106 protein-coding genes and 2 tRNA genes (1 of these 108 running past the window's edge) are annotated in these 115,343 nt (G+C 60.9%); 84 read left to right on the forward strand and 24 right to left on the reverse strand.

The features are described from left to right. Positions 1-63 precede the first annotated feature (63 nt). From GJE22_RS07025 to GJE22_RS07100, 13 genes are all read left to right on the forward strand, one after another. The gene (locus GJE22_RS07025; protein ID WP_235895860.1) at positions 64-741 is read left to right on the forward strand and encodes an rRNA adenine N-6-methyltransferase family protein; all 678 of its coding nucleotides are present in this window, start codon (positions 64-66) and stop codon (positions 739-741) included. A 145-nt stretch (positions 742-886) separates the two neighbouring features. Beyond that, complete coding sequence (locus tag GJE22_RS07035; RefSeq protein ID WP_073459356.1) at positions 887-1,171, forward strand: topoisomerase C-terminal repeat-containing protein; 285 nt, start codon at positions 887-889, stop codon at positions 1,169-1,171. A 146-nt stretch (positions 1,172-1,317) separates the two neighbouring features. Next, on the forward strand, positions 1,318-1,527 hold the full coding sequence (locus GJE22_RS07040; RefSeq protein ID WP_000527317.1) for a peptide-binding protein: 210 nt from the start codon (positions 1,318-1,320) through the stop codon (positions 1,525-1,527). 16 nt (positions 1,528-1,543) lie between these two features. Beyond that, positions 1,544-1,816, forward strand: coding sequence for an antitoxin (locus GJE22_RS07045; RefSeq protein ID WP_000301765.1), 273 nt, complete (start codon positions 1,544-1,546; stop codon positions 1,814-1,816). A 1-nt stretch (position 1,817) separates the two neighbouring features. Continuing rightward, complete coding sequence (locus GJE22_RS10345) at positions 1,818-2,528, forward strand: zeta toxin family protein (RefSeq protein ID WP_235895859.1); 711 nt, start codon at positions 1,818-1,820, stop codon at positions 2,526-2,528. Between the two features lie 237 nt (positions 2,529-2,765). Next, on the forward strand, positions 2,766-3,851 hold the full coding sequence (locus GJE22_RS07065) for a hypothetical protein (protein ID WP_144688700.1): 1,086 nt from the start codon (positions 2,766-2,768) through the stop codon (positions 3,849-3,851). Between the two features lie 96 nt (positions 3,852-3,947). Continuing rightward, positions 3,948-5,621 (forward strand): formate--tetrahydrofolate ligase, encoded by a 1,674-nt coding sequence (locus GJE22_RS07070; RefSeq protein WP_144688699.1) that lies wholly within the window; start codon positions 3,948-3,950, stop codon positions 5,619-5,621. 319 nt (positions 5,622-5,940) lie between these two features. Further along, positions 5,941-6,588 (forward strand): cyclodeaminase/cyclohydrolase family protein, encoded by a 648-nt coding sequence (locus GJE22_RS07075; protein ID WP_144688698.1) that lies wholly within the window; start codon positions 5,941-5,943, stop codon positions 6,586-6,588. A gap of 2 nt (positions 6,589-6,590) precedes the next feature. After that, positions 6,591-7,445 carry a bifunctional 5,10-methylenetetrahydrofolate dehydrogenase/5,10-methenyltetrahydrofolate cyclohydrolase gene (locus GJE22_RS07080; RefSeq protein WP_144688697.1) on the forward strand — a complete coding sequence of 285 codons (855 nt, stop codon included), beginning with the start codon at positions 6,591-6,593 and terminating at the stop codon, positions 7,443-7,445. Positions 7,446-7,670: 225 nt separating this feature from the next. After that, entirely contained in the window at positions 7,671-8,237 is a 567-nt protein-coding gene (folE, locus tag GJE22_RS07085; protein WP_144688696.1) for a GTP cyclohydrolase I FolE, read from the forward strand. A 112-nt stretch (positions 8,238-8,349) separates the two neighbouring features. Beyond that, complete coding sequence (locus GJE22_RS07090) at positions 8,350-9,156, forward strand: formate/nitrite transporter family protein (RefSeq protein WP_144688695.1); 807 nt, start codon at positions 8,350-8,352, stop codon at positions 9,154-9,156. A gap of 2 nt (positions 9,157-9,158) precedes the next feature. Beyond that, positions 9,159-9,893, forward strand: a complete 735-nt coding sequence (locus GJE22_RS07095) for a 5-formyltetrahydrofolate cyclo-ligase (RefSeq protein ID WP_144688694.1) — start codon at positions 9,159-9,161, stop codon at positions 9,891-9,893. A 126-nt stretch (positions 9,894-10,019) separates the two neighbouring features. After that, positions 10,020-10,934: a LysR family transcriptional regulator gene (locus GJE22_RS07100; protein ID WP_144688693.1), complete on the forward strand. Its 915-nt coding sequence runs from the start codon at positions 10,020-10,022 to the stop codon at positions 10,932-10,934. Positions 10,935-11,100: 166 nt separating this feature from the next. Here the strand turns inward: GJE22_RS07100 and GJE22_RS07105 are convergent, their stop codons facing one another. Both GJE22_RS07105 and GJE22_RS07110 read right to left on the reverse strand, forming a co-directional pair. Continuing rightward, positions 11,101-14,220, reverse strand: coding sequence for a mechanosensitive ion channel domain-containing protein (locus GJE22_RS07105; RefSeq protein ID WP_235895858.1), 3,120 nt, complete (start codon positions 14,218-14,220; stop codon positions 11,101-11,103). A gap of 9 nt (positions 14,221-14,229) precedes the next feature. Continuing rightward, on the reverse strand, positions 14,230-15,096 hold the full coding sequence (locus tag GJE22_RS07110) for a transporter substrate-binding domain-containing protein (protein WP_144688691.1): 867 nt from the start codon (positions 15,094-15,096) through the stop codon (positions 14,230-14,232). 247 nt (positions 15,097-15,343) lie between these two features. On the opposite strand from GJE22_RS07110, the gene GJE22_RS07115 reads away from it, so the two are divergent. From GJE22_RS07115 to rpoD, 21 genes are all read left to right on the forward strand, one after another. Continuing rightward, complete coding sequence (locus GJE22_RS07115; protein ID WP_154324139.1) at positions 15,344-16,057, forward strand: aquaporin; 714 nt, start codon at positions 15,344-15,346, stop codon at positions 16,055-16,057. A gap of 186 nt (positions 16,058-16,243) precedes the next feature. Then, the gene (locus GJE22_RS07120) at positions 16,244-16,654 is read left to right on the forward strand and encodes a hypothetical protein (RefSeq protein ID WP_022350019.1); all 411 of its coding nucleotides are present in this window, start codon (positions 16,244-16,246) and stop codon (positions 16,652-16,654) included. A 180-nt stretch (positions 16,655-16,834) separates the two neighbouring features. Further along, positions 16,835-18,211 carry a bifunctional folylpolyglutamate synthase/dihydrofolate synthase gene (locus GJE22_RS07125; RefSeq protein WP_144688690.1) on the forward strand — a complete coding sequence of 459 codons (1,377 nt, stop codon included), beginning with the start codon at positions 16,835-16,837 and terminating at the stop codon, positions 18,209-18,211. A gap of 538 nt (positions 18,212-18,749) precedes the next feature. After that, the gene (locus GJE22_RS07130) at positions 18,750-19,181 is read left to right on the forward strand and encodes a double zinc ribbon domain-containing protein (RefSeq protein WP_144688689.1); all 432 of its coding nucleotides are present in this window, start codon (positions 18,750-18,752) and stop codon (positions 19,179-19,181) included. 369 nt (positions 19,182-19,550) lie between these two features. Continuing rightward, the gene (gene thrS / locus GJE22_RS07135) at positions 19,551-21,311 is read left to right on the forward strand and encodes a threonine--tRNA ligase (RefSeq protein ID WP_154324140.1); all 1,761 of its coding nucleotides are present in this window, start codon (positions 19,551-19,553) and stop codon (positions 21,309-21,311) included. Positions 21,312-21,455: 144 nt separating this feature from the next. Continuing rightward, on the forward strand, positions 21,456-22,649 hold the full coding sequence (locus GJE22_RS07140; RefSeq protein ID WP_144688687.1) for a PLP-dependent transferase: 1,194 nt from the start codon (positions 21,456-21,458) through the stop codon (positions 22,647-22,649). Positions 22,650-22,718: 69 nt separating this feature from the next. After that, positions 22,719-23,294, forward strand: coding sequence for a manganese efflux pump MntP (locus tag GJE22_RS07145; protein ID WP_144688686.1), 576 nt, complete (start codon positions 22,719-22,721; stop codon positions 23,292-23,294). Positions 23,295-23,821: 527 nt separating this feature from the next. Then, complete coding sequence (locus tag GJE22_RS07150; protein ID WP_144688685.1) at positions 23,822-24,925, forward strand: hypothetical protein; 1,104 nt, start codon at positions 23,822-23,824, stop codon at positions 24,923-24,925. Positions 24,926-25,135: 210 nt separating this feature from the next. Continuing rightward, positions 25,136-26,650, forward strand: a complete 1,515-nt coding sequence (locus GJE22_RS07155; RefSeq protein ID WP_144688684.1) for an IMP dehydrogenase — start codon at positions 25,136-25,138, stop codon at positions 26,648-26,650. Between the two features lie 290 nt (positions 26,651-26,940). Beyond that, positions 26,941-27,759, forward strand: coding sequence for a YARHG domain-containing protein (locus GJE22_RS07160; protein ID WP_144688683.1), 819 nt, complete (start codon positions 26,941-26,943; stop codon positions 27,757-27,759). 370 nt (positions 27,760-28,129) lie between these two features. After that, positions 28,130-29,008: a hypothetical protein gene (locus GJE22_RS07165; protein WP_144688682.1), complete on the forward strand. Its 879-nt coding sequence runs from the start codon at positions 28,130-28,132 to the stop codon at positions 29,006-29,008. 549 nt (positions 29,009-29,557) lie between these two features. Then, positions 29,558-32,143 (forward strand): leucine--tRNA ligase, encoded by a 2,586-nt coding sequence (leuS, locus tag GJE22_RS07170; protein WP_144688680.1) that lies wholly within the window; start codon positions 29,558-29,560, stop codon positions 32,141-32,143. A 596-nt stretch (positions 32,144-32,739) separates the two neighbouring features. Then, positions 32,740-33,231, forward strand: a complete 492-nt coding sequence (locus GJE22_RS07175; RefSeq protein ID WP_144688679.1) for a ribosome maturation factor RimP — start codon at positions 32,740-32,742, stop codon at positions 33,229-33,231. Between the two features lie 3 nt (positions 33,232-33,234). Continuing rightward, on the forward strand, positions 33,235-34,473 hold the full coding sequence (gene nusA / locus GJE22_RS07180; RefSeq protein ID WP_144688677.1) for a transcription termination factor NusA: 1,239 nt from the start codon (positions 33,235-33,237) through the stop codon (positions 34,471-34,473). Positions 34,474-34,553: 80 nt separating this feature from the next. Beyond that, the gene (gene infB, locus GJE22_RS07185; RefSeq protein ID WP_144688675.1) at positions 34,554-37,220 is read left to right on the forward strand and encodes a translation initiation factor IF-2; all 2,667 of its coding nucleotides are present in this window, start codon (positions 34,554-34,556) and stop codon (positions 37,218-37,220) included. A 22-nt stretch (positions 37,221-37,242) separates the two neighbouring features. Then, entirely contained in the window at positions 37,243-37,722 is a 480-nt protein-coding gene (gene rbfA, locus GJE22_RS07190; protein WP_144688674.1) for a 30S ribosome-binding factor RbfA, read from the forward strand. Then, a complete protein-coding gene (locus GJE22_RS07195; protein ID WP_144688672.1) occupies positions 37,715-38,785 on the forward strand; it encodes a DHH family phosphoesterase in 1,071 nt (356 codons plus the stop codon). The genes rbfA and GJE22_RS07195 overlap by 8 nt, the downstream gene beginning before the upstream one ends. Positions 38,786-38,796: 11 nt before the next feature. After that, complete coding sequence (gene truB, locus GJE22_RS07200) at positions 38,797-39,741, forward strand: tRNA pseudouridine(55) synthase TruB (RefSeq protein WP_144688671.1); 945 nt, start codon at positions 38,797-38,799, stop codon at positions 39,739-39,741. Then, positions 39,741-40,802 carry a riboflavin biosynthesis protein RibF gene (gene ribF / locus GJE22_RS07205; protein ID WP_144688670.1) on the forward strand — a complete coding sequence of 354 codons (1,062 nt, stop codon included), beginning with the start codon at positions 39,741-39,743 and terminating at the stop codon, positions 40,800-40,802. The genes truB and ribF overlap by 1 nt, the downstream gene beginning before the upstream one ends. Next, complete coding sequence (gene dnaG, locus GJE22_RS07210) at positions 40,799-42,856, forward strand: DNA primase (protein ID WP_144688669.1); 2,058 nt, start codon at positions 40,799-40,801, stop codon at positions 42,854-42,856. Before ribF ends, dnaG begins: the two co-directional genes overlap by 4 nt. A 151-nt stretch (positions 42,857-43,007) precedes the next feature. Next, on the forward strand, positions 43,008-44,336 hold the full coding sequence (gene rpoD / locus GJE22_RS07215; protein WP_144688668.1) for an RNA polymerase sigma factor RpoD: 1,329 nt from the start codon (positions 43,008-43,010) through the stop codon (positions 44,334-44,336). Between the two features lie 185 nt (positions 44,337-44,521). Here rpoD and GJE22_RS07220 read toward each other — a convergent pair. Continuing rightward, positions 44,522-44,596: transfer RNA gene (locus tag GJE22_RS07220), tRNA-Asn, on the reverse strand. Between the two features lie 143 nt (positions 44,597-44,739). Between GJE22_RS07220 and GJE22_RS07225 the strand changes: the two genes are divergently transcribed. From GJE22_RS07225 to hflX, 44 genes are all read left to right on the forward strand, one after another. After that, positions 44,740-45,570, forward strand: coding sequence for an ABC transporter permease (locus tag GJE22_RS07225; protein ID WP_019128253.1), 831 nt, complete (start codon positions 44,740-44,742; stop codon positions 45,568-45,570). A 57-nt stretch (positions 45,571-45,627) separates the two neighbouring features. Next, on the forward strand, positions 45,628-46,389 hold the full coding sequence (locus tag GJE22_RS07230) for an ABC transporter ATP-binding protein (RefSeq protein WP_144688667.1): 762 nt from the start codon (positions 45,628-45,630) through the stop codon (positions 46,387-46,389). A gap of 298 nt (positions 46,390-46,687) precedes the next feature. Beyond that, positions 46,688-47,266 carry a bifunctional pyr operon transcriptional regulator/uracil phosphoribosyltransferase PyrR gene (gene pyrR, locus GJE22_RS07235; RefSeq protein ID WP_019128255.1) on the forward strand — a complete coding sequence of 193 codons (579 nt, stop codon included), beginning with the start codon at positions 46,688-46,690 and terminating at the stop codon, positions 47,264-47,266. Between the two features lie 3 nt (positions 47,267-47,269). Then, positions 47,270-48,214 (forward strand): aspartate carbamoyltransferase catalytic subunit, encoded by a 945-nt coding sequence (locus tag GJE22_RS07240; RefSeq protein ID WP_022349539.1) that lies wholly within the window; start codon positions 47,270-47,272, stop codon positions 48,212-48,214. Further along, the gene (locus tag GJE22_RS07245; RefSeq protein WP_144688666.1) at positions 48,198-49,487 is read left to right on the forward strand and encodes a dihydroorotase; all 1,290 of its coding nucleotides are present in this window, start codon (positions 48,198-48,200) and stop codon (positions 49,485-49,487) included. Before GJE22_RS07240 ends, GJE22_RS07245 begins: the two co-directional genes overlap by 17 nt. Before the next feature lie 145 nt (positions 49,488-49,632). Then, entirely contained in the window at positions 49,633-50,430 is a 798-nt protein-coding gene (locus GJE22_RS07250; RefSeq protein WP_235895857.1) for a dihydroorotate dehydrogenase electron transfer subunit, read from the forward strand. Continuing rightward, positions 50,430-51,353 (forward strand): dihydroorotate dehydrogenase, encoded by a 924-nt coding sequence (locus GJE22_RS07255; protein WP_144688665.1) that lies wholly within the window; start codon positions 50,430-50,432, stop codon positions 51,351-51,353. The genes GJE22_RS07250 and GJE22_RS07255 overlap by 1 nt, the downstream gene beginning before the upstream one ends. After that, entirely contained in the window at positions 51,347-52,072 is a 726-nt protein-coding gene (gene pyrF, locus GJE22_RS07260) for an orotidine-5'-phosphate decarboxylase (protein ID WP_144688663.1), read from the forward strand. The genes GJE22_RS07255 and pyrF overlap by 7 nt, the downstream gene beginning before the upstream one ends. Before the next feature lie 256 nt (positions 52,073-52,328). Continuing rightward, entirely contained in the window at positions 52,329-52,637 is a 309-nt protein-coding gene (mihF, locus tag GJE22_RS07265) for an integration host factor, actinobacterial type (protein WP_019128261.1), read from the forward strand. After that, positions 52,637-53,206, forward strand: a complete 570-nt coding sequence (gene gmk, locus GJE22_RS07270) for a guanylate kinase (protein WP_035100695.1) — start codon at positions 52,637-52,639, stop codon at positions 53,204-53,206. The genes mihF and gmk overlap by 1 nt, the downstream gene beginning before the upstream one ends. Positions 53,207-53,212: 6 nt before the next feature. Beyond that, positions 53,213-53,515 carry a DNA-directed RNA polymerase subunit omega gene (locus GJE22_RS07275; protein ID WP_019128263.1) on the forward strand — a complete coding sequence of 101 codons (303 nt, stop codon included), beginning with the start codon at positions 53,213-53,215 and terminating at the stop codon, positions 53,513-53,515. Between the two features lie 3 nt (positions 53,516-53,518). Further along, positions 53,519-54,787, forward strand: a complete 1,269-nt coding sequence (thiI, locus tag GJE22_RS07280) for a tRNA uracil 4-sulfurtransferase ThiI (protein WP_144688661.1) — start codon at positions 53,519-53,521, stop codon at positions 54,785-54,787. A gap of 307 nt (positions 54,788-55,094) precedes the next feature. Further along, positions 55,095-55,829: a ComEA family DNA-binding protein gene (locus GJE22_RS07285; protein WP_144688660.1), complete on the forward strand. Its 735-nt coding sequence runs from the start codon at positions 55,095-55,097 to the stop codon at positions 55,827-55,829. A gap of 236 nt (positions 55,830-56,065) precedes the next feature. Beyond that, positions 56,066-58,147: a DNA internalization-related competence protein ComEC/Rec2 gene (locus GJE22_RS07290; protein WP_186297446.1), complete on the forward strand. Its 2,082-nt coding sequence runs from the start codon at positions 56,066-56,068 to the stop codon at positions 58,145-58,147. Positions 58,148-58,249: 102 nt separating this feature from the next. Beyond that, positions 58,250-59,221: a DNA polymerase III subunit delta gene (gene holA / locus GJE22_RS07295; protein ID WP_144688658.1), complete on the forward strand. Its 972-nt coding sequence runs from the start codon at positions 58,250-58,252 to the stop codon at positions 59,219-59,221. A gap of 165 nt (positions 59,222-59,386) precedes the next feature. Next, entirely contained in the window at positions 59,387-59,650 is a 264-nt protein-coding gene (gene rpsT / locus GJE22_RS07300) for a 30S ribosomal protein S20 (RefSeq protein ID WP_144688657.1), read from the forward strand. A gap of 134 nt (positions 59,651-59,784) precedes the next feature. Next, entirely contained in the window at positions 59,785-61,593 is a 1,809-nt protein-coding gene (gene lepA, locus GJE22_RS07305; protein WP_087185755.1) for a translation elongation factor 4, read from the forward strand. A 182-nt stretch (positions 61,594-61,775) separates the two neighbouring features. Next, positions 61,776-62,810 carry a tRNA dihydrouridine synthase gene (locus GJE22_RS07310; RefSeq protein WP_144688656.1) on the forward strand — a complete coding sequence of 345 codons (1,035 nt, stop codon included), beginning with the start codon at positions 61,776-61,778 and terminating at the stop codon, positions 62,808-62,810. Beyond that, positions 62,810-63,988: a radical SAM family heme chaperone HemW gene (gene hemW / locus GJE22_RS07315; RefSeq protein ID WP_144688709.1), complete on the forward strand. Its 1,179-nt coding sequence runs from the start codon at positions 62,810-62,812 to the stop codon at positions 63,986-63,988. The genes GJE22_RS07310 and hemW overlap by 1 nt, the downstream gene beginning before the upstream one ends. Positions 63,989-64,125: 137 nt before the next feature. Continuing rightward, positions 64,126-65,238, forward strand: coding sequence for a DnaJ domain-containing protein (locus GJE22_RS07320; RefSeq protein WP_144688708.1), 1,113 nt, complete (start codon positions 64,126-64,128; stop codon positions 65,236-65,238). 105 nt (positions 65,239-65,343) lie between these two features. Continuing rightward, entirely contained in the window at positions 65,344-66,492 is a 1,149-nt protein-coding gene (dnaJ, locus tag GJE22_RS07325; protein ID WP_144688654.1) for a molecular chaperone DnaJ, read from the forward strand. Positions 66,493-66,515: 23 nt separating this feature from the next. Continuing rightward, entirely contained in the window at positions 66,516-67,832 is a 1,317-nt protein-coding gene (mtaB, locus tag GJE22_RS07330) for a tRNA (N(6)-L-threonylcarbamoyladenosine(37)-C(2))-methylthiotransferase MtaB (protein ID WP_144688653.1), read from the forward strand. Further along, positions 67,832-68,827, forward strand: coding sequence for a PhoH family protein (locus GJE22_RS07335; protein WP_144688652.1), 996 nt, complete (start codon positions 67,832-67,834; stop codon positions 68,825-68,827). The genes mtaB and GJE22_RS07335 overlap by 1 nt, the downstream gene beginning before the upstream one ends. After that, complete coding sequence (gene ybeY, locus GJE22_RS07340; RefSeq protein ID WP_144688650.1) at positions 68,824-69,333, forward strand: rRNA maturation RNase YbeY; 510 nt, start codon at positions 68,824-68,826, stop codon at positions 69,331-69,333. The genes GJE22_RS07335 and ybeY overlap by 4 nt, the downstream gene beginning before the upstream one ends. 14 nt (positions 69,334-69,347) lie before the next feature. Beyond that, positions 69,348-69,725: a diacylglycerol kinase family protein gene (locus GJE22_RS07345; protein ID WP_144688649.1), complete on the forward strand. Its 378-nt coding sequence runs from the start codon at positions 69,348-69,350 to the stop codon at positions 69,723-69,725. A 73-nt stretch (positions 69,726-69,798) separates the two neighbouring features. Continuing rightward, a complete protein-coding gene (gene era / locus GJE22_RS07350) occupies positions 69,799-70,785 on the forward strand; it encodes a GTPase Era (protein WP_144688648.1) in 987 nt (328 codons plus the stop codon). 31 nt (positions 70,786-70,816) lie between these two features. Then, entirely contained in the window at positions 70,817-71,575 is a 759-nt protein-coding gene (gene recO, locus GJE22_RS07355) for a DNA repair protein RecO (protein WP_035101331.1), read from the forward strand. Positions 71,576-71,833: 258 nt separating this feature from the next. After that, complete coding sequence (gene rpsO, locus GJE22_RS07360; RefSeq protein ID WP_019128280.1) at positions 71,834-72,112, forward strand: 30S ribosomal protein S15; 279 nt, start codon at positions 71,834-71,836, stop codon at positions 72,110-72,112. A 129-nt stretch (positions 72,113-72,241) separates the two neighbouring features. After that, on the forward strand, positions 72,242-74,452 hold the full coding sequence (locus tag GJE22_RS07365) for a polyribonucleotide nucleotidyltransferase (protein WP_154324145.1): 2,211 nt from the start codon (positions 72,242-72,244) through the stop codon (positions 74,450-74,452). Between the two features lie 619 nt (positions 74,453-75,071). Then, on the forward strand, positions 75,072-76,739 hold the full coding sequence (locus tag GJE22_RS07375) for a ribonuclease J (protein WP_019128282.1): 1,668 nt from the start codon (positions 75,072-75,074) through the stop codon (positions 76,737-76,739). A 427-nt stretch (positions 76,740-77,166) separates the two neighbouring features. Beyond that, entirely contained in the window at positions 77,167-79,491 is a 2,325-nt protein-coding gene (locus GJE22_RS07380) for a DNA translocase FtsK (protein ID WP_235896449.1), read from the forward strand. After that, the gene (locus GJE22_RS07385; RefSeq protein ID WP_144688646.1) at positions 79,491-80,909 is read left to right on the forward strand and encodes a helix-turn-helix domain-containing protein; all 1,419 of its coding nucleotides are present in this window, start codon (positions 79,491-79,493) and stop codon (positions 80,907-80,909) included. Before GJE22_RS07380 ends, GJE22_RS07385 begins: the two co-directional genes overlap by 1 nt. Before the next feature lie 50 nt (positions 80,910-80,959). Continuing rightward, positions 80,960-81,457 carry a YajQ family cyclic di-GMP-binding protein gene (locus GJE22_RS07390; RefSeq protein WP_019128285.1) on the forward strand — a complete coding sequence of 166 codons (498 nt, stop codon included), beginning with the start codon at positions 80,960-80,962 and terminating at the stop codon, positions 81,455-81,457. Between the two features lie 128 nt (positions 81,458-81,585). Beyond that, on the forward strand, positions 81,586-82,938 hold the full coding sequence (gene rimO, locus GJE22_RS07395) for a 30S ribosomal protein S12 methylthiotransferase RimO (RefSeq protein ID WP_144688645.1): 1,353 nt from the start codon (positions 81,586-81,588) through the stop codon (positions 82,936-82,938). 10 nt (positions 82,939-82,948) lie between these two features. Then, positions 82,949-83,569, forward strand: a complete 621-nt coding sequence (gene pgsA, locus GJE22_RS07400; protein WP_022349566.1) for a CDP-diacylglycerol--glycerol-3-phosphate 3-phosphatidyltransferase — start codon at positions 82,949-82,951, stop codon at positions 83,567-83,569. A gap of 2 nt (positions 83,570-83,571) precedes the next feature. Beyond that, positions 83,572-84,132, forward strand: a complete 561-nt coding sequence (locus GJE22_RS07405) for a CinA family protein (protein WP_144688644.1) — start codon at positions 83,572-83,574, stop codon at positions 84,130-84,132. A gap of 387 nt (positions 84,133-84,519) precedes the next feature. Next, positions 84,520-85,626, forward strand: a complete 1,107-nt coding sequence (gene recA / locus GJE22_RS07410) for a recombinase RecA (RefSeq protein ID WP_144688643.1) — start codon at positions 84,520-84,522, stop codon at positions 85,624-85,626. A 72-nt stretch (positions 85,627-85,698) separates the two neighbouring features. Beyond that, the gene (locus GJE22_RS07415) at positions 85,699-86,316 is read left to right on the forward strand and encodes a regulatory protein RecX (RefSeq protein WP_235895855.1); all 618 of its coding nucleotides are present in this window, start codon (positions 85,699-85,701) and stop codon (positions 86,314-86,316) included. Between the two features lie 243 nt (positions 86,317-86,559). After that, on the forward strand, positions 86,560-88,113 hold the full coding sequence (rny, locus tag GJE22_RS07420; RefSeq protein WP_087185612.1) for a ribonuclease Y: 1,554 nt from the start codon (positions 86,560-86,562) through the stop codon (positions 88,111-88,113). A 3-nt stretch (positions 88,114-88,116) separates the two neighbouring features. Further along, the gene (locus GJE22_RS07425; protein ID WP_144688641.1) at positions 88,117-89,199 is read left to right on the forward strand and encodes an ATP-binding protein; all 1,083 of its coding nucleotides are present in this window, start codon (positions 88,117-88,119) and stop codon (positions 89,197-89,199) included. Between the two features lie 103 nt (positions 89,200-89,302). Next, positions 89,303-89,620: a stage V sporulation protein S gene (locus GJE22_RS07430; protein WP_019128294.1), complete on the forward strand. Its 318-nt coding sequence runs from the start codon at positions 89,303-89,305 to the stop codon at positions 89,618-89,620. A 10-nt stretch (positions 89,621-89,630) separates the two neighbouring features. Then, positions 89,631-90,992 (forward strand): tRNA (N6-isopentenyl adenosine(37)-C2)-methylthiotransferase MiaB, encoded by a 1,362-nt coding sequence (gene miaB, locus GJE22_RS07435; RefSeq protein WP_186297447.1) that lies wholly within the window; start codon positions 89,631-89,633, stop codon positions 90,990-90,992. Next, positions 90,989-91,909 (forward strand): tRNA (adenosine(37)-N6)-dimethylallyltransferase MiaA, encoded by a 921-nt coding sequence (miaA, locus tag GJE22_RS07440; RefSeq protein WP_144688639.1) that lies wholly within the window; start codon positions 90,989-90,991, stop codon positions 91,907-91,909. The genes miaB and miaA overlap by 4 nt, the downstream gene beginning before the upstream one ends. Next, positions 91,909-93,198, forward strand: coding sequence for a GTPase HflX (hflX, locus tag GJE22_RS07445; protein ID WP_144688638.1), 1,290 nt, complete (start codon positions 91,909-91,911; stop codon positions 93,196-93,198). Before miaA ends, hflX begins: the two co-directional genes overlap by 1 nt. 34 nt (positions 93,199-93,232) lie before the next feature. On the opposite strand, the gene GJE22_RS07450 is transcribed toward hflX, so the two are convergent. Together GJE22_RS07450 and lexA are read right to left on the reverse strand one after the other, a co-directional pair. Further along, positions 93,233-93,967, reverse strand: a complete 735-nt coding sequence (locus tag GJE22_RS07450; protein ID WP_235895854.1) for a heparan-alpha-glucosaminide N-acetyltransferase — start codon at positions 93,965-93,967, stop codon at positions 93,233-93,235. A gap of 8 nt (positions 93,968-93,975) precedes the next feature. After that, complete coding sequence (lexA, locus tag GJE22_RS07455; protein WP_019128300.1) at positions 93,976-94,614, reverse strand: transcriptional repressor LexA; 639 nt, start codon at positions 94,612-94,614, stop codon at positions 93,976-93,978. Between the two features lie 153 nt (positions 94,615-94,767). Between lexA and GJE22_RS07460 the strand changes: the two genes are divergently transcribed. The 5 genes from GJE22_RS07460 (at position 94,768) to GJE22_RS07480 (ending at position 98,945) form a co-directional block, all read left to right on the forward strand. Further along, positions 94,768-95,232, forward strand: a complete 465-nt coding sequence (locus GJE22_RS07460; protein ID WP_144688637.1) for a LysM peptidoglycan-binding domain-containing protein — start codon at positions 94,768-94,770, stop codon at positions 95,230-95,232. A 219-nt stretch (positions 95,233-95,451) separates the two neighbouring features. Further along, positions 95,452-95,895, forward strand: a complete 444-nt coding sequence (nrdR, locus tag GJE22_RS07465; RefSeq protein WP_019128302.1) for a transcriptional regulator NrdR — start codon at positions 95,452-95,454, stop codon at positions 95,893-95,895. Positions 95,896-95,899: 4 nt separating this feature from the next. Next, positions 95,900-96,343, forward strand: coding sequence for a dUTP diphosphatase (dut, locus tag GJE22_RS07470; RefSeq protein ID WP_022349576.1), 444 nt, complete (start codon positions 95,900-95,902; stop codon positions 96,341-96,343). 53 nt (positions 96,344-96,396) lie between these two features. Further along, complete coding sequence (locus tag GJE22_RS07475; protein WP_144688636.1) at positions 96,397-97,737, forward strand: NCS2 family permease; 1,341 nt, start codon at positions 96,397-96,399, stop codon at positions 97,735-97,737. A gap of 263 nt (positions 97,738-98,000) precedes the next feature. Beyond that, positions 98,001-98,945, forward strand: a complete 945-nt coding sequence (locus GJE22_RS07480; protein WP_144688635.1) for an NAD(P)/FAD-dependent oxidoreductase — start codon at positions 98,001-98,003, stop codon at positions 98,943-98,945. Positions 98,946-99,256: 311 nt separating this feature from the next. Here GJE22_RS07480 and GJE22_RS07485 read toward each other — a convergent pair whose 3' ends face one another. Continuing rightward, positions 99,257-100,105, reverse strand: coding sequence for a DegV family protein (locus GJE22_RS07485; RefSeq protein ID WP_144688634.1), 849 nt, complete (start codon positions 100,103-100,105; stop codon positions 99,257-99,259). 188 nt (positions 100,106-100,293) lie between these two features. Between GJE22_RS07485 and GJE22_RS07490 the strand changes: the two genes are divergently transcribed. Beyond that, entirely contained in the window at positions 100,294-100,911 is a 618-nt protein-coding gene (locus tag GJE22_RS07490) for a DUF1836 domain-containing protein (protein WP_235895853.1), read from the forward strand. Positions 100,912-100,964: 53 nt separating this feature from the next. Here GJE22_RS07490 and GJE22_RS07495 read toward each other — a convergent pair whose 3' ends face one another. From GJE22_RS07495 to GJE22_RS07580, 18 genes are all read right to left on the reverse strand, one after another. Next, positions 100,965-101,513: an adenine phosphoribosyltransferase gene (locus GJE22_RS07495; protein WP_144688633.1), complete on the reverse strand. Its 549-nt coding sequence runs from the start codon at positions 101,511-101,513 to the stop codon at positions 100,965-100,967. A gap of 31 nt (positions 101,514-101,544) precedes the next feature. Next, positions 101,545-102,453 (reverse strand): transcriptional regulator FtsR, encoded by a 909-nt coding sequence (gene ftsR, locus GJE22_RS07500; protein WP_235895852.1) that lies wholly within the window; start codon positions 102,451-102,453, stop codon positions 101,545-101,547. 2 nt (positions 102,454-102,455) lie between these two features. After that, a complete protein-coding gene (locus GJE22_RS07505) occupies positions 102,456-102,863 on the reverse strand; it encodes an FHA domain-containing protein (protein WP_144688632.1) in 408 nt (135 codons plus the stop codon). 100 nt (positions 102,864-102,963) lie between these two features. After that, positions 102,964-103,692, reverse strand: coding sequence for a CDP-alcohol phosphatidyltransferase family protein (locus tag GJE22_RS07510; protein WP_144688631.1), 729 nt, complete (start codon positions 103,690-103,692; stop codon positions 102,964-102,966). Between the two features lie 127 nt (positions 103,693-103,819). Further along, a tRNA-Pro gene (locus GJE22_RS07515) sits at positions 103,820-103,896 on the reverse strand. Between the two features lie 70 nt (positions 103,897-103,966). Then, entirely contained in the window at positions 103,967-105,166 is a 1,200-nt protein-coding gene (gene coaBC, locus GJE22_RS07520; protein ID WP_144688630.1) for a bifunctional phosphopantothenoylcysteine decarboxylase/phosphopantothenate--cysteine ligase CoaBC, read from the reverse strand. Next, the gene (locus GJE22_RS07525; protein WP_144688629.1) at positions 105,163-105,879 is read right to left on the reverse strand and encodes a zinc ribbon domain-containing protein; all 717 of its coding nucleotides are present in this window, start codon (positions 105,877-105,879) and stop codon (positions 105,163-105,165) included. The genes coaBC and GJE22_RS07525 overlap by 4 nt, the downstream gene beginning before the upstream one ends. Next, positions 105,876-106,682 carry a Nif3-like dinuclear metal center hexameric protein gene (locus GJE22_RS07530; protein ID WP_144688628.1) on the reverse strand — a complete coding sequence of 269 codons (807 nt, stop codon included), beginning with the start codon at positions 106,680-106,682 and terminating at the stop codon, positions 105,876-105,878. The genes GJE22_RS07525 and GJE22_RS07530 overlap by 4 nt, the downstream gene beginning before the upstream one ends. Continuing rightward, positions 106,679-107,860, reverse strand: coding sequence for a cysteine desulfurase family protein (locus GJE22_RS07535; protein WP_235895851.1), 1,182 nt, complete (start codon positions 107,858-107,860; stop codon positions 106,679-106,681). The genes GJE22_RS07530 and GJE22_RS07535 overlap by 4 nt, the downstream gene beginning before the upstream one ends. Further along, positions 107,857-108,546 carry a ribulose-phosphate 3-epimerase gene (gene rpe / locus GJE22_RS07540; RefSeq protein WP_144688627.1) on the reverse strand — a complete coding sequence of 230 codons (690 nt, stop codon included), beginning with the start codon at positions 108,544-108,546 and terminating at the stop codon, positions 107,857-107,859. Before rpe ends, GJE22_RS07535 begins: the two co-directional genes overlap by 4 nt. Positions 108,547-108,583: 37 nt before the next feature. After that, positions 108,584-109,594, reverse strand: a complete 1,011-nt coding sequence (locus GJE22_RS07545) for an NAD(P)H-dependent glycerol-3-phosphate dehydrogenase (protein ID WP_144688626.1) — start codon at positions 109,592-109,594, stop codon at positions 108,584-108,586. Continuing rightward, entirely contained in the window at positions 109,595-110,269 is a 675-nt protein-coding gene (gene plsY, locus GJE22_RS07550) for a glycerol-3-phosphate 1-O-acyltransferase PlsY (protein WP_144688625.1), read from the reverse strand. It abuts the gene before it with no gap. Continuing rightward, entirely contained in the window at positions 110,270-111,598 is a 1,329-nt protein-coding gene (gene der, locus GJE22_RS07555; RefSeq protein ID WP_144688624.1) for a ribosome biogenesis GTPase Der, read from the reverse strand. Positions 111,599-111,606: 8 nt separating this feature from the next. Then, entirely contained in the window at positions 111,607-113,034 is a 1,428-nt protein-coding gene (locus GJE22_RS07560; protein WP_235896444.1) for a DUF512 domain-containing protein, read from the reverse strand. 11 nt (positions 113,035-113,045) lie between these two features. Then, a complete protein-coding gene (locus tag GJE22_RS07565; RefSeq protein WP_144688622.1) occupies positions 113,046-113,897 on the reverse strand; it encodes a 4-hydroxy-3-methylbut-2-enyl diphosphate reductase in 852 nt (283 codons plus the stop codon). A 1-nt stretch (position 113,898) separates the two neighbouring features. Beyond that, positions 113,899-114,621 carry a lysophospholipid acyltransferase family protein gene (locus GJE22_RS07570; protein ID WP_144688621.1) on the reverse strand — a complete coding sequence of 241 codons (723 nt, stop codon included), beginning with the start codon at positions 114,619-114,621 and terminating at the stop codon, positions 113,899-113,901. Continuing rightward, positions 114,622-115,305 carry a (d)CMP kinase gene (cmk, locus tag GJE22_RS07575; protein ID WP_144688620.1) on the reverse strand — a complete coding sequence of 228 codons (684 nt, stop codon included), beginning with the start codon at positions 115,303-115,305 and terminating at the stop codon, positions 114,622-114,624. A gap of 30 nt (positions 115,306-115,335) precedes the next feature. Continuing rightward, positions 115,336-115,343 carry the 3' portion of a pseudouridine synthase gene (locus GJE22_RS07580; protein WP_235895850.1) on the reverse strand. It continues 787 nt past the right edge of the window, so 8 of the gene's 795 nt are visible here — the last part of the coding sequence; its start codon lies off the right edge, out of view; its stop codon occupies positions 115,336-115,338.

A 115,343-nucleotide genomic window follows, 5' to 3' on the forward strand; every position in this document is an offset into this window, starting at 1 on the left:
CTCCGCCGCCTCTGCCAGGCTGAACCCCAGGCGGACGGCCTCCACGGCCTCCGCCCTCACTTCATCTGGGTACACTCGGACTCCAATCCGGACACCTATGGGTGTCCAACTTTTTGTCCGAGCCCCCATTTAACGACGAAACTGGCTAAAATAAGTAAACAGGTAACGTCTATTGAATTAGACAGTCATCTATTCAACTTATCGTCAGAAAAATTAAAACTGAATACTCGTGTCACTTTAATTCACCAAGATATTCTACAGTTTCAATTCCCTAACAAACAGAGGTATAAAATTGTTGGGAGTATTCCTTACCATTTAAGCACACAAATTATTAAAAAAGTGGTTTTTGAAAGCCATGCGTCTGACATCTATCTGATTGTTGAAGAAGGATTCTACAAGCGTACCTTGGATATTCACCGAACACTAGGGTTGCTCTTGCACACTCAAGTCTCGATTCAGCAATTGCTTAAGCTGCCAGCGGAATGCTTTCATCCTAAACCAAAAGTAAACAGTGTCTTAATAAAACTTACCCGCCATACCACAGATGTTCCAGATAAATATTGGAAGCTATATACGTACTTTGTTTCAAAATGGGTCAATCGAGAATATCGTCAACTGTTTACTAAAAATCAGTTTCATCAAGCAATGAAACACGCCAAAGTAAACAATTTAAGTACCGTTACTTATGAGCAAGTATTGTCTATTTTTAATAGTTATCTATTATTTAACGGGAGGAAATAATTCTATGAGTCGCTTTTGTAAATTTGGAAAGTTACACGTTACTAAAGGGAATGTAGATAAATTATTAGGTATACTACTGACAGCTTCCAAGGAGCTAAAGAGGTCCCTAGCGCCTACGGGGAATTTGTATCGATAAGGGGTACAAATTCCCACTAAGCGCTCGGGACCCCTTGTAGGAAAATGTCCTAAGTGTGGCAACAATATTGTATTAAAAAAATCGTTTTATGGTTGTTCAAATTATCCTGAATGTACCTTCACTTTAGCTGAACATTTTAGAAAGAAAAAACTCACCAAAACAAATGTAAAAGAATTACTAGAGGGAAAAGAAACCCTGGTAAAAGGAATCAAAACGAAAGATAGAAAGTCCTACAATGCCGTTGTAAAAATCGGAGAAAAGGGATATATTGATTTTATCTCTTTTTCAAAATAAGCATAAAAGCCCTTTAAAGAGGGCTTTTATATATTAATCACAAATCACTTATCACAAATCACAAGTGATTAATCACAAATCACTTGTGATTTGTGATTGTTGATGATAAAATAAGAGTAAGAAGAAATAGAAAGAAGTGAGTGGTTGTGGGAAATTTAGGCGCACAAAAAGCAAAACGAAATGATACACCAATCAGTGCAAAAAAAGATATTATGGGGGATAAGACGGTTCGTGTTCGTGCTGACTTGCACCATATTATAAAAATCGAAACAGCAAAGAATGGCGGAAACGTAAAAGAAGTTATGGATAAAGCCTTAGAAGAATATATTCGGAAATATTTACCTGACAAACTTTAAAAGGAGTGAAGATGAAATGGCAGTTACTTATGAAAAAACATTTGAAATAGAGATCATTAACGAATTATCGGCAAGCGTTTATAATCGAGTATTAAACTATGTTTTGAATCATGAATTAAATAAAAATGACTCTCAATTATTGGAAGTCAATTTATTAAACCAATTAAAGCTTGCAAAACGTGTAAATCTTTTTGATTATTCTTTAGAAGAATTACAAGCCGTTCATGAGTATTGGCGGTCAATGAATCGCTATTCAAAACAAGTTTTGAATAAAGAGAAAGTGGCTTAATATGGCAAATATAGTCAATTTTACTGACAAACAATTTGAAAATCGCTTAAATGATAATTTAGAAGAATTGGTTCAAGGAAAAAAAGCGGTTGAATCGCCAACCGCTTTTTTACTTGGTGGGCAACCAGGGTCAGGGAAAACGAGTTTGCGATCAGCAATTCTTGAAGAAACACAAGGGAATGTTATTGTCATTGATAAACTGAATACCTCAAAATCAGAAAGAGCGCGGACAAGCACTTTGAGGGATTGGCCGCCTTGTCCACCCATCCAGCGGGGCGGCGGGCGGCGGTCAAGGCCGGGTGTAACCCCGTTCATTTCAGCCTTGACGGTTGCCCGCTGTCCTGCTACTTTTCCGGGAGTGTGGCCACAACTTCGGGACACTTTGTCCACAAGTCGGAGCGTAGGACGAGGGACGGGGGCTTTCATATACCTGCCGCCGTTCTCTGAAAACAGGCCGATTTTTTGCTCATTCCCATTCGCAAAAATTCAGCCTGTTTTCCTGCCGGAGCAAACGGGGCGCAAGAAGCACCGCACCCCGTTTCCCCCGTCAGCCACGCCAGCAGGTATAACACACTACACTTTGCAAGCAAAGTCGTGTGCCAAAGGGGGCACCCCTTTGGAAACCCCGGACAACAAAACAGGCGGTATGCTGCCCTCTCCGGGAGCATACCGCCGTTTGTTGTCAGCAGCCCGTTTCACGGTCTGCGTGTAGTTCCTTGTAAACTGACCTAAGTTGCTCGATAGAAAACGTCGCATAACACGACGGCGAGGCCCGATATGGAGCCTCGCTTGTGAGTTATGCGACGCTTTTTGTGAGGCGCGGCAACGGGGGCGGAGGTTGCTCAGTCCCCTTTTTATCTCGCAGGGCGCCGTGCCGGCGCGTGCTAGTATGGAGGAGCGGCCGAATACCGAACACGAATCACCGACGCCGCAAGCGATGGAGGCTTCCATGGCGAATCTCGAAGCGATGCGCACGTTCCGACAGCATTGGATGAGCTATTGCGCCGAGGAGCGGCGCCTTGCTCGGCTCTGCACGCAGCTACCGGTAGATATCTCGGGTTTGAGCGACAGAGAGCGAAGCCTGCCGCTGTCCGCCCATCCGGCATCTGTTTCCTATGATTATCATGCACTTGCTCGCGCCCTTGGGTCCGACGGGGCCCATCTTGGTTACCGCGTTGACGAGGGCATCCAGTGGAACTGGTGGCTCGGCTATGAGCCCTGGGGCATCATCGCGCGCGAGCGCGCGATGCTCGAGGAGCTCGCCGCCTACAGCGCGGAGCTCGCCGCGGTCGCAGCAGATGTCCAGCGCGCGCTCGATACCGATGATGAGCTTGTTATGGCGCGCTCCACCCTGCGGGGGTACACCACGGCGGACGCAGAGGAGCGCTCAGAGCTTGACTCCTTGCATGCGCAGCGCTCGGCGATCGTAGAGCCCTACGAGCAAGACGACGCTCGACGCACCCCCTGGATCGCGCACCCTTGGAGGCGTTTGAGGCTCTGGCTGTTCAAGCGTTTTCGCATGAGGGACGAGCTGGATAAACTCGATAAGAAAGCTGCCGACATAAGGGCTAAGCTCGATGTACGGGAGCGCAAGATCGATGAGCTCAAGGTCGCGGTCGAGTCGCGCACCGCTGCGCTCGGGGAACCCTTCGCGCCCAGGCTCGAGGAGCTGCTCGATGCGATGGAATCAACCGAGCGCTCCCTGCTTGCCATGCTCGACGACGACCTCCGCGTGCGCGATGCGGGCTACGAGCCCGGGATGCTTCTTGAAGGGTCGTTCGCAGAAGGGCTCTCCCAGGCCCATGAGCGTGAATGGGCTCTGCTCGGGCAGTGGATGGTGGAATATGCCGCGTGCTTGCCCGAAGAGATCGTTCACGCGCGGAACGTGGTAGAGAGCGAGCTCGTGTGGCTCGAGGGCTATGCGCCTTATGGCAAGCGGTACTGGCCGCTTACCGATCGAGTGGTCGCGGCTATGGAGGAGGGCCGCGCCGATTCGAGCGACCTTGCGCTCAAGCTCGTGCAGGGCTCTTCTTGACCGTTTGCGTAGTTCTGCTCTCTCGTTGGCGCTGAATCCCATACACTAGATGGGTGCTTCGCCCGGAGCACGACAGGCTTGTTGAGAGGGGACAGCATGGCAGAGTACAAGACCGATATCGAGATTGCCCAGGAAGCCGAGATGTGGCCTATCACGCGGGTCGCCGAGGCGGTTGGCCTCACCGACGAGCAGCTCGAGCATTATGGTACGTACAAGGCGAAGGTCGATATCCACGCTCTGCGCGATCTGCCCCGTAAGGCCAAGCTCGTGCTTGTGACGGCGATCAACCCCACGCCGGCGGGCGAGGGCAAGACCACGACCTCCGTTGGTTTGGCGGATGCCCTCACGCGATTGGGTAAGAAGGCGGTGCTGGCGTTGCGCGAGCCCTCGCTCGGGCCGGTCTTCGGTATCAAGGGCGGTGCGGCTGGCGGCGGCTATGCCCAGGTGGTTCCCATGGAAGATATCAACCTGCATTTCACGGGTGACTTCCATGCCATCGGTGCTGCCAACAACCTTCTTGCCGCCATGCTCGATAACCACATCCAGCAGGGTAACGCCCTTGGCATCGATCCAAAGCAGATCGTGTGGAAGCGCGCGGTCGATATGAACGATCGCCAGCTGCGCCACATCGTGGACGGTCTTGGTGGAAAGGCACAGGGCGTCCCCCGCGAGGACGGCTTTGACATCACCGTGGCCTCTGAGGTCATGGCCGCGTTCTGCCTCGCGAGCGGCCTTATGGACCTTAAGGCGCGCTTGGGGCGCATGGTGGTTGCATACACCTATGGTGGCGAGCCCGTTACCGCTTCCGACCTGCATGCCGAGGGTGCCATGGCTGCGCTGCTCAAGGACGCCATCAAACCCAACCTCGTGCAAACGCTCGAGCATACGCCGGCGTTCGTGCACGGAGGCCCCTTCGCGAACATCGCGCATGGATGCAACTCGGTTCAGGCGACCGAAACTGCGCTTAAGCTGGGCGACTACGTGGTCACCGAGGCAGGCTTCGGCGCCGACCTGGGTGCCGAGAAGTTCCTCGACATCAAGTGTCGCATGGCGGAGCTCGACCCCGACGCAGTGGTGATCGTGGCCACGGTGCGCGCGCTCAAGTACAACGGAGGCGTGTCCAAGGCTGAGCTGACGAACGAGAACCTCGAGGCGCTCGAGGCGGGCATCCCCAACCTGCTCCGCCACGTCTCGAACATCCGCGACGTCTACGGTCTGCCCTGCGTGGTTGCCATCAACGCATTCCCCACGGACACCCCGGCTGAGCTCGCCCTGGTGGAGCGCAAGTGCCAGGAGCTCGGCGTGAACGTTGCCCTCTCTGAGGTTTGGGCGAAGGGCGGCGAGGGCGGCGAGGCGCTCGCCGAGGAGGTCATGCGCTTGTGCGAGGGGACTCACGAGTTCCGTTATTCGTACGAAACCGGCTCCTCGATCGAGGATGCCCTCGATGCCATTGCGACCAAGATCTACCATGCGGACGGCGTGGACTACACGCCTGCTGCCAAGCGCCAGCTTGCCCAGCTCAAGGCGAACGGGTTCGGTAACCTTCCTGTCTGCGTGGCGAAGACGCAATACTCCTTCACGGACGATCAGCATAAGCTCGGCGCGCCCGAGGGCTTCCGCATCACGGTGCGCAACCTTCGCGTCTCGGCGGGCGCCGGTTTCGTGGTGGCGCTCACCGGTGACATCATGACGATGCCCGGCCTGCCCAAGACGCCGGCTGCGGAGCGGATCGATGTTGATGAGAACGGCGTGATTACCGGCCTGTTCTAGTGCTTCTTCGGTCCGGAGGGTGTTTCCTTCGGGCGTGGTCCTCGGATTTCGACCGAGTCGAAATCCTGCGGGAAACGCCCTGCGGAAACACCCTCCGGGCCACGTGGGCGAGCTTCGCTTCGCTCGCTCGGCATCGGATGTGCTTACATGCATGGAATGCTTGGCGTGCCTTTATATAGAGGAAATCAGGGCATCCGGTTGCCGGTGCTGAAAGATTTCTTGAGATGATCCCAGCCGGTGCCGGGGCAGGTACTTCTGTGGCAGGATAGACCAGTTGCTGAAGGCGCTTCTGCAGCAAGATGGAGACAAGGAGGTTGCCATGCGTGACAACCGTGATACGCAACAGAAGCTGACCGAACGCTCCTGCGTTGATTTTGCCGCTGCGCTCGCCGCACGGCAATCGGTTCCCGGTGGCGGGGGTGCGGCTGCGCTCGCCGGAGCGCTCGGGACGGCGCTCTGCTCCATGGTGGCTCACTATACCGTGGGGAAAAAGGCCTACGCCTCCGTGCAGGAGGATATCGAGCGTATTCTTATCGAGGCAGAGGATGTGCGTGAGAATCTCATGGGGCTCATCAACGCCGACGCCGAGGCGTTCGAGCCGCTCGCACGCGCCTATAGCATTCCAAAGAGCGACCCGGCGCGTGCGCGTACCATTGAGCTCGCTACGAAGACGGCCTGTTCCGCTCCCATCGAGATGATGCGCCAGTGCGCACGCGCGGTGCCGCTTTTGGAGGAGCTGGCGGAGAAGGGCAGCCGTCTGCTCCTCTCCGACGTCCTGTGCGGCGCAGCGCTGTGCGGAGCGGCTCTCGTGGCATCGAGTGCGAACGTCTACGTTAATACGGGCACGCTCGGCGATCGTGAATTCGCCGAGGAGCTCGAAGCCGAGGCCGACGCCCTCATCGGCGAGTTCGCACCGCGTGCCCAGGCGGTGGTCGACGCGATGCGCGCCCATCTGAGGAGGAGTTGATCATGGCCGAGCTATTGCGTGGCGCCCCGGTCGCTGCGTCCTTGACCGAGGAGCTTAGCTATCGCACCAGCGTGCTGCGGTCGCGCGGGATCGAGCCCACCCTTGCGATCGTTCGCGTGGGGGAGCGTTCCGACGACCTTGCCTACGAGCGGGGCGCCATGAAGCGGGCGGAGCGCGTGGGGCTGACAGTCCAGAGGATCCTCCTTCCCGCGGATTGCGTGCAGGAGGAGCTCATCGCCGCCATTGAGCGCGTAAATGCCGACGCCTCCGTCCATGGCTGCCTCATGTTCAGCCCTCTTCCCCCTCATCTCGATGAGGCGGCGGCTCGGGCCGCGCTCGATGCTTCCAAGGATGTTGACGGCATAACACCGGGATCGCTCTTCGGTCTCTACGCTCGCGAAGCGGTCGGCTTCGCGCCCTGCACCGCCGAGGCGGTGGTCGAGCTGCTCGATCGCTCCGGCGTCGCGCTCGAGGGTTCGCGCGTCTGCGTGGTCGGTCGTTCGCTCGTGATCGGCAGGCCGGTGTCGCTTATGCTGCAGGACCGTAACGCGACCGTGACCATGTGCCACACGCGCACGCGTAATCTTGCGGAGGAGTGCCGCCGTGCCGACGTGCTCGTGGTTGCGGCGGGGCATGCGGGCACGATTGGCGCGGACTGCGTCTCCTCGGGGCAGGTCGTGGTCGATGTGGGCATCAATTGGGACGACGAGGCGGGAAGGCTCGTGGGCGATGTGGCCTTCGAGGAGGTCGAGCCGTTGGTGCGAGCGATAACCCCGGTTCCGGGTGGAGTGGGCGCGGTCACGACGGCCGTGCTCGCCAAGCACGTGGTCGAGGCTGCGGAACGTGCTTCAGCTTGATGGCTTTTGCGCAGCCGCGCAGCTTCCATCCGTCGCGTGTTGCCTCAACCTGCTTGTCGCATGCTTCGGGGTGTTGTCGTGCGGAATGGCCCGCGAAGCACTCGATGTGCCCGGTATCTGGTACCATGCTTCCGCAGATTGGGCATGAACAGCCATATCCGGCACAGGCGTTGCCGGGGTTCATTGAACGGCGCCCGCGGGTTCGGGCGCACGAGAGGGGCGGCGATGGCGGTCGATAAGGCGCGCGCGGAGGCAGCGATTCGCGAATTCTTGATTGCGGTGGGCGAGGATCCGGACCGTCCAGGTCTTTTGGAGACGCCCGACCGTGTAGCCCGCGCTGCACAGGAGGTGCTCGGGGGGTACGACGAAGACCCTTCGCTGCATCTTCGCAAGCAATTCCATGAGAGCGATAACGAAGAGATGGTCATCGTGCGCGACATTCCCTTCTCGTCGCTTTGCGAGCACCACATCTTGCCGTTTACCGGCAAGGCGCATGTGGCCTACATTCCACATGAAGGGCGCATCACCGGGCTCTCGAAGATCGCTCGCTGCGTGAACGGCTATGCGCGCCGCTTGCAGCTGCAGGAACGTCTCACTGCCCAGATTGCGGACGCGATGATGGCAGAGCTCAGGCCGCGCGGCGTTCTCGTGGTGCTCGAGGCGGAGCACATGTGCATGACCATGCGCGGCGTGCGTGCGGCCGGCGCGCTCACCATGACCTCTGCTGTGCGGGGGACGTTCCGCTCCGATATCCGTACGCGCGAGGAGGCGCTCCGTCTCCTTGGCCTGTAGGCATGAGACAGTTGTGCCGGTTTAAACTGTCTCATGAGACAGATTAACCCGGCACAACTGTCTCATCAACCCGGCACAACTGTCTCATCGACTCCCAGATGAAAGGTTTTCCATGGCATCAGATACTCCTACGATGCGGCCGCTGCTTGCACCCGCTGAGATAGAGGCCAAGGCCGAGGAAGCGGGAGAGACCAAGGCATCGCTTCCCGCTTTGCGCCTCCTGGTTCTCGCCGTCATTGCCGGAGCGTTCATCGCGTTCGGTGGGTCCTTCATGCTCCTGGTTCGCTCGGATGCGAGCCTTGGCTTTGCTGCCTCTCAGCTACTTGGCGGTCTTGTATTCACGCTCGGGCTCTTTCTCGTGCTCGTTGCTGGCGCCGAGCTCTTCACCGGCAACTGCCTCATGGTGGCGGGTGCGCTTTCTGGACGCTACGCATGGACGAGCGTGCTGCGCAACTGGATGATTGTCTACGTGGGAAATGCAATCGGTGCCGTTTGCATCGCCGTGATGTTCTGGGCGGCGGGTATCTTTGCTTCGAATCACGGTGCGGTGGGGGAGATTGCCCTTTCGGTGGCGCTCACCAAGGCGGGGCTTGCGCCGGGCGTGGCGTTCGTGCGCGGTATCCTCTGCAACACTCTTGTGTGCTTGGCCGTGTGGATGGGGTTCGCCGGGCAAAGCGTCTGCGACAAGCTCGCAGCAGCCGTGCTTCCGGTTGTCGCTTTCGTCGTGCTCGGCTTTGAGCACAGCATCGCCAACCTGTTCTTCCTTCCGCTCGGCCTGCTCGCCCAATATGCGGGCGTGGCGGGGGCAGGCGCGCTCACGGTTGCCGGTGTGGGTTTGAATCTGCTTTTTGTGACGGCTGGCAACATCGTGGGCGGCGCTCTCGTCGGCGCGGCATATTGGTTTGCCTACAAACGGTAGCGATGAGGCTGGAGGAAGCTTTCGGCGAGGTTGGCGATGGCGTCGCTGCCGAAGAGCCTGTAGACAACAGGGCGCCTGATGCCGCGGCCGCGGGCGTTGGTGCCAGGGGAGCCTGCTGCCCGGAAGGAGCCCCCCAGCCGCGCAAGCGTGCCCTGCGTAAGCTCCTGCTTCGCGAACGTGCGGAGCCGGCGCCAGGCGAGCGGGCATCTATCGATACCCGCATCGCGCATCGCGTCGTTGCAGCGCCGGCGTTCGTGCAATCGGAAACGGTGCTCATCTACCTGTCCTTCGCGTCGGAAGTCGAGACGCGCGGCATCATCCGTGCTGCTTGGGAGTTGGGGAAGGCCGTGGCGCTCCCGCGCGTTTGCGCTGCGCATAGCCTGCGGTGGTATCGCGTCGACAGCCTAGACGGCCTTCGCGTGAGCTCGTTCGGCATCAAGGAGCCCCCTCCCCATGAGGAACGGGAGGTCATCCCCGGCTCGGCCCCGGGGCATGTCGCCATCGTTCCGGGCCTCGCGTTCGACCGCCAGGGGTTTCGCTTGGGCTACGGCGGAGGCTTCTACGACGTGTTTCTTGCTGGCTTCCCTGGCGTTTCCATCGGGCTCTGCCGTGAGCGACAGCTCTGTGCGAGCCTGGACGATCTAGGGGTGATCGGCCCCCACGATCGATGCGTCGACTTTGTGGTTACCGAGCAGCGCGTGGTTAGCAGCGCCTCGCCAACTTCAATTGTTGGTTGACGCCCTCTCGACATGCGTTGCCGCCCCGGTGCCATTTGTACAATGGAAGGCGTATATGACGCGATGACGGCACCATGCCGCTCGCAGACCGTTGTTTTGCAATGGGCGGCATTGTGGGGTGCTGATGTGAATATTCAACAACTTCGATATTTCTGCTCCGTTATGAACGCCGGCAGCTTTTCGGGGGCTGCTCGCGAGGCGAACGTGACGGTCCAAGCGGTCTCTAAGGCGATCGGCGAGCTGGAGGCCGAGCTGGGGGAGCCTTTGTTCGTGCGACGAAGCAAGGGCGCCGTCCCCACTTCCTTCGGCCTTGAGCTGAACAGGTACGCCCAGCAGGCCCTCGAGGCCTTCGATAAGGTCGGCGATATGTTCGAGGCGCGCCGGACGGATGCCGTGAAAGCGGACGATACCTTTCGCGTCTTGCTCGCGGTGCCGAACTTCAGCAACCATCGTATCGTCTGCGCGGGGTTGGAGCGCTTCCTTTCCAAGCAGCTGGGTACGAAGGTGAGCTTTGGGCTTTGCATGGGCTACGAGGCGGTCCCACAGCTGCTTTCCGGCGACCTTGACGCGCTGATTACCATCGGGGAGTATTCCAATCCGCTCTGCGACAGCGTTCGTGTGGGCACGCTGCCGGTAGGCGTCTTCCTCTCGAGCAAGCACCCGCTCCGAAAGAAGAAGCTCGTCACCATGAGCGATCTCGCGCCGTATCCCGTCTGCCATGCCGAGGGCCTCGACGATTTCAACGAGACGATCTTGAACCTGTACCTTCGCTGCGGTCTCGCGTCGAAGGTGGTTCCCATCCGCACGCAGGATGAGGTCAAGCACTTCGTGATGGAAGAGCATGGCTACACCATGGGAGTGGGGATTTCCGCCTTTTCCATCTCTCCATCGTGGTCGATGCTGCGCTTCGCGCCCGAGGACGTCATTCCCGTGTCGGTTTGCGCCGTGAGCGCAAAGGACCATAAATCCGAGCAGTACCTCGCCTTCGAGCACTTCATGCTCAAGGGCTTCTCGCGCGTGCTCTCGCTTCTTGGCACATAGCGCACATGCGCTGCGCCTCCGGCATCGCTTGCCATAGCTTGGAAGTGCTTGCCGCTACCCGGGCGTATGAACGCGCCGGCATCTCAACAAAAGGCCTCAACGTCATAGCTATGAAAAAACGGGCCGCCTCCACCGACTGCGATGGGGGCGGCCCGTTGGATGGGGGCTACGCTTCTGGGCGCGCGTCGGGGTCCTTGTCCTTTTTGGCTCGCTTCTCATCGTACTTGCCGATGGAGGCGTCTTGGCTCTCAACGAAGCTGTCGGCTCCCTCGAGCTCATCGGCCTCGCCCTCGCTCAGGGGCGCGCGGTCGTCTTCATCGTGCTCGAATTGGAGCTGATAGGGCGCGATATCGTGCCGCGTGAGCAAAAGGCGCATCTCCCGCTTGAGGTTCCGCTCGAGTGCGGAGCGGTTCTTCTCCGAGCAGCGCGCGATCACGCGAACGGTCATCGTGCTCGTGGTGAGCGCGACGATGCCACGGTAGAACGGGCCGTCAATGATCATGGGCTGGCGCTCTGCGATGCGCGGCAGCGCCTCCTTGAGGACATTCTCGAGGTGCGGAAGGTCTTCGCCCACGGAGACCTCGACATCGATCGTGGCGAAGGAGTCGAGCTTGGTGCGGTTGACCACGTTCGAGATGGCGCTGTTGCGCAGCACGATAACGTTGTCGTTGCCGTCGTTGATCTTGGTCGTGCGAATACCGATCTCCATAACGGTTCCGGTGTTGGTGCCCACGGAGATGGTGTCGCCCACGCGGAACTCGCCCTCAAAGATGATGAAGAGGCCCGAGAGCAGGTCGGTGACGAGGTCCTTCGCACCGAAGCTGATGGCCAGGGTGAGGAGTCCCGCGCTTGCAAGAAGCGTGCCTGTGTCCACGCCCACCGTCGCCAAGCACCAATACAGCGTTCCCAGGATTGCGCCGTACTTGGTGAGGCTCACGAGCAGGCGGCATACGGTCTCGCCGCGCGCCGAGAGGGCATCGGAGAGCAGGTGCAGCACCCTCTGCACCACCCACGACAGGGTGAAGATCACGCATGCGGTCATAACGCTTGCCGTGAGCGCGAAGATGTTGAGACCGCGTTCCCAGCCCCCGCCGAGGATGTATCCGAAGACGGAGTTCGTCCCGAAGATCTGGTTCTTGAACAGCACCGAGAAGAACACGGCGACCACGCCCACGCCAACGAAGAGGCGCAAGACATAGCCGAGCTTCTGCTCGGGGGTCATGTGGCTCCAATCGAGGGAGCGGTTGAGCCAACGGCTCGCAGCAGATTCCGTCTTCGTCCGACGACCCGAGGGCGTTTCGATTTCGAAGACGCGGTCTGCATTGGGGTCTTCCGTCATGGAGCGGAGGGGAGCAGGCATGCGCTCGGGCTCAAAGGCAATCAGGCAGAAGACGACGGCAAGGCAGGCGAGCGCGATGAGCCCGGTGGCGAGGGTGAGCGGAAGGCGTTGGGCCATGAGCTCGCCTTCGGGGCCTGCAACGTATACGAAGTAATCGGGCGTCTCGACCGAGGAGGCGTAGAACGTCTCGCCGCCGATCGTGATGTAGTCGTCGTAGCCTCCGCGGATCTGGCTCTCCTTGAGCCCGACCTTAGTGGCCTGTTTGCCCTGAATCGAAGCGTCGGGATAGTAGGAGATGGTGCCATCGGCCTTGCTCACCGCGAACGCGAAGCCGCCGGATCCCGCTTTCACGCCGTCGAGCACGTGATCGATCTGCACGCTTCTGAGCAGCTCCTCGAGCCTTCCGGCATGAACCATGACCTGTACGAATCCGTTGGTATAGCCCGCATCGTCGTAGGTTGCCACGCCGATGTATTGAACGAGCTCCCCGGTCATCTCGTCTTCTGTGGGCTCCTGGACGTAGCTGTCTACGCCCTGCAGGAGCTGCCAGAAGGCGAAGGACTGGTCGGTCTCGTCGGTTGAGAGCGTGAAGTGCTCGTACGGAGCGTTCGAAACCACCATGGACCCGCTTCCGTCGAACAGGTACACGCCAGACACCTGGAGCACGTCGGCAAGTTCCTGCATCTTGGGTTTCGTCGCGAGGGCGGGGTTCGCCTCGAGGATATAGGCTGCCACGCGCGCCTTGGATAGGTAGCGCTCGTCATACTGCACGGTAAGCTCGTCGGCGCGATCGTTTACGCGGTCGATGGTCTCGGCGATCGACGAAGCGCGCTCCTTGTTAACGACCGACTGCGTGGAGAGGGCGAAGAGCGTCTGCATGTAGAAGGAGACGGCGACGATGGCGATGAAACCGACGAGCGTGAAGATCGCTGCGCGCTTGCCGACTTCGCGATTGTAGCGAAGGCGGCCAACGCGAACGAGATGATCGTTCTCGTGGCCGACGCGTTCCTCCTGGCGCATAACGAAGATGCCGTAGAGCGTGACGGTCGCGATGACGGCAAAGAACACGAAGAGGATGACGGCCACGGTCACCATGCGCGATGCGGCCATGTCGCTTTCGGGCACGGCGCAAACATAGTAGGTGTCGCCGATGAGGCTCACGCGGCAGTAGAGCTCTTCGCCGTCCAAGTTGAGCTGCGCCACGGCGCCGTCCTCGAGCTGCGCCACATCGATGCCCGCGTCGAGTGCGTCTCGACCGATGAGGTCGGCGTCGGGATGGAATTCGATGAGGTAGGTCTGCGCCGAGAGCGCGAACACGTAACCGTTTTGCCCTACGGAGATGTTGCGGAGCACGCTTTCCGTGGAGCTCGTCTCGGCATCGAGGAGGCGCAGCTCCTCGGGGTTCTGCTCGATGACGACCATCGTGTCGGCGTCGAGGCGCGCCGCGTAGTACCGGCACAGCCAGTCCTCGCCGGGAAGCTCGATTTCGACGGCGCGCGACGGCTCACCTGTGGCAAGGCATTCGCGCAGATAGTTGAAGCGCGCATACGAGAAGTTCGCCTTCGTTTCGGCTGCCTTTGCCACGATGGTGCCGTCCGACTTGACGACGAGCACGTTATCGACGTCCAAGAGCTGGCGGTACTCGGCCATCTTGGCATTCGTTGCCTCGAACCCGGCGTCGTTTGCCGCCATGAAGGCGACGCTTGCCGCCTTCGACTGGTAGATGGCATCGAAGGTCTCCTTGTTCTGCGAGGCCTCCTCTTCTGCGCTAGCGAGGAGCTCTTTGAGCTCGCTTGCCTCTTCCTCCATCTCGGTGTCGTAGCTCGAGCGGGAGAGGCTCTCCTGCATGCCAGAGAGCAGGACGCCCATGACGACCATGCTTACGGCCACGATCGCGAGAAGGAGCGCGATTTTCAAATTCGTTTTGCGGAACAGCGCGCGGGGCATCTTCATCTCCTAGTCCCACTTGTCTACGAGCGCGGCGATCGTGCCATCGTCGAGCATATCCTGCAGGGCAGCCGATACCGAATCGCTCAGGTCAGAGCCCTTCTGCGTCGCGATACCGTATGATTGCTCGGCAACCTCGAAGCCTTCAATGATGGTGCGCTTGTCGTCCATATAGGTATGCGCGATAGCTCCGTCGAGCACCATGGCATCGACCGTGCCCACTTCGAGTGCGTCCGAGAGCTCTTCGTAGCTCGGGAACTGCAGCAGGTGCCAGGTATCAAAGGAGACATCGGAGTTGTCGTCGTTCGCCTGTTCCACCACGCCGGATGAGAATCCGATGTCGTAGAGCTTCTGGCTCAGGAGCGGGGCGGCGTTCGATCCAGACATGGTGCCGAAGGTAAGGCCGGCCATGTCGTCGATCGAGGTGATCATCGACGAGTTCTGGACGACGGCGATGACAGCATCCTCGTAATAAGCGGGGGAGAAGTCGAAGTTCTCGAGCCGGGTCTCGGCGATGGAATAGCAGGCGGCCACAAGGTCGATGGTGCCCGCGAGAAGCATTTCTTTCCGGTCGTCGGGCGTGACGGTGACGAACTCCACATCGTCTATGCCCATGCGCTTCGCGAGATCGTTCACGATATCGATCTCGAGCCCGTAGTAGTTATCGGTCGTCTCGTTGAGATACCCGAAGCCGATGACGTCGGCTCGGACGCCGGCTCGAAGCGTGCCGTTTGCCGTAGATGTACTGGCTGCGCGCGGGCTGCCGGATCCCGTGCTGCCCGATGCGGGAGCACCCTGGCCGGTGCATCCGCCCAGCGCGGCGATCGGAAGCGCGGAGAGCGCGAGGGCGCAAAGGGTTCTGCGCGATACGTTCACGTCTCACCTCGTTATGGTCGAAGTTCCCTGGATGGTCTTGCCGGGTATCCCGGCACACATGCCCTCACTATACGTGAGCTCGCGCGTGGCTCGTATGCGCCGCGCGTGGTTCAACTTCAAATTGAAGTCCCTGGTTTTCGTTGCGGTCCAACGGGGCTTCCTTTAGATTGTCCTGGTTTGCCGCGGACGGATTCGCGGCCGCGCCCGGACTCGCTGGGGGTTCGGGGCGAGGGAATAGGAGGAAGCATTGGATTCCATCAAGAAGTACGTTGCCGAAGCGATCGGTACCTTCACGCTCACGTTGTTCGGGTGCGGCAGCGCCGCCATTGCCGGCGCCACCCTGGGTACGCTCGGTATCGCGTTCGCTTTCGGTCTTTCGATCGTGGCCATGGCATTCGCCATCGGCAACGTGTCGGGCTGTCACATCAACCCTGCTGTGACCTTCGGTCTCTATGCCGATAAGCGCATCTCCTTGAAGGACCTTTTCGGGTATTGGATTGGTCAGTTCGCTGGCGGTATCGTCGCCGCTTTCGTGCTCATGCTGATTATCAATAGCTGCGACGCGCTCGGCGGCGTCACCGCGACGGGGCTTGGCACCAACGGTTTCGGCGAGGCATCGACCACGGGCATCAGCATGGTCGGCGCGTTTGCGGTCGAGGTGATTCTTACCGCCGTTTTCGTGCTCACCATCTTGGGCGTTACGGCGAGCGAGAAGGCCTCTAACTTCGCCGGTATCGTGATCGGCCTCACCCTCACGTTCGTGCACATCATGGGTATCCCGCTGACGGGCACCTCGGTGAATCCGGCTCGTAGCTTCGGTCCCGCCCTTGCCATGGCGGTGCAGGGCAATACGCTGGCGCTCGAGCGGGCGTGGGTCTTCATCTTCGCTCCCCTCGTCGGCGCCGGCATCGCGGCGGCAATCTTCGCTCTGTTCAAGGGGTATTATTCGACGCAGGAGTAAACTACCTGCATGGTGCATGTCGGGGATGGGTTCGAGTTGTCGCTCGCCGTCCCGGGCCGCGCCCTTCGCGCACATGCGGCTTGCGCCGATATGCTCGCTCCCGTACCGCCCTCGCGCTTGCGGGGGCATTCGCGTTCAACGGCTGCGCTCTTGAGCAGCCCTCAACTCTCGGAAAGGATGTTTGAGATGTCTGGTAACTGCAAAATCGTCAAAGGCCTGAGCCTGCTTGGAATCGTGTACGGTATCGTGCAGATTGTCGTGGGAGCCATCTGCTTCTTCGGGGCCGCGGACGTGGCCGGCATGGTGGGGATCGACGACCCGGTCATCACCGCCCAGGTGCTCGGCGTCGTGCTCGCTGTCTCGGGCGTGTTCCTCATCGTGACCGGCTTTGTGGGTGCCCGCGGTGCCAACCGTCCTTCAAAGCTCATGCCCTTCATCGTGCTGGCCACGATCTTCACCTTTGTGAATCTCTTCGGCCTTGCGATGATCATCACCGGTGGTTCTGGTGCCGTCTGGCCCAACCTGCTTCAGGCGGCTGTGGGCCTCTCTGCCGTGCTCGCCGCGTCCCGCGCCCAGAAGGAGGCTATGGAGCGCTAGCCAGCCATCGAAAGCGCCTTTTTGAACCGGCGGTCGTATGTCCTTCTTTCATGCTTCCTTGCGGAAAGTTGGACATAACCGCCGGTTTTCTTATGCCTCGGCGATCGGGCTGCGCTACCATCTTTCACGCCGATGCCGTACGATGGCGCGGTTGTCCTCAAGATCAAAGGAACCATGCTCATGCTCCTTCACCATGCTGAACCCTACCGTATCCCCTTCGATGTTCCCGAGCTCCCGTTTGACGAGGCGGTGCGCCTCGCTGCCGATACCGGGACCATTCCCGGGGATGCAGGCCCCCTTCTCGAGACCGTTGTCGATATGCTCGATGAACTTGGGCGCCCCGATCAGGCCTTTGATGTGCTTCAGGTGGCGGGCACCAACGGGAAGAGCTCGACCGTGCGCTTCACCGAAGCGATTCTGCGCGGCGAGGGGTGCCGGACGGCGCTCTACACCTCGCCGCACCTTGTTCGCTATCCGGAGCGGATGGAGATCTGTGGCCGCGTGGTTGCCGACGACGTGTTCGCTCACGGCGTCTCCGCAGCGGCTGAGGCGGGTCGTAGGGTGAACGCCCGTCGTGTGGAAGAAGGGCAGCAGCGCTATACCATCACGCCGTTCGACCTGCTTACCGTAGCCGCACTCGTGGCGTTTGCCGAGGCGGGCGTTGAGGTGGCGGTCCTCGAGGTCGGCCTCGGTGGCCGATGGGATGCAACGAGCGCCACGAACCCGGTGGGCGTTGCGGTGACGGGAATCGGCCTCGATCATATGCGCATCTTGGGCAACACGCTCGCGGAGATTGCCGCAGAAAAGGCTGCCGTGATCAAGCCGGGCCGCTTCGCGGTACTCGGGGAGGGAACGCACGAGCCGGAGGTGCAGCAGGTGATGGATGAGCGCTGTGCCGCCTGCGGGGTGACGCCCGTGGTTGTCCGCCACGAGGTCATTTCGCTTCCGCGCTTCATGGGCGATGATCTGGCGGTGCGCTGCCCCGCCCCGCGCGCGGCCTATACGGTGCGCCTTCCTAAGCCCGCTTACCAAGCGCAGAACGTTGCCTGCGCCGTTGATATGGCCGAGGAGTATCTCGGGCGACCCCTCGACGAAGCGCTGCTCAATGCGAGCCTAGCCGCGTGCCCCACGCCCGGGCGCTTCGACGTGCTCGCGCGCAACCCGCTTCTCATGATCGATGCCTGTCACAATCCGCAGTCGTGCGACGCGTTCGTGGGGTCGGTGGGGGAGATCGCCCCCGAGTGCAGCGCCAGACCGACGCTCCTCATCGCCGCGCTCACCGACAAGGACGCCGACGGCATCGTGCGATCGCTCGTGCCTGCGTTCCCGCGCATCGCGGTGACGCAGACCGATTCGCCTCGAGCGCTTCCCGCCTGCGATCTGGCAACCTTGGTGCGGGCGGAGCTCGAACGGGAGGGGCGGCCCGCCACGGACCTCGTTGCCGTCTACCCGAGCGTTCCCGAGGCACTCGGCGCGCTCGAGCGTGCGGGCGAGGCGGTCGTTGCGGCGGGAACCATCACGCTTGCAGGCGAGGTGGCCGCATTCGTCGCTAAATGATCGCGCTTGCCCGCCTGCGCTATTCCTCAAGCTTATGGAAGTGCGGCTCTCCATGTTCGAACGTGCAAAAGCTCTCGTATCCGAGCGCTGCGAGGCGCCGCTGAATGCGTCGGATGTAGGCGCCTAGATGCTCTGGTGCATCTTCGTGCCTTTCGTAGGTCCGTCTGATACGCGTGTGGGCGCCGCAAGGGTGCCTGCTCGCCGCACCAAGGCTGCTTGCTCGCCATGCCGAGGATGCTTGATCGCCATGCCGAGGCTGCTTGCTCGCCGTGCGGCCCCTCTGCGCTGCCTGCGGGGCATCGAGTCCGCAGCACTGTCCATCAGGGCCTGCATCGAGAGGCTGTCGGACCCGCTCTGCGGCCCGCCTGCGCGCTCGCGCTCATTGTGCGCCACCCGAAGCGCCTCGTCCAGACCTATTGCCACGTCGTTGCTGTGTCTTTTTTGGAAGATTTGCCATGACGGTATACAATGTTTGACGATTTTGCCTGAATACCCGGTTTGTGTTGCTCGGGTTCTCGACTGAAAGGTTCGATCGCGTATGATGCAGTACATCCAAGAGCTCATGTCGCCGCAGGTGATGTTCGTCATCTACCTCTTCATCGCGTTCATCATCGCGCTGTATGTCCTCTCGGTGGTATACGTGTTCATCGATGCGCGCCGCCGCGGGTCCGAGTACTTCTGGGCATGGGGCCTGCTTGCCCTTCTGCCCTTTGTGGGCCTTATCGCATACAACGTCCTGAGGCCGAACACCTACCTCGCCGACCGCGAGGAGCAGGAACTCGACATGGCTCTGCGCGAGCGCCAGCTTGCCCAGTACGGCACCTGCCCGCATTGTGGCGGTCCCATCGAGAAGGATTTCGTGGTGTGCCCGGTCTGCAATACCCAGGTGCGCAACGTCTGCCCGAGCTGCCACAAGCCGCTCGACGCGCACTGGAAGGTCTGCCCGTACTGCCGCACGCATATCCAGTAGCAAGATGGGTGCCAGGTGCAAGCTTGCCGAGACGGCGGCTTCGCACCTGGCTCTTTATGTAGCCGCGTTTGTTAGCAAGTGTTTGCCGACACCGTGTTGCGAGCAATTCTGTATGGGCAACGCAGCCCGATTGTGGTAAACCTGTTACCAGACCGCGAAAGAAGGGGCCGAGTGCGTAATGCATCGCATGCTTGGACATAGCTATCGAACGCAGACTATCTAGGCGTCTGTCCATCCCATGGCCGGCAGGCCACGGACAGGCGCCGCATATCGCTCGCAGCCGCCTTCGGGTCGGTGCGAGCGTTTTTGTATTCACGCGAGTAGCCCGCCTGATATGGTTGCTACGTAACGCAAAGGAAGAGGTTTCCTATGAAGGTTCTCTATAACGACGGCCACGTGGATGAGTGCCCGGCAGACGAGGTCACGCACGTCGTGCGCCACAGCGCCGCGCATATCATGGCGCAGGCCATCAAGCGCTTGTACCCCGAAGCTGACTTCGCCTATGGTCCCGCTACCGAGGGCGGCTTCTATTACGACGTCGACCTGGGCGACAAGACCCTTTCCGAGGACGATCTGCCCGCCATCGAGGACGAGATGCGTCGCATCGTGAAGGAGAATCTGAAGTTCTCCGTGTTCGAGCTGCCGCGTGAAGAAGCCATCGCCCTCATGGAGGAGCGGGGCGAGAAGTACAAGGTCGAGCACATCGGCGACCTGCCCGAAGACGCCCGCATCACCTTCTACCAGCAGGGTGACTACATCGACATGTGCGTGGGCCCGCACCTTACCTACACCAAGGGGCTCAAGGCCTTCAAACTCACGGGCGTATCGGGTGCGTACTGGAAGGCCGATAGCTCGAACAAGATGCTCACCCGTGTGAACGGCACCGCGTTCGCTACGAAGGACGAGCTCGAGCAGCATCTCAAGATGCTCGAGGAGGCCAAGCGCCGCGACCACCGCAAGATCGGCCGCGAGATGGACCTCTTCATGATGCGCGATGAGGCTCCCGGCTTCCCGTTCTTCCTGCCCAACGGCATGATCCTCAAGAACGAGCTTTTGAACTACTGGCGCGAGATCCACCACAAGGCCGGTTACGTCGAGATTTCCACGCCGCAGATCATGAGCAAGCATCTGTGGGAGACCTCGGGCCACTGGGACCACTACAAGGACAACATGTACTCCACCATCATCGATGACGAGGAGTACTGCATTAAGCCCATGAACTGCCCGGGTGGCGTGCTCGTGTACAAGAGCCGTCCGCATAGCTATCGCGAGCTGCCCATTCGCGCTGGCGAGATCGGCCTGGTGCACCGCCACGAGATGCGCGGCGCGCTTCACGGCCTCTTCCGCGTGCGCTGCTTCAACCAGGACGACGCACACCTGTTTGTGACGCCGGAGCAGCTCACCGACGAGATCGTGGGCGTGGTGAATCTCATCGACTCCGTGTACCAGAAGTTCGGCTTCACCTATCACCTCGAGCTTTCCACCCGCCCCGAGGACTCCATGGGCTCTGATGAGGACTGGGAGCGCGCCGAGACCGGCCTCAAGGAGGCCCTCGAGCGCCTGGGCAAGGATTACGTGATCAACGAGGGCGACGGCGCCTTCTACGGTCCCAAGATCGACTTCCACCTGGAGGATTGCCTGGGCCGCACCTGGCAGTGCGGTACCGTGCAGCTCGACTTCCAGATGCCGCAGAACTTCGATTTGGAGTACGTGGACGCCGACGGCTCCAAGAAGCGCCCCATCATGCTGCACCGCGTGTGCTTCGGCTCCATCGAGCGCTTCATCGGCATTCTCATCGAGCACTTCGAGGGCAAGTTCCCCACGTGGCTCGCGCCCTGCCAGGTCAAGGTCCTGCCCGTGTCCGAGAAGAGCCGTGACTACGCGCGTGGTGTGACCGAGCAGCTTGAGGCGGTTGGCATCCGCGCGGTGCTCGACGAGCGCGACGAGAAGATCGGCTACAAGATTCGCGAGGCGCGCAACATCGACCGTCCGCCGTACATGCTCATCATCGGCGAGCAAGAGGTCGAGGCCGGCAACATCTCCGTGCGCGACCGCTCCAACGAGACGCATGCCGAAGAGCTCACGGCTTTCATCGAGCGCGTGCGCGCGGAGATCGACGAGCGTCGCTAGGCGGAGCGTCGGCAGAGGGGTTTACTTCGGTTGAAGCGGGTTGCAACGATTTGTTGCAACCCGCTTTTTCCATTGAGCTTTTACCGAGATGGATGGGCCGATATCGGTATACTGTTGAAGATTAGTTGCCAGCGAGGGGGTTCCGTGAATAGTAGACCAGCATATTCCCAGGTTGCCGCCGCTTATGCGCAAGCTGCAGGTGCGCGCGCTACCTGGCTGGTGCGTGCTCGGAACGCCTTCGAGGTCATTGCCAAGACGGGCATGGTCGGTGCACACGATCGCCTTGTGGTCTATGGCGATGAGGTGCTGGACCGCTGCCCGGACGTTCATCCGTGGCAGAACGTATCGATTGTAGACGAGCTTACCTGCGATGCCTTCGTGCAGGCGGGCGCCATGCCGCACGCCGAGGAGGTGGAGCGCGCGCGGCTCGTGCCTGAGGGCTCTCCCGCCTCGTATGCCCATCCGGCGGGAATGGCTGCCGATCGCCTGTTCTGGCTCGTCCCTTCGGTGGGGGGTCCGCAGCTTCGCACGGCCGACCTTCGTGCCTTCTCTCGCGCGGCGCAGGAGGCTGGCGCGCTTCTCATCGTGGACAATACGCTCATGACGGTCTACGGGTGTCATCCGTTGATGCAGGGTGCGCATATCTGCATCGAGAATCTCGATGCTATGGTTGACGCGCCGCTCGAGGAGCCTGTTGTCGCCGTTTCGGTGGCACGCTCCCTTGCCCGTCGCGGTCGCCGCCACCTCGCCGATCCACGTGCCGAGGATGCACATCGCCTGCTCTCGTTCGGGTTTGGGTCCCCTGATGCCGTGGAGCCCCAGAGTGCTCCGGCGGGGGAGGACCTCGCTGCCATCGATGCCGCTCTCGATTCGCTCGCTGCCCGTATGCAGCCCCGTTTCGACGGTGCAAACGCGATCGCCTCATATCTTTCCTGCCACGCCGCTGTTGGTTGCGTGCGCTATCCCGCGCTCGCAACGCACCCCGACCACCTGCTCGCGCCTACGGTCCTCGAGCATGGCTTCGGTCCTGCGGTGTCGTTTTGTTTGAGGGGTGCTCCTGCTGAGAGCATGCGGGTGCAAGCGACGCGCTTTGCTGCCCTGTTTGAGGAAGCGCGCGTCGCATCTGCCGAGTCTTTCGCGGCTGCTTCCACAGGAGAATCCGTGGTGTTCGACGCTCCGGCATCGGCCTTTGGTAAGACGCGCCGGACGCACATCGTGCCCATAGCCGATTCCAAGACCTGCTGCCTCAGGCTCTATATGGGTGCCGAGCGCCCGCTTTCTATCGTGGATAGCCTGGACCAGGCGCTTCGTCTCTTCTGCAACCCTCCCGAGCCCTAAGGGCGCGCGGCTCTGGCCGCTTCTCGTCTCGCTATATAACATGCTTATCCATACATCGGGGAGGGTGTCATGGATTCCCTGTTTTCCACCGCCGACCTTGTTCAGGCGGTCGTTCTGGGTGTTGCGCTTGCTATGGACGCCATGGCGGTGACGCTGTCCAATTCGCTTTGCGAACCGGATATGCCTGCGTCCAAGAAGCTCGCGATGCCCGTCATGTTCGCTCTATTCCAGATGGCCATGCCCATTGCGGGCTTTTTTGGCGGCACACTCGTGGCGCCGCTCATCGAGGCGTATGCCGGCATCGTATCGCTCGTCATCCTTGCGTTCGTGGGCGGGAAGATGGTTTGGGAGGCGGTGCGCGAGCTTCATGAGCCCGAGCAATGCCCTGCCACGCGGCTTACGTACGGCACGATCTTCTTCGAGTCCATTGCGACTTCGATCGACGCCTTCATTGTTGGCGTCTCTCTTGCGGCTGCTGGCGCGAACATCGTGCTCTACGGCGCTGCCATCGGCGTGACGACGCTTTTGTGCTGCCTCATCGCGCTCGCCATAGGCAGGCGCCTCGGCGCGCATTTCGGACCCAAGGCAGAGATTGCCGGCGGTATCGTGCTCATTATCATCGGCCTCAGGGCGTTCTTGTCGTAAGCGGGGTGCGCTGCGGCCTGGAGCGAAAGCGTGCTTGGCGGCAAGCGCGTGTTACATGAGCGCTCTTTTCCGTCTGCGCCCTTATTGCGCAGGGACCCATATTGCGCGTGCTGCCATATGGCGCAGGAGTCTCCAATCCTGTCCTACGAGCCCTCCGTTCGGATGTTTCGGCCGCGATGCTGCCCCATCATCCGCTGCGGGTTCATTTTCTTGACGAGTGCACCGCACAAACTTGCTGAAGTTCGGCAATCACGGAACTTCAGCAAGTTTCTGCGGTGCACTCGACATGTTTTTGAACCCTTGGCGTGGTCCAGGCTTCTGCCTTGGCGTCCATTGATGTGCTCTGCCCTTGTCCGTCGGCGCATCGCAACCCACGTTCTTTGGGGCGTGGCAAAAGTGCGCGCATAGCGCGCGTTGCGTCGCGCTGCGAGAGCGGTAGTATGTGAGAACGTCCTACCGATGCAGTTCCGTATCATAGGCGGGGAGCGCATCAGCCATGCGGGCGGATGACCGAAGGCGGGGATAAGATGGCAAACGGTGGCGAGATACTCGGTTGCCAAGGGCGATCTGCGATCGTTATCGGGGGAGCTACGGCGCTGGAGCTCATACGGCGCGAGGACCTGGCTCCGCTCATTGCTTATTCTGAACGGGTGCCGGCGCAAGCGCTCGCGTGCAAGATCGTGGCCCCGACACAACAGCAGGCAGCGCGCCTACTGGATGCGTTCGAATGCGCCGCGCCTTTGCACTGCGTTGTTGAGGGCACGGGCGACCGCCGGCGCGGTGCGGTGCGCTGCCAGATGCTTCAGCCCGTGCGCAAGGGCGATGTGATTATGCTCGATCGGGGGCTGTATCTCCTTTCACCCGAGCTGCTTTATCTACAGCTTTCCCGGGGGATGGACGTCTCCCAGCTCTGGATGCTCGCATCGGAGCTCACCGCGCGCTACGGCCTCGACACCAGGGTCGAGACTTCCCGTCAACATACCCATCGTGCCTCGGCGGCTCACCTGAAACGGTTCGAGGTGGCCGATCGCTCGCTTTCCGTGTCCGAGCAAGCTGATGAGGATTCGAATTCGCTCTTCGAGCGTGCGCCGCTGACTACGCCCGAGGCGCTGCGGACCGTGGTCGAGAGCGCCGGGCATGGACCGAGGTCGCTGGCGCACCGTGTGGCTTCGCTCGTGCTCGGCGGCGCGCGTTCGCCCAAGGAAGCACAGCTCGCGGCACTCCTCGTGCTGCCCCGTCGCCTCGGCGGGCGCGGTATCAGCGGTATGGAGCTCAACCATGTCTTTGAGCTGCCCCGGCAGGCTCAGGTGATCGCTGGTCGCCGCACGGTCGAGGGCGATTTGTATATCCCTGGCATCCGTCGGAACATCGAGTACGATAGCGAGCAGCATCACGCCGATAGCGAACAGCGCGATCGCGACATTCGCAAGGCGAATTCTCTGCGTGCCATCGGCGTGGATGTGCGCACCGTGACGAGAACCCAGCTGTATACCTGGAACGTGTTCAACGCGCTCGCCGATTCGCTTGCTCGGGGAACCGTGGACCGCGCCCGCCCCGTTACCGCGCCTCTCAAAACACTCCAATATGAGCTCTGGCATAACCTGCTCGTTCGAGACGAAGAGCGAGACTGAAGAACGGGTTAGATAGGGATCGTTTCACAGTGCCAGCTTGCATCTTTGTTGATTCGGTTCTGCCTCGGGCGCGCCGGGGTCGGGGAGGGTGCATACGCTACAATGGACGCCGAATCGCTCAGCCAGGCGGTTCGAAGCGAAGACGTGCGGCAGGACGCGGCGCCGCTGAGCCCGTGGACGGATCGCACCCAACCACAAGGAGGAGTATCCATGGCCATGTTTTTCCCCGGTGAGTCCCATACGTTCTCTGAGTACCTGCTGGTGCCCGGATACTCGTCTTCCGAGTGCGTTCCCGCAAACGTATCGCTCAAGACCCCGCTCGTGCGCTTCAAGCGCGGCGAGGAGCCCTCGATCTCTCTTAACATCCCGATGGTTTCCGCCATCATGCAGTCCGTTTCGGGCGAGCAGATGGGCATCGCGCTCGCTACTGAGGGCGGCATGTCCTTCATCTACGGTTCGCAGACGCCCGAGCAGGAGGCCGCGATGGTCAAGGCCGTGAAGGACCACAAGGCCGGGTTCGTGGTTTCCGACTCCACCCTCACGCCTGAAATGACGATGCGGGAGGTCATGGATCTCAAGGAGAAGACCGGCCACTCCACCATGCCCGTCACGGAGGACGGCACGCCGCACGGCAAGCTACTCGGCATCGTGACCAGCCGCGACTACCGTCCGAGCCGCGATGATCCGTCGTCCAAGGTCGCTACGTTCATGACTCCGCGCGAGCAGCTCATCGTGGGCGACAAGGACATCACCCTCAAGAAGGCGAACGACGTCATTTGGGACAAGAAGCTCAACGCCCTGCCCGTCGTGGACGAGAACGATTGCCTGCTTGGTATCGTGTTCCGCAAGGACTACGACTCCCATAAGACCAACCCCAACGAGATGCTCGATGCCAACAAGCGCTACATGGTGGGCGCGGGCATTAACACGCGTGACTACGAGACGCGCGTGCCGCTGCTCATCGAGGCCGGTGCCGATGCCCTCTGCATCGACTCCTCCGAGGGTTTCAGCGAGTGGCAGAAGCGCACCATCGAGTGGATTCGCGAGAACTACGGCGAGGACGTCAAGGTGGGTGCTGGCAACGTGGTCGATGCCGAGGGCTTCCGCTTCCTGGCCGATTGCGGCGCGGACTTCATCAAGGTCGGTATCGGCGGCGGCTCCATCTGCATCACGCGCGAGACCAAGGGCATCGGCCGCGGCCAGGCCACGGCGCTCATCGATGTGTGCCGCGCTCGCGATGAGTACTTCGAGGAGACCGGTATCTATGTGCCCGTGTGCTCCGACGGCGGTATCGTCTATGACTACCACATGACGCTTGCGCTCGCCATGGGCGCCGACTTCCTCATGCTTGGCCGCTATTTCGCGCGCTTCGATGAGAGCCCCACGGCCCGCGTCAACGTGAACGGCCAGTACATGAAGGAGTACTGGGGCGAGGGTTCCGCTCGTGCTCGCAACTGGCAGCGTTATGACCTCGGTGGCGCGGCTAAGCTTGCCTTCGAGGAGGGCGTCGACTCCTACGTGCCCTATGCCGGCTCGCTCAAGGACGGCGTGAACTCCACGCTGTACAAGATCAAGTCCACGATGTGCAACTGCGGCGCGCTCACGATTAAGGAGCTGCAGGAGAAGGCGAGGCTCACGCTCGTTTCGGCCACCTCGATCGTCGAGGGCGGCGCCCACGACGTCGTGGTGAAGGACCGCAACCATCAGATGGTGAGCTATCAGTAAGGAGAGCTCTAAGCTGAGGCCAGGGCCCCGCTGCTGAGACGCTGCTGCGGCAGGACGACATAGTTCCCGATGTGCATGACAGGCGGTTTCCGTGTATGCGGGCCGCCTGTCTTCGTTTCACTCAAGCGCTTGTCGCCGTCCATTCTTGTGCGGCGGATCTGCCTTCGTAGGCACTCGATGGGTTTTCGGGGCGTTTGATCGCCTGATGTGCTTTGGGCATCGGTCCTTGCTCGCTTGCTCCACCTGCAGTTCCTCGGCTTGGTTTATCATAGGCTTGAGGAGCTGATGGTATGTTTTGCACGAATTGTGGCGCCGCCCTTCCCGATGATGCGAAGTTCTGCACTTCATGCGGTGCCCCCGCACCGGTGTTGGACGATGAAGAGGTGGCGAGCTCGGAGGAAGGTGCGCCGGTAGATGTTGATGTCTCCGCGCTTGACGAGCCTACGAAGCTGGAAGAGGTCCCCGCGCCAAAGCGCAAGGGCCTGCGTCCGGCTGCCATTGCGGCGATAGCCATCGCCGTCGTGGCCGTGCTGGTAGGAGGCGGGGTGCTCACGTGGCACTTCTTCTTCAATGCTCCGGCGCGCGAGTCGACGATCGAGCGCGTCGATCTTGAGCAGCCCACGACGAAAGACGATGCGACGAGCGGCGACGCCGATGCGGAAGGTGACGCGCAGGCCGAAGACGCCGATGCAGAGGCTGACGATTCAACATCGACGGGTAACGGGGCCGACGCCGCTTCGGTTGACGGAGCGGATTCCGGTTCCTCGCTAGGCGCATCCCCATCGGGCGGTGCCGATGAACTCTCGTCCGATGCTTCCTCTTCCCAGGACTATATTTTGCCAAACAGCTCCACCGAGCTCATCTCCGAGCAAGATCTTGAGGGCCTTTCGGATTGGGAGCTCTACATCGCGCGGAACGAGATCTACGCGCGGCATGGGCGCGGCTTCAAGAACAAAGACCTCCAGGAGTATTTCGGCAGCAAGTCGTGGTACGTCGAGCGCTATACCCCCGAGGAGTTCGACGCGAACCCCACGTTGAGCGATATTGAACTGCAAAATGTCGAGACGATCCATAACGTCGAGAAAGCGCGCGGATCATCGCACGCATAGGGCTGTCCTTCGTTAATGGAGAAGGTTGGCGATGTTGCCGACTGTCATGGGTGCATACGTGGGTTGCCTCTCGTGAACGAGGAAGATCGTCCGGACAAGGGGTAGTTCTGATCCTCGCTCTCTCTGATTAGAGAAGTTCTGCTCGCCCTATTCCTGGTTGGCGCGTCAACGAATAGTTGCAGAGGCTGCGCGCTGCCGTGAGCGTCGCGGGCAGGAGGGCTGTCTCACGTGCGCTCTTCCCAGCCTGCGCTGTTTTTCCGCATCCTTGGTGGGGTTTAGCGTGTTTCTTGTGTGAGGAAATCGTATACTCGTGTTGCGCAACTACAGGGCTTGACCGCATCTTGGGGAGGGGGTACCGGTGGAGCGCGATATGCTGACGCTCGACGACCCTGACCGCTCTTTGCAGGGCAACGACGGGGTGTCGCGTGTGGAAGGGGAGGACGGGGCCTCCTTTGCCGCTGAAGATGAACCGAATGCTCTCGACCACGCCGTGCATGAGGCGAAAGACCACGAGGGCTCTGGTGAGGAACCTCTCGAGGATGATGCCTGGGATGCAGACTTCTCTGAGGGCGATGAGCGTACTGAGGACGATGTCCAAGAGGATGAAGGGTTTCCTGCGGACATAAGCCTTGCAGAAGACGATATCGAGGACGACGAGGAGGAGCTTCCTGTCCGCGATATCGAGGACGACGACGAACCGGATGGCTCAGAGGTGCGCGACCGCGCTGCCCGTGCGGTTCAGCAAGCCAGGTCGTTGGTCATGGAGCACCAGACTGCCTCGGCAATTATTGCGTTCGCGCTTGTATCGGTGTTTGTCATCGGAGCTTTGACCTTCGCGTTCACGCGTGTGTTCGCCTATGATCGCGGGGTCCTGCGCGAGGAGAAAGAGGTTTCCGAGAACCTTCTGCCCGTTGAGCATGCCGAGCTGCCGCATCTCGGCCTCCGCATCGATGGCATCTCGACGTCGGCTGCTCCGAATATCGTTGTGCACGTGCGGGTCGATGCGCTCCCGGAGGCGGGGTATCCACCGCTCGCCCCTGAGCAGTTCGCGCTGAGCGAGTCGACTGGCGAGGGCGAGGCGGCAAGCGTGGCTCTCGCGAACTTCAGCTACGATCAGGACACGGGGGTGTGTACGTTCTCATACGCCACGCCCGTTGCCGATGCCGCTGCTCGGCGAACGCTTTCCGTCAAGCTTCTTCCCGAAAGCGGCTATCGGGGTGGTTGCTCGATAACCTATTCGTGTGCCTAGGAACTGCTGATTTTTCTTCGGGCGATCGGCGTTGCAACTTTTGGGCACTTCGGGGCGGAGGGTCCGAGTAGCCGCGCCGCTGCCGGGAGGGCGCCGGCCCCCTGAGCTGTGTCTTTCCCTCCACCCCGCTCGCCCGTACCCGCCCGCCGCACGATGAAGTGCCCAAAAGTTGAAACCTCGACGGGATGGACGACTCCGGAGCCCCATAATCAGCGTCTCACCAGGGAAACGCCGATCATTGCCCTTGGGCCTCCGCCACTTCGTCCCATAGGCAGCAAGCGGCGCTTCCCGAGCAGTATCTGCGAGTTGAAACCCGTTCAGGCCTGCTCTGAGCCGGGCTTCCGGCTCAACGCAAATCCGTTTTCGCGCCGTGCCTCCTAGCGCTTCTTGGCATGGCGCGCTTTTTCGCGGCCTGCGTTTTCGCTGCGCGCATTTGCGCGGCGCGCCTTTATGCTGCGCGCTTCCGCCCTTGGCAATCCGACCCTGTTATTCGCCTAGAGTGCTGCTAGAATGTTGAACGTTACCGACGTTCAACCACAGGGAGCGAGCATGTGCGACCACTGCACCCAAACGCATAACGAGATTCCGCCCTATGATGCCCATGCCATCGAGGCGAAATGGCAGAAGGCTTGGGAGGACGAGAACCTCTTCGCCGTGGACGAGGACCCTTCGAAGCCTAAGAAGTACGTACTGGAGATGTTCCCGTATCCGTCGGGCGACCTCCACATGGGCCATGCGCGCAACTATACCATCGGCGATGCCATGGCGCGGCAGGCGCGGATGCGCGGCTTCGATGTGCTGCATCCCATCGGGTTCGACGCCTTCGGCCTTCCTGCAGAGAACGCCGCCATCAAGCACAATACCCAGGCGGGGGAATGGACCTATAAGAACATGGACCAGGCGCTCGCCACGATGAAGCGCATGGGCTTCTCCTACGATATGGACCGCTTGGTGAAGACCTGCGACCCCGACTATTACAAGTGGGGTCAGTGGATTTTCGAGAAGCTTTGGGAGCGCGGGCTTGTCTACCGCAAGAAGAGCCCGGTCAACTGGTGCCCCGGCTGCAACACCGTGCTCGCGAACGAGCAGGTGACGGAGGGTCATTGCTGGCGTTGCGGATCGGTGCCCGAGAAGCGCGAGCTCGAACAGTGGTACTTCAAGATCACCGATTACGCTCAGGAGCTCTTGGATGACCTCGAGAAGCTTCCCGGATGGCCCGAGCGCGTGAAGCAGATGCAGGCTAACTGGATCGGCCGCTCCGAGGGAGCCGAGGTCGATTTCACCCTTTGCGATGCGGATGGGCAGCCCATTCAGGGCGATGAGGGAAAGATCACTGTCTTCACCACCCGTGCCGACACGCTCTTCGGCTGTACGTTCTTCTTGCTCGCGCCTGAGTACAAGGGGCTCATGGAGCTCGTTGAAGGCACTGAATACGAGGCCGACGTCCGTGCGGTCGTTGCGGGCGCCGAGAAGGTTTCCGCCGTCGAGCGCGCTCAGGGCACGCTCGAGAAGCACGGCGCCTTCACCGGTCGCTACGTGGTGAACCCGGTTTCCGGCCAGAAGGTTCCCGTGTGGGTGGCCGACTACATCGTTTCCGACTACGGCACCGGCGCCGTCATGGCCGTGCCTTGCGGCGACCAGCGCGACTTCGAGTTCGCTCGCAAGTACGACCTGCCCATCGTCCCCATCATCCTCATGGACGATGAGCGCGAGGCGCTCGAGGAGGCCGGCGAGTCCATCGATACCTACCATGCCGAGACGGTTGACTGGGATTCGGCGCACGCCGCCGAGGGCACGCTCGTGCAGTCTGGCAAATATACCGGTATGCGTGGTGGCAAGCACTCCGAGGGCGAGGCCGCGATCGTGGCAGACCTCGAGGCTGCCGGCACCGGCCGCCGTTCCGTGCAGTTCCGCTTGCGCGACTGGCTCATCAGCCGCCAGCGCTACTGGGGCAACCCCATTCCGGCGGTGCACTGCGAGCATTGCGGCATCGTGCCCGTTCCCGAGGACCAGCTGCCGGTGACGCTTCCGGCGAACCTCGATCTGGGTGCCGGCGAGACCCTTGCCGAATGCCGTGAGTTCTACGAGACGACCTGCCCTGTGTGCGGCCGTCCCGCTCGTCGCGAGACCGATACCATGGACACCTTTACCTGCTCCAGCTGGTACTATCTGCGCTACTGCGATCCGCATAACGAAAAGCTCCCCTTCTCCAAGGAGGCCGCAGACCGCTGGATGCCGGTCGATAACTACATCGGTGGCATTGAGCACGCCATCTTGCATCTGCTCTACAGCCGCTTCTTTACCAAGGCCCTGCGCGACCTGGGGATGCTCGATGTGGACGAGCCCTTCACCAACCTGCTCTGCCAGGGCATGGTCAAAGACGCTAACGGCGAGACCATGTCTAAGAGCAAGGGCAATGTGGTGCCGCCGTCGAGCGTCATCGATCCGTTTGGTGCAGACACCATGCGCCTGGCGATCCTCTTCATCGCTCCGCCCGAGAAGGATTTCGATTGGGACGAAGAGGCCGTGGCCGGCGCCAACCGCTTCATCAAGCGCGCGTGGCGCATCGTGTGGCAGCTCGCCAACGCCGGTGACGCCTCGGCAAGGCTCATCCCGGGGTCGCTCGATTCGGCTGCGAAGAAGCTCTATCGGGAGCGCCACCGCACGCTCGCCAAGTGCACCGAGGACTTCGACCGCCAGCAGTTCAACACCGCGATCAGCGCCATCATGGAGCTCGTGAACGCTGCGAGCGCCTATCTCAACGCGACCGACGCCGCGCCCGAGGCACGCGATGCCGCACTGTGCTGGCTTGTCGCAAGCGATATCGTGAGCTCGCTCGCTCCCATCTGCCCGTTCTGGGCCGATGAGCTCTGGCACGTGGCCCTCGGTCACGCCGAGAGCGTGTACACGGCGCCGTGGCCCGAATTCGATCTTTCCGAGGCTGCGACCGATACGGTCGAGATTGCCGTTCAGGTGCTTGGCAAGCTGCGCAGCCGCGTGGAGATTTCCGCGACGGCCACGCAAGACGAGATGCGTGCTGCCGCCGAGGAGGCTGCCGCCAAGTGGATTGACGGCAAGACGGTCGTGAAGGCGATCTGTGTCCCCGGTAAGCTGGTGAACCTCGTCGTCAAGTAATGCCGTGGGCTGACTCAGTCACGCGATCTTGCCATTCAACGGGGGCGGGATGACCTTCGGGCTGTCCCGTCCCGTTTCATGTCAACTTCGCGCACCTGAATCAGCCTCGCCGACCTGATGGGGGTGCCTGCCTGCCGTTTACTCGTCGGTCGCCGCTGTAAGGTACCCCGTGTGCGGAGGTCCGCGGTATCTTAGCTGCCCTTGCCAAGATGCCCGCAATAGAATTGTCGAAAGAAATATCCAAAACTGTAGGCATCTTTCTACAATTCTTACGATAATTTTTCAAAAGGGCGACGATTGCGAGCAAGGGGCCGTGCGGCAGTTTCCCCTGCACCAATGTCGCCCGACTACCGCGCGACTGCCGCCCGACTGCCATATCTGGCTTTTCCGCGGCCGCTCGGGGCGTTTCCGCCGTCGCCTGACCGTTCGCCGACAGGGATTGTGTGATATTTGAGGAGGAAATGGCAGGCGCGGCCACCCTCGAATGACCTCAACAGCCCATCTGACCTGCCTGTGCTATGCTTGCACGGTAATCAGTCTGCATGAGAAAGGAGTGGGGCTTCGGCCTCGCTTCTTTTTTATTGAGGAGGTGTCGCATGGTCAAGAGCAAGCAGGAGCAGCTCATCATCGACGAGCTCGAGAAGCTCGCGCCCGAGCACGGCGTTGACATCGTTGACGTGGAGCTCGCTGGTGCCACCAAGGCCCCGTGCGTGCGCGTTCGCATCGAGGGGGCCGAGGGGGAAGCGCTCTCGCTCGACGAGGTGACCGCGCATACAGCGTGGGTGAGCGAGGTCGTTGAGGCGATCGACCCCGTATCGGGCTCCTACACGCTCGAGGTCTCCACGCCCGGCATCGATCGCCCGCTTCGCCGTCCGAGCGACTTCCAGCGTTTCGTCGGCGAGCGCTGCGAGCTCACCACCACTGCGACCGAGGGACGTCGCCGTTTCAAGGGTGCGATCATGGCGGCCGACGAGGACGCCGTCACGCTTGAGCTCGAGGGCGAGGAGCCTGTGCGCATCCTCTATACCGATGTAAAGAAGTGCACGCTGAAGCCGGTCATCGACTTCGGCCGGAAGGAAGGGAAATAAACCATGGCATCCCAGATGATGGAGGCATTGGCAGAGCTCTGCCAGGAGAAGCATATCGACCAGGGCGCGCTCATCAACAAGCTCGAGCAGTCGCTCGCCGATAGCTACGCTACGGTCCTGCACCTTCCGTTCGGCGCCGAGGTCACGATCGACCGCGCTACGGGCAAGGTCTATGTGTACGAGCGCGTTCCCGTCGAGGAATCCTACGACGAGGAGACCGACGTGTACACCGAGTACACCAAGAAGAACGTGACTCCCAAGGATACGAGCCGCATCGCTGCCCAGCACGCCAAGGCGGCCATCAACGCGCTTGTTCGCAAGAGCGCGCGCGAGCAGATCTTCGAGGAGTTCAGCGATCGCATCGGCGACATCATCACCGGTACGGTGCTGCAGTCCACGCCCGATTTCACCATCGTGAAGATCCGCGACGGCGTCGAAGCCGAGCTCCCGCACTTCGACCTGCGCCGGCATGAGGGCGAGCGCAACGAGCGCCCGCTCGGCGAGCGCTACTCGCATAACCAGCGCATCCGCGCCGTGATCATCGACGTGCGCGACCCCAACTCCACCGAGCCCCCCGTGCGCGGCGAGCATTCGCGCCCGCCGATCGTGGTGAGCCGAACCCATCCTGCGCTCATCAGGCGACTCTTCGAGCTCGAGGTTCCCGAGATCTACGAGGGCACGGTCGAGATCAAGTCCATCGCCCGTGAGCCCGGCCAGCGCTCCAAAGTCGCTGTTCGCTCGCTCGACGATCGCCTCGACCCCGTGGGCGCCTGCGTGGGCCCCAAGGGAAGCCGTGTGCGTACGGTCGTCTCGGAGCTTCGCGGCGAGCGCGTCGACGTCATCCTGTGGGACGAGGATCCCGGCCGCTACGTTGCCAACGCCCTCTCGCCCGCGAAGGTGAATCGCGTGCTCATCGACGAGGAGAAGCGCTATGCCGGCGTCATCGTGCCCGATGACCAGCTCTCGCTCGCTATCGGCAAGGAGGGCCAGAACGCCCGCTTGGCCGCGCGCCTTACGGGCTGGCACATCGACATCAAGAACGAGACGCTCGCCCAGGACATCCTGAGCCATGTGAACGTGCCCGCTCCCGCGGATGACGACCTCATCGATGATGACGAGCCGGGGCGCTGCGCCTACGTGAGCGAGGACGGCGTGCGCTGCCGCAACCAGGCGCGTCCGGGCTCGCGGTTCTGCGGCGTGCATGAGTCCGATGCCATCGCGACTGCGGAGGACCTCATCTAGCGGGTCGGGGGCGACCCGCCCCACCCATTCGACCCGTTGGAAGCTGTGGCGCGCGAGCGCCGGGAGGTAGGTGAAGGCAAATGGCGAAAATCCGTGTTTCAAGCCTTGCCAAGGAATTTGGAATGCCGTCGAAGGAGCTCATCGGGTATCTCGATGACATGAAGATCACCGGCAAGACCGCTTCTTCGTCGCTTGAGGACGTGTTCGTCCAGATGGTGCGCAAGAAGCTCGCACCCGTGCTGGAGGAGCGCGCTGCCGAGCTCGAGGAGAAGCGTCGTGCTGAGGAAGAGGCGGCAGCCGCCGAGGAGGCCGAGCGCGCACGTGAGGCGGAGGCTGAGCGCCTTGCGGCCGAGGCTCGCCGCGAGGAGGAGCGCCGTCAGGCTGCTGCCGCCGCGGCTGCCGAGGAGGCTGCGCGTGCCGCGGCTGCCGAGGCTGCGCGCTTGAAGCGCGAGCGCAAGAAGCAGGAAGAGCTCGAGGCGAAGCGCCGTGCGGTGCCGGCCTCGGATTCCGGCTCGCGCATGCGCTCGCTTCTCGACCAGATCGCTGAGCAGGAGACCGTGCTCGAGGAGCGTAAGAAGGCAGAGGCTGCCAAGCAGGGAGACGATTCCGCTAACGGGCGTGGTCGCAGGGGTGGCAGGCAGGCTGCCCGCCGCGATGACAACCGTCCGGCGCCCACGCACCCCCGTCGTTCCTCGCATGCCCCGTCGGTACCCGCCGGCATGGACGTTCCGGCGCCTGAAAAGGCCGGCAAGGGCCGTAAGGGCCGCAAGGGTTCTGCGCAGCATACCGAAGAGGACCGCTACACGCGCATGGCCCGCGAGGCCGAGGAGTACAGCCGCGAGAAGGTTCTCGAGGAGGCCCGTGCAGCCGTCGAGGAGGCGAGCCGCGAGTCCACCGGCCGTCGCAAGAAGCGCAAGGAGAAGCGCCAGCGTGAGGCGGAGGAGAAGCGTCAGGAGCAGAAGATAGAGGAGGCCAAGGCGCAGGGCATCTCGGTCGAGGAGCTCGACGCCGTGCGCGTCTCCGAGGGCGTGACCGTGGCCGAGCTTGCCGAGGCGCTCGACGTGCCGGCGAACGACATCATCAAGCGCCTGTTCCTCCTGGGCACCCCGCTCACCATGACGCAGTCCATGTCCAACGAGCTCGTTGAACTCGTTGCCGACGACCTCGGCCGCCAGATCAAGATCATCAGCCCCGAGGAGGAGAACTCCTTCACGTTCTACGACGATCCGGCGGACCTCAAGCCGCGCCCGCCTGTGGTCACCGTCATGGGCCACGTCGACCACGGCAAGACGTCGCTTCTCGACGCCATCCGCCATACCGGTATCGCCGCGCACGAAGCGGGCGGCATCACCCAGCACATCGGTGCGTCTCAGGTCGAGATTAACGGACGCCAGATCACCTTCGTCGACACCCCGGGTCACGAGGCGTTCACCGCCATGCGTGCCCGCGGCGCCAAGATCACCGACGTCGTCGTGCTCGTGGTTGCCGCCGACGACGGCGTCATGCCCCAGACTATCGAGGCGATCAACCACTCGAAGGCTGCCGGCGTGCCCATCGTGGTCGCGGTCAACAAGTGCGATAAGCCCGAGGCGAACCCCGATCGCGTGCGCCAGGAGCTCGTCGAGCACGGCGTCATCCCCGAGGAGTGGGGCGGCGAGAACATGTTCGTGAACGTTTCGGCTCGGTCGCGCCAGGGTATCGACGACCTGCTCGAGACGATTCTTCTCCAGGCCGACGTGCTCGAGCTCAAGGCGAACCCGGATACGTTCGCTTCCGGATACATCATCGAGGCCAAGCTCGACCGCGGCCGCGGCCCGGTGGCGACGGTGCTCGTCAACCGCGGCACGCTGCACGTGGGCGACGCTCTCGTTGCGGGCACGAGCTTCGGCCGCGTGCGCGCCATGCTCGACCAGCACGGCAATCATCAGGATGCCGCCGGTCCATCCGACGCCGTCGAGATCTTGGGCCTCGACTCCGTCCCCACCGCGGGCGACGAGTTCCGCGTGTTCGAGGATGATCGCGACGCCAAGAAGCTTGCCGACGAGCGCGCCCTGAAGGCCCGCATCGAGGAGCAGAACAAGGTCAAGCACGTGACCCTCGAGACCCTCTTCGACGAGATGAGCGAGAACGAGCTCAAGGAGCTCAACCTCGTGGTCAAGGCAGACGTGCAGGGATCGATCGAGGCACTTGCGGATTCGCTTGCCAAGATGGATCAGTCCGAGGTTCGCATCAACATCATCCACTCTGCGGTGGGTGCCATCTCCGAGACCGACGTCATCCTCGCTGCCGCGTCGAACGCGATCATCGTCGGCTTCGGCGTGCGCCCGCAGGCCAAGGCCCGCGATCTCGCCGAGCGCGAGAACGTGCAGATCAAGACGTACTCGATCATCTATAAGGCGATCGAGGATATCGATGCCGCGCGCATCGGTATGCTCAAGCCAACGGAGGAGGAGATCCAGACCGGTATCGCCGAGGTACGCGAGCTGTTCCGCGTTCCCAAGGTTGGCGTGGTTGCCGGCTGCATGGTCACCGAGGGCGAGATCGAGCGTTCCGACAAGGTCCGCGTCGTCCGCGACGGCGTCGTGGTCTTCGATGGCGTCTTCGCGTCGATGCGCCGCTTCAAGGACGACGTCAAGAGCGTCAAGAGCGGCTACGAGTGCGGTCTCGGCATCGAGCGCTTCCAGGACGTCCACGTTGGCGACCAGCTCGAGGCCTATAAGATCGTCGAGGTCGCACGTACCGAGTAGCGTTGGTTGAGGGGAGGCTCCCATGAAGCAGAACAACGTCACGCGTCGCCTCGCGGAGCAGCTCCGCGAGAAGCTGGGCTACATCTTGCTGTTCGAGATCGCCGATCCGCGTCTCGACCTTGTGACCATAACGGGAGTCGAGGTCTCGCAGGACCGTTCGTATGCGCGCATCTTCGTCTCATGCGAGGGCGCGCGCTACGAGGAGGTCCTCGGCGCCCTCGGCGCGGCCAAGGGCCGCATCCGCAGCCTCTTGGCCCGTGCGCTCGATTGGCGCGTGGTTCCCGAGCTCGACTTCCGAATCGATCGATCCACTGATGAGGCCGAGCGCATCGCGCTTGCGCTGGAGAACGTTCCGCCTACGGTCGTGGTCGAGAAGGACGAGGCTGGCTATCCTCTGCAGGAGCTTGATGGCGACGGCGAGGAGGCAGAGGCCGGCGAGCCTCTTGCCGGCGATACAGCTGAATCTGTCGGTGCCTCGGAAAGCGGGGCCATCGATGGATAAGATTCCCCTTGTTCCTGCCCCCGAGGTCCCTCCTGAACGGGCCGATGCATATTGGGGCATCCTTGAGGTCATCGAGGATGCCCAGACCATCGCCATCTCGGGCCATACCTCTCCCGATGGAGACGCTTTGGGCTCAACGCTCGGCTTGGGCCTTGCCCTACGTGAGCGTTTCCCGAACAAGGAGATCGCCTTCCTCATGGCGGATGATGCTCCCGTCCCGCGGATCTACCGTTTTCTCCCCGGTGCCGAAGAGCTCGTTCCCGCCGTTCGCTATGCCGGAGACCCTGATCTGTTCATTTCTGTTGATTGCCCCGTGCTTGAGCGGCTCGAGGACGCTCGCGAGGTCGTCCAGCGCTCTCGGTTCGTGGTGAGCTTCGATCACCATCCCGCGCGCGAGGAGTTTGCCGACTCCTCGATTCGGCGCGTGGATGCCGCCTCCGCTTCGGTGCTCATCGAGGAGTTCCTCTCGTTCTGCACCATTTCGATTTCTCCTGATGTTGCGAACTGCCTGTTCTGCGGGTTGGTGACCGATACTGGGCGCTTCCAGTACCAGAATGCCGATCCGGAGAGCTTCGTGGTTGCATCACGGCTCGTCGCCGCGGGTGCGGAGCCCTCGCGCATCTCGCTCGAGGTCTATCAGAGCCAGCGCATCGAGTACCTGCATCTGGAATCAATCGTCATGGGGCGCATCCGCACGGTTGTGGATGGGCGCGTGGCCTTCAGCTACGCGCGTGCGGAGGACCTTGAAGGGTGCGGCGTGTCGCAGGACGAATGCGATGGGCTCGTTGACATCGTTCGCTCGGTAGGCGGGGTGGAGGTCTGTCTCTTCCTCAAGGAATGCGGTTGCGACGGCAAGGTGCGCGGCAACCTGCGATCGAAGGGCCCGCTCGATGTTTCGGGCGTCGCCGCTTCTTTTGGCGGCGGTGGTCATGCTGCGGCAGCGGGATTCACCTATGAGGGAACGATCGAAGAGACCCTTGCCGCGGCGCTTCCGATGCTTGCGGAGCTGGTTGGAGCCGACCCCGCGTCGGTTGGCCCCATCTCCGTCGATCCGGCGCTCTAAGCGGGTGGCGCATGGCAAAGCGTCGCGTCTCACAACTGAATTGTCTCATCGCGGTCGATAAGCCCGTTGGGTGCACATCCCACGACGTCGTGTCCCGTGTGCGCAGGGCGTTGGGGGAGCGCCGCGTGGGGCATGCGGGCACACTCGATCCGCTCGCCTCGGGCGTGATGGTCGTTGGCATCGGGCAGGCGACGCGCTTGCTCGGGATGCTCACGCTCGACACCAAGGCGTATGTCGCGGAGATCACCTTCGGGTCCGAGACCTCTACCGACGACGCCGAGGGCGAGGTTGTGCGTGAGGCCGACGTTCACCCTGGCCTCTTCGAGCACGCGGCTGCCGAGGCGGCGTGCAGGAGCGTCCTCGGGCAGCAGATGCAGGTTCCACCGTCGTATTCGGCCATTTCGGTGAACGGGGTGCGTTCATACAAGCGTGCCCGCGCCGGAGAGGACGTCGAGCTCGAGGCGCGGCCCATCGAGGTACTCGCTGCAGATCCAATCGCGGTTGCCAACCGCGATGGCGTTCCGGTATGGACGGTCGCCTTCACCGTGAGCAAGGGAACCTATATTCGAGCCCTCGCCCGCGACATGGGCCGCGCGCTCGGTACCGCAGCCCATCTGAGCGCGCTGCGCCGAACCGCTTCCGGCTCGATCGGCCTCGGCTCATGCGTGTCGCTCGATGACCTTGATGTCCGGACAGCATGCGAGCATATGCTCGACCCCGTTCGTGCGCTCGATGTGCCTGCCGTCGTGCTTCCGGAGCGGCTGAGAGAGGATGTGCTCTGCGGAAAACGGCTTTCGAGCAGTATTGCCGTTGGAGCGGATGGGCGCCTCATCGGCGAGGGCGAGCGGTGCGCGCTCGTTTCCGGCGGTTCGCTTGTTGCCCTCGCTGCGGTTCAGGGCAGCGCGCTTGCACCGCGCGATGTGTTTCCGCAGCCTATTGGAGGTGTTGCGCTTTGATGCCATCGATCGGCGAGCTTCGTCGAGATTTCATCGCGTCGTCGCGCGACGTTGCGCCTCTCGTGAGCCTTCCCGTGGTGTCTGGACCCGATTCTCTTGCTGGTGCAGGCGCCTCTCTATTTCCGGACGAAGCGGTGGCGCCTTTGCGCGCATTGGGCCCATGCACGATCGCGATCGGCGCCTTCGACGGGTTTCATGCTGGGCACCGCGCGCTCATCGATGCCGCGGTTCGCGATGCGCACGCGCGGGGAATGGCCTCCGTCGCGTTCACCTTCGACCCGGATCCCGATGTTGTTGTGTCTTCACGTCCCGCACGTAGGCTGACCTGCGCATCTGACCGGCATGCGCTGCTCGCCGCCTCTGGCGTGGATGCCGTGGCTTCGATTCCATTTACTCGCGACCTCGCATCGCTCTCCTTCGATGCGTTTCTTTCCATCATGGTCTGCATGGTCTGCGATGTGCGCTCAATTCACGTGGGGAGCAACTTCCGCTTCGGTCGTGGCGGTACGGCGACCGTTGCCGACATGGATGCTTGGTGCTCCCGCAGGGGCATCGACGTATACGGGCACGACCTTGTTCTCGATGACGGCGAACCCGTTTCTTCCACGCGCATTCGCACCAGCCTGCGCGCGGGCGACCTCGCGCCGGTCGAGCGGGAGCTCGGTCGCCGCTATCTTGTGCGTGGCCGTGTGCAAAGCGGGCGAGGGGAGGGGACCGGTATGGGGTTTCCGACCGCAAACATCGCGGTGGACGGTTCGCTCCAGCTTCCCGCCGAGGGGGTGTACGAGGGGCTCGCTCTCGTGCGGGGTGAGGTCTGGCCCGCCGCGATCAACGTCGGTGTGCCCCCGACGTTCAAAGACCGCGCGCGATCGGCATCGCTCGAGGCCAACCTCATTGGGTTCTCAGGCGATATCTATGACGACGAAATCTCGCTCGTCTTCGCCCGGCGCCTGCGTGGGCTTGTGAAGTTTTCCTCCGTTGACGAGCTCATCCGTACGGTGCTCGGCAACATCGAGACGGTCAGAGCAGATTTTGGGGAGAAGGGGGTGCCGCTCGTATGATCAGCGATGAGGATAAGAACCGCGTGCGCGCGGCAACCGACCTCGTGGACCTTGTGCAAGAGACGGTTCCGCTCAAGCCGCGGGGGCAGGACCTTTGGGGGTGCTGTCCCTTTCACGGCGAGAAGACCCCGTCGTTTCATGTCATTCCCGCGACCCAGGTTTGGCATTGCTTCGGATGCGGCAAGGGGGGCGACTGCTTCACCTACGTGATGGAGCGCGAGAACCTCTCGTTTCCCGAGGCCATCCGCTACCTTGCTGATCGTGCAGGCATTGAAATTCATGATTCGTACGATGGTGGCAACCGCGGGACGAAGCGCACGAGGCTCATGGACGTATGCGATGCGACCGCCGCGTTCTACCACACGCAGCTCATGCGCGGCCACGATGGTCGCGCGCGCGAATACTTCGCATCTCGCGGCATGGGAGCCGAGGTATGCCGGCGCTACCGGCTGGGGTTCGCCCCGGGGCATGAAGCGCTCGTGCGCCACCTGGGCGAGGCGGGGTTCACCGCGCAGGAGATGATCGATGCCAACGTCGCCGTGAAGCGCGGCCGTGGTCTTGCCGATCGTTTTTTCGATCGCGTGATGTTTCCCATCTTCGACGAGCGGGGTCGCTGCATCGCCTTCGGCGGCCGCGTGATGGGGGACGGCCAGCCGAAATATCTCAACACGGCCGAAACCGCCATCTTTCACAAGAAGCGCAACCTCTACGGTTTCAACTGGGCGAAGCAGCATATCGTCTCCGATGCGAGGGCGGTGGTGGTCGAGGGATATACCGACGCCATCGCGTGCTACGAAGCAGGTATCGGCAATGTGGTCGCGACGCTCGGAACGGCGCTCACCGAACAGCACGTGAAGACGCTCACGCGTTTTTCCAAGCAGATCATCTATTTGTTTGACGGTGATGCCGCCGGTCAGAAGGCAGCTGAACGCGCCATCCAGTTCATCGAGCAGAGCTCGGTCGACCTTCGGTGCGTGGTGCTGCCAGACAATATGGATCCCATGGAATTCCTTACGGCACGCGGGGGAGACGCGCTGCGCGCGCTCCTCGATGATGCTGAGCCGCTCATGGATTTCGTTTTCGGGAAACTTGCCGAGCGCAGCGATGCTTCCACTCCCGCCGGGCGCACCAAGGCGCTCGACGAGGCGTGTCGCCTTATCTATCCCCTGCGGGCGAGCTATCTCATCGATTCGTACTATATGCAGATCGCCGACCGGCTGCGCTTGGATGTGGATACGGTGCGCTCAGCTGCTCAGGAGGTCTTCCGTGCCGTCCGCTCCGAGGAGTCGACCGCTCGACGCCGCGAGCAGGCGCGTGAATCGTCCGGTGCTGCTTCTGCGTGGGACCGCACGACTGCCTCCTCGGCAGGGGGAGCTCGGGGGAGCTCTGGCGCCTCGGGGGCGCTGCCAACTGTTCGCGACGGCGGCGAAGACGTCAATGTGCCGTATGACTACGTACCGCTTGATGCCTACGAGGGCGTAGCGCCCGCTGAGCCCGAGGATGCGCACGGCTATCCCGCATCCGGCTTCCAGGGTAGCGTCGATGCGTCGGCTCCTGCGGCTCCCGCAGTGGTGCTCACGGATCTTGAGCGGCGTGCGCTGGCAGGTGAGCGCGAGCTGCTCACCCTGCTTACGAGCTCGCCCGATGCCTTCCGGCCGTTTGCCGACCGCATTACCGAGATCGATTGGGTCGATCCACGGCATGAGGCCATTGCGTGGGCGGTTCTCGCTACGCCGGAGGGGACAAGTCCGGCAGATGTGATGAATGCCGTGCTCGCCGTTTGTCCTGAGGCACCCCAGCTCGTGTCGAGCGGGCTCATCTCGTCTACCAGCAGTCATTCCACGGAGACGAACATCGAGTTTCTTATCGACACGCTCGAGCTCTACACCGTGCAACGTCGTCTGCGCGAGGCGCAGGCGCAACTTCGGCAGGGGCGAGGGCTCAGCCATGAGGAGCGGCGCGAGCTTACCATCAAGGCGACGCGCTATGCTGCGCGGCAGCGGGAGCTTCATAAGGCTGTGGGCGGCATCGCCGATCCGTTCCGTACGGAGTGATGCGCAGCGGATCGCTTGATCGGTTCGGCCTGCCTTGTCTATACGCCTTCGAAGTGCAAGAAGGTATTTTTATTGCTTCATTTCCGCACATGCTGGGTATAGTGACCTGTGTTAAAGTATTGGGTCTGTGAAAAGAAGGAAGGGAGAGTCTGTGCCCAAGAAGTCCGAGAACAGCACCGAGCTCAATTCGTTCATCGACAAGCTCGTCGATATGGGTGCCAAGTCCGGGTCGGTGACCGAGGATGAAATTCAGGTCGTGCTGAAAGACGTCGAGGTCTCCGATGCACAGCTAACCTCAATCTACCGTTCCCTTCGCGACCATGGTGTCGAGGTTACCTCTCAGGTTGACGGCGACGATGCCCCCATCGATGTTGACGACGTGGACGATGTCGACGATCTGGATGACGACCTCGGGGATGAAAGCTCCGAGGACCACGACATCAAGGTTGCCAAGCTCGCTGAGTCCGAAATGGGGTCCGCGCGCAAGAAGAAGCCCCGCGCCCGCACGACGCGCTCGCGGTCCCGTGCCCGTGGCATCGATGCCTCGACGGTCATGCTCACGGGGGACCCGGTGCGCATGTACCTCAAGGAGATCGGCAAGGTCGATCTTCTGACTGCTGCCGACGAGGTCGATCTCGCAATGAAGATCGAGGCTGGTCTCGACGCGACGGAGAAGCTCGAGGCTGCCGATCGCGGTGAGATCGAGCTCACGCGTGCCGAGATGCGCCGCCTTATGCGTGTCGAGCAGGTTGGTCTCGATGCCAAGCAGGCGCTTATCTCGGCGAACCTTCGCCTCGTGGTCTCCATCGCCAAGCGCTACGTGGGCCGCGGCATGTTGTTCCTCGACCTCATTCAGGAGGGCAACCTCGGTCTCATTCGCGCGGTTGAAAAGTTCGATTACGAAAAGGGCTTCAAGTTCTCTACGTACGCTACCTGGTGGATTCGTCAGGCCATCACCCGCGCTATCGCCGACCAGGCGCGCACCATCCGCATTCCCGTGCACATGGTCGAGACGATCAATAAGCTCGTCCGCGTGCAGCGCCAGCTTCTTCAGGACCTTGGGCGCGACCCAACCCCAGAAGAGATCGGTGCTGAGATGGATATGAGCGCGGACCGTGTTCGCGAGATCCAAAAGATCAGCCAGGAGCCGGTCTCGCTCGAAACGCCCATCGGCGAGGAAGAGGATTCTCAGCTCGGCGACTTTATCGAGGACTCTCAGGCCGTGGTGCCGCCCGACGCGGCGAGTTTTTCGATGCTGCAGGAGCAGCTCGGCCAGGTGCTCGACAGCCTCGCCGACCGCGAGCGCAAGGTTATCGAGCTTCGCTTCGGTTTGGTGGACGGCCATCCGCGCACCCTCGAGGAGGTTGGACGCGAGTTCGGCGTCACGCGTGAGCGTATCCGCCAGATCGAGAGCAAGACCCTGGCGAAGCTCCGCCATCCAAGCCGCTCGAGCAAGCTCAAGGATTACATCGAGAGCTAGTCTTATCGCTTTCGTCAAACGCGCTAAGCATTGCATCCCGCCTATACCGTCGTGTAGGCGGGATGTTTTTATGGCCATCCTGTCGCGATAGGGAAGCTCCGGGCCGGCTTCGTCCGGGCAGGCTTCGATAAGCAGAGCGAAAATAAAAAACCCTGTCAGGGGGACTGACAGGGTCTTTGAATCAATGGCTCCCCGGGTAGGACTCGAACCTACAACAGCGCGGTTAACAGCCGCGTGCTCTACCATTGAGCTACCGAGGAATGTGGCTGCTCTCAAGCAACAGGAACTAGTATACAAAAGTCATGGCGATTGGCAAGACTCAAAATGAAAAAATTCCGTTGCGGGTAACGCTCTGATAGAATGACCACCGTCAACGTAAGCTTTATCCGTAGGGAGCCTTGTCGTGGCCGTAGCCATCAAGTCGCAGAGTGCGGCACATGCCCGCACGGAGATGGAGAAAGACCTCTTCATCCTCCAGCAGCTCGTGACCAAGGATTTTAAGATCAGATACCGTCGCTCGGTGCTGGGCGTTGCGTGGAGCGTTCTCAACCCGCTGCTCATGATGATCGTCATGGCGATTGTCTTTAGCACGATTTTCGCTCAGGGGAGAAATGGCTCCATCACTCCTGAGATGTACCCGCTCTACCTTATCGTGGGCAACATCACCTTTACGCTCATGTCGGAGTCCACAAGCTCGGCCCTGACCTCGATCATCGATGCTTCGTCGCTCCTTAAGAAGGTTAAGGTGCACCGTTTTGTGTTCCCCGTGCAGAAGGCTTTGTTCTCGCTCGTCAACTTCGCCTTCTCTCTTGTCGCCGTCGCCCTCGTTATGCTGTGGTTCCGCGTTGTGCCCACGTGGCACCTCATCTGGTTGCCGGTGGTGCTCATCTTGCTCGTGACGTTCTGCATGGGTCTCGGCCTGCTGCTGAGTGCGCTTACCGTCTTTTTCCGCGACATCCGTCATCTGTGGAGTGTCGTGATTACTGCGTGGACCTATTTCACGCCCATCTTCTGGACCACTGATTTCATCGCGCAGATGCCGCGCATCCTTCAGCTCGTGATGTACGCAAATCCCATGTACAACTACCTCCAGTTCATGCGCGATATCTTCCTGTTCCAGACGAATCCCACCGCCTTCACGCTCGGCATGTGCGCATTCTGGGCTGTGCTTGCCATCGTGGCGGGTTACCTCGTCTTCCATAAGACCGAGCATAAGTTCATCCTCTATATCTAACCGAAGCGTCGCGGCGCATCAGTTCGCGCTGCACGCTGCATGCGAAGGACAAACGCCATGGCAGGGACCGCAACTTCAACGCCTGAATACGCCATCGAGGTCAATGATGTGACCATGATCTTCAACATGGCATCGGAGCAGTTGAACAACCTCAAGGAATACTTCATCAAGATCGTGAAGCACGAGCTCTTCTTCAGCGAGTTTCGCGCGCTCAAGCATATCTCGTTCAAGGTGCGGCGAGGCGAGGTCGTAGGGCTCGTGGGCACCAACGGCTCGGGCAAGTCGACCATGCTTAAAATCATCGCCGGCGTTCTCGAGGCGAGCGAAGGCGAGTGCATCGTACGAGGCAATATCGCGCCGCTCATCGAGCTCGGTGCGGGTTTTGATATGGAGCTTACGGCACGCGAGAACATCTATCTCAACGGTGCGCTTCTGGGCTATACCAAGCAGTTCATTGACGACCACTTCGATGAGATTGTCGAGTTCGCTGAGCTGCGCGACTTTGTCGATATGCCGCTCAAAAACTATTCCAGCGGTATGGTTGCCCGCATCGCATTTGCCATCGCGACGGTAACCGAGCCCGATATCCTCATCGTAGACGAGACGCTTTCGGTTGGTGACGTGTTCTTCCAACAGAAGTGCGAAGACCGCATCCAGCATTTCATCAAGAACGGTGACGTGACGGTTCTCTTTGTGAGCCATTCTATCGAGCAGGTCGAGCGTATCTGCCAGCGCGCTATCTGGATTGAGAAGGGCGACCTTCGCATGGATGGTCCCGTTGCCGAGGTTTGCGAGGCGTACCGGGGCCAGTTCGGCTAGGCTCTTTTCCGTCGCACGCGGGTGCATTCTGTGCCCTTTCGTTTTGAATATGCAGAAACGAAGAAGTTTCATACATGTTTGACGTCTATTGAGGGAATGGACCGAGTGCGTGCGCCCTCGTGATAAACTAAGCACGACCTTTAAGCGCGGTACGAGATACTCGCAAGGACGTGAACATACAGCTGCATTGCCGCAGCCTTTCTTGCAGATGTCTTGCCGCGCCGCGGTCAGGCATCTTTTTTTGTTGCCGCGAATGCCCGATTCGGGCTTACGTGGCATCGACCGAGGAAGGAGAGCGATGGGCACCAAGCCTAAGGCGGTCATCATGGATGAGACTGCCATCAACCGCGCGCTCACGCGCATCGCGCACGAGATTCTCGAGCGCAACGAGGGTTGCGACAACCTTGCGCTCGTGGGCATCGTGACACGCGGCGACCTGCTCGCAAAGCAGCTTGTCGACAAGATCGAGGAGATCGAGGGCGTGAGGGTTCCGCTCGGCAGCCTCGATATCAGCTTCTATCGCGACGACTTCGCCACGTTTGCGCCGGAAGTCCATGCCAGCAGGATCGACTTCGATGTTGACGGCAAGCGCATCGTGCTGGTGGACGACATCCTTTACACCGGCCGCACCATTCGCGCCGCGCTTGATGCCATCATGGACCTTGGTCGGCCGAGCCGCGTCGAGCTCGCGGTCCTCGTCGATCGCGGTCATCGAGAGCTCCCCATCTGCCCCGATTTCGTGGGTAAGAACGTTCCTTCCTCGCATGAGGAGAATGTCCGCCTGTATCTGCAGGAAGTCGACGGGCGCAGCACCGTCGAGATCTTCGACGTCGAGCCGGGCGCCCGTGTGGGCTCCGCGCCGCTGGGAGGCGAGTAGCCCATGTTCAACAACCACAAGCACCTGATCGACATCTCGGAGTATTCCGACTCCGAGCTCATGACGATCCTCACCACCGCTAAGGCCTTCTCCTCGGTCAACGAGCGCGCAATCAAGAAGGTCCCCACGCTCAAGGGCAAAACGATCGTCAACATGTTCAACGAGCCGTCTACCCGTACACGCAGCTCGTTCGAGCTCGCTGAGAAGCGTCTTTCCGCTGATACGCTCAACTTCGGCGGCTCTTCCACCTCCACGGTGAAGGGCGAGAGCCTCATCGATACCGTCATGACGCTCGATGCGTACAAGATCGACTGCATCGTTGTACGCGACAAGCACGCCGGAGCTCCCTACATCGTGAGCCAGGCGAGCCCTGCGGTCGTCATCGATGCCGGCGATGGCAAGCATGGCCATCCTACCCAGGCCCTGCTCGACCTGTATTCCATTTGGGAGCGCAAGCAGGACTTCAACGGCCTCAAGGTGGGCATCGTGGGCGACATTGCCCACTCGCGCGTCTGCGGTTCGCTCATTCCTGCGCTCAAGATCATGGGCGCCGAGGTCACGGTCGTTGCCCCCGGCACGCTCATCCCTGCAGCGCCCGAGGTGCTCGGCGCCGACCATGTTAGCTATTGCCTGGACGACGTCCTGCCCGAGCTCGACGTGGTCTACATGCTTCGCATCCAGCGCGAGCGCTTGGAGGGTGCGCCCTTCCCGAGCCTGCGCGAGTACCATGAGCTCTTCGGTCTTACCAAGAAGCGCGAGAAGCTCATGAAGCCCGATGCGATCATCTGCCACCCCGGTCCCATCAACCGCGGCGTGGAGTTCGATTCCTATATGGCCGACCATCCGGAGCGCTCCGTGATTCTCGACCAGGTGTACGCGGGTATCTGCGTGCGCATGGCTGCCCTGTATCTGCTGCTTGGAGGTGCCGATAATGGCCTTGCTGCTTAAGAACGGATATGTTATCGATCCCCAGGTCAACACATCTATGCGCCTTGATGTGAAAATCGAGGGCGATAAGATCGCCGAAGTGGACGTCAATCTTGCAGATGACGGCTGCGAGGTTATCGATCTTACTGGTAAGTATCTCATTCCCGGCCTCGTGGACATGCACGTGCACCTGCGCGAGCCCGGCTACGAACACAAGGGCACCATCGAGAGCGAGACCCGTGCCGCTGTGAAAGGCGGCTTCACCGGCGTCTGCTCTATGCCCAATACCGATCCTGTGACCGATAACGGCACCGTGGTCGAGTACGTGAAGTCCGTGGCCGCCCGCGAGGGCCATTGCCACGTGTACCCGGCGGGCGCTTGCTCCAAGGGCCTCAAGGGCGAGATCATCGCCGAGATGGGCGATATGGTGGCGCACGGCGCCGTCGCCTTCACCGACGACGGCCGCGGCATCCAGGGCGCGGGCATGATGCGCCGCTGCATGGACTACGGCAAGATGTTCAACAAGACCTTCCTCTCCCATTGCCAGGACGAGGACCTCGTGGGCGACGGCCAGGTGAACGAGGGCGTCGTCTCCACCCGCCTGGGGCTTCTCGGCTGGCCCGCGGAGGGCGAGGAGCTGCAGATCGCTCGCGACATCGCGCTTGCGCGCCTCACCGGTGCGAAGCTCCACATCCAGCACATCTCCACCGCGCGCGGTCTTGAGCTCGTGCGCGCCGCCAAGGCGGAGGGCCTGCCCGTGACCTGCGAGGTCACGCCGCACCATCTCTTCCTTACCGAGGATGCGCTCGACGGCACCTATGACACCCGCCTCAAGATGAACCCGCCGCTGCGCACCGCCGCGGATGCGGAGGCGCTCATCCAGGGTGTCATCGACGGTACCGTGGACGCTATCGCGACCGACCACGCCCCGCACGCCGAGTGGGAGAAGGCGCGTGAGTTCGAGCTGGCGCCCTTCGGCACCACCGGCATCGAGTGCGCGCTCGGCCTCGTGCTCACGAATCTCGTGAAGACTGAGAAGATCGACCTCGGCCGCATGGTCGAGCTCATGGCCGTGAAGCCGCGCGAGATCCTGGGCCTGGACCCCGTCAAGGTCGAGGCGGGCTCCATCGCCGACCTTACCGTCATCGATCCCGAGGCCACCTGGACCGTGGGCGCCGAGGGCTATGAGTCCAAGGCTGTGAACTGCGCCTTCGAGGGTGCCGAGCTCACCGGCTGCGCTTCGTACGTCTTCGTTGCCGGCGTGCGCAAACTCGCCGACGGCGTCGTTTGCTAAAAACGCTACGTTGATGGGTCGTGCATGGCCCGTCGCACGTGATGGGGGCGGGTTCTGCCATATGAACCCGTCCCCATCGTCAGTTTCTCCTACAATAGGAATGACGCTGCCACGCAGCTAGCACCTGCTCGTCGAGAGGAGCCTTATGCCAACACCTTCACCGGCTCGGATGCACGATGTGACCGTCGTGTCAAACGAGCCCATCGCCGACGGCGTGTACGCGCTCGTTATCAATGCGCCGAAGCTGGCGCAGACCATTAAGCCCGGCCAGTTCGTGAACATCGCGGTTCCCGGCAACGCCATGAGCTTGCTGCGCATCCCGCTCAGCTATGCCTCGGCCGATGCTGAGGCCGGTACCGTCGAGATCTGGTATGCCGTGGTGGGCGATGGTACCGAGCGCCTCTCACAGATGAAGCCGGGTGCCAAGACTGACCTTTTGGGCCCTGGCGGCAACGGCTGGACGATTCCCGAGGGCTGCCGCCGCGCCCTGCTCGTGGCGGGCGGTATCGGCGTGCCGCCGGTGCTCTGCCTGGCACGCGAGCTCGCCGCTCGGGGCATTCCTTACACCGTGAGCATCGGTGCGGCCTCGAAGGGTTGCCTTGTGGGCGAAGACGAATTCGAGGCGGCTGGGGCCCCTGTCATTTCGGTTGCTACCGACGATGGTTCCTACGGCTATCATGGCTTCTGCACCGCCGCAGCTGAGCAGGTGCTTGAGCTCGAGGGCGGGGAGTTCGACTATGTGGCGGCTTGCGGCCCCGAGCCCATGATGGCTAAGGTTGCCGCTGCTGCCGCAAAGGCGGGCGTTCCGTGTGAGGTCTCGCTTGAGCGCATGATGAGCTGCGGCTTCGGTGCCTGCAGCACCTGCGCGGTCGAGACGACGAGCGGTATGAAGGGCGCCTGCATGTGCGGCCCCGTCTTCAATGCAGAGGAGGTCGTGTGGTAATGGGCAAGGTATCCATGGCCGTCGATTTCGCCGGCATCAAGCTCAAGAACCCCATCAACACCGCTGCCGGCACCTTTGGCCAGGGCTGGCAGTTCATGAACTTCATGGATGTGTCCGAACTGGGCGCCATCACCACGAAGGGCTGTGCGGCGGAGCCGTGGCCTGGCAATCCCAAGCCTCGCATGACTGAGGTGCCCGGAGGCATGATGAACTCCGTGGGCCTGCAGAACCCGGGCGTTCGCGCGTTCGCCGAGGAGTCGGGTCCGTATCTCGCCGACCTCACAGATAAAGGTACCGCGGTCATCTGCCAGGTAGCCGGCCATTCCGTCGAGGAGTACGTGGCTGCGCTCGAGCTCTTCGATGAGCTCTGCCCGTGGGCCGCGGCGTTCGAGATCAACGTGAGCTGTCCGAACATCTCCGCCGGCGGCGCTGCCATGGGCTCTACGCCTGAGGGCGCTGCCGAGGTCATGCGCGCGTGCCGCCCGGTGACCAAGAAGCCGCTTCTCGTCAAGATGGCTCCCGTGCGTCTGCCCGAAATCGCCCGTGCCCTCGAGGCGGAGGGTGCCGACGGCCTTACCGTCATCAACTCCATTCCTGGCATGGCGATCGACGTGCACACGCGCCGCTCAAAGATCAGCCGGCCGACCGGCGGCCTCTCCGGCCCCTTGCTGCACCCCATCGCGGTCCGCATGGTGTGGGAGGTCTGCCAGGCGGTCGATATCCCGGTTTGCGGCGTCGGCGGCGTGATGACCGGTGAGGATGCCGCTGAGTTCATCCTGGCGGGAGCGACCTCAGTCGCAGTCGGCATGGCGAGCTTCGTCGATCCCGCCGCTTCCGTCCGTATCCTGCATGAGCTCGAGGAGTGGGCCGAGTCCCAGGGCGTCTCGAGCATCAACGAGCTGATCGGAGCCTTCGAATGCTAGATGCTGAGGCACGCGAGCGCGTGATTGTAGCCCTCGATTGCGACCGCGAGGAGGCGCTTTCGCTGGCGGATGCCCTCTCCGGGCATGCCAAGTGGCTCAAGGTGGGCATGACGCTCTATTATGCCGAAGGCCCCTCGATCGTGCGGGAATTCAAGGAGCGCGGGTTCAAGGTGTTCCTCGACCTTAAATTCCACGATATTCCGCATCAGGTGCGCGGGGCCGCGCGCTCTGCGGCTGGCGCGGGCGCGGACCTTCTATCCGTGCATGGCCTGGGTGCCGGTGCCATGCTCAAAGCGGCGCGCGAGGGCGCTGGGGAGGCGGCTGAGGCGATGGGTGCCGAGCGCGCTAAGCTCGTCGCTATCACGGTGCTCACGAGCATGGACGAGGCTGCTATGGATGAGATTGGGCTCACCTGCCCGATTGCGGATGAAGCCGCTCGTCTTGCGGCGCTCGCAAAGGGGAGCGGCATCGATGGCATCGTGTGCTCGCCGCGCGAGGCTGCCGAGATGCGCGAGCTTCTGGGTCCCGATGCGCTCATCGTGACCCCTGGTGTTCGCCCCGCCGGTGCCGAGCTCGGCGATCAGAGCCGCGTAGCCACGCCCGCAGCGGCAATCTCCGCGGGCGCAAGCCACCTGGTCATCGGTCGTCCCATCACAGGGGCCCTAGATCCCGTGGCGTCGTACGAGGCAATCGTAGAAGAGCTTGTGCGCGACGCATAGAGATCGTTTTCTGAACGGGGCGGCACCCTCATGTGCGCGTAAACCAGCGCTTGCCGCCCCTTGCGATGCCGCCATCGTTCGAGGTCGTTCTGTGAATTACCAGCTTACGGCCACAAACTTTCGGTTGATTCCCTTGAACTTTGCAGCAGTATCGACTAACCTATCGCAATGGACTTATCGCCGGTCATCATTTCCTGAGGTAAACCGGCATGCGTCGAATCGTTTGTTGTCGAAACCTAACTACTAGGAGGTTCTAATGGCGCTTCCCCAGCTCACTGACGAGCAGCGCAAGGCCGCTCTCGAGAAGGCCGCTGCGGCCCGTCACGCCCGTGCCGAGCTTCGTGAGAAGATCAAGAAGGGCGAGGTTTCCCTCGAGTCCGTCCTGAACTCCGATGATCCCATCGCGTCCCGCATGAAGGTCTCCACCCTCATCGAGTCGCTCCCCGGCTATGGCAAGGCCAAGGCCGCCAAGATTATGGACGAGCTGGGCATCTCCGCTACTCGTCGCGTTCAGGGCCTCGGCGTCCGTCAGCGCGAGCAGCTCCTCGAGGCGCTCACCAAATAGTGGGCTGCAGCGTAGCAAAGCTCTTTGTTGTTTCCGGGCCGTCAGGCGCGGGCAAGGGTACCATGGTCGCGTTGGTGCGTGACCGGTTGCCCCGCCTGGGCCTGACGGTTTCCGCTACCACGCGTTCCCCGCGCGCGGGTGAGGTGGACGGCAAGAGCTATTATTTTCTCTCGCAGGATGAGTTCGACCGCAAGGTGCAGGCGGGGGAGTTCGTGGAATGGGCTCACGTTCATGGCCATTGCTACGGTACGCTTGCGAGCGAGGTTGAGCGCAACCTCGCTTCTGGTTCATCGCTCATCCTAGAAATCGATGTCCAGGGCGCTTTGCAGGTTCGCGAGCACTACCCCGATGCCGTGCTCGTGTTCATCAAGCCGCCGTCGCTCGATGTTCTGCGCGAGCGTTTGGTTCACCGTGGAACCGAGTCTGCCGAGTCGCTTGAGCTGCGCCTCGCAAACGCTCGCCAGGAACTTGAGCTTGCGGATCGATACGATGAGGTCATCGTCAACGACGACCTCGATCGTGCCACCTCCGAGCTCGTCGGCATCATCGAGAAGTATGAAAGGAACTGAGGTCCCGTGTCTGTCGTTAAGCCTCATATCGATGATCTGCTCGAGAAGACCGATAACAACCGGTTCCTTCTCGCCTCGCTCGCGTCTAAGCGCGCGTGCGATATCAACAACATGCTCCGCGGCCAGCACAGCCGCGTTCTTGCCGTTCAGGATGTGGACGACATCACGATCGCCCTTTCCGGCAAGGACACCATCTCCATGGCCATGGAGGAGATCGTGAACGGCGATATCTCCTTCGACCACGAGAAGTATCATGATGCGCTGGGCCATCAGCCGACGGCCTATCAGTCGATTTCGCTTTCGGACTAGCGAATGGCGAGCCGCGTTTGCCTCGTTCATTACCACGAAGTCGGTCTGAAGGGTAAGAACCGGGCTCATTTTGAGCGCATCCTCATCGATTCCATCAAGGCGGCCTGTGCCGCCTTTTCGTTGGCGAGCTGCACCCGCATCTCTGGCCATATTCTCGTGACCTTTTCCGTACCGGGAGAGGCCGAGCGGGCCTTCGACGTGATTCGCCGCGTCCCCGGCGTCGCCCGGGTATCGCTCGCCTTCCATACCAACCGCGATCCCGATGAGTACTGCCGGGCCGCGGTCTTGGCACTTCGCGAGGCGGGTGAATTCGAGAGTTTCAAGGTTGCAGCCAAGAGGTCGAATACCGACTACGCCCTCGGCTCGCTCGAGCTCAACGCGCAGGTGGGCGAGGTGCTTTGTGGAGCGTTCCCTCAGAAGCGCGTCCAAATGCATCATCCCGACGTCGTCGTTCACGTGCTCGTCGTGCAGGGGAGCGTCTACGTCTATGCGCGCTCTGAGCGCGGCGTGGGTGGGCTTCCTGTTGGAAGCGCCGGTAAGGTGGTGACGCTGCTCTCTTCGGGCATCGATTCACCGGTGGCGACGTGGCTTCTTTCCCGTCGCGGAGCCGTCTGCGTTCCGGTTCATTTTTCCGGGCGACCGCAGACAGCCGATACCAGCGAGTACCTTTGCCAGGACATTATCCGTGCGCTGGCCCCGTCGGTGCAGATCGGGAGGCTCTACGTGGTCCCGTTCGGCGATGCCCAGCGCGAGATATCAATCAAATGCCCCGGGAAACTTCGGGTCATCATGTATCGCCGCATCATGTACGCGGTCGCTGAGCGCATCGCGCGCATCGAAGGTGCCAAGGCGATCGTGACGGGCGAATCGCTCGGCCAGGTCGCGTCGCAGACGCTCGAGAACATCGCTGCTGTCAACGAGGTGGTGACGCTGCCGGTGCTCCGCCCGCTCATCGGTTCGGACAAGCAGGAGATCATCGAGCGCGCTGAACAAATCGGTACTTACGATATCTCGTGCGAAACCGCGCCAGACTGCTGCACCCTCTTCATGCCGCGCGCACCCGAGACCCATGCGCGCATTGACGAGGTGCATGAAGCGTGGGAGGCCTTCGACCACGATGAGATGATCGACCGCCTGGTTGCTTCGGTCGAATACGTCGACTTTGAAAGCGCCTCATACCGGCGTCCTCGCAGGTTCCGTGAGCGCCATGAGGAGCTTGCGCCCGCCCCCTTTGCAGAGAGGCGTCCGCGTGAGGATGAGTCTTCCTCGTAAAAGGGGGGGTGCCGGCGGCCAAGCCTGTCCGTGTCGTTTCAAGGCAGCTTGAAGCGCCGGATGGCTGGGGTGTGGCCAGGTCTTGGTAGTGCATCAATTCGATGAGGTATTGCATATCTTTTTGAAGCGGGCTGCGAATCCAAACGCAGCCCGCTTTGCATGTACGTGTTGATGCATCAAAGCGGTGCTGAACAACATCGGGGCGTTTAGAACGAGCATGGCAATTTGTCAGCTTGCAAGCGAGGAGTGTAGGTTTCTCGGCACCTCCGGGGCGGGAGGTGGGACGATGTGCCATGAGGTGGTGGATATGGCACAGCGGGTACGTGAAAGCGTTTTCGTCCGGATTTCCCGTCGCCTGAGCTCCATGCGTCATCATGGCGCTTTCGCTGCGCTTTGCGTATTGCTCGTCGCAGCGGTGGCAGGTCTTGCGGTAGCTGGGACGACCCTTGCGAGCGGAGAAAGCTTTACGATCGAGCGCTTGCAACGCGCCGAGGGGGCGGTCGATTCCGGCAAGACAGGTGGATCCTCGGGCGACAAACTTGCTGGGGAGACCGAGTCGGACGCTGCCGAGCCAGATGATATGGTCATCGTTGATGTGGATGGGGCTGTGACGGCACCTGGCGTATACGAGCTCGAACAGGGTGCCCGTGTTGCCGACGCGATCGCTGCGGCTGGCGGCCTTTCCCCAGATGCCGACACCACCTCGCTTAACCAGGCAGCCGAGGTAGCCGATGGCTCCAAGATATACGTGCCCGTCACTGGTTCGGCCGCAGCGGCCGGATCCTCCTCGGGAGATGGTTCGACGGCCTCGGCGGCAGCGAGCAGCAGCCAGGCGGGTGCCTCTTCGAATGCTCTCGTCAATATCAACGCTGCGACGCTCGAGGAACTGGACGGGCTCCCTGGCATCGGGCCGGCCACTGCTCAAGCGATCATCGATGATCGGACGGAGAACGGGCCCTTCACCTCACCGGAGGACCTTATGCGCGTGAGCGGTATCGGCGAGAAGAAGTTCGAGAAGCTCTCGTCCCTCATTTGCATATGAGGCGCGCCTTTACAACATCGGATGCTCCGGAGTTTCCTCCAAGGCCGTACCTTCCTCCTGCGGCGGCGGGGGCGGCGGGCGCTCTGGTTGCGGCCGCGCTGGGTCTCGAGTTCGGTTGGCGCTCGTATATCGCCTCTGACTCCGGGGTGCCGGGCCAAACCACGTTCGCCATGCTTGCGGTTTCATGTGCGGTGGGCATCCTATGCATCTTCGTGCGACGGTTTTGGGGTGAACGGATGCGGCGGTGGGCAAAGTGGCTCGGCATCGGGATCGTGCTCGGTGCGGCGTCTGCGACGCTGGGAACGATGTGGCGCACGAGCGCCCATGAGCGTATGGAGAACATCGTTGCCAGCGCGTGCGTCTTTGAGATAGAGGGCGATCCGTCTATTTCTTCGTACGGTGTCCAGTATACAGCGCGCGTGATGAGTGCTGAAGGGGCGGCGCTGGGGCGCGTGCGACTCGATGCCGATAGCGCCTATGAGGATGGAACGCGTCTCCGTCTCGTAGGGAGGGTGGGTAGTCTCCCCGATTCTGCTTGGGGGAGGAGCCGGTACATGGCCGGGGAGGTTGCCCGGGTCTCTGCAGTTCGAATCGTCGACTCAGAGCCGAGCGCAATCGGCCCTATCGAGGCGCTGCGTGCGCGCATGCTCGATGTCATACAGCCCGATGCGAGTCAGGCCCGCGCTCTCGTCGCGGGAATCGTGTGCGGGCGAACGACGGAGCTAGATCAAGCGAGCGCATCAGAGGCGTTTGCGCGAACCGGAACCTCTCATCTTGTTGCCGTGTCTGGCAGCCATCTTGCTCTGGTTACATCGCTCGCACAGGTTTTCCTTGCGTTCGTTGGCGCGCGCTTGCGAACGCGGTATCTGCTCCTCGTGCTCCTCATGAGCTCCTACGTTATATTGACCGGTGGATCTGCGTCCGCCGTTCGCTCGCTCATCATGGTGGGGCTTACCCTCGTCGCATCATGGGGCGAACGCCGCGGGCACGGCATCTCGGCTCTTGCCTTGACGACTATGGCGCTCGTTGCGCGCGACGCCGGGGTTGTGTTCGATGTTGGATTCCAGCTCTCGGCGGTGAGCGTTCTTTTCATCCAGCTGTTCTATCGATATCTCTCGTATCTGCTCCTCCGTCTTGGCATGCCGCGGCCGATTGCCGAGCCGCTGTCGCTTACCCTATGTGCCCAATGGGGGACGCTTCCCATCACGATTCCGATCTTTGGCACGTGCTCGATCGTGGCTCCTCTCGTGAACCTCGTGCTGGGTCCCGTTATGAGCGCGCTGCTTGTTGTGGGGCTCGTGTCGGTTCCCCTCGCAGCGATAGTAGGACCGCTCGCTGATGTTCTGCTCGCTCCCGCCGATGCGCTCGCTTCGATATCGGTGTTCGGGGCGCAAGCGTTCGCTGGTTTTCCCTACGCATCGATCGCTATGGCTGCTTCGCCCGCTACGGCGCTGCCCTACCTCGCAGCGTGCGTGGTATACGCGGCATGGTTGGATGCAAGCCGATGGCAGGTAGCCGTCGTATGCGCGGCAATACCGGGCGCGCTTGCGATGCACTTGGTTCGCTGGACCCTTTTCGCGCCCGCATCGGTGACTGTGCTCGATGTGGGGCAGGCCGATGCCATTTTGGTGCGCGAAGGGTCGGCGGCTATACTCGTCGATGCCGGCGTTGACAGCGAGGTTGCAGATGCGCTGGCACGCAACAGCGTGTTCCAGCTCGATGCCGTCGTTATCACCCATTGGGATCTCGATCATTACGGCGGTTTGGAAGACGTGCTCGCAAGCGTCTCCGTCTCCCGCGTCGTCGTGGCAGAAGGAGCGCTCGACGCTATGCCAGAAGAGCTTGCTGGTCTCGATATGCCTGAAGTCGTCGAGCTGAGTGAAGGCGACGCGCTCTCCGTCGGAGGCTTTGCCTGCACCATGGTCTGGCCCGAGGGCCCTGTGGAGGGTTCAGATAACGAAGATTCCGTTGCGCTCGCCGTGAGTTACGATTCCGGTGGTTGCGCGCTCGACATGTTGCTCGCGGGGGATACCGAGATTGCGCAGGAAGAACGCTATGCCGCGCGCGTGGGGGATATCGATGTCCTCAAGTTGGGGCATCACGGGTCTGCTGCCTCCGTTGACGCAGCGCTGATGGCGCAAATGCGACCTGAGCTTGCGATCGCGAGCGCCGGGGAGGGCAATAGCTATGGGCATCCTACCAAGGAGTGCATCGATGCCGTGGAGGCCTCCGGGGCGCGATTCCTTTGCACCATCGATGTGGGCGATGTGACCGTTCGTCCTGACCAAGGCGGCTTCAGCGTGAGCACCGAGCGGTGACGATGCGATCAACCATTGAAAGTGGGGAATGCGGCGAAAGCGGTTAGAATACTGGCATCGATACAGGAGTGGATGGTTCAGACGTCTCTCATGGAGGTTTCTATGCCGGAAGCAACGCTGCTGCCTGGCTATCTTATCGTTGGGCCCGACGAGGTCAAGCGCGATACCGCTGTCGCCCGCCTGAGGAAGCGCCTTGAGGCGAGCGGTATGGCCGACTTCAATTTCGACCGTAGGGACATGACGAAGGAGCAGGATCCCGATGAGGTGCTTGCATCGCTCAACACCTTGCCGATGGGAGCCGATTTCCGCCTCGTCGTGCTCGACGGATGCGACCGGCTGCCCAAGGCTACGAGCGAGGCGCTCGTCTCATATTTCACGAATCCCTCAACCGATACCGTCTGCCTGGTGATCGCGGCCTCTCTTGCGAAGAACACGCGGCTCTATAAGGCGATTGCGAAGCTCGGGGCAAAGGCGGTGATCGATTGCTCGAGCAAGAAGCGCTGGGAGTTGCCCAAGCAGGTGCAGGGGATGGCGCGCCGGCACGGCAAGACCATATCGCTAGCGGCGGCAGAGGAGCTCGTATCTCGTGTTGGCGAGTCGACGCGCATGCTTGACAACGAGTTGCGGAAGCTCGCATCGATGATCGGGGAACCCGAGATCGAACGCGAGGATGTTGAGCAATTCGTGGTGCGCACCGCCGAGGTAAAGCCATGGGATTTTCTCGATGCGGTGAGTGCTCGCAACCCTGTGCGCGCCCTTGAGCTGTATCGGCTTTTGACGCCTCGAAGCGAGGTCCGCCTGTTTTCGCTCATGCTCACGCGCCTACGTGAGCTCATCACCGCCAAGGCGCTCGACGCACGTGGCCAGGGCCGCCAGCTCGCACAGACGCTCGGAGTAAAGGACTGGCAGGTCAAGCACCATATATCGTGGGCTCGCGGGTTCTCGATGCAGGAGCTTGTCGATGCCCTTCGGGCCGCGGAAGACGTCGAGACAGCTCTTAAAGGGTCGCGTGATTCCGTTGTCGCGTTTACGGCGTGGATCGCTCGGATCGCCTCCAAGCCGTCGCATCGGTAGCACGCCATGCAGCATAGGGTGCTCCACATGGTATTTTCACAGCTTCAACACTTCACTTACCTGTGCCTTCGTGGTAAACTGCGTCTTCGTGACCTCAATCGTGTCTCAGAGGCCTGATCATATGGCGATACTTTAGAACTAGGAACTCGAAAGGAACTCTGCAAAGTGGCTAACATCAAATCGCAGAAGAAGCGTATCCGCACCGCCGAGAAGGCCCGTATGCGCAACCGCGCTGTGCGCTCTGAGCTCAAGACGCTCGTTAAGCACGTTCACGAGGCCGTCGAGCAGGGCGATGCCGACGCCGCCAAGGTTGCTGCGTCCCGTGCCTACAAGCGCCTCGATCAGGCTGCTGCCAAGGGCATCATCCACAAGAACCAGGCTTCGAACCGCAAGTCCGGTGTCCAGAAGCTCGTGAACACGCTCAACTAGAGCATCTTCACATCATTGCTTGTAAAGCCCGCTCTCGTAGCGGGCTTTTTCTTTGCGGGTGCTTCGTGGGGGAAAGGGTGGAACGGCTGGCAATGTCGTGCCATGAGGCAGGCAAATCCAGTACAATGACGCTCATGAATACGACAGATACCTCTCACATCCGCAACTTCTCCATCGTTGCGCACATCGACCACGGCAAGTCCACCATATCGGACCGCATCCTCGAGCTCACGAACACCGTCGAGGAGCGCGATATGGAGGCTCAGCTGCTCGACACCATGGATATCGAGCGCGAGCGCGGCATCACCATCAAGTCGAATGCCGTCCGCGTTATGTACACGGCAGACGATGGGGAGACCTATCAGTTCAACCTCATCGACACGCCGGGCCACGTTGACTTCACCTACGAGGTCTCGCGTTCGCTTGCCGCCTGCGAAGGTGCCGTGCTCGTCGTCGATGCGACGCAGGGCGTCGAGGCGCAGACCGTCTCAAACGCTAACCTTGCCATGAACGCTGACCTCGATATCGTCCCCGCCATCAACAAGATCGACCTACCGTCTGCGCATCCGGATGAGGTCAAGCTCGAGATCGAGGATGAGCTTGCCATCCCCGCCGACGATGCGGTGTGCGTTTCCGGCAAGACAGGCGAGGGCATCCATGACCTGCTCGAAGCGATCGTCTTTTTGATCTCGCCCCCTCAGGGTGACCCGTCGGCTCCGCTCAAGGCGCTCATCTTGGATTCGTACTTCGACGAGTACCGTGGCGTCGTTGCTACGGTGCGTGTCTTCGACGGAGGCATCAAGAAGGGCGACCAGCTTCAGATGATGCAGGCGGGGCATGCGTTCCTCGTTGACGGCGTAGGCGTGAAGCGCCCGGCCGAGACGCTTGTAGACGAGCTCTCCGTGGGCGAGGTCGGTTTCGTGGTGACGGGCCTTAAAGATCCGGAGGCGGTGCGCGTGGGCGATACCCTCACAGGTGCGCTTCGCCCCACGGCCGAGCCGCTCCCTGGCTATCGCGAGGCCAAGCCCATGGTGTACACGGGAATCTTCCCCATCGACAACAAGGATTACGAAAACCTGCGCGACGCGCTCGAGAAGCTCCATGTCAACGACCCCTCGCTCACCTGGAGCCCCGAGACCTCTGTAGCGCTCGGTTTTGGATTCCGCGTCGGTTTCCTGGGCTTGCTGCACATGGAGGTCGTGAAGGAGCGCTTGGAGCGGGAGTTCGACCTCGACCTCATCGCGACTTCGCCTTCCGTGGACTACCACGTCTATAAGACCGACGGTACCATGCTCGAGGTGCGCAGCCCCCAGGACCTGCCCGACGTGACGCGCATCGACCATATCGAGGAGCCGTATCTCAAGGCCAAGGTTATCGTGCCCCCCGAATACACGGGTGCTGTCATGCAGCTCTCGATCGAGCATCGCGGCATCATGACCGACATGATCCACCTCTCGCAGAAGTCGGTTGAGATGCGCTTCGATATTCCGCTCGCTGAGCTCATCTTGGACTTCTTCGATCAGCTCAAGAGCCGCACCAAGGGCTACGCGAGCCTCGATTACGAGTTCGCCGACTACCGTCCCTCAGAGCTCGTGAAACTCGACATCCTCCTTTCGGGCGATGAGGTGGATGCCCTCAGCTTCATCGTGCATAAGGACAAGGCCTATGGCCTTGCGCGCGGGCTCTGCGACAAGCTCAAGGAGATCATTCCCCGTCAGCTCTTTGAGGTCCCCATCCAGGGTGCGATCGGCAACAAGATCATCGCTCGGTCTACGGTTAAGGCGCGCCGCAAGGACGTGCTCGCAAAATGCTATGGCGGCGATATCTCGCGCAAGCGAAAACTCCTGGAGAAGCAGAAGGAGGGCAAGAAGCGCATGAAAGCTATCGGCTCGGTCGAGGTTCCCCAGGAAGCGTTCCTCGCCATCCTCAAGGTCGAAGACTAGGTTGTGGGTCAGTGGGTCATTTTGGGACGTGTTTAAAACGCCTCATTTAGGCCATTCTAGGATGTGCCCGACGGTGCGCTCGCGGTACTGCGTTACGAAGCCCGTCCCAAAATGATGGAATGGGGCGTTTTAAACACGTCCCAAAATGACCCTGCAGCTATCTTGTTGTGAAGGTGAGACCGATGTCCAACCCCGATGTTATTCGCGCTCGCTTGGCGGAACGCCCCTTCTTGATGGCGCCTATGGCCGGCGTGACGGATGCTGCATATCGCATACAGATGCGGCGTCACGGTGCGCCCCTTGCTTACAGCGAGATGGTGAGTGTGGCGGGTCTTGCGTATGCGAGCGAGCGGACCTGGGAACTCGTGCTTCCCGCCGATGAGGAGCCGAGTATCGCCGTGCAACTCTTTGGGAGCAAGCCCGAGCAGTTCGCGTCCGCGGTGGAGGCGGTCGAGGAGCGCGTGGGCGAGAAGCTCGCGCTCATCGATATCAACATGGCGTGCCCCGCCCGCAAGGTCATAACCAAGGGGGAGGGCTCTGCGCTCATGGATAGCCCGCTGCTCGCCTCGGCGATCATGAAAGCGGCGGTTTCGCGCGCGCATGTTCCCGTTACCGCGAAGATTCGCATCGGGTTTCACGCCGGGGATCGCGTGGCGCCCGCTTTCGCCGAGATGCTCGAGGACGCGGGCGCCGCTGCGGTGGCGGTGCATGGCAGGAGCGCGACGCAGCTCTACACGGGTTCGGCAGATTGGTCGATCATAGACGAGGTCGCGCGTGCCGTGTCCATCCCCGTGATTGGCTCGGGCGACGTGTTCTGCGCCGATGACGCCGTGCGCATGCTGCGAGAGACCGCTGCGGAGGGCGTGTTCATCGCGCGCGGCTCCTATGGCAACCCGTGGATATTCGAAGACGCACTTGCCCTGGCTTGCGAGGGCAGGCCGGTTCCCCAGCGCCCATATCGCGAGCGCCTCGATGCCCTGCGGGAGCACTTGAGCTTGACGCATAGGCTCGTCCCGCGTGCGATGGCGCGGGCGCGAACGTACGCGAGTTGGTATCTCAAGGGCATGCCCCATGCTGCCGCATGGCGTGGGCGCGTGGTGAAGTGCGACTCCTATGAGGACTTCTGCCTGTTGGTCGACGAGATCGAGGCGGACGTTGTTCCTCTGGAAGCTGCCATGACCGCTCGGCCCCATGGGCTCTCTGACGAGGCCTCGTGATGGCAGTCGAGGCCCTGTATCTGCATATTCCGTTTTGTCGCACGCGTTGCGCATACTGTGACTTCGATACGTGCGCTCTTGCTCCCGCCGCCTTCAAGCGCGAGACCACCCGCTATCTTGCGGCTCTTGAGCGTCGCATCGACGAGTTCGGTGCCCGCGGCACGCTCGCTTCGGTGCGCACGGTCTATATCGGCGGGGGCACGCCTACCGTGCTCGGAGAGCGCCTGCTCGGGCTCGTCCGCCGCGTGCGCGCCTGGTGCGCGCCCGAGGAGTTCACCTGCGAGGCGAATCCCGAGTCGTTTCATGAGGAGCTTGCGGGAAGCCTTGCCGCTTCCGGCGTGACGCGCATCTCGCTCGGCGTGCAGAGCCTTGAGGATGACGAGCTTTCCGCCATCGGGCGCATCCATACGGCAACGGTGGCGCTTGAGGCAATTGAGCTTGCGCGACGTGCGGGGTTTTCCGTATCGTGCGACCTCATGTGCGGCCTTCCAGGGCAACATGCGGCTAGCTGGCGCCGTACGCTCGAGCGGGCACTCGCGGCCCATCCTGATCACATCTCGGTCTACCCGCTCACGGTCGAAGCGGGGACGCCGCTTGCCGATCGCGTTGCGCGCAACCCCTCGCTTCTTCCGGACGAGGATTTCCAGGCCGATTGCATGGAGGTCGCGCGGTCTCTGTGCGAAGGGGCCGGGCTTGACCCCTACGAGGTGGCGAGCTACGCGCGGCCGGGGCATGCATGCCGTCATAACATCGCATATTGGAGCGGCGTGAGCTATCTGGGCCTTGGCCGCTCGGCGGCGAGCATGCTGAGCGTCGGGGAGCTTTGCGATGCAACATCGTTCATTCCCGGGGCGTCGCCCAGCCAAGGCGATGCCCGTGCGCGCTTCGTGCAAGCCGATGACCGGGCCCGTGCCTTCGATTTTGAATATCTGAGCGAGCGAGAGGCACTCGCTGAGGATCTCATGCTCGCCATGCGCATGACTGCAGGCGCGCCGCCGGAGCTCATCGGTCGAGCTCAAGACCTTTTTGGTGCGCGTTTCGATCAGGTCGTTGAGATGGCGCTTGCCGAGGGCCTTGCGTGCGTCGACTCCGCAACGGGCGCGCTCGTGCCCACCGCTCGCGGGTGGCTCATGGGAAATGAGCTTTACGGGCTCATGTGGGGCCTCGCCGAAACTTAGCCGGCGCACCGTGGCACTGCCGCCCCACGTGAATTCCACACCTCCTTGCCATTGCACCATGACGAGGTGTTTTGGGTACAATTACGCACGTTATAACGACGCGCGCCCACAGAGAGGGTTTCCGCCACATGGCAAGCATGAACGAAAAAGACTACTACGCGATCCTCGGGGTCTCCAAGGACGCGGACAAGCGAGAGATCCAGAAGGCGTTCCAGCAGAAGGCGCGCAAGCTCCACCCCGATGTCAACAAGGCGCCTGACGCCGAGGAGAAGTTCAAAGAGGTTTCCGAGGCCTATGCGGTGCTCTCCGACGAGCAGAAGCGCGCGCGTTACGATGCCATGCGTTCCGGCAACCCTTATGCCGCTTATGGCGGCGGTCAGGCGTCGAGCCCGTATGCGGGAGGCACCTCGGGTCGCGGCGGGTACTACGGCGGCTTCGGCGGCTTCCCGTTCGGCGGCATGTGGTCGGAGCCTCGTCGCGGTTCGCATCAGGGCGCGCAAGCATTCAACCCCGAGGAGGGCGCGGATGTGGTGGTCGATGTCGACCTCACGCCCGATCAGGTCAAGAACGGCGTGCGCAAGGGCGTCAAGTACCGCCGGTACGAGCCCTGCGGCAACTGCCACGGTTCCGGCTCGGTTTCTTCGGACCATGCGCACGTCTGCCCGAGCTGCGGCGGTACGGGCACCATGGGTGTCGACATGTCGTTCCTCTTCGGCGGCGGCGTGTTCCAGATGGTCTGCCCTGAGTGCAACGGCTCGGGCAAGGTCATCAACGATCCTTGCCCCGATTGCGGAGGCTCCGGTCGCACCAAGGTGATGTCGGAGGCCGTGATCGAGTTTCCCGCCGGGATGCACGACGGCGACACCGTGCGGGTGCGCGGCATGGGCCATGCGGGCACCAACGGGGCTGCAGCGGGCGACCTGGTGGGCCGTGCGCGCGTCGCTGCAGAGCGACTCGACGGCAGGGCGCAGCGGGGTTTCAACATCATGGGCATGGCGGCGCCGTTCCTTCTTCTCGCCGCACTGGGAGGCGCGATGACGTTCTTCGCGCTCATCTGCCTCATTCCGTTCGTCTTCGGTCTGGTTCAGGTTTTGCGCGAGGTTCCCAGCCATCGGTCGATGGTATGGCTTAAACGCGGCTTCAAGGCATTTCTCAACGGCTTCTTGAACGCGTTGTTCTATGTGGTCATCATCCTTTGGTTCGTGAGCTGCACCTCGGGGCTCTATTACCGACCGATGTATTTCTGGTAACGCACGTGCGCCCGTAGCGCGTTTAGCCTGCGGAGACGTGGGGTACCATGAGGTCTGGTCAAGCCAAACCTGTGCTGATGGATGAGATGGGGGAAGGTTCCAACAGTGCCGAGCTCTAAAGATTATTACGAGATCCTGGGCGTCGATCGTGACGCCGACCAGCGCACGATCAAGCGCGCGTTTCTGAAGAAGGCGCGCGAGGTGCACCCGGATGTTTCCGACGACCCGGATGCCGAACAGAAGTTCAAAGAGGTCAACGAGGCCTATTCGGTTCTTTCTGATGAGCAGAAGCGTTCGAATTACGACCGCTTCGGAACGCCCGATGGCCCCGGCGGTTCCGGGTACGTCGATTTCAGCGATATCTTCAGCGGCATGGGCATGGATGACATCTTCTCCTCGTTCTTCGGCGGAGGCGGTCGTTCGGGCCGTGGCGGGCGCACCGCTCGCCGGCGCGGCCGCGACATGGCCATCTCGCTCACCATCTCGCTCGAGGAAGCCGCGCTCGGATGCACCAAGACGGTCACGTATGATCGCTTGGCCCCCTGCGAGGATTGTCAGGGCTCCGGGCTTGCCGACGGCGCTCAGGAGACGACCTGCCCGCGCTGCCATGGCACCGGCTATGTGACTACCGTGCAGCGTTCCATCTTCGGTCAGATGCAATCGTCTTCACCTTGCCCGGACTGCCACGGCGAGGGAACGGTCATCGACCATCCTTGCGACATGTGCGGCGGCCAGGGTCGCACGCCAAATCACGAGAGGGTCGAAATCAACGTTCCCGCCGGCGTTTCTTCAGGGCAGCAGCTGCGCGTGCGCGGCTATGGCGAGGCGGGGTTCCGCGGTGAGGCATCTGGCGACCTGCTCGTAAGCGTCGCTGTTGCCGAACACGAGCGCTTCCAGCGCTCCGGCGACGACCTCGTCTGCGCGGTCGACGTCTCCATCGCTCAGGCTGCGCTCGGCTGCACCGTCGAGGTTCCCGGCATCATGCCCGATGAGACCATCACGTTCGAGGTCCCTGCTGGCACTCAGTACGGCGATGCCGTCGAGGTCGCCGAGCTCGGCATGCCCCGCGTGGGCGGCGGCGGTTCGCGCGGGCGCGCGATCGGCCAGGTGCGCATCCTCGTTCCGCGAAAGCTTTCTGGTGAGGCTCGGTCGCATCTGGAGAAATACGCCGATGCGATGGGCGAGAGCTACACCGCGCGTCGCTCGATGGGCGACCGCATTCGTGACGCCATCGACGATATCCTTGACCAGTAAGCCCCTGACGCGTAAGGAGCGTTGTGGCCAATCCGTTCGTATCCGTCATCAACCTGGGGTGCCGGGTCAATCGAGTTGAATCCGATCGCATGGAGCGCGATCTTTCGCAAGCGGGCTTCGCGCTCGTCGATCCAGACGAGGCTGAGCTTATCGTTATCAACACCTGCGCGGTGACGGGGGAGGCCGAGGCGAAGACCCGCAAAGCGGTCCGCCATGCCCTGGGTCGTGCCCGCGAGCCGCTCGTGGTGGCTACCGGTTGCGCCGCGTCGCTGCATCCAGAGGTGTTGCGAGACCTCTCCGATCGAGTCACAGTTGTTCCCTCCAAGGTCGAGGTCGTCTCGCGCGCCCTCAAGCTGCTCGGGCTTGAGGAGAGCGCGCGGGGCGATGGCGAGCCATGCGAGCCGGCGTTCAGGCAGGCGCGCGTGGGCGTGAAGGTCCAGGACGGTTGCAACAACCGCTGCACGTACTGCATCGTGTGGAAGGCGCGCGGCCCCGAGCGCTCCGTGCCCGTCGACGCCGTACTCGAACAGGTGCGCGACGTCGAGGAAGCGGGGCTTCCCGAGGTGGTGCTCACCGGTGTCAACCTCGGTGCCTATGATGGCTCGAGTGCGAACGACGAACATGTCGAGATCGACGAGCTTCTCGGTATCATTCTGCGCGAGACCTCGATTCCGCAGATTCGCCTTTCGTCTATTGAGCCCATGGACGTGTCTGACCGGCTCATCGACCGCATCGCGGAGTCCCGGGGGCGCATTGCTCCATTTCTGCATCTTCCCGTCCAATCTGGCTGCACCGCCACGCTCGAGCGCATGGGGCGGCCGTATCGCGCCGAGGAGTTCGAGGACCTCTGCAATCGCATTCGCCGAAAGGTTCCCGCCGTCGCGCTTTCCTGCGATGTCATCGTCGGCTTTCCGGGTGAAACCGACGAGGAGTTCGAGGCTTCCCTCGGACTTTGCGAGCGCGTGGGGTTCTCGCGCATGCACGTGTTCCGGTACAGTGCCCGTCCCGGCACGCCGGCGGCCACGATGCCCGACCAGGTGCCGCCCGAGATCATGGCCGAGCGCTCCCAGCGCATGCGCGAGCTTGCCGAGCGCATGGCGCGAGTGGACGCCCAGAGCAGGTGCGGCACCTGTGAACGTGCGGTTATCGAGCAGGGCAGGCGCGGCACCCTCGCCTCGTTCCACCGCGTCGAGGTAGACGGGCTTGACCGTGAGGGCATCGAGGCCCCCGCACTCGTCGACGTTGCTATCATGGACGTGAGCGCGTCGGGGCTCGTGAAAGCTGAGTTCGTCCGGCGGTCCGTACTCGATAACGCTCCCGTTGCATCGAAAGGGGATTGATGGATACCGCAAGCGTCAAGCTCAGCATTCCCGATGAGGTCGATCCCGTCAGCATCATGGGCGGTGGCGACGCTGTTCTTCGGGCCATCGAGGAGCGGACGGGTGCTCGAATCGTGGTGCGCGGCAGGCAGATCTCGCTTTCCGGATCGGCTGAGGAGGTGGAGTTGCTCACGCGCCTCTTCACCTTCCTCATCAAAGAGGCCCGCGCGGGGGACACTCCTTCCGTGGCCGAGGTCGAGCGCGCCATGCAGACGCTTCGCGAAAGCGTCATGGACCTCTCTGGATTCCGTGACGACATTCTCCTTACGTATCGCGGCAAGGCCATCCGGCCCAAGACGGTGGGGCAGAAGCGCTATATCGATGCCATCCGTCGCAACACCGTGACGTTCTGCTTGGGGCCTGCGGGAACGGGAAAGACCTATCTTGCTATGGCGATGGCCGTGGCCGCCCTCAAACGGCATGAGGTGGGTCGCATCGTGCTTACGCGCCCGGTGGTCGAGGCGGGGGAGAGCTTGGGCTTTCTGCCCGGAACCCTTCAGGAGAAGATCGATCCCTACGTGAGGCCGCTTTTCGATGCACTCTTCGATATGACGGATATGGAGCGGGGTGGCGAGCTCATCGAGCAGGGCATCATCGAGATCGCGCCGCTCGCCTATATGCGCGGGCGCACCCTCAACGATGCGTTCGTCGTACTTGATGAGGCGCAGAACACCACGCCCGAGCAGATGAAGATGTTCCTCACGCGCTTGGGATTCAACTCCAAGTTCATCATCACGGGCGATATGACCCAGCGCGACCTCATGGGCCGCCGGGGTGGTCTCTCCGACATCGAACGGATTCTCAGCGACGTGGACGACATAGCATTTATCCACCTCGATCGCAGCGACGTGGTTCGCCATGCCCTGGTGGGGCGCATCGTGGAGGCCTACGATGCGTATGAACAGGGTGAGGACGGGCAGCATCGCGCCGCGCGCACCCGGGAGGGCCGGAAATGAGGGTCTTGATTTCTAACGATGACGGCTTGGATACCCTGCTTCAGGCAGAAGAGATGGAGCAGGCGGTCGAAAGCGTTCTCGCAGCGGAGGGCGTGGATCCCTCGAGTGACGTGGAGGTTTCCATCTCCTTCGTTCGTTCCGCGGAAATGCGCGCGCTCAACGCTTCCTGGCGCGGCATCGATGCCCCCACGGACGTCCTTTCATTCGAGTGCGACGGGCTCGACGGCGCGGGGGAGCAAGACCCCCTCGAGCTGGGGGACGTCATCCTGTGCCCCGAGATCATTGCCGCGCAGGCTGGGGATTTCGGCAATACGCCCGTCGAGGAGTGCCGGCTCATGCTGGTGCATGGGCTGCTTCATCTTGTGGGGTATGACCATATGAACGAGGATGATGCGGCCGAGATGGAAGGGCGGGAACTCGCCATTTTGTGCGAGCTCGCCGTTCTGAGGGGCGACGACCCCGCCGGTGTGCGCATCGGCCCGGTGACGCGCCATGAGTACGACTGATACGGGAGGTTGACGTGATACCTGGTAGCAATCGCGAACACCCAACGTTTATTCGCTCCTTCGGCTATGCCATCGAGGGCTTTCGTACCGCGGTGGCAACGGAGCGCAACATCAAGGTCCAGCTTCTCGTTGGCGTGCTTGCCATCGTCGCGGGCGTGGTGCTCAAGATCGACGCACTCTCGTGGGTGCTGGTGCTGCTCTGTATCGGACTGGTGCTTTTTGCCGAGCTGGTGAATACCTCGATTGAGGCGATCGTCGACCTTGCCACGCAGGATCTTCATCCGCTCGCTAAACGCGCTAAGGACATCGCGGCGGCGAGCGTCTTCACGCTTTCCATCACGGCGGCCGTGGTGGGGATCATCGTCTTCGCGCGCGCTCTCGGTATGCTGTAAGGATGGGCGGGCTCGCAACAGAGGTTGCGCAGGCTCGTTCGGCTATGTCTAATTTGAGAATGGAAGTGTGGATATGGATGAATTCGATCCGTTCGAGGGGATGACCGACGACGAGCTCGATGCGATGGTAAGCGACCTTGGCAGCGAGCCCGACGGTTTTGCCAGCGAGGATGGTTTTCGCAGCGGCTTTGTTGCGCTGGTAGGCCGCCCGAACGCCGGCAAGTCGACTCTTATGAATGCCTGCATGGGCACGAAGATGGCCATCACCTCACCGGTTGCCCAGACTACGCGGCGCCGTATGCGCGGGGTGGTCAGGCGCGAGGGGGTCCAGATCGTCTTCGTTGATACCCCGGGCCTCCATAAGCCGCATGACTCCCTGGGAAGCGAGCTCAACAAAAGCGCGCTCGCCGAGCTCGGAGACGTTGATGTGCTGTGCTTCCTCATTGACGCGTCGCAGCCCATCGGCCGCGGCGACGCATGGGTTGCAGAGCGCGTTGCCAAGAGCCCTGCGAAGCGCATTCTCGTACTCACTAAAGCCGACCTCGCCTCGCCCGAGCGCGTGCTCGAGCAGATCTCTGCGGCTCGCGAGCTCTGCGAGTTCGACGACGTGATCGTGCTTTCCGCTACCGAGCGGTTCAACGTCGACTCCTTCATCGACTTGGTCGCGAGCTATCTTCCCGAGGGCCCCAAATGGTTCCCCGATACCATGTCTACCGATGCTTCGGACGATACGATCGTCGCTGAGTTCGTGCGCGAGAAGCTCTTGATGCGCACGCGCGAAGAGGTGCCGCATTCCGTGGGGGTCATCTGCGATTCCATGGAGCGGCGCCGCGGCGTTCTCCATGTTCATGCAGTCATCTACGTCGAGCGGGAGGGGCAGAAGGGCATCATCATCGGCAAGAAGGGCGAGATGCTCAAACATGTCGGAATCGATGCCCGCCGCGACCTCGAGCGAATCTTCGGCTGCAAGGTCTTCCTTGAGCTCGAGGTGCGCGTCAAGCCGAATTGGCGCGAGGATGCCCGCGAGATTCGCCGACTCGGTTACGCCGCCGACGAATAGCGACGAAGCAAGCGGCTGGAGCTGAGTGCGCATGGCGGGCGGCAGGACATATCGGACTTTGGCAATCGTGCTCGATAAGACGAAGCTGCGTGAGACGGATCTTATCTTCACGCTTCTTGCCGAGAACGGGCGCCAGCTGCGCGCCGTGGGCAAGGGCGCGCGAAAGCCGGGAAGTCGGTTGGCGGCGCGCTGCGAGCTTGGCTGCAAGGTCGACTTGCTGCTCGCCCACGGCAGGTCGCTCGACGTCGTCGCTGAGGCGACGCTCGTCGAGGCGACGCTCGGTGCCGCACCAAGCTACGAGCTTCTCTCGGCTGCAAGCGCGCTTGCCGATGTCGCGAAAGCATGCTGCTTCGAAGACGCTGAGGACCCGTTCGTCTACCAGATCACCCTTCGCGCGGAACAGGTGCTCGGAGGCTCGTGCGGTGTGCTCGATGGTGCTCATCTCGATCTCATCGTTGCAGCGTACGTGTTTAAGCTCCTTTCCCATTTGGGTTATCGTCCAGATTGGTCTGCCTGCGTGGCATGTGGCGACCCGGCGGTAACGTATTTCTCTGCAACTGCCGGCGGCCTCCTGTGCGCTTCCTGCGCCCGTAACGTGCCCGGCGCGGAGGAGCTTGATGCCGTCACGGTGGGGTGGCTGCAATCGCTCATCTCGCTTCGTTTCGATGAGCTTGCGGCGGCGCCGTGCGATGCCCCTACGGCTGCTCTGCTCCTTGCGTTCGCCCATATTTGGGCAGCGACGCATCTTGACTGTCGGCTGCGAGCGCTCGAGTTTCTTCTCGGCGTGTAGAGTTCTGCCGGGCGATAGGGTATGGCGAGCGAATCTGATTCGCCTTTCGCTGGGAGAGCGATTATGGATGAGGGAAGCTGGGCATGGCAGACTGTGCGCATACCGTGATGCCGCCAAAAGGCGTAGCGGCGCCCCGGCATGCGATGTGGTAGTATATCGCCCGTTGGTACCTCGAGCTTAGTGGCGCGCTCCACCGGCGTCCACCCAGCACGAGGCGAATGTGCGGCGGAGCGATCCGCCCGGAAGAAAGGTGAAGAGATGACCATCTCCAAGGAGCGCAAGGCGGAGCTCACCGCCGAGTTCGGCAAGAACGCGCAGGACACCGGCAACCCCAAGGTTCAGGTTGCCATCGCGACCGAGCGCATCCGCGAGCTCACCGAGCACATGAAGTCCCACCCGAAGGACTTCCACACCCGCCGCGGCCTGCTCATGATCGTTGGTCGCCGTCGTCGTCTTCTTTCCTACATCAAGAAGAACGACATCGTCGAGTACCGTGAGCTCATCGCGAAGCTCGGCATCCGCGACAACATTCAGTAAGTCGTACATGCAGGAGCGCTTCGGCGCTCCTTTTCATGTAGGGGCCGAAATCTCGGCTCTACACCGCTGGCGCAATGCCGGCCCGAAGAAGCCCGTACGCAATGGGGCGTGCGGAGATGAAGGAGAAAGATGACTCTCGTCAGCAAGACCTTCGAGCTGTATGGCAAGACCTATACGCTCGAATCCGGTGAGCTTGCCAAGCAGGCTACCGGCGCCACCCTCGTCAAGCAGGGTGACACGACCGCGCTCGTGACCGTTGTGGTCTCCAAGGAGCGCAAGAACTACGATTTCTTCCCGCTCACCGTCGACTTCAATGAGAAGCTCTACGCTGCCGGCCGCATCCCGGGCGGCTACCTCAAGCGCGAGGGCCGTCCCACCGAGAAGGCCACCCTCACCGCGCGCATGATCGACCGTCCCATCCGCCCGAGCTTCCCGGACGGCTTCCGCAACGAGGTGCAGATCGTTGCCACCTCGCTTGTGGCCGACCAGGTGAATCCCATCGATGTCATTTGCACCATGGGCGCTTCGCTCTCGCTCACCCTTGGTGGCGTGCCCTTCGAGGGCCCGCTCGCCTGCGTGCGCATCGGCCGCAATAAGGAGACGGGCGAGTTCATCGTGAACCCCACCTATGAGGAGCGCGAGAACTCCGACCTCGACCTCGAGCTTGCCGGCACCCGCGATTTCATCTCCATGGTGGAGGCCGGCGCCGAGGAGGTCACCGAGGACGACATGCTCGCCGCCATGGAGTTCGGCCAGGAGGCCATCGGCGCGTTCTGTGACGCCCAGCTCGAGTTCGTTGAGGAGTGGGAGCGCGCAAACGGTCCCATCGTGCCGAAGGAGTACCCGCTCGACGAGCCGGTGCCCGAGGTGCAGGAGCGCATCTTCACCCACTATGACGAGATGTACGCCGCCCTCGCGGACGCTGACAAGCAGAGCCGTATCGCCAAGGTCGAGGCCCTGAAGGATGCCATCAAGGCGGAGTTCACCGAGGAGGAGCAGCTCCTGTGGGAGCGTGAGATTCCGGTGAACCTCAAGGCGCTCGAGAAGAAGGCCATGCGCACCATGGTCGTCGAGACCGCTGAGCGCGTGGACGGGCGTGCGGCCAACGAGATTCGCCCGATCATGGTGAAGGATTCCTACCTGCCGCTCGTACATGGCTCCGGCCTCTTCCAGCGCGGCCAGACCCAGGTGCTCTCCGTGCTCTCGCTCGGCATGCTCAACGAGGCCCAGCGCCTCGACACCATCGAGCCTGTCGACGGCAAGCGCTATATGCATCAGTACAACTTCCCGCCCTTCTGCACGGGCGAGACCGGCCGCATCGGCAGCCCTAAGCGTCGCGAGATCGGCCACGGCAACCTCGCTGAGCGCGCGCTGTTGCCGGTGCTTCCGGACGAGAACGAGTTCCCCTATGCCATTCGCGTGGTCTCCGAGGTCATGGAGTCCAACGGTTCCTCCTCGATGGCGTCCACCTGCGCGAGCTGCCTTGCGCTTATGGATGGCGGCGTGCCCATCAAGCGCCCCGTGTCCGGTATCGCCATGGGCCTTATCCAGGAGGAGGGCAAGACCGTCGTCCTCTCCGATATCCAGGGCATCGAGGACTTCCTCGGCGACATGGACTTCAAGGTGACCGGTACCGAGCGCGGTATCACGGCGCTCCAGATGGACAACAAGGCCACCGGCCTCACCTTCGAGATTCTGAAGCAGGCGCTCCAGCAGGCCAAAGAAGGTCGCGCGTTCATCCTTGGCAAGATGCTTGAGGTCATCCCCGGGCCCGCTTCCGAGACGCGCCCGACTGCTCCGCGCATCACCTCGATCACGATTCCGGTCGATAACATCCGCGACGTCATCGGCAAGGGCGGCGAGACCATCCGCGGCATCCAGGATGAGACTGGAGCCTCGGTTGACGTCCATGAGGACGGCACCGTCTACGTTGGCGGCGTGGGCGAGTCGGTCGATCAGGCCATCGAGCGCATTCAGCTCATCGTCAAGGTGCCCGAGGTGGGCGAGGAGTACACCGGTCGCGTGGTCTCCATCAAGGAGTTCGGCGCGTTCGTGAACCTGCTGCCCGGCAAAGACGGCCTCCTGCACATCAGCCGCGTGGCGCAGGGTCGCGTGAACAAGGTCGAAGACGTTCTCAACGTTGGTGACGAGGTTAAGGTCAAGGTTATCGAGGTGGACGAGAAGGGCAAGATCTCGCTCGATCGTCTTGATAAGCCCGAGGCTCCCGCGCACGCGGCGGGGGAGGGCCGTCCTCGTCGCGAATCCCGCGACCGCTCTGAGCGTCCGCGGCGCCGACCCGGCGATAACGGGCAGCGCACGCCGCGGCGGCACCACGAGTAAGTAACCCGTTCTGCTCCCATCGGGCGCCCCGGTTTCCTCCTTCGCTGGTCCTCGCAATTCGGCGATGCCGAATTGCTGCGGAATCGCTCAGGAGGAAACCGGGGCGCCCTGCGTTTCGGGGTTGCTTGGGGAAGGGTTCGGCATGGAGGGGGCCCTTTGTCGGATACGAGCATCGCTTCGCTCGCTCGGCGTGGGAGGTGCACGGGTCGGAGGCGGGCTCGTTGTGGGGGCGGGCATCGCTTCGCTCGACCGGCGTCGGGAAGAGGCTCGTTGCGGTGAGGGGCTTTTTGTCGTATCGGGCATCGCTTCGCTCGCCCGGCGTTGACCGGGGTATTTTTAAGCGCCAAGTGCCTCTTTACCTTTTCGGGCGTCGCTTCGCTCGCTCGGCTTCGACCAGGATTGTCTGGCAGGTATAGGTGCGATCTGTTTCGGGGGTATTCCTAAATGGCTATGGAGCGGAGCGCGCTCTGCTATTCCTGTGGGGTGCGGGGGAGCGGGTCTCGATTGAGTGGGGAATGGATACAATAACATCACCTATGTGCCGATATGGTGTACGTAATCGCGGGGTGACCCGCGTGTTTTTGTTATAGACGCGATATGAAAGGAGCTTATAGAGCTCATGGCAAAAAAGAATCCGCCCCTTCGCATCATTCCCTTGGGTGGTCTTGATGGAATCGGCAAGAATATGACCGCCATCGAGTGCGGCCCGGATATGGTGCTCATCGACGCCGGCCTCATGTTCCCCGATGACTCCCAGCCCGGTATCGACCTGGTGCTGCCTGATTACACCTATGTTCTGGAAAACGAGGATAAGCTGCGCGGTATCGTCGTGACCCACGGTCACGAGGACCATACGGGTGCGCTTCCGTATCTTCTGCAGGACCTCAACAACAAGGTGCCCATTTTCTCGAGCAAGCTCACGCTCGGCTTCATCGAGGGCAAGCTTGCAGAGTTTCGCATCAAGACGCCGAAGTTCCGCGAGGTGCATGATGGTAGCCATGTGAACCTGGGAAACATCTCCATCGATTTCTTCTCGATGACCCACTCCATTCCCGGCGCGCTCGGCGTCTACATCAAGTCGCCGCAGGGCACGGTCATGCATACGGGCGACTTCAAGCTCGATCAGACACCGATCGACGGGGTCACGCCCAACTACGCTGCCATCACCAAATTCGCTAAGCAGGGCATCGATCTTCTGATGTCCGACTCGACCAACGCCAACCGCCCCGGGTTCACCCCGTCCGAAGCGGCGGTGGGCCCCACGCTCAATGAGGTCATCAAGAACGCGAAGGGCCGCGTGTTCGTTGCCTCGTTCTCGAGCCATATCCACCGTTTGCAGCAGATTTGCGATGCTGCCAAGAAGTGCGGGCGCAAGATCGTTGTGACGGGCCGCTCCATGCTCACCAACACGCGCGTGGCGCGCGAGCTCGGGTACCTCAACATCGACGAGAAGGACATCCTCGATGCCTACGAGCTCAACGGCATTCCTGACGACCAGATCGTCGTCATGTGCACGGGCTCCCAGGGCGAGCCGCTTTCCGCGCTCTCCCGTATGGCGAACGGGGAGCACAAGACGCTTTCCATCCACTCCGGCGACACCGTGATCATCTCCGCCACGCCGGTTCCCGGCAACGAAAAGGCGGTCCAGCAGGTTATCAACAGCCTGGCGAAGCTCGGGTGCACCGTTGTGGACAAATCCACCCGGCTCGTGCACGTTTCTGGCCACGGTAGCCAGGAAGAGCTCAAGCTCATGCTCGCCATGGCCAAGCCGAGCTACTTCATGCCCGTCCACGGCGAGGCGGTGCACCTTCGGGCGCACGCCAACCTCGCTCGCCAGATGGGCATGCGCGACGACCACATCTTCGTGGTGGATAACGGCGACACGCTCGAGATGCGCGGCGGCGAGGTCAAGATCGGCCCGCAGGTGGAGAGCGGCATCGTGTACGTCGACGGCCTGCGCATCGGCGATACCGATCCCATCGTGCTCCGCGACCGCCAGAAGCTTGCCAACGACGGCATGGTGACCGTCGTGGCCATCGTCTCGATGAAGCGCAAGCGCATCGACGCGATCGAGTTCTCGAGCCGCGGCGTGTCCTTTACCATCGATGACGAGTTCAGCTCCGATGCCTCTGCTTCCATCATGAAGGCGATCGATAAGGGCTCCTTCGATTACACGAGTAACGGTACGGGCGCGCTCCGCAAGGCGGTCCGCGACTCGCTGTCCAACTTCATCTGGAACCGTACGCGTACGCGTCCCATGATCATCCCCGTGGTCATGGAGGTCTAGCGTGGCGTCTCGGCAGACGACATCGAAGAACGCTCAGAAGAAGGGCGCATCGCGCAAGGCCGCTTCCAAGCAGGGTGCGGCTAAGCTTCGTGCGAACGCGCAGGCAGCTCCCGAGCCCGTTCCCGAGCCGCTTTTCACGGGCGGCACGGCGCGCGATATCTCGGGAGTCGTCCTGGCGGTTTTTGCCGTTGCGTCCTTCATCGCGGTGATTGCTCCCACGACCGCCCCGGTTGCGGCGGCCGTGGCCGGCTTCTATCACCTAGGCTTCGGCCTGGGTGGCTATGTCTTGCCGCTTGCGCTCCTGTTCGTATCCGCGCTCGTCTTCGTCCGCGACGAGGGAGTCTTCAAGATGAAGACCGCGCTCGGCGCGCTCCTCATCTTCGTTGCGGTTATCTCGTTCATCGCCTTGGTCGGGCTTCCCGACCCCATGGTGCTTGGCGTTACCGTGAGCGAGGCGGGCCTTTCCGCTACGGGCGGATACGTCGGCTTCGCGGTTTCGTCGGTGCTTGCTGGCGCGCTCGGTAAGCCCATCGCCGGGGTCGTGCTCGTTGGCATCGCACTTGCCGGCGCCGTGCTCATAGGCTTTTCCATCTCGAGCTTTGCGAGCGCGGTGCGCGAGCGCGTCGAGGGCTTTCGAGCGCGCCGCCATGTCGAGGTCAACGAGCGCCCATGGGGCGACGACCCCTATGCCGAGGTTCCCGTTCGCGAATCTAATCCAAAGGGTGCGCCCGCTGGTCGCCAACAGAAGCTTTTCGATGAGGATGGCACGGCGAAGACCACCTATATCGGTGATCGCGCGAATACGACGCTCATCACAGATGATCCGGACGATCCTGACGAGGACCCCTTCGTCGATGTTTCGGAGCAGCTTAAAGCCGAGGCCGCCAAAACGCGCCTTATTCCCATTGAGGATAAGCACGTGTCTGCTGAGCACGCAGTTGCGGGGAACGCTTCTGCCGCATCTTCAGCGGTGGACGATCCCTATTCCCTTGCAGGTATGACCGAAATCCTTGAGTCGGGGGACGATCGCTCCGATGAGCCTCTCTTCGACCTTTCTGCCGAGACGGGGGTATCCGCGGCGGCTCAGGCCGTTACCTCTCCTGCCGAGGGCAGGGAAACGCAGCCTCCCATTCCCGATTTCCTGCTGCACCCGCGCGCGTCCTCTACAGGTGAAGGCGCTTCGTCGGGTGCTGGCACAGCTTCCGTCGCGGCCGCTGCTGAGCCTGCGCGCGCTGATACCGATCCTCAGGATGACGATGGGGAGCGCAAGCTGCCGCCGTTGTCGATGCTTCGCCATAATCCCCATTCCGCTTCGTCGGCCTCTTCTGATAAAGAGCTTCGCCAGACGGCTGAGTCGCTCCAGTCGACCCTGCAGGAGTTTAACCTCCACTCGCAGGTTGTGGGCTGGATCAGCGGTCCTACGGTCACGACGTTCAAGGTGCAGCCCGGCGAGGGCGAGCGCGTAAGTCGTATCTCGAGCCTCGAGGACGATATCGCCCTTTCGCTCGCGGCGCAGTCCGTGCGCATCTTCGCGCCCATCCCAGGTACCTCGCTCGTGGGCATCGAGATTCCAAACCGCAAGCGCCAGAATGTGAACTTGGGAGATGTCCTGCCCTACGTGCAGGGCGGCCCGCTCGAGCTCGCCATCGGTCGCGATGCTGAAGGGTCGCCTATCGTGGCTGACCTCGCCAAGATGCCCCACCTCCTCATCGCGGGTACCACTGGTTCTGGCAAGTCCGTCATGATCAACTCGATCGTGATGGCGCTCCTCATGCGTACCTATCCCGAGGACGTGCGCCTCATCATGGTCGACCCGAAGCGCGTCGAGCTTGCTGGATACAACGGCCTGCCGCACCTCTACGTACCCGTCGTCACCGAACCCAAGCAGGCTGCGAGTGCACTGCAATGGGCTGTGTCCGAGATGGAGCGCCGACTCAAGATCTTCGAGCGCGTGGGCGTGCGAAAGATATCGACCTTCAACGAGAAGCAGGCCTCGGGCGCCTTCGATCACTACGACAACCCGCCGGCTAAGATGCCCTACCTCGTCATCATCATCGACGAGCTCTCCGACCTCATGATGGTCGCGGGCAAGGACGTCGAGGCCTCGATTGTGCGTATCGCCCAGCTCGGTCGCGCTGCCGGTATCCACCTCATCGTGGCTACCCAGCGCCCCAGCTCAAACGTGGTGACGGGCCTCATCAAGGCAAACATCACCAACCGCATCGCATTCAACGTGGCCACGGGTATCGACTCGCGTGTGATCATCGACCAGGTCGGTGCCGAGAAGCTCACCGGCTACGGCGATATGCTCTTCAGCAAGGTCGATTGGGGCAAGCCGAAGCGCATCCAGGGCTGCTTCGTCTCGGATGAGGAGATCGCTGCCGTCACCGAGTTCGTTAAGGAGCAGGGCGAGGCCGAATACCACGAAGAGATCCTTTCGGCTGTGGTGCCCGCTACGCTTTCGGGCGGTGGAGGCGCTTCTTCCGGCCACTCTGACGACGACCCGCTCATCTGGGAGGCCGCTCGCATCGTTGTTGATTCTCGCCTTGGATCGACGTCGGGTTTGCAGCGTCGTCTCAAGGTGGGCTATGCTCGCGCCGGCCGCATCATGGACATGCTCGAGGAAAAGGGCGTGGTCGGTCCGCCTGATGGATCGAAGCCTCGCGAGGTTCTTCTCAACGAGGAAGAGCTCGCCGAGCTTCAGGCCCTTGAAGCTCGTATGTCTGATGACGATGGGTTAGGAGGCTACTGATGCCATCCCAGTTCGGAGACATGCTGCTTAACCGGCGCCGCCAGATGGGTCTCTCTATTCAGCAGGTGGCTAATACCATCAAGATTCGCCCTCAGATCATCGAGTTTTTCGAGAAGGGCGACTTCTCGTCTATGCCGCCCCGCGGGTATGCACAGGGCATGATTTCGAGTTATGCGCGCTTCTTGGGCTTGAACCCGCGAACCGTCGTGGGGGCGTATTTCGATGAGCTCGACCGGTACGAGCGCGAGACCTCGCGTTCGGGAGGCCACTTTCAAGATGCTGCCGGTTTCGTGAGCGCGCGATCAGAAAACCCCACGGGGAGGTTCATGGCGCTGGATGGTGGTTCCCGCTTCGCGCAGCGACCTCCCCAGGCGGGGTATGTTTCGGAGGCGAACTCTGGGCACGAACCCATCCGCGTCTCGCGTAATCCCTATCGGCAGCGTTCTCTTCCGCGCGCCGGTCAGGGTGCACCTTCCGGTGGTTATGGACGCGGTGGGAGCTCTTCCGCCTATGGCTCTGGGGCCCAGGGAACAGGGCGGCCTTCTGGCAGGGGCGCGTACCAGCCTCGTACGTCGCAGCGACCGGCGTATGGCGATTCGTCGCGTACGCGCTCACTCGCACCCCGAGGCTCCTCATATGGGCAATCTGGTTACCGAGGATCCGGTCCTGCGCGCTCCATGCAACCTCGTGGCTCGGCGCCGTTGCGTGATGCGCGCATGGGTGGTCACGGCGGTTACGGCGATGGGCCCGCCCGCCGCCGTACATCATACGGCTCGGGAGCGAGAAGGCAGGGCGGAGCTCCTGTACGGGGTGCGCGCCCGTCTTCAAGGGGCCGGGGTGCTCTTGCCTTCAATGGCATGGACCCTCGTTTGGTCATCGGCGTGCTCGCCGTCGTGCTGTTGCTGATCGTTCTCGTGGTGTTCCTTGCAATGCGGAGCTGCTCGGCAAACACCGGCGATACCCAGCCTGAGTCGACGACGACGCAGGTGACCAATCAGGCAACTTCGAATGCCGCAACTCCCGATTCCGCAACGGATGCGACCTCGCCCGAGACGCAGGCTAACACCGCCGATACCCAAGCGGCTACGACCGGGGTTCCTGAGCAGACGGTAGTGGCGGTGAGCGTGGAAGATGGGGGCACCTCCTGGGTTGAGGTGAAGCTCGACGGCTCCTCCGTGTTCGCCGATAATGTCGTCGGTCCCTTCAGCCAGGAGTTTACCGTCGAGCAATCCATCGAGATCACGGTGAGCAGCCCTGCGGATGTCACGGTTACCAACAACGGTGAGTCCGTTTCCTGGGATACAAGGACTGCTGGCGTTGCAAAGGTCACCATCACCGCGCCTCAGACTCCGGCGACCGCCGCTTCGACTGATGGTTCCGACACCGGAGACTCGTCAAGCGCCTCGGCGTCGCAATAGCGTATAGCTCAGCTCCGTTCATTACCCGTTCTTGCCGTTAAGGAGGATTCATGGCAAAGGATTCAAGTTTCGACGTTGTCTCCCAGGTCGACATGCAGGAGGTCGATAACGCCTACCAGCAGACGGTCCGCGAGATTTCGCAGCGCTACGATCTCAAGGATTCCGGATCTGAGGTCGCGCTCTCCAAGCCCGAGAGGACGATTACCATTTCGGCGCCGGCTGATTTCGTTGCTCGGCAGATCACTGATGTCCTCAATTCCAAGCTGATCAAGCGCGGCGTCGACATCAAGGCGGTACGCTGGGACGCTCCCGTCGCTGCCTCGGGCGGCACGGTGCGCGTCCTCGGCCGCATCATCGACGGCATCGACCAGGATACCGCCAAGAAGATCAACAAGGATATCAAGGCGCTCAAGCTCAAGTGCAAGGTCGTTATCGAGTCCGATAAGCTGCGCGTGAGCTCCGCTTCCAAAGATACCCTTCAGGAGGTTATCGCGTTCCTGCGAGATCAAGACTACGGCCAGCCGCTTCAGTTCACCAACTACCGCTAGCCTAGCCACGGTCCACGCAGGTAGCGGACGGGCGAGCCGTCCATCCGCTTTCGCGCTCTAGGAATCCGCTCCTTCTATAGAGCGTCGGACCGGCACAAACGGGGATAGCTCACGATTGAAAGGTTGCCATGTCCCAGCAGTTCGAAGACGCATTCGGTTCCGTTTACTACATCACGCTCGGTTGTGCTAAGAACGAGGTCGATACCGATCGTATGCGCTCATTGCTTCTCGCGGCTGGCTATGAGGTTGCATACGATGTTTCTGAGGCGGATCTCGCCATCGTTAACACCTGCTCCTTTTTGGCCTCAGCAACGGAGGAGAGCATCGAGGCGACGCTCGCGCTGGCCGAGGAAGTTGCGGACGGCGTTCGTTCTGTTCCCATCGTCATGTGCGGCTGCGTGCCCTCCCGTTACGGCGACGACCTCCCTGGTGAGCTGCCCGAGGTTGCTGCCTTCGTGCGCACGGATGAAGAGGACGGCATCGTTGCCGTTGTCGATCGCCTTTTGGGCGTAGGTCGCTCGGCTCCCGCTTTCGTTCCCGATGTCAAGCGCACCGTCGAGGGGTCCGTCGCGTACGTGAAGATTTCCGACGGCTGCGACCGGTTCTGCAGCTTCTGCGCTATTCCCTATATTCGCGGCCGCTACCATTCGCGTCCTGCCGAGCGCATTCTCGCCGAGGTGCGAGACCTCGTCGATTCCGGCGTTCGCGAAATCGTGCTCATCGGCCAGGATACGGGTATCTGGGGCGAAGACCTTCCTCAGGAAGGGGAGGGGCCGCACAACCTTGCCCAGCTGCTTGTTGCCGTTGCGGGTGCGGTGCGTCCTGAACGCGTATGGATTCGCGTTCTCTACCTGCAGCCCGAGGGGATGACGGACGAGCTCATCGCAGCCATCCGCGATACGCCTGAGGTTCTGCCCTATATCGATATTCCTGTTCAGCATTGCAGCGCCCGCGTCTTGTCGGCGATGAACCGCAGCGGTTCCGAAGCGGAGCTCGATGCCCTCTTCGAGCGTCTTCGTCGCGAGATTCCCGGCATGATCATCCGGACGACGTATCTTGTTGGTTTCCCGGGCGAAACGCTTGACGACCACGAGCAGATGCTTGCCTTTATGGACCGTACGGGGTTTGATTACACAAGCGTCTTCGCATTCTCTCCGGAAGACGGAACCCGTGCCGCGCGCATGGAGGGGCAACTCGACGAAGACGAGAAGCTTGAGCGTACGCAGGCTGCCATCGATCTGGCGGAGTCTCTCGGTTTCGCAGCCACCGCTTCGCATGTGGGGGAGACGGCCGAGGTGATCGTCGACGGCATCGAGGAAACGGACGAAGGGCCTGAACTCATAGGCCATGCTTGGTTCCAGGCTCCGGATTCCGATGGAGCCGTGCACTTGGACGCGACGGAGGCCGCCGTTGGTGATATTGTAACCGTAGAGTTTACGGACAGCTTCTGCTACGAGCTGATTGGTCATGTGATTGGTTAGGGGTAATTCGATGGCCCGAAACGAGCAAGGCGAGCTTACGAGCATATGGACGCCTGCGAACGTCATTACGTCTGTTCGCATCTGCTTCATTCCTGTTTTCATGCTGTTGGCTGTTCTCTCGCGCGATGCGATGGGCGCGCTCACGCATCCGGCCTTCGCTATCGGGGCGTGCGTGCTCTACATCTTGCTGAGCCTTACCGATAAGCTTGACGGTTCGCTTGCCCGCAAGCGCAACGAGATCACCGACTTCGGTAAATTTCTCGACCCCATCGCCGACAAGCTCCTCGTCTTCTCTGCGCTGCTCTTGCTGCTCGATCAGGGATACGTGAACGTTTGGGTCGTGTTCATCATCCTGCTCCGTGAGTTCTTGGTGAGCGCGCTGCGCATGGTCGCGAGCGCTGCCGGCGAGGTTATCGCTGCCGATAGCCTCGGCAAGGCGAAGACGGCTGTCACGATGGTCTCGCTTTGCGGCTTCTACGTCGCCTTCGCGCTCGAGGCGTTGGGAATGGGCGATCTTACCGTTTGGATCCTCGGCATTTCGCAGGCGCTCATGGTCGCCGCGGTCGTGCTGACGGTCGTTTCGGGAATCCAGTACATCTGGAATGCTCGCGACATCGTGTTTAGGGTCTAATGATGGGCGCTCGGTATGAAGGACGCGCCGCAGACCACCGCGTCCACGCGCTCCAGCTTGCCCAGGAGCTTGTCGCCTTGTGCTCAGATTGCTCTGTAACCGTTGCTACGGCTGAGTCTTGCACCGCGGGCATGGTCGCTTCGACCATTGCCGGTGTGCCCGGCGCCTCGGATGTGCTGCGCGGCGGGGCTGTGACCTACGTAAACGAGGTCAAGCATGACCTGCTCGGGGTGAGTCAGGAAGTCCTCGATTCCGTGGGGGCCGTTTCGTTCGCCTGCGCCTGCCAGATGGCTGAGGGTGCGCGCCATGTGTTCGGTTCCAGCCTCGCGGTGAGCATCACCGGCTTCGCCGGCCCTGGAGGCGGCACTGCCGAAGACCCCGTTGGGACGGTCTATATCGGGATCGCATCACGCGATGGGTCACGCGCTGAACGATGCCACTTCGAGGGCGACCGCGACGACGTGCGTGCCGCGGCATGCCGCAGAGCTTGCGAATGCCTCCTGTCTGCAGCTCATGAGCTTCAGGCTAGCGGCACGGTGTCGTTCTCCTTCTTTGACGCGTAGCCTTTTTGCTGTTCAATTCATCTTGGTAGTCGGTTCTTGCCTCCGCGTGTTACTGGCACGAAACGCAGCCATATGTACGCGCTGGCCATGTGCATTTGGCGCGGTTTTCGCGGTTGGGCGCCATTGCGGCTGTGGCGGTTGCGTATGCCATACGCGCCGGCAATAGCTCCCAGCTGTCTGCTTGGCCCCATTGAGCAGGCATCTTCTGTTCCCTTGCTCGTGCGTAGCTCCTCGACGAACGTTGTGTTCAGGTTTTTCCGGATTACGTTCAGCGATTTGTCAGATATCGAGGAAATCTGTTCAGATATGCCCGATAGGATGTTGGTATCGCTTGACCGCGAACAGCTGTTCGCGTAGTATGGAAGCCGGATCAGAGGAGGAGTACCTATGGCTAAGAACAGCGGGCCCGTTCGTCAGGTGCATGAGCGCACGTTCGGCGAAGAGCGCGATAAGATGGTGGAGCTTACGAAGGCCGAGATTGAGAAGAAGTTCGGCAAGGGCTCGATCATGAAATATGGTGACGGTGGGCCCGAGCTTGAGATTGAGGTCATCCCAACGGGCGCGCTGTCCTTGGATGCCGCACTCGGCATCGGCGGCGTTCCGCGGGGGCGCATTATCGAGATCTATGGCCCGGAGTCGTCAGGTAAGACGACGCTTTCGCTCGAGATCCTTGCAGAGGCCCAGGCTGCGGGCGGTGTTGTTGCGTTCATCGATGCCGAGCACGCGCTCGACCCGACCTATGCGGCGCGCATCGGCGTCGATATCGATGAGGTGCTCATCTCCCAACCCGATACCGGCGAGCAGGCGCTCGAGATCTGCGACATGCTGGTGCGTTCCGGCGCCATCGACGCCGTCGTCGTTGACTCTGTCGCTGCCCTTGTTCCTCGTGCCGAGATTGAGGGCGAGATTGGAGATTCCTCGGTTGGCCTCCAGGCCCGGCTTATGAGTCAGGCGCTGCGCAAGCTTGCGGGATCGCTCTCAAAATCAAAGACCACCTGCATCTTCATCAACCAGCTGCGCGAGAAGATCGGCGTCATGTTCGGTAACCCCGAGACGACGACCGGCGGTAGGGCGCTTAAATTCTTCTCGTCCGTGCGAATCGACATCCGCCGTATCGAGAGTATCAAGGTTAAAGATGAGGTCGTGGGCAACCGTGTGCGTTGCAAGGTGGTAAAGAACAAGGTTGCAGCTCCCTTCCGTACCGCCGAATTCGACATCATGTACGGCACCGGCATTTCAAAAGAGGGCTCGATACTCGATATGGGCGTCGACTACGACATCGTGAAGAAGTCCGGCGCCTGGTATACCTACGAATCCGAGCGGCTGGGCCAAGGTCGCGAGGCTGCGAAGGAGTTCCTGCGCACCAACCCCGACCTTTGCGATGAGATCGAGCATCGCGTTCGTGTGGCATGCGGGCTCGAGCTTTCAGACGAGACCACGGGGGACGCCGTCATCTTGGGCGATGACGTTTCTGCCGCGAACGATACGCTCTAGCCTTCTCGTTTCATCATGTCCGAGAACGTCGTTGAGATTGATATAGCTTTGCCACCAAAGGGCTCCGCCGGCATGGGCGGGGCCCTGCCATATCGCCGCCCGCGTGCTGAGGTTCGCTTCTCGCTCGAAAACGGCGATGTGCGCAGTGGGTGGGTTCCTCCTCGTGTGGCTCGCTTGTATGAGAAGGCCCTGCCAGATCTGCCGTGCACGTATCGCTCGGCGATGGACGCTCTTATGGAGCTCGAGAGTCGCGTCTGCTTCACTGCCCTTACTGAGATGCAGTCGAGGCGCGAGCATTCGAGTCATGAAGTTCGCTCAAAGCTCCAGCAGCACGGTTTTCGCGTGACCTCTATCGACGCTGCAATCGAGCGAGCCCTGGACCTCAAGTTTCTCGATGATGCGCGATTTATGGCTTCATTCATAGACGAGCGTCTTCGTCGAGGCTGGGGTCGTCGTAAGATTGAGCTCGAGCTTAAGCGGCGCGGGGTAGATCCAAGGGCCTTACCCGGCTATCCCGAAGCATTCTTCTCCGCGGAAGACGATGCAGAACGAGCGCGTCAGCTTTTGCAGCGAAAATCGGTTCCCGAAACGCGCGCATTCGAGAAGCTTGTTCGTCATCTGGTGGGAAAGGGTTTTTCATACGATGTCGCAGCCCGGGCCGCGCGCGAGCGGATCGACAACGATGCCTGATAAAGGCTTGGTGCTCAAGGGTCGTGTAATTCCTTCGTAAAGTCGCAGCTGGTGCTGTGTAGAATTGACAGTTTTTGACTTAAAACGTAGGATGAATCTGTCATTTGTCTTGTGATGCACACTCATCGTAGATGAGTTCATTTGTGTTACATACACAACTTCATATTGGGTGTTCATACCTCGCAAATGTCGGGCGCAGCCATGCGCCATCAATGAGTTGCTTTTTTAGTTAGAGGAGTGAGCATGGAGATTGTCATCGGCATTGTCGTTGGCCTCGCCGTAGGCGCCGTCATCGCCGTCATCGCCATGCGCAACGCCAAGAACGGCAGCCTTCGCGAAGCGGATTCCCGAATCGAATCGGCGCGCGCTGAGGCGGACCAGGTGATCGGCGAGGCGCAGCGACAGGCAGAGACCTTGAAGAAGGAAGCTCTTCTCGAGGCAAAAGAAGAGATTATCCAGAACAAACAAGCTGCAGAGGCGGAGGAAAAGCAGCGCAAGCGCGAGCTTCGCACGCTCGAGAACCGCATCATGCAGCGCGAGGAATCGCTTGACCGGAGAAACGATGCGCTCGACAAGCGCGAGCACCAGCTTTCCAGCCAGGCCGGGCAAGTGGAGAAGCGCAGCCGTGAGCTCGAGGATCTCTATGCCAAGCAGACCGAAGAGCTCGAGCGCATCTCTGAGCTCACACGAGACGACGCGCACCGTGAGCTTCTCGATAAGGTCCGCGGTGAGGTTACCCACGAGGCGGCGACCATTATTCGCGATTCCGAGCAGCAGGTGAAGGCCGAGTGCCAAAAGACCGCCCAGCGGATTCTTTCTACTGCCATCCAGCGCTGCGCCGCCGATCATACCGCGGAGGTTACCGTGACCTCCGTTCACATTCCCTCGGATGATCTCAAGGGCCGCATCATCGGCCGTGAAGGGCGCAACATCCGCACCTTCGAGCAGGTTTCTGGTGTCAACCTCGTTATCGATGACACCCCCGAGACCGTCGTGCTTTCGAGCTTCGACCCCGTCCGTCGCGAGACCGCCCGCGTTGCGCTCGAGAACCTCATTGCGGATGGGCGTATCCACCCTGCTCGTATCGAGGAGATGTACAAGAAGGCATCTGAGCTCGTGCAGCAGCGCGTGCGCGAGGCTGGCGAGCAGGCTGCATTCGATACCGGGTTCCATGACCTTCATCCCGAGCTTGTGAAGACGCTCGGTGCCCTGAGGTACCGCACCTCGTTCGGCCAGAATGTTCTCAACCATTCCATCGAAGTCGCTGAGCTTGCTGGCATCATGGCCTCAGAGCTCGGCCTTGACTCCGTGCCCGCGCGTCGAGCTGGCCTCTTGCACGACCTTGGTAAGGCCATCGATCATGAGGTTGATGGGCCCCATGCCGTCATCGGTGCCGACCTGGCACGTCGCTACGGTGAGAAGCCCGAGATCGTTCATGCTATCGAGGCGCATCACGCTGATGTCGAGCCGAACACGGTGCTCGACATGCTTGTGATGGCTGCCGACGCCGTTTCTGCTTCGCGTCCCGGTGCCCGTCGCGAGTCGTTCGAGAGCTACGTGAAGCGTCTTGAGAAGCTTGAGGAGATTGCCAACGCCCACGATGGCGTCGAGCGTACCTTCGCCATGCAGGCTGGTCGCGAGGTCCATGTCATGGTTCAGCCTGAGAAGATCTCTGATGCCCAGGCTACGGTGCTCGCCCACGATATCGCTCGCCAGATCGAGGAAGAAATGGAATATCCCGGTCAGGTGCGCGTCGTCGTGATCCGCGAGAGCCGTGCGATGGATATCGCGAAGTAGCGTATGGCAGACGCTCAGCAACTCATCTCGTTCATCGCGTCCATGACGGGCGAGGGCAACCTTCGCGTTGAGGAGAACCTTGGCGAGGGATTTGTTCGGCTGCGCGTTGCTGAGGCTGAGCGCCGGCAGGCTAAGCACGATATCCAGCATGTCGAGGATATCGTTATCGAAATGCTGCGCAATGCGCGCGACGCACGTGCTACCAGCATGTATGTTGCCACATCGAAAGAGGGGGGTGTCAGGACCCTCCTCTTTCTTGATAACGGCTCCGGCGTGCCCCAGGACATGCACGAGCGCATCTTCGATGCTCGCGTGACTTCTAAGCTCGAGAGCATGAAGATGGACCGCTGGGGCGTGCACGGTCGTGGCATGGCCCTGTATTCCATCCGCGAAAACACCGACGAGGCGTGCGTTGTGGCGTCTGCGCCCGGTCTCGGATCCTCTATGCGCGTCGTTGTGGATACCGAGCGACTACCCGAGCGTGCCGACCAGTCGAGCTGGCCTAAAGCTTCGCGTAACGAGGAAGGTGTGTGGGTTTGCTCGAAAGGCCCGCATAACATCATTCGCACGGTCTGCGAGTTCGCCTTGGAAGAACAGCATGGATGCGATGTCTATCTCGGCAGTCCTGCAGAGATCGCTGCGACGCTCTACGATCAGGCAACCTCATCGCTTGATGCCTCCAAGATGCTCTTCATTGACGATGAAGCCGAGCTCCCGGTTTGCGAGCGGTTGGGCTGTGCGGCCGATGCCGCCGATCTGATGCGCATCGCTCGCTCTATAGGGCTTGAGATGTCCGAGCGCACTGCTCACCGTATTCTGAGCGGTCAGATCAAGCCGTTGCGAAGCGTGACCTCTCGTCTGCTCCGCATGCGTTCCGAACGCAAGGCGCCCGCTCCCATTGATCTATCCCGCGATCGCCGCGGTCTTAAGATCGCCCAAGATGATCTCGATGAGTTCTCGCGCGTTCTCGAGCGCGACTTCGAGGGCATCGCCGCGCGCTACTATCTTTCGCTCAGTCGAGAGCCTCGAGTCAGGGTTTCACGTGATTCGATTACGGTCACATTCGATATCCAGAAGGGCGAATGACCGGGTCCGAGAATGGCCCGAATCATTTTCTTGCTGCTCACGGGCCAATACGGTAAAGTCAAAGGGCTGCATATTCAAACCATACACGCAGGAGAACCGCACTATGGAATACCTGAAAGTATCGAGCAAGTCATCGCCCGCCTCCGTTGCCGGCGCTATAGCGGGAATGGTCAAGGATGGCGTTCCGGTCAATATGCAGTGTGTGGGCGCTGGAGCGGTCAATCAGGCCATCAAGGCCATGGCCATAGCTCGCGGTTTCCTCATCCCCACAGGTTTTGATATCTCATGTGCTCCAACGTTCTCGGATATCCTTATCAACGGTGAGTCGCGTACGGCCATCCGGCTTGCCGTCATCGTTCATCGCATCTCCCTCCAGGGCGCGGAAGCCGATCAGGTATCCGATGCCGCCATGGTCTACTAACATGGATATGATGAGTGTGCGGCCGGCGCTTTCCGGCAAGACGTATTTCATCCGCACGTTCGGTTGCCAGATGAACCTGCACGACTCCGAGCGCGTCGCTGGTTTGCTTGATGCCTGCGGCTGCCTTGAGGCGGCGGATCCCGCCGGTGCGGATATCGTGATATTCATGACCTGCTGCGTTCGCGAGGCGGCCGATCAGCGTCTTTACGGTCAATGCAATTCGTGCAAGAGCCTTCCTGCTCCACCTTCCGGCACGCGGGTCGTCGCTGTGGGCGGATGCATCGCCCAGCGAGATGGCGAGGGGCTCCTCACGAACGTCGATAACGTGAACGTGATCTTCGGCACGCATGCCATTGCGCACGTCGGCGAACTTATCGCACAAGCCTTTGAGGATGGCGGCCGTCATGTTTCGATTGCCGAGGACGAGACGCTTGCCGCCGTGTCGATGCCGTGGCATCGTGAGACGGTTTACCACGCTTGGGTTCCGATCATGACCGGCTGTAACAACTTCTGCAGCTACTGTATCGTTCCCTATGTGCGCGGACGTGAGAAGAGCAGGCCTTTTGAGGAGGTCATAGACGAGGTCTCGGCGCTTGTTCGCTCTGGCGTTCGTGAGGTCACGCTTCTCGGTCAAAATGTCAATTCCTACGGGCGTGACCGCTATGGGGCGCCGCGCTTCGCAGAGCTGCTCCGCAAGGTTGGCGAAACCGGTATCGAGCGTATTCGCTTCACCTCGTCGCATCCTAAAGACCTGCTCCCTGAGACCATTGACGCTATGGCCGAGACGCCTGCAGTCATGCCTCATCTTCACCTTGCCGTGCAGTCTGGCTCCACCCGTATCTTGAAGGAGATGAATCGTCGGTATACGCGCGAGGATTACCTTGATCTTGTTCGTCGCGTCCGCGATCGCATTCCCGGGATTGCGCTCACTACCGATATCATCGTTGGTTTTCCCGGAGAGACCGAAGAGGATTTCGAGGAGACCCTTTCTCTTGCACGCGAAGTGGGGTACGCCCAGGCCTTTACCTTCATCTACTCGCGTCGTGAGGGCACGCCCGCTGCCGCCATCGTGGACCCGACTCCGCATGAGGTGATTCAGGAGCGCTTCGATCGGCTCGTTAAGGTTATCGAAGACACCGCTTATGAGTTCAACCAGGGCGAGCTCCATGCCACGGTACCCGTTCTCGTTGAAGGTGCTTCGAAGAAGAACACCCGAGTCCTTCAGGGCAAAAGCCCGAAGAATCAAACGGTCCATGCTCCCATTCCCGAGGGGCTTCACATCGAGGACCTTATCGGCAAGATCGTTGACGTTCGCGTAGACACAGCGCGTACCTGGTATCTCTCGGGCACCGTGACAGGCGACCCTCGATGACGGGGCCCGTGGTCGCCGTCGTGGGGCCTACCGCGGTAGGGAAGAGCGCTGTGGCCGATGCCCTTGCGGAGCGCTGGGGAAGCGCCGTCATATCTGCTGATGCGATGCAGGTCTACCGTGGAATGGATATCGGCACTGCGAAGATGCCCATCGAGGAGCGGCACGCCCCTTTGCTGCTTGTGGATATCATCGAGCCGGACGAGGCATATTCCGCCGCGCTCTTCCAACGCGATGCTCGCCAACAGATCGATCAGCTGCAGGCTGCTGGTAAGATTCCGGTGCTATGCGGCGGAACAGGCCTCTATATCATGGCGGCTCTTGACGATATGAGGTTTCCCTCGGGTGAAATCGAGAGCGACGCTCGCAGGCGATATGAGCGCTTTGTTGAGGAACACGGTCCCGATGCGCTCTACGAGCTTCTGAATCGACGCGATCCGGAGAGCGCGCAAAGCATCCATCCCCATAACGTGCGACGCGTCGTTCGCGCGCTGGAGATGCTTGATGAGGGCGTTTCTTACGCCGAGCAACGCAAAGGATTCTCGACACCCAAGCCGGTCTATTCGGCTCATATCTTTGCCCTCACGATGGAGCGGTCGTGCCTGTATGGGCGTATCGATGCTCGTGTTGATGTGATGGTGCGAGATGGGCTTGTGGAAGAGGTTGAGCGCCTTTTGGAGCGTGGCGCGGGGCCTGCGCTCACGGCGCGCCAGGCAATTGGCTATAAAGAGATCATCGACTATCTGAACGGTGCATGCTCTCTGGACGAGGCGACCGAGCTCATCAAAATGCGTTCGCGCCGCTATGCAAAGCGTCAGCTCTCTTGGTTTCGTCGTGACGATCGCATCACCTGGCTCGACATGGATTCGCTTGATATCGAGGGTGCGGTCGATGCTATCGAACGCGAGGTGCGCTGCTGATGGCTCGGTTCACCCCCGTATCGACATCGCCGGTTCCCGAGCGAGCGGTGCTCGTCGGCATAGAGCAGAGGGGCTCTTCTTGGCCTGTTGACCGCTCGCTCGATGAGCTCGAACGTCTTGCCGATACCGCTGGAGCTGAGTGTGTTGCTCGTGTTACGCAGCGGCTTGAACGACCGAATCCTAGGACGTTTATCGGATCGGGCAAAGTGGCCGAGGTTTGCGGGCTCGTCTCGCGCCTCGATGCCGATGTCGTTATCTTCGATGATGACCTTTCTCCTTCACAGCAAGCGAATCTTGAGAAGGCTGTCGGAGAGCCAGTGAAGATCATCGATCGGACCGCTCTGATTCTTGATATTTTCGGGCTGCACGCTCAGACGCGTGAGGGGCGGCTCCAGGTGCAGCTTGCACAGCTTCAATATCTTCTGCCGCGCCTTCGTGGCATGTGGAGCCACCTTGCGAAGGAGCAGACGCGCGGTGGCATTGGAAGCCGTTTTGGACAGGGAGAAAGTCAGCTCGAAGTCGATCGGCGCATGGTTCGCAACCGCATTGCCGCTGTTCGACGCGAGCTTGCCGTGGTTGAGCGTAGAAGGTCTGTGCAATCGAAGGAACGGATCGCTTCTCCCGCGTTCCGTGTCGCTCTTGCGGGCTATACCAACGCTGGTAAATCTTCGCTTCTTAACCGGTTGACTGGGTCGACGGTGCTTGCGCAGGATAAGCTCTTCGCTACGCTTGATCCGACGACGCGCGCTTATCGTTTGCCTGGCGGCCGGTCTATGACGATCACCGATACCGTCGGTTTCATCCAAAAGCTTCCGCACGGGCTCGTTGATGCCTTTAAATCGACCTTGTCTGAGGTTCGTGAGGCCGATTTGATCCTCATGGTTGCCGATGCATCTGATGATAACCTGTCTCGTCAGCTTGATGCGGTCCATCGCGTTTTGGAAGAGATCGGCGCGGGCGAGTCGCGTTCTCTTGTGGTGTTCAATAAGATTGACCTCATAGATGCCGAAACGTTGCTCGACCTTAGGCGCATCTATCCTGATGCCGTTCTTGTCTCGGCGCGTACGGGAGAGCACATCGATGATTTGGTTGAGCGCGTGGCACTCGAGGCTGCTGCGCTCGATAAGCTTATCGACGTTCATATTCCGTACGCAAACGGATCTCTGGTTCAACTTATTCGTCAATCCGGACACGTGCTCGAGGAGTCTTTTGAAGAGACGTCCACGCATCTCGTGGCAAAAGTGCCTCCTCGCATTGCCGGGTACCTTTCCGCTTATTATTCAAGCTGAGGTTTCTGACGCCGTTGCTCATATGCGAGCTGGCCTACATACTGCAGACCATAGTAAAGATGAGGATGAGCAGGGGCTGGTGCACAAGATAGATCGGCAAGCTGAGCTTTCCGATCATCGAAAGGAAGGGTACGTCCGCTTTCATCATCCACATGGGATAGCCCGATGCGTGATGTTGGTCGAACCAGCGTGCTGCGAAGGCACCCGCGAGGTAGAGGAATACGTTGGGCAACAGCGGATAGTAGTCCCCTGAGACAAACGACGCCGAGGGAACCCCGAGCCAGGCTAGGCCTTCCACGGGATAGGTCGTGTGCGGCAGGGTGTAGGTTGCGGCGAAGAGCACGAGGCAACTGAGGAGGCCCACTGCCGCTGGGAGGCGGTTAAGCAACGGTGCCGTGGTGGCATAGAGGAGCGTGCAGGCGGCCATGCAGTAGATGATGCCAAATGAGATGGGCGTATCTACCCCAGCGATGCTGGTGGCAAGGAATACGGCCCCTGCAGCTATTGCATAGACACCGCCCCTATTTAAGTTGTTGCGCGAAAGGCTGGTCATCCATCCTGCAAGGGCGAGAAACACCCAGCTTATCGAGGAGCGCCAGACCGTCTGGATGATGGGGTCGGTGAACCAGGGGATTTCGAATCCATAGAGATAGGCTGCATCATAGGCCGCATGGAACGCGACCATCGAAATGATGGTGAAGCCGCGCAGCGAGTCAAAGAAGGCGATGCGCGGCTTTTGAGGGTTATCTTCGTGCGCGTTATCCTGCACGTCTGCTCCTAAAAGCGCCTCATGAGGGCGACCACTTTGCCCAGGATCTGTGGATTCTCGGCATAGATGGGCTCCATGGCATCGTTTTCGGGCTGGAGGCGTACACGACCGCGTTCCTTGTAGAACGTCTTGACCGTAGCCTCGTTATCGATCATGGCAACAACGATCTCGCCGTTCATGGCGTTCTTCTGCTCGCGTACGACCAGGTAATCGCCGTTGAAGATGCCAGCGTTGATCATGGAGTCGCCATGCACTTCGAGCACGAAAGAGGAGGCGTCGGTTGCGATCTCGGTGGGAAGGGTGAAGGTGTCCTCGACGTTTTGCTCGGCGAGGATGGGCATGCCTGCGGCAACCCTGCCTACCAAGGGAAGCGTTACCGTACCGCGGTCCGGAGACTCCTTAACCTCTGCAAGGCTTACGGAACTACCGTCCTCATTGAACAGCTCGAGCGCACGGGGCTTCGTGGCGTCGCGTTTGATGAGGCCGCGCGCTTCGAGGGCGCTCAGGTGCGCATGGACCGTGGAGGGGGAGGAGAGCCCCACGGCGGCCGCCATCTCGCGCACGCTCGGCGGATAACCCTTCTCTTGCTGGTACGCACGAATGTAGTCGTAGATTTGCTGCTGGCGCTTCGAAATCTTGCGTGCCATCGATGCTCCCTCCATACAAAACATTTGTTCGATTTTTACTTGACAGGAACAACTGTTCGAAGATAATGATATACGAACACTCGTTCTTGCGCCAGAGTTTTTTGTCCGGGCGCCGGGATATAACAGTTTCGTCAAACGAGAAAGGGGTTTCCAATGCACGCTACATTCGCCATCGTCGAGGGAAACCTCGCGCTGTCTTCCGATGTCCTCTATGATGAGCCCATTGCTCCCACCTATGCGACGCAGATCTACGAGCTTCCCGTCCGGCGCGCTGAGTCTCCTCGCAGCGCCCATGTCGCAGCTACCCCTGTTTCATCGACGGGTTCTCTGTCGCATGCGGTCGTCGCTGGGGTTATTGTCGCTCTCCTTTCACTTGCTCTCGTCGTTGCCGCCTGCTTCATGATTTCGAGTGAACAGCGTGCTTTCGATAGCGCCCTTGCATCATCCTCTCGCCAAACGATCACGGTGAAAGCTGGCGATTCTATTTGGTCGATTGCCGAAGCCTACGATATCGAGGGGCTCTCTACGCGCCAGACCTCTGATGTCATTCGCGCTTGGAACGACTTGGAGACGAGCACCTTGCAGCCGGGCGACACCTTAGTCGTCCCGCTTTCCTAAGGAGTGGCACGATCGCTGTCCGTACCGGGCTCGCATAAACCTCGGCGTCTGCCAGTTTTTGTGTCCCATGTATACGCTGCGCTTCGCTCCTTTCAACGCTTCTTGATGATGGGCGAGCGAGCCCTTTCCTATTTCCAAAACGCAATATCTAGTACTTCTCGGTCAGATTCTCTCAAGACGTGGTACTCTATCTAAGTTGTTCGCGCCTGAGGAGGTTTAATGCGCTGTCCGCGTTGCGGTGGAGATAATACGCGAGTCGTTGATTCGCGCATGCAGGATGCTACGAACGCGATAAAGCGCCGCCGCGAATGCAGGTCATGCGGATATCGCTTTACCACATTCGAGCGTTGCGAAGATCCCATCGAGGTTATCAAAAGCGATGGAACCATGCAGCCGTTTGACCGAAACAAGCTTCTTGTTGGCTTGATGCGCGCGACCTCTAAGCGAGAGATCGATATCTCGCAGTTGAACGCACTCATCGATGATATTGAGCTCGAGCTTCGTGGCCGCACCCTCACGAACGTCTCTTCACATGAGATCGGCGATATGGTGCTCAAGCGGCTCGAGAAGATAGACAAAGTGGCCTATATCAGGTTTGCATCCGTCTATCGCGATTTCAAAGACGTCGATGAGTTTTTGCAGGAACTCGATAAGCTTAGGTGAGCACATGTCTTTAGTGAATGTACAGATCAAACGACTCGACCCCACGGTTGAGCTGCCCTCGTATGCCTATGCGGGTGATGCAGGGCTCGACCTTCGAGCGAATGAAACCGTCGATATTCCACCCCATGAGCGCGTCTTGATTTCAACGGGTCTTGCCATCGCGATCCCTGACGGCTTTGCCGGCTTCGTGCAGCCTCGTAGCGGCATGGCGCTCAAGCGGGGCCTTTCCATCGCAAATACGCCTGGGCTCATCGATGCGCATTATCGTGGTGAGCTCAAGGTGATCGCGATCAATCTCGATGCACATGAGTCTATTCATATCGAGCGCGGCGAACGCATCGCCCAGCTCGTCATTCAAGAGGTTCCCGTCGTTCAGCTCGTTGAAGTCGACGAGTTGGATGAGACCGACCGTGGAACCGGTGGATTCGGCTCAAGCGGGGCGCGCTAACAGGCGCCTCCGAGCACATAGTAGGGAAGAGCAATCCGAAGAAAAGGGGAGTAATGGATACGTTCTTCAAGTTTTCCGAGCGCGGCTCCAATGCCGCAACGGAGGTGCGCGCTGGCCTCACGACGTTTTTGGCCATGGCGTACATCATCATCGTCAACCCGAGCATTCTGTCTGCCGCGGGAATCAACCCGACGGCCGCGGTAACTGCGACCTGCCTGGGCGCCGCGGTTATGACGATCGCCATGGGCGTGTTCTCGAACCGCCCGCTTGCCTGCGCTTCGGGTATGGGCATCAACTCGATCGTCGCCTTTACCCTGTGCGGCAGCATGGGCCTCGGCTGGCAGACCGCCATGGCCGTCATCTTCGTGGAGGGCGTTGCCATTCTGTTCCTGGTGCTCTGCGGCCTGCGCGAGGCGATCATGGAGGCCATTCCTGTGCCCCTGCGCCACGGCATCTCCATCGGTCTCGGTCTCTTCATCGCAATGATCGGCCTCAAGGATGGTGGCGTCATCGTTGCCAACGCCGACACCATGGTCTCGCTTGGCTCGCTCGTGAACGCTGATGGTGGCTACAACTTCGCTCTGCTCGTGGGCATCATCTCGATCGTTCTCACCGTGGTCCTGTATTCCATGAAGGTGAAGGGCGCTCTGCTCTGGGGCATCGTCATCTCCGCGATCATCGGTGTGCCGCTGGGTGTCACGAGCCTGCCCACCGGTGTGGTCGCTCCGCTCGATTTCTCGACCTTCGCTGCCCCGTTCCAGGTGAGCGAGGCTTCCGGTGTCATGGGAATCATCGAGGCCATCACCACCCCGTCGCTTCTGCTCTTTGCCTTCTCGCTCATGATGAGCGACTTCTTCGACACCATGGGCACGGCGATGGCCGTGGCCAAGCAGGGCGACTTCCTCACCGAGGATGGTAAGGTCGAAGACATCAAGCCGATCCTCATCGTCGACTCCGCCGCTGCTATCGCTGGTGGCTTCGTGGGCGCTTCCTCCATCACCACCTTCGTTGAGTCCGCTTCTGGTGCAGCCGATGGTGGCCGTACCGGCCTCACTTCGGTGGTCGCTGGCGTCCTCTTCCTGCTCGCCGCGTTCTTCTCGCCGCTCATCAACTGCATTCCCTCTGCAGCCACCTGCGGTGCGCTCGTGTTTGTTGGCTTCCTGATGATGAGCGATGTCGCCGATATCGACTGGGCCAGCCCCATCGAGGCCTTCCCGGCATTTATGATCATCGCTGGCATTCCGTTCACGTATTCGATTTCCAACGGCATCGGCCTTGGCTTCATCACCTTCGTGGTCGTGTCTGCCGTCACGGGCAACATTCGCAAGGTTCGCCCGCTCATGTGGGTCGCCGCTGCTGCATTCCTGGTCTATTTCATCATGACCATCATGTAAGCTGTGCCAATCTGCGCGTAGCTCGCCGTACGTCTTGTCCAGCGTGATGGGCAACGTAGGCATTGCTTATGGTATAGAGGGCGCCTCTCGTTACAGATGGGAGGCGCCCTCTTTCTTAGCCGACCGTTCCAGTTTCTGCGTAAATCTACTTGGTCTTGTGCCTGGCACATACAATTAGGTACCAAAATAAATGTTGTATAGGTTAGGGATAAAGCGGGAATCAGCACCTTAGCATGGTAGCTTCGTTGAATGCGAGGAGCGATATGGATAAGACGAATCGTGTGGTAGATACCGTGGTCATCGGGGGCGGTCCAGCTGGCTATGCAGCGGCTATCTACGCTGCGCGAGCAAGTTTGAAAACCGTCGTCATAGAGCAAGGCATGCCGGGCGGCCAGATTGCCACGACGGATATCGTTGAAAACTATCCCGCCATACCAAACATTACCGGCGCGGAGCTCGGTATGAAGTTGCAGGAACATGCGACGGAGGCCGGTGCAGAAAGCGTCTATGGCGTTGTTGACGCCATGGAGCGGCTCGATGACGGCTCCTTCAATGTCGTGTGTGCAGATGAGGCCTATCATGCGCCAACGGTTATCGTTGCTACGGGCGCTCGTCCACGAACCGCTGGTTTTACCGGTGAAGATCAATTCCGCGGTCGCGGAATATCGTATTGCGCCACATGCGACGGCATGTTTTACCGCGGAAAGAACGTGTTCGTTATCGGCGGCGGGAATGCTGCCTGTGAAGAGGGGCTGTATCTTGCGCGCATTGCGAACTCCGTAACGATGGTTGTGCGCCGCAATGAGTTTAGAGCTCCGAAGGGCGTCGTTGACAGGCTCTTGGCGCATGAGCGAGTAACAGTCCGCTATAGTACGTCGATTACCGCGGTTGACGGCGACCGGTTCCTGTCGAATATTACGTTTAGAAATAACGATACAGGCGAAGTGCATACCGAAGCGTTTGAAGAGGGATCGTTTGGCATCTTTGTATTTGCGGGAACCGATCCAGTTGTGGAGCTAGTCCGGCCGTTCGTAGACCTTGGCTCTGATGGTGGCGTAATGACGAATGAATCCATGGAAACGCGTACGCCGGGTCTGTATTGCGTGGGAGACATGCGCTCAAAGCGTCTCCGCCAAGCGATTACCGCTGCGGCTGACGGGGCTATTGCAGGTTCCGAGGCGTATCGCTATGTGACTGAGCGGGGCTGATATGCGAGGTATAGTTTCAAGGCTCACATACGTTCATGAGCATATCTTGCTTATCTATTAAATCAAGATAATATATCTTATGTAAAGTTGTTAGATGAAGCCAATAGAAGACCTTCAAGACCTTCTGTAGCCATCCTCTGATGTAGCCACGCTTTGATTCTACCTTGACGGAAAGGTCGAGGTTATCTGATCACAACAATACGGGCGCCCTGCACTCTTTGCAGCGCGCCCGTTTGCTTAATTCGATATGACTACGCAAAAAGACATCAATCGTTGCGGATGCTAGCATCTTCGACTGATGACCGATGCTCCTACCAACCGTACCCTATGATGAGACCATCGGTCTCTGCGTAGTACGAGCACAGGCCTCCACATGGAAGAATGGTTGCCTTTGCAGTCGGCCATTCGGCGGTAATGCGCGCCGCAAGGTCTTCCGCGGCCTTTTCGTTGAAGGCATGGTCGATGAACACGTCGCCGCCTTGGAAGCCGTCTTCCCGCATGGATCCAATGATCTTTTCGAATGCCTTCTTCTGGCTTCGTGCGGGACCAAGAACCTTGATAGTGCCCTCGCTGCTCGCGGTTCCGAGCATGCGGATATTGAGCTTGTTGGCAAGCATGCCGGCAACCTTGGGCATGCGGCCCGCCTTGGCAAGGTTTTCGTAGCTCGAGAGCAGGAATAAGACCGTCGAAGACTGCTCTACATTGCAGATATACGCGGTTACCTCGTTGAAGGTGGCATCGGGATGTTCAGTTAGGTACCTATCTAATGCCACGATCAATAGCTCGAGCTTGCCGCCTGCTGCACGGGAGTTCACGATGAAGATATTGCGGGAACCATCCTCTTCGAGCACGAGGTCACGTGCCATGATGGCTGCCTCATAGCTACCTGAGAGATTCGCGGAAATCGTAATGGCAATCACGTTATCGGCTGAGCGGAAGCGGTCGGCCCATTCCCCTACGCTCGGACATGCGCTTGATGTGGCCGATTCCTCGGCAGCGACACGGCGGTTGAGCTCGGCAACGTCAAGTGCCTCGTCATCGACATATTCCTGGCCGCCTACGTTGACCTTGAGAGGTGCGAAACGGTATATGGTATCTGGAGCAGACGGCGTGTAGCCACGGAGGTTGCAACTGGAATCTGCTATAAGTGCCCAACTCATCGTGTAGGTCCCTTCGACGGTACCGAACCTATCTGTATTATACGTGCTCCCTTATCGAAATGGTGAAACAGATGGTTTCTAAAACAAGATGACATAGTTTTATAAGCAATGAGAGTATCATGTGATTGGTACGGTATTAGGTAGGTAATTTGCATGCTCAGTGGAACGTGCGTGGTATGGAGGATGCAATGACGGCGCAGAAATCGGTAATCCCCATGAATGAACACGGTCGAGCAATCACCCAGGAAGATATCAAGCCGACGGTTCTTCCCGATGCCTATCTCACTTCTTCAATAGCTTCGGCCCTTGTTGATTTCAAGATGCCTCGTTTCGAGGATCTCCCCACAGTTGGCCTCTATCGAGACCAGGTTATTGGTATCGTCGAGCAGACGCTGGGCCCCCTTGGCACATGCATCGATGGCGAGCTCCTGACGCCTTCTATGGTTAATAACTATGTGAAGGCAGGCCTCATTGCGGCGCCGGTTAAAAAGCTCTACAACCGCGAGCACGTGGCTCGCCTGCTCGTAATCTGCATTTTCAAGCAGGTGCTGTCGATTCAAGCGATTGCGACGCTCTTTAAGATTCAGCGGGTAACCTATATGGTCGACGTTGCCTTCGATTATGTAGCCGTGGAGCTCGAAAACGCCGTGCGCTCCGCATTCTCGATCGACGCGACTCCCCAACCGGATTCGGCGTCGCATGTTACCAGGGAGTCGCTTCTCGTTCGAAATGCCGTCACGGCGTTTGCCGCCAAGGCCTATCTGCTAGGCTATCTGCACTATATCGGATACGAAGGCTCGGAATAGCCCTTAGTTCATAGTATCCGTTGAACTTCAGGCGTTACCTCGTTTGCAGACCCTTAGGAAACCTTGACCAAGCTGAAGAGCTCTTGGTCGCCCGATGCGGCAAGCGCGTCACGAGGATTCAGGAATGCGAGCTCAAGGATGCAACCATATCCGATCAGCTCGGCACCCATATTCTGGACGAGCTTGCCTGTTGCCGCAACGGTACCACCGGTAGCAACGAGGTCATCGATGATGAGGACGCGATCGCCGGGCTCAAGGGCGTCCGCGTGGATCTCGAGCGTATCGGTGCCGTATTCGAGCTCATAGCTGATGGACACGGTCTCGCGCGGAAGCTTTCCGGGCTTACGTGCGGGGATGAAGCCCGCACCGAGTTCAAGCGCTACGGGAACGCCCACCATAAAGCCACGAGCCTCGGGGCCGATGACCTTCGTCACTCCCCTACCGCGAAAGTGGTCAGCAAGCGCGGTGATAGCCTGTCGCATCGCATTGGCGTCGGCGAAAAGCGGTGTGATGTCCTTAAAGACAACGCCGGGCTCCGGGTAGTCGGGAATGTCGGCGATATACGATTCGAAGTCGAAGTCAGTTGCGGCGGTCTCAGGCATAAGGGCTCCTCTACTGATAACAGTGCATACGCTAACGCGCACGTTTGACAACGCGTGATGTGCGACGAGATGAGGTTGCTTCTTGGGGGGCGGCAACATCGGTAAGCGTACCGGTGCGATTGGTCGTTTCAGTGCGCGAAGCTGCGTCGCCAGCGTTTCTCTTGGACTCGCGTGAAGCCTCCGCTCGAGCGAGCTCATCATCGATGGAATCCACGTCGGCATCCTTGACTACGGCATTAAGCGACTCGAACACGCGGCCCTTCAAGAGGGCGGTATGAAGGCCATCGGTGAGGTCGTGCAGCTTCTTGAAGGCGCGCTCCAGCTTCGCGCTGCGGTCCTCGTCGCTGTCATCGAGACCAAGCATGCCCACAAGGACCTGCTCGAACATCGTCGATTCGCGGTTGGCGGAAACGACGTATTGGCGGAGGTTCCGAGGTTCGATATGAAAACGCGAAAGCTCGTCGCAATAGCGGATAATCTCGAAATCGCTTCCATCGATAAGCTCGCGATTCTTCGGGCTCTTGATGATGCGCACAAGATCGTTCTGCGCGAGGGAGCGCACAAAGGAGATGCTAACGCCCAGCAAGTCCGGAACATCTTCAAGGGGATGAAGCTTCTGCTTGGTTTCCTTGGGTTGCGTCTTCATGGGAACATCGGACAAAAGGCCGACTTCGTAGGCAAGGGTGTGCAGATCGTCGGCGCTCTCGAGCCTTTGCTTGATGACGTTCAGCGGCATATAGCGCGTCTTCTGAAGATGCAGGATGACCTCAAGCCGCTCGACATCGTCCATGGAGTACTGGCGATACCCCTTGGGCGTGCGGTGAGGAGTAATGAGCCCTTCGTCTTCAAGGAATCGAATCTTCGAGTTGGAGAGGTCGGGATACGTGCCACGTAGTAGGTTAACGACTTGGCCGATGCTCAGATAGCTGCGCTCAGCCAAAGCTACTCACCCGTTTCGATGCGCTCCGGGCTGCTCTCGTGGTAGATGAGCGTGAACGTGCCGATCTGAACCGAGGAGCCGTCGTGGAGCGGAGCAGAGTTGACGATGGCGCCGTCGACCCAAGTGCCGTTAAGTGAGCCCAGATCTTCAATCGTGGTGCCTAGTGGCGTGCGCACGATTTTGGCGTGGGAGCGGGAGACCGTCATGTCGTTCAGGAAGATGGCGTTGGCGGGATCGCGCCCGACCGAGGTCTCAGGCGCGGTGATTTCAAAGGTGTTGCCCGTTTGGGGCCCCTTGATAATAGAGATCACCGGATTGGCGATCTTAGTGCTCTTCATGAGGTCGGGGGCGGTTGCATCGTCTATGGGCATGCGAAAGACGCGCGTGGAATCTGTGCCAAGTCCTGCCATGGAAACCCCTATCACATACGGATCCGGAATCGTTTCCGGTTTAATACATCGCAAAGGCACTTTCATTCTACCCTAGCGCGCGTTGAGATTCACGGGCGACTCAAGAAGCTCCAGAAGCCCCATCAGCCTCTTCAATTTCCGGGTTGAGGAAGTCTACGTCCTCTTCCTCAGGATGCTCGATGGCGTGCTTCGAGGCTCGGTAGCCCTTTATGGTATAGATGACTGCGGTGAGCAAGGAGAAGATCACGCCGACATACACGAAGAATATCCCTAAGGGAACCTCGCGGGCATCGAGGCCGGGGAACGCTTCCGAGAATGTGCCGAGAACGCCGATGCCGCCGATTTTCGGCAAACCGAGAAGCATGAAAGAGAAGCCGGTCATGAGAAGCGCGGTAGCGGCCTTTCCGGTGTACACCACGTCGATCGGTCGTTTGTGGTACCGCCGTACGACGGCATTGCCACAGGCGAGATAGACGTCGCGCAAGATGATGACGATGCAGACCCAGATGGGGAGCTCTCCGCGCGCCACGAGGCCGATGACGCCGGTAAAAAGAAGCGCCCGGTCAACGACGGGGTCCATCATCTTGCCAAGCCAGCTCACCGTGCGCGTTTTACGTGCAATGGCGCCATCCAGCCAGTCCGTGCTCGCGGCGACTGCATAGATGACGAGCGCGACATAGCGGTTGACATCCATGACGAATAAATACAAAAAGACGAACGTGAGGATAAGGCGAAGAATGGTGATGAAGTTGGAGATGGTGAAGATCTGGTTCGAGGGGTAGTCTGGGGTGCCGATCAGCTCCCGTTTGATCTTCTTTCTGAGGCCCACGATTCTCCTCTAGTCCCTATTCGGATGCGTTCACACTACAGCATGATACCCAACCGAACGCGAGATAACCCCTTGGGGCATCTCAAAAAAAGAGGCGTCGAGATATTCTCGACGCCTCCGAACCTTCTGGTCGGGACGACTGGATTCGAACCAGCGACCCCTTGACCCCCAGTCAAGTGCGCTACCAAGCTGCGCCACGTCCCGAAGTGTTGCCATCTCTGCGACAGCAAAAGATACTTTACTCAACTCTTGCGGTTTGTGCAAGAGAAATTTTTTATGACCTCAAATCGTGCGCACGAATGAGCAGGGTGCGAGCAAGTTCGGATTTGCTGAGCAGCGGGAGTTCCTCAGTCGCGTGCGCGGTGATCCACCAGGCCTTATTCGTATCGCTCCCGAAGCCGGAATCGGAGCGCGACACATCGTTGGCTACAATGGCGTCGCATCCCTTGCGTGCGAGCTTTTGCTGCGCATAGTCGATGGGGTTGCCGGTTTCGGCGGCGAATCCAATGACGATGCGATCGCCACGATCGTGCGAGAGCCGAGCGAGAATATCATCCGTTTGCTCGAGTTGAATGGATTCGAGCTCGTCGATGCCCTTTTTGAGCTTTCGGGTGGCTGGCTTAGCGGGCCGATAGTCAGCAACGGCTGCAGCGCAGATGAGCATGGTGGCACGGGAGAACGCTGCCTGCGTGGCTTCAAGCATCTGGGCTGCCGTTTCCACGGGGACGACATCGACGCCTGCTGGCGCAGGCTCGGTGGCGGGCCCGAGAACAAGCGTGACGTGCGCTCCCATAGCACGAGCTTCGCGAGCGAGGGCAACGCCCATCTTGCCTGATGACCGGTTGCCGATGTAGCGAACCGGGTCGATCGGTTCATGGGTTCCGCCCGCCGTGATGACGATGCGTTCCCCAGCGAGCGCATCCGTGGCGCCGAGTTCGCAGATGACGGCGTCGGCGATCTCAGAGACCTCGGTCAGGCGCCCTTCATCAACGTCGCCGCATGCGAGGTATCCCCTACCGGGCCCTACGATGCGAACGCCGCGCGCGCGTATCGTGCGGACATTCTCTTGCGTCGCGGCGGCTTTCCACATATTCACATTCATCGCGGGCGCAACGACGATGGGTCCCGTTGCAGCGAGAAGCGTTGTCGACATGAGGTCGTCGGCGATCCCGTGGGCCATCTTGGCGATGATATTCGCCGTTGCGGGCGCTACGACGATGCAATCAGCCTCTTTGGCGAGCGAGACATGGTGGATGGGGTCAGAGGGGTCATCAAAGAGCCCGATGGCAACTTTCTCATGGGTCAGTGCTCTAAAGGTGGTGGGTCCTATGAATTGCGTGGCATGCTCGGACATGAGCACCTTAACCCGTGCGCCCTCCTTTTGAAGCATACGTACGAGCTCGCATGCTTTGTAGGCAGCGATGCAGCCGGTAACACAGACTAGCACGCAGCGACCCTCGGCGCGCCCGCTCATTTCTGGTCACCCTCGTCGACGATAAGGATACGGTGGCAATAGGGGCAGGTGGTAACGCCCTTCGTTCGCTTGACCTCGTTCAGCGAAGCCTCCGTGAGTGCCATACGGCAGAGCGATGGGGTGCTTCCCTCCAACTTTTCCACGCCAAGGCCACGGAATTGCTTGCTAGCGACGGTATAGGCTTCGTGCAGGGAATCGGGAAGCTGACGGGTGAGCTTTTCACGGCGGCGCTCAAGCTCGGCGATATCGTTTTGTAGGTCGGTGGCCGCGACGCGCGCAGCCTGCCCGCTCCTGATGATGGCAGCTTCGAGTTTTTCGATAAACTCGCGGCCCTTCTGCTCCCGCGCGCTGGCCTCCTCGAGCCTCGCGGTGCAGCTGCGCTGGTCGAAGGCGACCTTGTCAAGCCATTTGGCAAGGTTTGAAAGCTCGATCTCAAGATTCTGAACGCGATGGTAATCGCTAGAATCCACTGACTTCTGTGCCTCGTCGACGCGACGGCGGTACTCCGCCTCCTCCTCGGCGAGATCGGCGAGGTCTGTCTCGGCGTCTTTGCGCAGGGCGACGACTTTCAAGAGCTCCTCTTTTGCTGCGGCAAGCGCGCGGCGCTTCTTGGCGAGGTCCTTAAGCTCGGGGAGCTGCGCGAGCTTGTCCTTGAGCTGCGAGAGCTCGATGTCAACTTCTTGTAGGCTGAGCAGGTTCTCTCCGTTGCTCATGAACGTCCTCCTTCTATCGTCCACCATTGACGCGGCGGATCTGCGATCTGAATTGAGTCCGAGGGTACGCCGGCTCGCGTCGCGGCCTCAGCGAGGATGCGGGTGAAGGGCGTTTCGCTCGCATCGTGTCCCAACAAGATGATGCCCATCCCGCGCGCGGCAAGGTCTTGGCATACATGGTATCCGGCCTCACCGCAGATAATCGCATCGGCTCCGCATTTGAGGGCAGATTCACCTAAATCACCGAGGCTTCCTCCGAGAAACGCGCAGCTTGAAATCGGCGTATCGCGGTCTCCCCAGACACGCGGAGCGGTGTCAAAGGCCTGTGCGGCACGCTGCGCAAGCTCTTGGAGGGTCAGACGGTCCGGAATCGCAGCAATCGAGCCAAGTCCAGGAGAGCCGAGGCTTTCAGGGTGCTCGAGTGAACATTGAGCTTCAAGCCCCATGAGCCTCGGCAGCAGCTCTTGCGCGGCCCGGGAGCGATCGAGGTTCGTATGGAACGACAAGACGCTCACACCGAGACGAGCCGCCTCGAAGACAGCGGCAGCAGCCTGAGGGTGGGACCCGGCTCTCGGAACGAAGACATCGGGTGCTGCGATATAGACCGGATGGTGTGCGAGCAGCACATTGGCGCCGGCGTCATAAGCACGCCTGACCATGTTGGCTGTGGCGTCGAGCGCAACGAGGACGTGGCCCACTGCGGAGTCGGGATCGCCCACGGAGAGTCCGACGTGGTCCCAGCTTTCAGCATCTTCTTTCGGGAACGACTCGAAGAGCGAGCGCTCTAGTTCGCAGACCTTCATGAGTCGGCACCTCCCGTAAGGTCGAGGAGCGCATCGGCGAAGGCGTCAAGATCCTGCTCTCGCACGCGATCGTCGAACGAGATGCGGAGCGACCCCGCCGCGCGTTCGCGGGGAATTCCCATGGCGGTGAGCACGTGGCTCGCATCCGTGGATCCGCTCGAGCAGGCAGACCCCGCCGAGACGCAGAAGCCACGAACATCGAGCTGCAATATGAGCTCCTCCGATTCACATCCATCGACCAGGATGGATACAATCCCTGGAAGCCGGTCTGTATGCACAAGGTCGGGCAAGGTGGCGTGAATGCGCGGGCTCTCAAGCAATCGCTCGTAGAGGCGTCCTGAAAGGGAAAGCACACGCGCGTGGTCTTCATCGAGGCGCGGGGAAAGCGTTCGCGCCACGGCTGCAAGACCAAGTGCCGAGCGGACATCCTGCGTTCCGGCGCGTCTTCCCGCCTCTTGGCCACCGCCGCGAATGAGGGGCTCGAAGGGCACTCCCCTCCTAAGGTACAGAGCTCCGCTCGCTACGGACGCGCCTACCTTATGACCAGCAAGAGAAAGCGCATCAACCCTAAGAACTGACACATCGATCGGGGCATGGAGGTATCCCTGTATGGCGTCAGTGTGGAAATACGCTCCATGACTGTGGGCGATCTGGGCAAGTTCTCCGACTGGCTGGACGGCTCCCGTCTCGTTATTCGCGAACATGATGCTCACAAGCGCCACATCATCGCCCATGGCGGCATCGAGGGTGCCGGGTTCGATGATCCCGTGGGTTCCGGGCTTTAGGATATCGACGGTGAAGCCGCGCCGCTTGAGCTGTGCGAGGTTATCGAGGATCGCCTCGTGCTCGATAGCGGAGGTGATGACCCTGGTTCGTCCGTGGTTACGCGAGCGGGCGCCCTCGGCGATACCGAAGAGCGCGAGCGCATCGGCTTCCGTTCCACCGTTCGTGAAGACGACCTCGGCAGGGCGCACACCGGTGCCCAGCGAGCGTGCGACGTCGCGGCGGGCTGCATCGAGCGCCTGAGCGGCGCGTCTTCCAAGCGAATGGAGCGAGTTTGGATTAGCACCCGCTATCTCGGAGATATCATAGGCTCGCATCGCCTCGATAGCCTCGGGCCGCAACGGGGTCGAGGCAGCATAATCAAGGTTCACGAGGCGCATCGGCGCCACGCTCATGCGGCATCCGCCTCCGCAGCGGAAATGCCGCTTTGCGCGAGCGCGCGAAGGCGCTGGACCTCAGCTGCCGGGTCGCTCGACCCGAAGACGGCGGAGCCGGCAACGAACACGTCGGCGCCGTGGCGAGCGACATCCTCAATATTGGCGGCAGAGATGCCCCCGTCCACTTCGATAAGCGGATGGGCGCCAACTGCCTGGCAGAGCGCTTGCAGGCGATCGAGCTTGGCATACGTGCCCTCGATGAAGCGCTGCCCTCCGAAACCGGGGTTAACGCTCATGACGAGGACCATGTCGAGTTCAGGCAGGATGTCTTCGAGCACGCCGACCGGCGTGGCGGGATTGAGGACGGCTCCTGCCTTGACACCGTGTTCCTTGAGGTACGTCACCGTGCGATGGAGGTGCGTCGAAGCCTCGGCGTGAACGGTAATCATATCGGCGCCCGCCTCCACGTACCATCCAATCGTCTCATCGGGGTTCGAGACCATCATGTGAACATCGAGCGGTACGTCGGTCGAGCGCTTGCAAGCGGCGACCATACCAGGGCCAAAGGTGAGATTGCCCGTGAAGTGGCCGTCCATGACGTCGACATGGATAAAGTCGGCATTCGAGATGCGATCGAGGTCTCGAGCGAGGTGTGCGAAGTCGGCCGAGAGAATCGAGGGTGCGATGCGTGCAAGTTTTCCCATGGAAAGCCCCCTTGGTGCAGAGTCGGATGCAGGTAGGTCAGTTGCGGTCGAGCCCATAGAACTCTTCGGTGGGCACGCGCTCCATGAGGGTGTTCAGAGCTTCGTCGAGCGTCATGTTGTTGTAGAGCAGCGATTCGAGCACGAAGGTGATGGGCGCATCGACACCGAGCGAGCGCGCGAGCTCGGCCGTGCTCTGCACCGCCGCAGCGCCCTCTACGATCATATGGGTGCGTTCCTGGTAGTGCTCAAGGGATTCCCCGCCGGCAAAGGCGACGCCGAAGGAGCGGTTGCGCGAATGGGGCGATGTGCACGTGGCCACGAGATCGCCCATACCGGCCAAACCCATGCAGGTCATGGGGTCTCCGTCCCGCGCGCACACGATACGGCTGATCTCGGCGAGGCCGCGCGTCATGATGAGTGCGAGCGTGTTGTCGCCATAGCCAGCGCCCGCTGCGATACCGCAGGCGATGGCGATGACGTTTTTCACCGCACCGCATGTCTCGATGCCGACCATATCGTTAGAGGCGTACAGCCTGAACGAGGGCGAGATGAGGAGCTCTTTGAAGAACTCCCCCACCTGAGGGGTCTCGGATGCGATGACGGCAGCTGCGACCTTGCCTCGGCAGATCTCTTCGGCGTGGTTGGGGCCCGTGAGCGCCGCGACGCGATTCGGGCGGCCGAGCTCTTCGGCGATGACCTCGTGCATGAGCTTGCCCGTATGGGGCTCAATGCCCTTGGTGAGGCAGAGGATGGGTAGGTCATCGGCGACGTAGCGTGCGGCGGAACGAATCGTGGCGCGTATGAAGGGCGAGGGAACCACAACGATTGCCCCCGCAGCTCCTGCAAGCGCCTCCTCGAAAGAGCAGGTGGCGCGGACGTTTTCCGGAAGCGTGTAGTCGGTCAGGTAGAGCGGATTCATGTGCCGCTCGTTTATGCTCGGCGGCACAGGCTCGTCGTGCGACCAAAGCATGACCTCGCCTGCCTTTGCGGCAGCGACACCCGAGATGGCGGTTCCCCATGAACCGGCACCAATGACGGCAATCTTCATCTAGCGCTCCCCTTTCTTCGACCCGAAGGACAGCTTGTTCTCGGTGCCCGCCCGCAAGCGCGCGATATTGCCGCGGTGGGCGAAAACAACGGACCACCCCAGAATCGCCCAGACAGCGAGGGCGGGCAGAGGGATACCCGGTTGCGTGAGAAATACGGTGACAGGCACGAGCGCTGCGGTGACGATCGAGCCAACCGAGACGTAGCGCGTGATTGCAACGAGTACGATGAAGATGGCAAGATGGATAAGGGCGAGCGGCCAATAGAAGCCGAAGAGGATGCCGACGCCCGTGGCGATGCCCTTGCCACCGTGGAACTTGAGGTAGGGCGAGAAGATGTGCCCGTAGAGGCATGCAAGCGCCACGAGCGCGACGAGGAGCGAGTAGGAAACGGTCGAGCTGGCACTCCAGGAGCTTCCCGCATACACCACATCGCGGAAGACGATGACGCACACCATGCCCTTGAGGAGGTCGAACGCAAGCGTGAGCGCGGCCACCTTGGGACCTCCCACGCGCAAGGCGTTGGTGGTGCCGATGTTGCCCGAGCCCTCCTTCTGGATGTCTTTATGGTTCATCAACCCGACGAGGATCTTGCCGAAGGGAATACCGCAGATAAGGTAGGAGACGATCATCGTGATAGCCGTGGCGAGCACAGCCGAGGTGCTGGCGCTGTCCATTTACGCCTCCTTGTTGCTCTTGGCACGGAAATGGAGGCGGATGGGCGTTCCCTCGAAGCCGAATTTCGTGCGCATGCGGTTCTCGACATAACGGCGGTAGGAGTCGCTCACCAGGTCGGGGTGGTTCACGAAGTAGGTGAATGTCGGCGGGTTGACGTCCGTCTGGGTCACGTAGTGCATGCGGAGACGGCGCTTGCCGTCCACCACCGTATGGCCGAACTCACGAAGATCGGTGAGGAAGGCGTTGAGCGCAGAGGTCGAGATCTTGGTCGCGCGCGCGGCCGCGGCGTCGTCGATGTAGTTCCAGATCTTCTCCACCGACCGGCCCGTGAGGGCGGAAATACGAAGCACCTTTGCCCAGGGGGCAAGCGTCATACGACGCGATACGGTCTCCATGACCTTCTCGCGCTCATGCTCTTCCGTGAGGAGGTCCCACTTGTTCAAAAGGATGACGAGGGCGCAACCGCGGTCGATGGCGAGGTTTGCGACCTTTTGATCCTGCTCGGTCATGCCGATGCCGGCATCGACCACGAGCAGCGCCACGTCGGCACGGTCGATGGCGCGCAGCCCTCGAACCATGGAGTAATACTCGATATTCTCGTAGACCGTGCTCTTCTTGCGAATACCTGCCGTGTCGACGAGACGGTAGCGGCGCCCGTCTCGCTCGACATAGGTGTCGATGGCGTCGCGCGTGGTGCCCGCGATGTCCGAGACGATGGACCGGTCGGAGCCGATCACCTTGTTGAAGAGGGACGACTTGCCGGCATTGGGACGGCCGATGATCGCGACACCGAGCGCATCAGGGAACGGCTCGTCGTCCTCGGTCTCGTCGGGAAGGCAGCTGACCACCTCGTCGAGGAGATCGCCCGTGCCGTGTCCGTGGTGGGCGGAAATGGGGCGCGGGTCGCCGAGTCCCAGCGAATAGAACTCCCAGAGCCGCTCCTGCTCGCGATCGGGGTTGTCGAGCTTGTTGACGAGTAGGAACAACGGCTTCTTGACGCGCTTGAGCATGCGCGCGACCGATTCGTCCTCCTCCGTTACGCCGACGGACCCATCCACGACGAAGAGCACGACATCGGCCTCTTCAGCTGCGGCGAGCGCTTGGTCGCGAATGGACGCCGAGAATACGTCCTCGCTTTTGAGCGGCTCGATGCCGCCCGTGTCTACGAGCGTGAACTGCCGACCGTTCCAGTCGGCATCATGGTATGAGCGGTCGCGCGTGACGCCCCGGCTCTCGTGGACGATTGCGTCCTGCGTGCCCGCAAGGCGGTTCACCAGCGTAGATTTACCGACGTTGGGCCTTCCGACGACGGCGACGATGGGTTTCATATACTCTCCTACACGTTTGCGGTACGTTGCTGCTCGGTGCCCGGTGCAAGGGCGGTAAGCTCTTCCTCGAGGGCGCCCAAGAGATCGAGCGGCATCGTTGACGCGATGCGCACCCGAGCTCCGCGGCGAACGAGCTCAGCTTTCAGCTGTTCTTGATGATAACCGTCGAGCGTGAGACCGTCAGCGTTGAACATCACGTCCGGCACAAAGAGCATAATCCCCGAGAGGTCGCTACTGAGCTGGGCGAGCAAATCTTCCCCGCAGATGAGCCCCGTCACGTCGACGTTCCCCCCGAAGTAGTTGTTCTCGATCGCGTGGACGCTTCCTCTCAGCGGGGAATTGGACACGAAGCTGCGGATCGTCTGCGCGGCAGCGCAGCCACTCACCACCGTGAGCTTGATGCCAAGGTTGCCAAGGAGGCGCCCAGCAGCCTCGATTCGCTTTTCCTGCTCTGCCTTTACCTCGAAGGACTCATCGAGATAGCTGCGAATCATGCCGATGCCGTCATAGTACTGCGGATACCCGTCGTAGGTCTCTGCGGCTGGTACGGGAACGCCGGCGTCGAGATAGAACTCGTCGGCAAGCTGGAACACGGTACGCCCACGCGTGCACCGGGCTTCGCTCTGGTAGGGTTCAACCTGGTGGATTACGGCGCGTGCTGCGGCCGGATCGTCGGAAAACGACGCGCTGAACCGTTTTTGGAAACGGGTGTAACCCAAGGGGACGATGCCCAAGCTCGAGATGGCGGGTCGTTCGGCGCACCAAGCGAGCGTGCGGTCGAGCTCTTCGCCGTCGTTTACTCCGGGGATGAGGACGATTTGAGCGTGGATCTCAATCCCTGCTTCGATGAGCTGCTCGACGACCTCCATGCCGCGCTGAGCGTTTTTGCCCATGAGGGACCGTCTCACGTCCGGTGAAACCGCGTGGAGGGAAACGTTCATGGGGCTCAGATGGTAGTCGATGACCCGCGAGACATCGCTCTCGGACATGTTGGTCAGCGTAACGAAGTTGCCCTGAAGAAAGCTCAGGCGATAGTCGTCGTCGCGAATGTAGAGCGTTCCGCGCATATGCGGGGGAAGCATGCGCATGAAGCAGAACGTGCAGGCGTTCACGCAGGTGCGCATGCCATCGAATACGGCGCCGTCGAACTCGAGACCCCAGTCCTCGTCGGGAAGGCGCTCCAGGTTGCACGGGCACACGGAGTTGTCGCGCGGGTCGAAGACCTCGAGCTTCACGACCTCGTCGCTCCCTTGCCAGAGCCATTCGATCATGTCGGTGAGCGGACGGCCGTTGACGGTGAGCACGCGCATGCCGCACTCGATGCCCGCGTCGAATGCGGGAGAGTCGGGTCGCACGAACGTTACGAGCGCGCCCGCCTCATCAGGGTCGCTCGAACGCCCGTAATCGGCGCGCGTCGCGGGATCGTTTGGTTTCAAGGGAGTTCCGCTCATGATTGGGCCGTCATGTGCTCGATGGCCGATACGACGCGCTCGATATGGGCTTGCGGGGTCGATGCGCCGGCGGTGATCCCGATAAGGCGAGCACCATCGAACCAGGATCGATCGAGTTCAGCTGCATCTTCGATATGATGCGTTTTCGGGCAGGCGGCATGGCAGATCTGCGCAAGCCGCCGCGTGTTCCCAGAGTTCTTTCCCCCCACTACGATCATGATGTCCGCCTCGCTCGCGAGGGATGCGGCCGCACGCTGCCGCTCGCTCGTTGCAGCGCAAATGGTGTTCACGACGCGAAGCTCGCTTACCAGGGGTGCGAGGGCGGCCACCACAGCCGAGAGATTCGCGGCCGTTTGGGTCGTCTGCACGACAACGCCCACGCGCTTGCCAAGCGTAACGCCGTCTAGATCTTGCGGGCTTGCTACAACGTGAGCCTTGCCCTCAGCATGGCCCACGATGCCTTCTACCTCTGGGTGGCCGCTCTCCCCTACGATGATGAGATCGTAGCCCTCGTGAACAAGGTTCGATGCGGCCTTATGAACTTTTTTGACGTACGGGCACGTTGCATCGACCAAGCTGAGCCCGCGCGCCCGAGCATCTTCAATGACCTGCGGGACCACGCCGTGTGAGCGAATAATGACCGACCCGCGATCGATTTCGTCGAGGGACTGGGCCAACCCGACTCCTTGCTCGGCGAGCTCCTCGACCACGATGGGGTTATGGATGAGCGGGCCCAAGGTGTGAACCGGTTCTGCGTGCTCCAGCGCGCACCCCCGAGCGAGCTCGAGCGCGCGGTTAACGCCGTAGCAGGCCCCCGCATGCTCGGCAACGCGAATGGTGACGGACATCTCAGCGCCTCCCTGGATGCTCATCGCGCAGCTGGTCGCGCACCTCATACATGCGATGAATCGCTTCATCCTCAAACCACTGGATACGCTCTTTGCGCTTCAGTCCTTCGGGAGCGCTTGCAAGCCTCAGTCTCTCGCCGCAGCGGATCCAGGTCTTCATAGGCCTCATGAGATGGTGACCCTGGGGCGTAATGTCGCGAAAGCCGCAGACGGCGATGGGCACGATGTCAGCCTTTGCCATGCTTGCGATGAGCGCGAAGCCACCATGGACCTCTACGGGTTGGTCGTCGGTGCGAATGCGGGTTCCCTCAGGGTAGATGAGAACGTCTTCGCCGCGTTGGAGGGCATGCTGTGCGCGTCGAAGCGATTTCATGTCTGCGGTCCCGCGGTCTACGGGGATGCCGCCCACGCGTGCGAAGAACCAGCGCACGATCGGGTTCTTGTTGAACTCGGACTTCATGATGGGGCGCACGCGCCGCCCGCTGGCGACGATATGGGTGACGGTGGCGACAACCTCGGCCATGGACGTGTGATTCGAGATGATGATGGAGCCGGTTTCTCCCTCGGGCTCGAGCTCTCCGGGATTCTCGACCTTCCAGCGCCACATCACTTTCGAGAAGGCGAGCAAGATGCCGATGATGACGTAGTAGAGAAGGCGAATCTGAGGCGCGTAGTCGCGCATCCCGTGGTCATAGTAATGATCTTCGGTTTGGAAGAGCTTCATTTACGCGCCTCTCTTCTGAGCGACGAGGTCGGCAATCTGGTCGGTGACCTCGTCGATGGTAAACGCCGTGGAATCGATCTGCACGGCATCCGGTGCCGCGACGAGGGGGGCAACATCGCGAGAGGCATCGAGCGCATCGCGTCGCTCGATCGAGGCGAGCGTTTCTGCGACCTCGCTTTCGAGCGCGTGGGCGTCGGCGACATCTCCGCCATGGCGTTGCAGGACGCGCCGCTGGGCGCGCACGCGCGGGTCGGCAGTGAGGAACACCTTCACCTCGGCATCAGGAAACACGACGGTTCCGATATCACGCCCCTCGGCTACCACGTCGTGATACTGGGCTACGGCGCGCTGCGGTTCGAGCATAGCGGTGCGAACGCCAGGATACGCAGAGACCTTCGATACGTTCGCATCCACGAGCGGGGTGCGAATCTCGCGACTCACATCTCGGCCGTCGACCGTGATGCTGCCGCCGGACTCTCCTGGCGTGAAGCGAATGGTGATGGCGCTCGCCAGGGCATCGACCGCAGCTTCGTCGTCAAGGTCGATGCCGCGGTCGAGCGCGGAGAAGGCGACGGCGCGGTACATGGCACCCGTGTCGAGCTTTTCAAAGCCAAGGCGGCGTGATAGCTCACGCGCTATCGTTGATTTGCCAGATCCTGCCGGCCCATCGATGGCGATAATCATGTTGAATTGATCCTTCCTATCGGAGGTGCGTCACCTCG

This window comes from Enorma shizhengliae (assembly GCF_009676995.1).
Lineage (GTDB): Bacteria > Actinomycetota > Coriobacteriia > Coriobacteriales > Coriobacteriaceae > Enorma > Enorma massiliensis.

What these genes read in the sequence shown, in the direction of transcription:
- era (WP_144688648.1), top strand. Translation starts at nt 69,799, where the DNA reads ATGGATGAATTCGATCCGTTCGAGGGGATGACCGACGACGAGCTCGAT.
- GJE22_RS07385 (WP_144688646.1), top strand. Translation starts at nt 79,491, where the DNA reads ATGCCATCCCAGTTCGGAGACATGCTGCTTAACCGGCGCCGCCAGATG.
- rimO (WP_144688645.1), top strand. Translation starts at nt 81,586, where the DNA reads ATGTCCCAGCAGTTCGAAGACGCATTCGGTTCCGTTTACTACATCACG.
- GJE22_RS07545 (WP_144688626.1), bottom strand. Translation starts at nt 109,594, where the DNA reads ATGAAGATTGCCGTCATTGGTGCCGGTTCATGGGGAACCGCCATCTCG.
- miaB (WP_186297447.1), top strand. Translation starts at nt 89,631, where the DNA reads ATGAGTGTGCGGCCGGCGCTTTCCGGCAAGACGTATTTCATCCGCACG.
- GJE22_RS10345 (WP_235895859.1), top strand. Translation starts at nt 1,818, where the DNA reads ATGGCAAATATAGTCAATTTTACTGACAAACAATTTGAAAATCGCTTA.
- GJE22_RS07405 (WP_144688644.1), top strand. Translation starts at nt 83,572, where the DNA reads ATGGGCGCTCGGTATGAAGGACGCGCCGCAGACCACCGCGTCCACGCG.
- GJE22_RS07390 (WP_019128285.1), top strand. Translation starts at nt 80,960, where the DNA reads ATGGCAAAGGATTCAAGTTTCGACGTTGTCTCCCAGGTCGACATGCAG.
- GJE22_RS07290 (WP_186297446.1), top strand. Translation starts at nt 56,066, where the DNA reads ATGCGGCGGTGGGCAAAGTGGCTCGGCATCGGGATCGTGCTCGGTGCG.
- GJE22_RS07120 (WP_022350019.1), top strand. Translation starts at nt 16,244, where the DNA reads ATGTCTGGTAACTGCAAAATCGTCAAAGGCCTGAGCCTGCTTGGAATC.
- hemW (WP_144688709.1), top strand. Translation starts at nt 62,810, where the DNA reads ATGGCAGTCGAGGCCCTGTATCTGCATATTCCGTTTTGTCGCACGCGT.
- miaA (WP_144688639.1), top strand. Translation starts at nt 90,989, where the DNA reads ATGACGGGGCCCGTGGTCGCCGTCGTGGGGCCTACCGCGGTAGGGAAG.
- GJE22_RS07525 (WP_144688629.1), bottom strand. Translation starts at nt 105,879, where the DNA reads ATGAGCAACGGAGAGAACCTGCTCAGCCTACAAGAAGTTGACATCGAG.
- GJE22_RS07145 (WP_144688686.1), top strand. Translation starts at nt 22,719, where the DNA reads ATGGATTCCCTGTTTTCCACCGCCGACCTTGTTCAGGCGGTCGTTCTG.
- pyrF (WP_144688663.1), top strand. Translation starts at nt 51,347, where the DNA reads ATGCTAGATGCTGAGGCACGCGAGCGCGTGATTGTAGCCCTCGATTGC.
- GJE22_RS07250 (WP_235895857.1), top strand. Translation starts at nt 49,633, where the DNA reads ATGCCAACACCTTCACCGGCTCGGATGCACGATGTGACCGTCGTGTCA.
- GJE22_RS07490 (WP_235895853.1), top strand. Translation starts at nt 100,294, where the DNA reads ATGACGGCGCAGAAATCGGTAATCCCCATGAATGAACACGGTCGAGCA.
- thiI (WP_144688661.1), top strand. Translation starts at nt 53,519, where the DNA reads ATGGCGAGCCGCGTTTGCCTCGTTCATTACCACGAAGTCGGTCTGAAG.
- ribF (WP_144688670.1), top strand. Translation starts at nt 39,741, where the DNA reads ATGCCATCGATCGGCGAGCTTCGTCGAGATTTCATCGCGTCGTCGCGC.
- GJE22_RS07160 (WP_144688683.1), top strand. Translation starts at nt 26,941, where the DNA reads ATGTTTTGCACGAATTGTGGCGCCGCCCTTCCCGATGATGCGAAGTTC.
- thrS (WP_154324140.1), top strand. Translation starts at nt 19,551, where the DNA reads ATGAAGGTTCTCTATAACGACGGCCACGTGGATGAGTGCCCGGCAGAC.
- GJE22_RS07415 (WP_235895855.1), top strand. Translation starts at nt 85,699, where the DNA reads ATGGGCGGGGCCCTGCCATATCGCCGCCCGCGTGCTGAGGTTCGCTTC.
- dut (WP_022349576.1), top strand. Translation starts at nt 95,900, where the DNA reads ATGTCTTTAGTGAATGTACAGATCAAACGACTCGACCCCACGGTTGAG.
- pgsA (WP_022349566.1), top strand. Translation starts at nt 82,949, where the DNA reads ATGGCCCGAAACGAGCAAGGCGAGCTTACGAGCATATGGACGCCTGCG.
- GJE22_RS07380 (WP_235896449.1), top strand. Translation starts at nt 77,167, where the DNA reads ATGGTGCTTGGCGTTACCGTGAGCGAGGCGGGCCTTTCCGCTACGGGC.
- recO (WP_035101331.1), top strand. Translation starts at nt 70,817, where the DNA reads ATGGCGGGCGGCAGGACATATCGGACTTTGGCAATCGTGCTCGATAAG.
- GJE22_RS07565 (WP_144688622.1), bottom strand. Translation starts at nt 113,897, where the DNA reads ATGTCCGTCACCATTCGCGTTGCCGAGCATGCGGGGGCCTGCTACGGC.
- GJE22_RS07570 (WP_144688621.1), bottom strand. Translation starts at nt 114,621, where the DNA reads ATGAAGCTCTTCCAAACCGAAGATCATTACTATGACCACGGGATGCGC.
- truB (WP_144688671.1), top strand. Translation starts at nt 38,797, where the DNA reads ATGGCAAAGCGTCGCGTCTCACAACTGAATTGTCTCATCGCGGTCGAT.
- GJE22_RS07505 (WP_144688632.1), bottom strand. Translation starts at nt 102,863, where the DNA reads ATGGCAGGACTTGGCACAGATTCCACGCGCGTCTTTCGCATGCCCATA.
- GJE22_RS07130 (WP_144688689.1), top strand. Translation starts at nt 18,750, where the DNA reads ATGATGCAGTACATCCAAGAGCTCATGTCGCCGCAGGTGATGTTCGTC.
- cmk (WP_144688620.1), bottom strand. Translation starts at nt 115,305, where the DNA reads ATGATTATCGCCATCGATGGGCCGGCAGGATCTGGCAAATCAACGATA.
- GJE22_RS07285 (WP_144688660.1), top strand. Translation starts at nt 55,095, where the DNA reads ATGGCACAGCGGGTACGTGAAAGCGTTTTCGTCCGGATTTCCCGTCGC.
- plsY (WP_144688625.1), bottom strand. Translation starts at nt 110,269, where the DNA reads ATGGACAGCGCCAGCACCTCGGCTGTGCTCGCCACGGCTATCACGATG.
- rny (WP_087185612.1), top strand. Translation starts at nt 86,560, where the DNA reads ATGGAGATTGTCATCGGCATTGTCGTTGGCCTCGCCGTAGGCGCCGTC.
- rbfA (WP_144688674.1), top strand. Translation starts at nt 37,243, where the DNA reads ATGAAGCAGAACAACGTCACGCGTCGCCTCGCGGAGCAGCTCCGCGAG.
- GJE22_RS07080 (WP_144688697.1), top strand. Translation starts at nt 6,591, where the DNA reads ATGGCCGAGCTATTGCGTGGCGCCCCGGTCGCTGCGTCCTTGACCGAG.
- GJE22_RS07105 (WP_235895858.1), bottom strand. Translation starts at nt 14,220, where the DNA reads ATGCCCCGCGCGCTGTTCCGCAAAACGAATTTGAAAATCGCGCTCCTT.
- ybeY (WP_144688650.1), top strand. Translation starts at nt 68,824, where the DNA reads ATGAGGGTCTTGATTTCTAACGATGACGGCTTGGATACCCTGCTTCAG.
- GJE22_RS07125 (WP_144688690.1), top strand. Translation starts at nt 16,835, where the DNA reads ATGCTCCTTCACCATGCTGAACCCTACCGTATCCCCTTCGATGTTCCC.
- GJE22_RS07310 (WP_144688656.1), top strand. Translation starts at nt 61,776, where the DNA reads ATGTCCAACCCCGATGTTATTCGCGCTCGCTTGGCGGAACGCCCCTTC.
- coaBC (WP_144688630.1), bottom strand. Translation starts at nt 105,166, where the DNA reads ATGAGCGGGCGCGCCGAGGGTCGCTGCGTGCTAGTCTGTGTTACCGGC.
- GJE22_RS07095 (WP_144688694.1), top strand. Translation starts at nt 9,159, where the DNA reads ATGAGGCTGGAGGAAGCTTTCGGCGAGGTTGGCGATGGCGTCGCTGCC.
- GJE22_RS07075 (WP_144688698.1), top strand. Translation starts at nt 5,941, where the DNA reads ATGCGTGACAACCGTGATACGCAACAGAAGCTGACCGAACGCTCCTGC.
- GJE22_RS07065 (WP_144688700.1), top strand. Translation starts at nt 2,766, where the DNA reads ATGGCGAATCTCGAAGCGATGCGCACGTTCCGACAGCATTGGATGAGC.
- rpsO (WP_019128280.1), top strand. Translation starts at nt 71,834, where the DNA reads ATGACCATCTCCAAGGAGCGCAAGGCGGAGCTCACCGCCGAGTTCGGC.
- GJE22_RS07475 (WP_144688636.1), top strand. Translation starts at nt 96,397, where the DNA reads ATGGATACGTTCTTCAAGTTTTCCGAGCGCGGCTCCAATGCCGCAACG.
- GJE22_RS07240 (WP_022349539.1), top strand. Translation starts at nt 47,270, where the DNA reads ATGTTCAACAACCACAAGCACCTGATCGACATCTCGGAGTATTCCGAC.
- GJE22_RS07365 (WP_154324145.1), top strand. Translation starts at nt 72,242, where the DNA reads ATGACTCTCGTCAGCAAGACCTTCGAGCTGTATGGCAAGACCTATACG.
- GJE22_RS07245 (WP_144688666.1), top strand. Translation starts at nt 48,198, where the DNA reads ATGGCCTTGCTGCTTAAGAACGGATATGTTATCGATCCCCAGGTCAAC.
- nrdR (WP_019128302.1), top strand. Translation starts at nt 95,452, where the DNA reads ATGCGCTGTCCGCGTTGCGGTGGAGATAATACGCGAGTCGTTGATTCG.
- GJE22_RS07535 (WP_235895851.1), bottom strand. Translation starts at nt 107,860, where the DNA reads ATGAGCGTGGCGCCGATGCGCCTCGTGAACCTTGATTATGCTGCCTCG.
- infB (WP_144688675.1), top strand. Translation starts at nt 34,554, where the DNA reads ATGGCGAAAATCCGTGTTTCAAGCCTTGCCAAGGAATTTGGAATGCCG.
- pyrR (WP_019128255.1), top strand. Translation starts at nt 46,688, where the DNA reads ATGGGCACCAAGCCTAAGGCGGTCATCATGGATGAGACTGCCATCAAC.
- dnaG (WP_144688669.1), top strand. Translation starts at nt 40,799, where the DNA reads ATGATCAGCGATGAGGATAAGAACCGCGTGCGCGCGGCAACCGACCTC.
- GJE22_RS07230 (WP_144688667.1), top strand. Translation starts at nt 45,628, where the DNA reads ATGGCAGGGACCGCAACTTCAACGCCTGAATACGCCATCGAGGTCAAT.
- GJE22_RS07430 (WP_019128294.1), top strand. Translation starts at nt 89,303, where the DNA reads ATGGAATACCTGAAAGTATCGAGCAAGTCATCGCCCGCCTCCGTTGCC.
- hflX (WP_144688638.1), top strand. Translation starts at nt 91,909, where the DNA reads ATGGCTCGGTTCACCCCCGTATCGACATCGCCGGTTCCCGAGCGAGCG.
- GJE22_RS07485 (WP_144688634.1), bottom strand. Translation starts at nt 100,105, where the DNA reads ATGAGTTGGGCACTTATAGCAGATTCCAGTTGCAACCTCCGTGGCTAC.
- GJE22_RS07045 (WP_000301765.1), top strand. Translation starts at nt 1,544, where the DNA reads ATGGCAGTTACTTATGAAAAAACATTTGAAATAGAGATCATTAACGAA.
- GJE22_RS07375 (WP_019128282.1), top strand. Translation starts at nt 75,072, where the DNA reads ATGGCAAAAAAGAATCCGCCCCTTCGCATCATTCCCTTGGGTGGTCTT.
- GJE22_RS07255 (WP_144688665.1), top strand. Translation starts at nt 50,430, where the DNA reads ATGGGCAAGGTATCCATGGCCGTCGATTTCGCCGGCATCAAGCTCAAG.
- GJE22_RS07155 (WP_144688684.1), top strand. Translation starts at nt 25,136, where the DNA reads ATGGCCATGTTTTTCCCCGGTGAGTCCCATACGTTCTCTGAGTACCTG.
- holA (WP_144688658.1), top strand. Translation starts at nt 58,250, where the DNA reads ATGCCGGAAGCAACGCTGCTGCCTGGCTATCTTATCGTTGGGCCCGAC.
- GJE22_RS07195 (WP_144688672.1), top strand. Translation starts at nt 37,715, where the DNA reads ATGGATAAGATTCCCCTTGTTCCTGCCCCCGAGGTCCCTCCTGAACGG.
- GJE22_RS07150 (WP_144688685.1), top strand. Translation starts at nt 23,822, where the DNA reads ATGGCAAACGGTGGCGAGATACTCGGTTGCCAAGGGCGATCTGCGATC.
- GJE22_RS07070 (WP_144688699.1), top strand. Translation starts at nt 3,948, where the DNA reads ATGGCAGAGTACAAGACCGATATCGAGATTGCCCAGGAAGCCGAGATG.
- GJE22_RS07480 (WP_144688635.1), top strand. Translation starts at nt 98,001, where the DNA reads ATGGATAAGACGAATCGTGTGGTAGATACCGTGGTCATCGGGGGCGGT.
- GJE22_RS07495 (WP_144688633.1), bottom strand. Translation starts at nt 101,513, where the DNA reads ATGCCTGAGACCGCCGCAACTGACTTCGACTTCGAATCGTATATCGCC.
- GJE22_RS07175 (WP_144688679.1), top strand. Translation starts at nt 32,740, where the DNA reads ATGGTCAAGAGCAAGCAGGAGCAGCTCATCATCGACGAGCTCGAGAAG.
- nusA (WP_144688677.1), top strand. Translation starts at nt 33,235, where the DNA reads ATGGCATCCCAGATGATGGAGGCATTGGCAGAGCTCTGCCAGGAGAAG.
- GJE22_RS07425 (WP_144688641.1), top strand. Translation starts at nt 88,117, where the DNA reads ATGGCAGACGCTCAGCAACTCATCTCGTTCATCGCGTCCATGACGGGC.
- recA (WP_144688643.1), top strand. Translation starts at nt 84,520, where the DNA reads ATGGCTAAGAACAGCGGGCCCGTTCGTCAGGTGCATGAGCGCACGTTC.
- folE (WP_144688696.1), top strand. Translation starts at nt 7,671, where the DNA reads ATGGCGGTCGATAAGGCGCGCGCGGAGGCAGCGATTCGCGAATTCTTG.
- lexA (WP_019128300.1), bottom strand. Translation starts at nt 94,614, where the DNA reads ATGGCACGCAAGATTTCGAAGCGCCAGCAGCAAATCTACGACTACATT.
- rpe (WP_144688627.1), bottom strand. Translation starts at nt 108,546, where the DNA reads ATGGGAAAACTTGCACGCATCGCACCCTCGATTCTCTCGGCCGACTTC.
- leuS (WP_144688680.1), top strand. Translation starts at nt 29,558, where the DNA reads ATGTGCGACCACTGCACCCAAACGCATAACGAGATTCCGCCCTATGAT.
- GJE22_RS07460 (WP_144688637.1), top strand. Translation starts at nt 94,768, where the DNA reads ATGCACGCTACATTCGCCATCGTCGAGGGAAACCTCGCGCTGTCTTCC.
- der (WP_144688624.1), bottom strand. Translation starts at nt 111,598, where the DNA reads ATGAAACCCATCGTCGCCGTCGTCGGAAGGCCCAACGTCGGTAAATCT.
- GJE22_RS07090 (WP_144688695.1), top strand. Translation starts at nt 8,350, where the DNA reads ATGGCATCAGATACTCCTACGATGCGGCCGCTGCTTGCACCCGCTGAG.
- lepA (WP_087185755.1), top strand. Translation starts at nt 59,785, where the DNA reads ATGAATACGACAGATACCTCTCACATCCGCAACTTCTCCATCGTTGCG.
- GJE22_RS07530 (WP_144688628.1), bottom strand. Translation starts at nt 106,682, where the DNA reads ATGAAGGTCTGCGAACTAGAGCGCTCGCTCTTCGAGTCGTTCCCGAAA.
- mihF (WP_019128261.1), top strand. Translation starts at nt 52,329, where the DNA reads ATGGCGCTTCCCCAGCTCACTGACGAGCAGCGCAAGGCCGCTCTCGAG.
- GJE22_RS07165 (WP_144688682.1), top strand. Translation starts at nt 28,130, where the DNA reads ATGCTGACGCTCGACGACCCTGACCGCTCTTTGCAGGGCAACGACGGG.
- GJE22_RS07335 (WP_144688652.1), top strand. Translation starts at nt 67,832, where the DNA reads ATGGATACCGCAAGCGTCAAGCTCAGCATTCCCGATGAGGTCGATCCC.
- GJE22_RS07320 (WP_144688708.1), top strand. Translation starts at nt 64,126, where the DNA reads ATGAACGAAAAAGACTACTACGCGATCCTCGGGGTCTCCAAGGACGCG.